We start from the raw sequence: 115,343 nt of genomic DNA on the forward strand, positions 1-115,343 counted from the left end.
CCAGTGTCGCCGTTAATTTGTTGAATCCGAATATTGTTGTGGCTGTCGCTGTTGACTTTAGTAGCGGGCCTCCGCTGATTGGACTGTATCGTTCCTTGGACGCCGGGGCGAACTGGACGGATACTTTACTGCCAATTCCACCGGGATATACAGGAGCCGAGGCAGGAATGGTAGCCTATCTGTTCCCGAATATTTTCATCATATCCGCACATGTGTTTCCGGGAAATGAGAACGGGGCTGTCGTGATCTATCGCTCTACGGACGATGGAGCCACCTTTGATCCTCCAGTGGTCATTAACCCAGGCTATGGAGATTACATTAATAATGACTGGACCAATATTACGACGGATAACGCCGGGGCAAGTCCCTATCTTGGGCATGCCTATGTCACGTATAACCGACAATACAATGTAGAGTTTAATGCCCGGTCTGCGGCCTTTTACCAGCGTTCTACGGATGGAGGATTGACCTGGGATCGACCGTTATTGCTTTCCAATATCCAATCCTCCACGGAGCGGCCTGAGCCTGCGGTCGACAAATATGGCAGTGTGTATGTTAGTTGGATTCGTACAGGGCCGCAGATACCCGCTTTCTTTATCCGGCGCTCCTTTGATGGAGGGGCAACTTTCAGCGGGGATATTCTTGTGTCCAATATAACGCTGGTGCCCAATCCTTTGCCCATTCCTGGTTATGACTTTCGGATATTGAATTTCCCTAGCTTGGCCGCGGACTGCTCGGGTGTGCCTTCCACAACAAATACGCTATATGCCGTTTGGCAGGATTTTGGTCAGGGATACAGCAATATTTTGCTGTCCAAATCAAGCGATTTTGGCGGTACCTGGAGTGCTCCGATCATTGTGACAGACAGCCCGTCTGGCTCGCAAAATTTCTTTCCTGCGATTTCGGTGTCGCCTAAGACGGGACTGGTCGTTGTCGTGTACTATACCAATCGCTTGGACGGCTTTAATCTGGATGTGTTCGCCGCCCAATCGTCAGATGGAGGCAACACCTTTACGAACAGTCGTCTCACAACGACCTCCTTTAATCCGAATGTCGGTGGAGGCGAATCAGAGCTGATCGGCGACTATATTGATGTCGCCATCGTACCGCCGAATAGTTACATTTCCGTCTGGACGGATACGCGTACAGGCAGCCTGACGATTTTTGCCGGTGTACCGGGAGGTGGGGCCTGATGCCGAACGTACAGCTTACGCCTAACGGAAGGCTGGCGCAGGAGCCGAGTGTAGCTTTCAACCTGCTCGACGGTACCGTTGTGTCTGTGGCTATCGATTTTACGACAGGGCCGTCGTTGACGGCGGTATACCGTTCAGGTAACGGCGGTGCCTCCTTCACACAGCAGATTTTACCGCTACCAGCCGGCTATGTAGGAGCGGAATCCCATAGCGTCAGCTACGGTTTTCCCAACTTGTTTGTCATAGCCTGTCACGTATTTACCGCAGACGGCTTGAGCGGTACCATCGCTACCTATGTATCCAGAGATAACGGTAATACATTTGATCCGCCCGTGATTGCCCAGCGAGGGTATGGAACATTTGTCAACAATGTTGAGGTCAGCGTGAAATTCGATACTTCTCAGGTTAGCTCCTATACCGGAAACATCTATTTATGTTATACGCATCAGTATAATCCTGACTTTTTGGGTGGATCAGTCATGTTCTTCCAGCGTTCGCAGGATGGAGGCATCACTTGGGGTACACCCGTGGTGCTCACCGCTGGCTCCAATCAGATCACGCGGGGAGAAATCACCGTGAGCATTACAGGGGTGATTTATGTGGGGTACATTGTGACTAATCCGGTTAACCAATATCAGGTCATTGTGTCCTTCAATGGGGGGACAGCATTTAGTTCTTCGCTGCCTGTATCTTCTGTTGTCCCGGTTCCGAGTCCGTTGCCCGTGCCTGGGTTTGGCTTCAATGTGCTGCCGATGGCCAACATTGCGATGGATCGCTCTACTAGCCCGAATCAGGGAACACTTTATGCGGTCTGGCAGGATAATCGGGCAGGGTATGCGGATGTGCTGCTCGCCCGTTCAGTGGATGGCGGATTAAGCTGGACTGCGCCGCAATCTGTGACAGGGGCTAGTGCAGGGGCACAGCATTTTTTCCCGGCTATTGATGTTTCGCCTGTGACCGGCGTAATTAAGATTGTATATTATACCAATCAAATAACGACCTCTTTATTAGACGTATTCGTGGCCGAATCAACGAACGGAGGGAATACATTTACGAACCTCAGAATAACAGACAACTCCTTTAATCCTAACGGGATTAGTCCGGTTCCAGTCGTTACGATCGGTAATTTTATTGATGTAACGATCGTGCCGAATAATGGATTTTTTGCAGTCTGGACAGATGCGTTATCGGGTTTCCAGCAAATTTACGGAAGTAACGGAATGTAGCTCGGCGTACGAGACAGAGGAGGTGAGGCTGTTTTGAAAATTTTGTTGGCTACGTACTGGCCGATTCCTCATTTGGGTGGCGTATGGCCCTTTATGCTGCAAATTAAACGGAGGCTGGAGCTACTGGGTCACACAGTAGACTTGATGGGAAACGGACCGGATACACCTAAGTACCATATTGTTTTTGAAGATAGGGAGCTGCTGAAGGATCAACTGCTTCCCCTGCTGCATACGAAGCTGAATGAATCGGCTGTCCCTGTATTACATTTGGATTCATGGGTGCAGACGGTGGAAAAGGATCGATACTGTATGGAGCTGGCAGCGGCGTATTTCGGGGTTGAGCAGTATGATGTTATTCACACGCAAGATGTCATTGCGACGCGTGCTCTAAGTCGGGTCAAACGTAAGGACAGTGCGTTGGTAGCGAATATTCATGGCTCGCTGGCTCGTGAAGTCATGATGGCTCTGGAGCGGGATCATGAGGAGGGTTACCGTGAGACGTTGATGTGGAAATATTATTGGGCGCTGGAGCACTATGGCGCTATATCCGCGGATATTACCATTACGTCTACAGAATGGATGAAGCAGACGCTGGTGCGTGAGTTCGAAGTGCCTGAGCAGCAGATTGCCACTTTCCAATATGGCTTAGACACCGAGCACTTCTGGGAAATCCATGCCAAGGGAACAGACATGACACGACCTGAGGGGAAAAAAGTTATAATTTGTCCTTCACGGCTGGTCTATATCAAAGGGCTGCATTATTTAATGAGCGCTCTTGGCCTGCTGAAAGCAAGTCGTACGGATTGGGTTTGCTGGATTGTCGGGGAGGGAGATAAAAGGGAAGAGCTTCAAACACAGGCGAAGGAGCTAGGGCTGGAGGAAGACGTGGTTTTTCTGGGGCATCGTGAAGATGTACCTGCTCTTTTACAACTGGCGGACCTTTTTGTCCATCCGAGCATACAGGACAATCAGCCGTTTTCGGTCATGGAGGCGCAGATTTTGGGGCTTCCGGCAGTGGTATCGGATGCGGGCGGACTGCCGGAAATGGTGAAGCATGAACACACCGGACTGGTCTCCCCGGTTGGCGATGTGGAGGCACTTGCAGCTCATTTACAGCATTTGCTGGCTCAGGATGAAGTGCGGATAGCTATGGGAAAACGTGCCAAAGCATGGGGGACCGCGCATTGGTCTCTGGATGTTATGATTGAGCGACTCGTGAATATTTATGGGCAAGCGCTGAATCAAGTACGTTGAGTACGTTGATTCAACAGTTAGGAGGCAGAGCATGACTTTTCCTGTCGTTGGAGACTTGTACAACCGTATTTTTGAAATCCAGCAGTCGCACCCGGATCTGAAGGTCGATTACGCAATATGGAACCGAATTAACACCTCGTTGCCGGAAGATTATAAGCTGCCGGATGCTGACATTTTGGAACGTCTGAAATAATCCGCACCATAAGGGCACAGACCATATAAAAAGGCAGGTCGGGCTTAAAACTCCGACCTGCCTTTAGTTCATTTTAGCTCATTGTCCATCCAGTTTTTCGTCAATCTTCATAAACTGAGCCTCGAATTATGAGCGGCCCCGTAACAACAGCACGACGGTCAGCTGATTGTACGGTCAAGCAGTATACATAAGGCTCTGCCTGTTCTCCCGTTTCCTCATAGCTTAACTCTGCAAATCCCTCCTGATAACAGGAATCCTGCAACCAATCCAGCATAGGTCCTCGCTCATCATTGCGACGCAATCGAATGTCCAACTCCCCGATATCCCAGTTGAGCAGCGGATTTTCCCATGCCAAAGAGACTTCAATGACAATACGTCCTTCAGATTCACTTGCAGGAATGATTAATGTAGAGAGCACGCTCTCCTGTTCGGCGACCTGAAAAGGCAGTGCATATGTGCCTGGCTCAGCTTTGTTTTGAACTGAATATTTCAACATACCTTCTTCCTCCTCTGCCCGTTCATTAGGGCGTCACGGTAAAATGACTGGCTGTACGCTTAGCGACAATGTTCCCGTTTTCCAAAAATTCAGCCAGGATAAACAGCGTTTCCGGATTGTAAATACTCGTTACCACTCGCAGGTAAAAAGGATTTTGGGCGGTCTCCATATCCTTGAGTTCTAGCACGGAGCCAGCTTCGGGAGAAGGGTTCAATCGAAGGAGCTGCCGTCGGAAAACGCCACTGTCATTTCCCATTTCCAGCAACACATCGACGGCTCTCTTTTCACGATTGAAAAAGGTCACATGGCAGCTTTGTATATGGGCGCTGTGGTAAGCGAGATGGTGATCGACGGTTAAAAGAAACACGGACATATGATGATGCCTCCTTGAATTCCGTTAGGTTACCAGCCTTAATATGATATGAAAAATAGCCGGGATTGGACTGGATAGTTGTACGCCTCTTTGACAAAAAGCGCATCGGTGTCCAACCCTTTTCGCCGTGCTGTGCATGTAATGTAGAGTGGAACAAACTACGGCTTGAAGTCCCTTTTCGACTACAGAAGAAGGGCTGAGCAGGATCTGAGGGAAGGGTCGTATTAAAAAAGGAGGCACGGCTATGAGACTCGCACAGCTGGCAGGGGAATATGAAGCGGTCTTCAGTCTGGGACAAAACTGTACACCTGCCATTCAATTGGAAAAGAACCGTTTGCGGCCGTTTGCCGGGGTACTGGATTGGATGATGTCTGACACGCTGTCCGATGTGAACCGCTTGCTTGAAAATCGGTTTGCCGGATTTATGGATTTGCCCAATTTAAGTGTCGTTGGTACGAGCCAACTGAATTATATGGTCAGAGATATCGCTTATAATGTGATCTCGGTACATGATTTTCCGCAGGAACGTAATACGTCCTCAGATCTGGTGACCTACCCCGAGTTCAAGGAAAAGATAGACCGTCGTATTGAACGTTTTTTTGCAAAAACACAGATGGCGAAGCGCAGCTTGTTCGTCCGTATGCTGGGAACCTATGAAGAAGTAGAGGAACTGGAACGTATTTTGTCGGGCATGGTAGCTAATGAATTTCGTTTGTTGGTGGTGAATTGTTCCGGCGTAACGGAGTTGACGGAGGTGGATTGGCAGCTTCCGCATGTATGCGCGGTGGAAATGCCTTTTGCCGATGTATGGAATTACAAGAGTGATCCGCACTGGCGTACTCTTTTTAAAGGGATGACCTTGTCTTCGGAAAGGGGAGGGCGTCGTGCTTGAGCGGTTACAGGGGGAATATGATGCTGTATTCAGTCTGGGTGGACATTGCTTGCCTTCCATTCAGCTGGATAAAAACGGACTGCGTCCATATGCGGGGCCGCTGGACTGGATGATTTCCGGTAACTTGTCACAGATCAGTCGCTTGCTGGAAGCCCGTTTTGCCGGATTTATGGATTATGACAGTCTGCGTGTCACGGGGCATGATTATGGCGAGCATAACTTCATGGTCGAGGATGCATCCTATGGGATTACAGCGGCACACCATTTTCCGGTTAGCCAGAATACATCGGAGCAGCTGACTTCCTACCCTGCATTCAAAACGACGCTTGATCGCCGCATCGCACGTCTACTGGATCAATTCACGCTTGCGTCCCGTCTGCTACTGGTTCGTCTCGGGGGCAGTCGGGAGCAAGCGATGGAACTACATGATGTGTTATTACAGAGGATTACACATGATTTTCGCTTGTTATACGTGGATTATACAGGGACTGATGGTGTGACGGAGCTGGACTGGGGGTTGGAGCGGCTGGTTTCAGCAGAGCTGCCACCTGAGGATATATGGAACGGTCAGGATGAGCTGTGGCGTTATATGCTGAAAAACGTGAGACTGCATGTCTGAGGTGCTGAGATTCTAGAGACACATTATAGATTGTCTTCTGACTGTGCTTGTGCCTGCGCCAAGCTATAGGGAGTCGCATAACATGATGCGAAGGGAAGTCATATGCTTCGGTTCAAAAGGAGGGTGAGCTAGTGAAGGCTTTGGTCACCGGGGGAGCCGGATTTATTGGTTCTCAGCTGGTACGTGCGCTTGCTGATTCGGGCATCAGAGTGCATGTGCTGGATAATCTGACGACCGGGAATATTGCAAATGTGGACCCGCGCGCGGTCATGCATATTGCGGATATTCGCAGCTCTGAAGCTAGGACGCTGCTGATTCGGGAAAGCCCGGATATTGTGTTTCACTTGGCCGCACAGGCGGATGTGCAGCAATCCATCCATCGGCCCGATGAGGACGCGGATGTGAATGTGCTGGGGACGATTCATTTGTTGCAGGCTTGTCATGAAGCCGGTGTGTCAAAATTTATATTTGCATCCACGTCCGGTGTATATGGAGAGCTGCAAAAGCAATGTATACAGGAAGACGATCCCGTGGAGCCCATTTCAGGCTACGGACTGTCCAAGCTGACCGCAGAATCGTATATTCGACTTTTTTATCGGCTGTACGGTATGAACTACACGATTTTGCGTTATGGAAATGTGTATGGTCCCGGTCAGGCCGCGAAGGGAGAGGGTGGTGTAGTCGCTCTCTTTATGGAGCGGCTGAAAAAAGGAAGCCCCTTGCTCATTCACGGTGATGGTACACAAACCCGAGACTTTGTGTACGTCAAGGATGTAGTTCGAGCGAATATGGCGGCTATTCATGCAGCGGACCAACGCACAGTACATGTAAGTACGGGACGAACGACGTCCATCAATCGACTGGCCTACGATTTACTAAAGCTGCATGGTTCGTCTGTCCGTCCTGTGTATTCACCAGCGCGAGCGGGAGACATTCACCATAGCTGTCTTAGTAACGCAGTCGCCAGACATTGGCTTCGTTGGGAACCGCTATACGGCATTTCTGCTGGTTTACAGGAAACGTATGTGAGCAGTATGGGCTCAGGCAAAGAAGGTATGTCGTGATAAAGAGCGCGCAACTCAAAAAAGAGACTGAGGAAACTCTCAGCCTCTTTTTCATATGAATAGCAATTAGATGTTCTCGCCAGCCAGCTTCAAGGCTTGATCTAGGACAGCTGCACCGTTTCCTCTACCATAAGCCAACGTGTCAATGACATCTACAGGGATACCATAGGGAGCTGCAATTTCAGTTACTGCCTTTTTACGCATCCGCACCTGAGGTCCGAGCAAAATAGCAATCACAGAATCTGTAACGGCTTCTAGCTCTTCCTTGATGGTGCTTTCGGGGATGGCTTCGATGCTCAGCTCTATGGATCTTGCTGCTGCTTCTTTTTTCATTTTAGAAACCAAAATGGATGTGGACATACCCGCAGCACATGCCAAAATAATTTTTTTCATATTTGAGCGCCTCCAGAATTCATTTTTAACTACTTATACTCTTCATCCAGATCAGCAATAAATGAGCGTTCCTTGATAGCGGCTTGATACCAGTAGCCGGATTTCTTCAAATGCCGACTTCGATCATTGTCCAGGTTAATTTCCACCAGTCCATAGCGATTTTTAAAAGCATTCATGGGAGAAACGTTGTCTGTAAAGGCCCACAGCATATAACCTGTGCAGTTGGAGCCCGCTTCTACAGCTTGTAACGTGTAGTATAGATGCTCAGTTATAAAGTCAATACGATAGTCGTCCTGAATGATGTGTTCCTCATTTTTGAAAGCAGCTTCATTCTCAATGCCCATACCATTTTCTGCGACAAACCACTCGATATTGTGATATTCGTTCTTGATACGCATTCCCATATCGTAAATGATTTTCGGATAAATCTCCCAGCCCCGTGACTTGTTCATTCTTTTACCCGGAAGATCAAAATGCTCATAGTAGTAAGAGGGGTGGAAGGGGGTGCTTTCGTTCCACGCTTTACTCTGTGCTTTGACCCGGTGGGGATAATAGAGATTGATCCCGACATAGTCAACGGTATTGTCCTTAATCACGGTCAGTTCTTCCGTTGTAGCTTCAAATGCAATATTATGCTTGCCCATGAGATCGAACAATTCTTGCGGGTATTCGCCTTTAATAAGCGGGTCCAGAAATACTCGATTGTAAAATAAATCATACACATGTGCCGCATACTGGTCATGAGGGGCGCTTGATCGGGCATAAGTGACTTCGGGATTCAGAATAACGCCTATTTTAGCCCCGTGCTGACTATAGTTTTTTGCTTTGAAAAGCTGTACGCACTTCGCGGTAGCCAGCGTTTTATTATAGTTCCATTGCATCCACTTCCGCGTATTTTGTTCATAGGGATAGCGAAGGGCATCTAGATAGACACGAGTCTGTACAACAATGGGCTCATTAAACGTAAACCAGTGCTTGACCCGATCGCCGTACCGTTCAAACACTTTTTCCGCATATTTTACAAACAGTTCCACGACATGCTTGGAAGACCAGCCCTCATATTTATCCATCAAATAAGCGGGTACCTCATAGTGCTCCAGACAAATCATCGGCTCGACTCCGCTCGCAATCAGCTCATCAATGACCCGGCCCATATAATCCGCATACGTTTCATCCACCACTACATTCTCATAATCCGTTAAGAAGCGGGACCAATTAATAGAAGTACGATAATGGGTTAAACCAATCTGTTTCATCAGCGCAATATCTTCGGCATAGCGATTATAAAAGTCGGTTGCAACCGCGGGTCCATATCCATTGTGCCAGACATAGCGGTCATTTTTGTACCATTGGTCTAGGAATGAGTCCTGACCTTCTTTTTTACCGCTCCAGCCCTCTGTCTGCCAGGCGGAAGCCGCTGCACCCATGATGAAATTCGACGGAATTTGTATCGTATGTTTAGCCATGACATGTTTCTCCTTTTCATTGTAAAAAGAATGCGTTTTCAATTAATTGATGTATTTCTATAGTAGCGCATTATTCAGTCGTTCGCTTGTTGGCAATTTTGACGAACGGGAAATAAATGATAATGGCTACCACAATACAAATGATCTGAGTTACGACGGCGCCAATGCTTCCACCTGTAGACAGGTAGGCATTAATAATAGGCGGAGTAGTCCATGGAACCATGACGACGGCTTTACCTGCAAATCCAAGCAACGTCGAGAAGTAACCAATCGTTCCTGTGATGAGCGGAGTAATAATGAAAGGGATAGCCATCAATGGATTCAACATAATCGGAAGTCCAAAAATGACAGGCTCATTAATATTAAACAGACCTGGGCCGAGCGAAAGCTTTGTTATTTCCTTCATATCTTCACGCTTGGAGGCGATCATAATACAAATTAAGAGGGCCAGTGTAATCCCTGAACCACCGATACTCATGTATACGTCCCAGAAAGGCATCGTAATAATGTTCGGAATGGGCAGTCCTTGCTCATAAGCAGTCATGTTGACGGTAATCGCGCCAAGCAGCAGGGGTTCACGAATGGGCTTTACCATTTGGTTCCCGTGAATACCGATCACCCAGAAGATTTGCGCAACCAGCATCAGCACCAGTATACCTGGCAGTCCCTGTACTACGGTCTCCAGAGGTTTTTGCACCACATTATAGACAGCATCGTACAGATAGAGTCCCGTAAATTTATGAAAAAAGAATCCAAACATTGAGAAGACAGTCACCGTAATAATGGTAGGAATGAGTGCGGAGAAAGAAACGGCCACATTGCTGGGAACACTTTCAGGCATTTTGATTTTTAGCTTATCAGACTTGCCCAGTTTGCTGTATAGCTCAACGGATAGGATGCTTATGAAAATACCTAAAAACAAGCTCTTGGTATCCGTAAATTGACGGGCTATGACGTCTGTTACTTTTTGCATTTCACCGTTAACCATCAACTCTATCGTGGTTGGTGTCACAGAGATAAAACAGATTAAAGCAAGCAAACCGGGGAAGAGATTTTTCTCTCCATTAATTTTTCCTAGCTCCAGACCAATCATGAAAACAGCCAGAATGGTAAGGATATTCAAGCTGGCATAGTTAATGCTCGAGAAAATCGGTTTGTACTCAGCCAGGAATGAGAATGGCTTAAAATGGGCCAAACCATTGACCGGGTCCATGACCATATTGGAAATCAGCACAGCAAAGGCACCGACAATAATAACGGGCATCAATGTGATAAAAGCTGATTTGATCGCTATAATATATTTAAAATTGTTGATTGCATTTGCTACCGATGTGAGGCCGTCAACCAGTTTGTCTTTGAAAGCCATGGGATAGCGCCCCTCCCTCTACGATTTCGGTACGAATTGATCAATGCGTTCATACAGGTCTACAAACTCTAAGGCCATATCGCGAATGGTGATGGCATTCATCAAATGATCTTGAGCATGCACCATCATGACGGACATCTCTGTTTTTTCACCCGCTGCTTCCTTACGGATGATTCTGGTTTGAATTTTGTGGGAGGACACCAGTTCTTTTTTTGCTGAAGCTAATTCTTCTTTGGCTTCCCGAAATTTCCCCGCCTTTGCAAGCTCAATCGCCTCCATGGCCGAGCTGCGTGCATTCCCTGCGTATAATATAATTTGGAATACAATCTCTGTATCATCCATGTCCTCCATGTTCACGTCGTGCTCTGTAGATTCATCATTATTCACGTGATCTTCTCTCCTTTCAGTGATCCCTTCGTATGGCTATTATAATTTGGAATCGCTTTCAACATAACGCACATTATTTCCTCTTCTTAACGGAAATAAATCGTTCTTCATACTTCTTATATTCAATAATTTTTATGCAACACTTCTATGAATTCTGTATACGATTTGCAGCGAATAAGCTGTTGGACGAGCTGTTCATTATTTAAAATTTCAAGCAAAATATGATACATAGTCTGTAAATCCTCTGATTTGGTGCGCTGTATGCAGAGCATACAAATAAACTGCACCGGCTTGCCATCCCAGTCGATAGCTTTTTGTAATGTACAGATGGCCCAAAACGTAGAATCTGCGAAAGGTTCCATTGGATGCGGGATCGCGACAAAGTTGCCAAATGAAGTGGGGGAAACGGCTTCACGCTCTATCACAGATTGCAGCAGGGGGCCTTTTACAAGATCTGCTTCGTGTATTTTTTCGGCTATAAATTCAAGCACTTGGAGTTTGTTCTCAAACTTCTGCTGAAGAAAGACCATTTTTTTTCGTACATACTGCACAGCAGGAAGTCTGGCCTCAGAAATGGCTTGTTCAATTTTAGTAATATCGGAACCGCCTAAAAATGTATTCACATGGATCATGGGGATTGAAAGCGGTTCTGAAATGGGGATCGTGCTAATGACAAAGTCCAGTGTATCCAACGGCATTTGTTTCAGTTTATAAAATTCAGTGGTTCCCACGATATCCAACCTGGAACCGAAGACCGATTGAAGCTTGTAATACAGCAGCTTAGCGCTGCCGAGTCCAGAGGCACATACGATCATACATCTTTTGGGCGCGTCCTCCATTTTCTTTCTTTCCATCGCGACTCCGATATGAATGGCTAAATACCCAATTTCATTTTCCTCGATGTGTATATGAAGCCGCTGCTTGATGACCTCCGCAGCAATAATACCTGCTTCAAAGGCAAGCGGGTAATTGGCTTTGATTTCATCCAGCATAGGATTACGCAAATTCATTCCGTATTGATAGCGGTTGATCACCGGTTTGAGGTGAAGGCAAAATGCAATCAGCAATTCTTGATCGTTATGGATGTTCATCTTCAACTGCTGATCAATTTGGTCTAATATTTCGATAGTCAGTTCGTAGATATCTTTATCAATGATCTTTTTAATTTCCACTTCATCCATACGGGCACTAACGACGGTCCTTATACCCAATAGGTGAACAGCAATGTACGCAACTTCAACAAGTGGAAAGGAGTACTTCATGTTTTGTTCCAAGGCGGATACGATCTCAGTCGCCACCCTAAACTCTTTTTGCGCTTCGATTTTTTTCATCTCTTGAGGATAATACGAGACATACCTTTCTTCCCGAATACGCTTACATGCAATAGCGATATGAATGACCAGATTGTTCAGGGCAATGTCCGACAGCTGAATATCATGGATCTCAATACGATCCAGAATCACTTCTCTTATGAATTCCATCTCTTCGTTAGAGATCAGAGGAGGGGGGGACATCTGCTGGTCGCCTATTTCATCTATCCTATTAAATATATAGTCGGAAATGCAATAACGCAGCCTGGCCTCATTACCTTTGACTCGAATACCATGATAGGGTCTATTCTCCAGAGAAAGTCCGTAAGTTGCCAGTAACTTGCGTAGTTCTTTGAGGTCATTCTGTAAAGTAGATCGACTAACATACAGGATCTCGGCTAAATCATCAAGTTTAACATATGCATTGGTAAGCAACAGCTTTTTCATTAAAAAACGATTTCTGGCTTCAGAGGAATTCGCTAGTGGATAGGGCACATTATTTTCATAATCCTTTAATTGCTTCAGCAGATGATGAAATGCTTGTTCGTCCCGAACCTCTAACTTGTAGCCCGTTCCTTTAAGGGATTTAACTGCTGCTCCATGCTTTGACAACAGCGCACCCAATTCCTTTAAATCTGTTCGTATCGTTCGAGAGGATACCTTCAATGCATTTGCCAAGTGTTCTCCTTTGACCATCTGTTCAGCAACTAATATACGAAGAATATCAAAAATACGCAAAACGAGCCCCCTTTCTTAGCTGTTCTGATGAACAGTATACAACGGTTCGAGCGTAACCAAAAGAAGGATTGACAACAGCGTAACTCCTAGATGACCTTGACACACCAGCAGATTCAGAGATATAGTAGACACAATAAGTCTTTGATTGAGGTGTAGTTATGAAATTTACAAAAGCTACAAATTATGCGCTGCACACCATGCTCATGCTCGTTGCTGATTCGTCGGTTAAGCCGGTAGGTGTTCAGCAATTGGCCGAATCCCAAAATGTTTCGCCAACTTATCTTTCGAAAATTTTGACGAGGCTTGTGAAGGCCGGAATGATCGAATCCGTTTCTGGTGCCAATGGAGGCTATCGCCTATCCCGTCATAAAGATGATATTACCTTTTTGGATATTATCCATGCCATTGAAGGTACGAATTCTTTGTTTGAATGTGATTTTGTCCACGGATCTGAGTGCCTGATTCAAGCTGTAATGAGGGAAGCAGAGGAAAAAATGGAACGACATCTAAAAAATACAAAATTGGTCGATTTGGCGCAAAAGCAAACGCAAGTTTAAAAGTAAGCAACTTTAGATAGAAGGAGGGTGGTTGCCAATTATGTAAAGCGTTTTTTTTGTTTTAATGACAGATATAATAAGTCTTTAATATCTTTGAAGAGGAGTTGAGTGTTATGCTGTACGATTGCGCCATTATTGGCGGAGGGGCCGCCGGATTGAATGCAGCCCTCGTGCTGGGCAGGGCAAGAAGAAGTGTGGCTTTGATTGATAATAATCGGCCGAGAAATGCGGTTACGCATGCGTCGCATGGTTTTATTACGAGAGACGGCGTAACGCCAGCCGAGTTCCGCCGTGTAGCTTATGAGGAAGTGCTGCGTTATCCGTCTGTTCATCATCTGCAAACCGAAGTTGTTTCGACTATGAAAAACGAATCCGGATTTGAGGTGCTTGATTCATCAGGTCTTCGCGTTCAAGCACGAAAATTGATATTAGCGACGGGCATAAAGGAGATATTCCCCGAGATCGAAGGTTTTTACCCGTTATACGGGAAAAGTTTGTTTAATTGCCCTTATTGCGACGGCTGGGAGTTGCGGGATCAACCGCTTGTCCTCGTCTCTGAATCGGCGGCTATATTTCATACAGCCAAACTACTCCTTAACTGGAGTAAGGATTTGATCGTCTGTACGAACGGTCATGCATCCCTGTCGGACGAACAAAAAGAACGGCTTCAATCCAAGGGAATTGTGGTAATGGATCAACCTGTTGCGTCGTTCATCGGTCACAATGGGCAGCTGGAGCATGTGTGCTTTACGGATGGCACTCAAGTCCCGAGGGTCGGCGGCTTCGTGACTCCACAGTTTGTACAAAGTGCACCGCTTGGAGAACATTTGGGCTGTGAAAGAACGGAGTCGGGCGGGATCAAGACGGATGAAGCGGGGAGAACCTCCATACCTGGTGTATATGCTGCTGGGGATTCATCGTACTTCATGCCTTCTCAGTTGATTTTTGCCGCGGCCGACGGCAGTCGAACCGCTGCGAGCGTAAATATGGATTTGACAGAGGAAGAGTTCAACGAATGACGAGAAATTGAAAATGTCCAATATGCAATTGGATGATTAAAAAAAGGCCGCCTATATGGCGGCTTTATTTTAAAATCATAGAGACAGTAAGCAATAATAAACCAATGATCATAGGTCATTTCAAGGCTAAACAAGATCTTCTTTCAATAACCTCTGTATTCACAAGAACCTGAGTATGATGCCCCTGATGATTGTTAAGCCTCTCCATAAGCAAGTTGACAGCAGTTCGGGCCAAAATATCCTTTTTCACATGAATAGTTGTGAGTTCCGGGCTAATGACCTTGGCTTCATGAATATTATCAAATCCCATGATGGAAATTTGTTCAGGCACTCGAATGTTCATCTCCTGAAACGTTTTAATGGCACTGATCGCCATATAATCATTTTCGCAAAATAGGGCCGAAGGTAGCTCATTCAATTCATGAATAGCTGTTTTAAATGCGTCCTGTGACATCACAAGCATGGGATGCATATCAAATGTAAGCCCATTTTCTATGGAAAGATTGTGCTCCTCTAAAGCCGCCATAAACCCTTCCTTTCGTTTTTTAAAGTTAAGAATTCTGGTACTGGATTGTACGTATCCTATCTTTCTATGTCCTGACTGAATTAAATATTGGCCTGCCTGATATCCACCAAGATAGTTGTTAATAGATACGAAACTGGCATCGACGTGTTCAAAGCAAGTATCCAAAATCACAATATTGGAATGAATGGATTGTATGGAATGAATAATCTCAGAAGTTAAATTGGTGCCAAGCAGAAGTATGCCTGAAGAGGGCTGATCTTTTTCCAAAGCAGATAACTCTTCTTCGAGGCTATGGCTATCAAAAGACGAAAAAATCAAGGTGTTTCCATGTTCTCTCACCTGATTGGTAATATGATGAATTAATTCATTGAAAAATGGAAGTGAATCATAATGCTCTGTTACGATGTCTGTATTTTTACAGGCCACAAAGCGTATCACATGATGATTTTTAATAACTTCCTTGCTTGTCTTCATGGTGCGTGGTTTATATCCATGCTCTTGGGCAATTTTTAGAATTTGCTCCTTGGTTTCTTCACTGACTCCAGGTTTATTATTAAAAGCAAGAGAGACAGCAGATTTAGAAACACCTGCAAGCCTTGCAATATCATCAATTTTCAATGTGGAACCCCCTATTGAACTAAACTACATAAACTATATCATTACTCAGCAAGAAAGTTTAGCTTATAAACTAAACTAAACTAAATAACTAAAAATAAAAATTTGTTGACCGTTTATGATTTGTAATGTTAATATTCAAGTGTAAAGCGCTTTAATTTAGTTTATTTTGCGAAATAATCATATAAATTTAGTTATTTATTTAGTTTTGTTTAGAGAATTTTGTGAATACAGCAAGAGAGGAACGGTGATTCATTTGAGTTTAAACATTGCTGAAAATCAAAGAAGTTTTACAAAAGAGGACAAACCTTTTTTTTATTTGGCAGATACGGTTTGGAGTGTATTTACCAACGCGACGATAGAGGAGTGGAGCGATTATCTTGACTATCGGAAGATGCAGGGTTTCAATGTGTTGCAAATCAACATGCTCCGACAATGGGATGCAAGTGAATCGGATCTGAATCTACAGCCGTTTGCATTACTGGAAAATGGGGATTTCGACTACCATACATTAAACGAAGCTTATTTTGACCGGGCAGAAACCATGTTGAAAATGGCTGTAGAGCGTGGGTTTGTTCCGGCACTGGTTCTGTTGTGGTGTAACTATGTACCGGATACATGGGCTGAAATGTTCCAAAAGGGTAATAAAATGCCGTTTGAATGCGTGGAACCCTATGTAACGTACGTCGTAAACCGTTTTTCTCGATTTGATCCTATTTTTCTGATTAGCGGGGATAGTGATTTTCCGACTGAACGCGCCAATTCCTATTATTTAAAAGCACTGGAAATTGTACAACAATTAAGCCCTGCAAGCTTAACTACGCTGCATATTCAAGGGAGATTGAGAGAAATTCCTCCAGCCTTTGAGAAACACAAGGGTCTTGGATTCTATATGTATCAATCAGGACATAACTCCCAGTTTCAACATGTAGCCCATGAGATTGCTCAACATTTCTATCATAAGCCAGATATACGGCCTGTCATTAATGGGGAGCCATGTTATGAACAAATTAGTTACAGCCGCAATGTGTATGGCAGATACACAGCACTGGATGCCAGAAAAGCAGCATGGCAAAGTCTCCTCGCAGGCGGGGGAGCGGGAATTACCTACGGGGCGCATGGCATTTGGAGCTGGCACAAGAAAGGAAAGAAATTCGGCATTGTAGAAGGGGAAGGATTCGATAGTCCCTATGATTGGAGAGCGGCATTGCGATTTGAAGGTGCGTGGGATTATTCCTTTATTAAATATTTGTTTGAAATGTATAACCTTATTGGCATAAAGCCGCTAGATATTGTTTTAAACAAGTCAGAGGAAATTAGAGCTGCGGGGAACGAGAATACCCTTATCTTGTATGTCCCATTTAACACGAAGGTGCGACTAAGTATCAACGTGCAGGATTACAAGTTTACAACGATTGATTTAGCCGGGAAGCGGTTTGCCCAAACCGACGTGTCCGTCCAAAAGGATCAATCGGCGCTAGACATGCACAGCTTTGAAAGTGATGTTGTCATCATCGGAACGAAATAAAAACAGAGAAGAATGTGGATGGAGTGAAGCAACATGTGGAAAATCGGTGTTATTGGAACAGGATATTGGTCGGAAAAACATATAAAAGCATGGCAGTTTATCTCGGATGCAGAAATCAAAGGATTTTGTGATCGAAATAAAGACTTACTTTTTGAAAAAGCAGCTCAATTCCATGTACCTACTGAATATTGTTACACCAGCCTGGAGGAGATGTTAAGCGAAGCGGATATTGATGTCGTGGACATCATAACACCCCCTGAGACACATCTCGAACTGGTTAGACTGGCGGCTGCAGCCGGAAAACATATTATGTGCCAAAAACCTTTTGCACGTTCTGTGGAGGAAGCTGAGCAGATTGTAGGTATTGCTGAAGCCGCAGGAGTCAGACTTATGGTGACGGAAAATTGGCGTTGGCTTGAACCATTTCAAATTATAAAAAAATTGCTGGCAGATAATATCGTTGGGAATGTGAATGTTATACGTTACACGCATACCGATTTTTATTCGCCGAGGTTTGCTCCGGAAAAAGAGCTGCCCCAGCCATTTTTCAGAGATATGCCCAAGCTCTTGTTTTATGAAATGGGAGTTCATTGGCTGGATACTTGGCGTTTCTTATTCGGTGAACCTCAGCGTTTGTATGCAGAAACCAAGCGGGTCAGCCCATACACACAGGGAGAAGACACAGGCATTATCATGTTAGGTTATGAACATTATTTTGGTCTTATGGACATGAGCTGGGCGACTCGTAGGGAACTGAATGGGCAGCTTCCAGAGCAGGTTCTTCCCGATCATAAAGAACAGCTGGTGATTGAAGGCGATGAGGCCACCCTCAAATTGTATAACACAGGTAAATTATCTCTCGTTAATAATCAGGGAGTCGAAAAAGTATTGGTTGAAAAGACTGAATTAAACTATGAGGAAAGCCATAAAAAGCTACAGGCTCATTTTATAGATTGTCTTAACACGGGAAAAGAATTTCAAACGAGTGGTCACGACAATATCAAGACCCTTCAGCTTGTATTCGACACCTATGACAGCGCAGAAAATCATAAAGTTCATGTGTATTAAGAGGCAACAGGATGTCCATTAACGATATTGTGATGTATGTTATCGCTCTTTTTTTAGGGCTGGGTGCATTGGATCAATGTTTGGGAAATCGCTGGGGTTTGGGACAAGCCTTCAACAATGGGCTCATGACCATGGGCTCTCTTGCTCTGGTCATGATAGGAATTGTTTCCTTGGCTCCTGTACTGGCCTCATGGTTGATCCCCATTGTTTCACCGTTATATGTGGCAATGGGTGCCGATCCGGCATCCTTTGCTAATACGATATTGGCGGTAGATATGGGAGGATACGCGCTTGCGGCAGAAATGGCGCACAGCCAGCAAGCGGGCTTGTTTTCCTGGGTTTTTCTGGGGACCATGTTTGGCCCAACGCTCGTATTTACGATTCCGGTTGCCCTCGGCATTTTGGGAAAAGAGGATCATCCATATTTTGCAAAAGGTATCTTGATCGGTATCAGTACAATTCCCGTTGGCTGTTTCATAGGGGGAATTACCGCCGGATTTGACGTGATTATGATTTTAAAAAATCTGATCATCCCCATTCTCCTTTCAATAATCATTATGCTGGGTTTACGTCTATTTACGGAGCTTACGATCCGATTGTTCAAGTGGTTTGGTAACGGCATTAGGCTTCTATCCCTTGTCGGTTTGGTAGCAATTGGGATCGAAACCTTAACTGGATTTGTGATCATTCCCAATATGGCTCCGTTGTCTGTCGGTGTGCAAACGGTTGGAACGATTGCTATTGTATTGGCTGGTGCGTTTCCGTTGGTTGCTTGGATTACAAAAACATTTAAAAATCCGCTTGAACGGGTAGGATATTTGCTAAACATAGATTCATCGGCTATTGCAGGTCTGGTAGCTAGTCTTGCACATAATATTCCTACTTTCACTTTAGTTAAAGAGATGGAGCCCAGAGGAAAAGTGATCAGTATTGCTTTTGCTGTCAGTGGATCTTTCGTTCTGGGAGGACATCTTGGCTTTGTAGCAGGAATGGACAAGAATATGGTGATTGCCATGATCGTGGGTAAACTTGCAGGCGGGATAAGTGCCGTAATTGTCGCAGTTATAGCACATCCAGCTACTACGAATAGAAAAATAGAAAGCGCATCCAAGAAGGAGTGAACATGATGGATCATAAAAAAACAGCCAAAGAAGTATTGAGTGCCGTGGGCGGAAATGAAAATGTGAACAGTGTCATTCACTGTGTCACTCGATTGAGATTTAAACTGAAGGATAATCAATTGCCAGATAAAGAAAAGATCAAGCAGATTGACGGTGTCATTACCGTTGTGGAAAGTGGTGGCCAATTTCAGGTGGTCATCGGGAATGAGGTTCCCAAAGTATACGAAGCTCTTTTGGATACAATGGGAGTAAAGCATGGAGATCAAATGGTTGAAGACGACCAAAAAAATGAAAAAGCGAGCCTATTTAGCCGATTTGTCGATGTAATTTCAGGTGTGTTTATGCCCGTTGTGGGTGTGCTCGCTGCTGTGGGGATTCTAAAAGGATTATTGGCCTTATGCACATCCCTGGGCTGGATGACTGATCAGATGGGCACGTATAAAATTTTATATGCGACAGCAGACGCTATGTTTTATTTCTTTCCGGTTATTCTAGGGTTTTCAGCAGGTAAAAAATTTGGAGGAAACCCGTACCTGTCTGCTGTTTTGGGGGCCGCCTTGGTGTATCCGACTATTACTTCCGCCTTTACGGATAAAACGGCGCTGTCCTTTTTGACCATACCTGTCGTTCTGATTAATTATACTTCTTCTGTTATACCTATCATTATTGGATCGTTCTTGGCAGCTAAGGTCGAAAAAATGATAAGTAAGTATGCACCTGTTTCCATTAAAATGTTCATGGTGCCTTTTCTGACCTTGGTCATCATATCACCGCTTGTTTTTCTGGTTGTCGGACCGATAGCAACTATAATCAGCGATGGGTTAGCTAAAGGCTCTATGTGGATTTACCAGTTAAGTCCGGCTGTAGCTGGCCTCGTTCTGGCCGGGTTCTGGCAGGGCATCATCATCTTCGGTCTGCATTGGGCATTCATTCCAATTCTCCTGAATAATGTAGTTACGAACGGATTTGATCCGATTAACGGTATGCTTTTCTGTACGACTTTTGCGCAAACAGGTGCGGCATTTGCCATCGCTTTGAAATCACGCGACCCTAAATTAAAACCCATAGCCACTTCTGCCACAATTGCGGGTTTGATGGGGGTTACTGAACCAGCTATTTACGGGGTTACGTTACCCGCCAAAAAACCATTTATTTTAGCCTCGATCGCTGGAGGTATCGGAGGAGCTGCAGCAGGCTTACTCGGCTCAACGGCATATGGATTTGCCTCAGGCGGCATTTTTGGTATACCTCTATTCATTAATCCAAAAGGCATGGATGCAGGCTTCATCGGCTTTATCGTATCTTTGGTTGTAGCTTTTGTAGTCGCATTTATTCTGACCTATCTTTTCGGTTATAAAAATGTAAAACCTGCGTCTGAGATTAAGGTTGCAGATGAAAACAAAGAGGAAGAAAAAGCGGTATTCAGTCCTCTACACGGCGAGTTGATTCCTTTAACCGCAGTAAAAGATGAAGCTTTTTCCAGTGGCGCGATGGGCCAGGGAGCTGCTATTATTCCGAAAGAAGGAGTAGCCTATGCGCCGTTTAACGGAACTGTTGTTACCGTTTTCAAAACAAAGCATGCCATCGGGCTTATTTCTGAGGATGGAGTTGAACTGCTCATTCACATTGGAATTAATACGGTCAGCTTGAAAGGAAAACATTTCACCTCCTTTGTGTCTGAAGGGGATACGATTCAAAAAGGGGACAAGCTGGTTGAATTCGATCCCAAAGCTATAGAGGATGAAGGATATGATATTACCACATCCGTCATTGTAACCAATACAGCCGTGTACACGGATATCTTAGTTGAAGATTCCAAGGATATTCATGCAGGAGACCGCTTACTTAAGATTAGATAGATTCCAATACTCAAGAATAAAAGGCAAGTTAAAGCTGACGATGGCCCGTATATAAAAAGGGTTGTCGTCAGCTGTTTTTTTAGTTACCTCACACCCAGCGTGTTCATCATCTGCCGGAAGGAGCGCACATATTTGTCTGGTGCCAACAGGTTAACGATTCGCTCCAGCCCTTTTCTGCGGATAGATTCGCGTTGAGGTACGTTGTTCATCAGGTCTAGTCCTTGCAGTATCGCCTGCAAGATGTCTCCCTGCTGATAAAATTTACCGGTTTCGTTGTGGTCAATGAATGCTCGTACTCCGTCTGAATCAGAGCTTAATACCGGGCAACGACAGGCCATCGCCTCAGCAACCGCATAGCCGAAGCCCTCCACCAGCGAGGTTGATAGCAGGTAGCCACCTGAGTCGCCAATCATGGAGTAATACAGGGGCATTTGGGCATGAGGCACCCTTTTAAAGCGCTCGATAATTGAGGACATGCCAAGCTGAGCAAGCATGTTCTCGAATTGTATTTTATCCTCCGGCTGAGACAAGGTGTCATCATAAAACATCCAGATTCGAAGATCCGAACGGTTTTGCAGCATCCAGTAAGAAATGTCGACAAAATGCCTCCAGTTCTTGTTGGGCTCCAATCGCCCAACCCAGGCAATAATCGGATTGATCGGAGGAGTGTTAGGTACATAATTAAATACGCTGGTATCCAGTACGTTTGGAAACACGTAGCGATTAAGCCATGGACACATGCTGGAGAATAAGTTCACTAAATGAGTCGTATCTGGCAGGAGCACCGCATCGGCGTACTTTTGAAGATACGGAGCCGCATCCGCGACTACCCATGCCGCTTCCTCGTGTGGGCCAAAGCCTTGCGATTCATAGATTAATACCCCCTGATAGCCCAACATTCTCAGTCTGGGGAGCATGGGGTAGTCCGAAGAGACGATAATTGCATCATAGCGATGAGCCTCCACCAGTTTTCGAATTTCTTCTTCAGAAGAGGTCATGAACACTGGAATATCGCCGTGCAGGTTTTGCATCCCGGTCCCCTGCTGATAATAGAGAAGGTGACACTCAATCCCGTCCTGAATGAGCACTTTACAGCGTTGGCGGTTCAAGGTTTCCACACCGCCGCTGGGTATATAAAAAGTAAATAGAATTTTGATCTCAATAACCTCCTTTGCCAAACGCAAGCTCCTATACCAAGTTATTCAACCTACAGGGCGGGGTGTGGGTTTCTATGGAAGCCTAGATTGAATTAGCGCATAATTATGGCTAAGGCGAAAATCGTCCGGGGAGCGCTCTGTTGCTTCTCTCGCAAATTTACATGCTTTGTGTAAAAGGCCTAACTCGTAGCAAGCGAGGGCACCAAGATCATACAGTGTGGCGTCCCAGCAAAAATCCTCTTGCATGTACGTATCCGGTCGTGTTGAAATACGCAACGCTTCTTCAACCATATGATAGACAGCGGACCAGTTCCGTGTATGATAGGCCAGCTGAGCCATTTCGGTGTAAGGTTCACGTAAATACGGTGCTTCCGCAATAGCCCGGTATAACCAACGTGTTGCCTCCTGCCATTGTTCACGTGCTTTATAGGCTCTAGAAATAAAGCGCATCGAAGCGCTGCGTTCATCTGCCCAGCTTGCCTGCGGCATGGCAAGATGTTGTTGCAGTGTAGCAATGCACTCGTCCCAACGGCCATGATACATATATTCCCGCCCCAAGTAATGCATGTTGCGGTCATCCTCGGGAAACTCGCGCACGGACTGCTCTAGCAGTGGAAGGTATTGGCTGCGGGACTTGTGCGGATCGGGATCATGATACAAGCGGAGCTGGTCTGATCGGATGCTGCGTTCTTCACCCACCCCGATATATTCAAGCACCTCGTGAACCGGGCGTACCCAGCGGTAACCGTGACGAGTGTGTATTTTTTCTTTCCAGAACCATGTATAAACGGTATCTTGCCCAGGCTGTCCATGTGTAAAGGCATATAGCATCCGGGTAGTTCCTACCCTCCAGTTGCGTTCCAGCCGCGACCGCCAACCTTCCTCCCAGACTTCGTCCAGATCCGTACAGACACAAATATCTATATCGTCAGGGACCAGCCGTAGGGACTCATTACGAGCCTTGTCAAAACGCCAAGGGTTTACCTGGATGCGATGCACCTCTGCACCCGCTTCGCGTAGCAGGGAAACAGTATCGTCTGTAGAGCCGGTGTCCGCTACAATGACAACATCGGCTTCACGCATGGTGTGCATCCAGCGTTTGGCGAATCGGGCTTCATTTTTGCTAATGGCATAGACAGCTATCTTGTACCGATTCGATTGTTGCATTCCGCTTGCTCCTCCTTTGACTTACTAAAAGATTGAGGGGGGGTATGGGGGACACCTTTATTGGGGAGGATTCAGGATTGAGCTGAAAAATTGCCGATTATGCAGGACATGCAGGTCGTTGGGAATGTACGTGGCAGCTTGCTCGTTGTGCCAATTCGCACGTGTGTAATCCTTCATCCGAAAATGGCAAATGCATAGCTGGATATGAGGAAACCACGTTTGGTACGCGTCCTGTACCGGGCCCATCGTGTCGGGAGGATTCAGAGTGGTAGCCATGTCGTACCAATAAATAGCTTTGGAGATCTCGTTTTTATGCAAAAAATAATGACCTATCCGACAGCATAGATCTGCCCTGGGCGTATCGAAGGTCAAACTATGGAGAGCCGCGGTAATACTTTGCTCCAGCTTGCCAAGTTGTTGCAGACAGTCGGCCATTTTGCTACATGCACTAATCGCATCCTCTACCCAGCATTGTCCGGTATCCAGAAAATTTCGGTAAGCCTGCACGGCCTGTTCATATCTTTCATTATCTCTTAACTCGTTAGCGTAATAGTAGAGGTCACGAGGAGAGAAGGCATGACCTTGGGCGAGCAACTTCTCATAAATTCGCAGATTTCTTCCTGGAGAGACTGTATGTGTTCTGGTGTGAGTTATGGCGATATCGGCATGTTGAATATTTCCGTCTACGGCGAGGTACTCATGCACGGCTCCGTGCCAACGGAATCCGGCAGACCTTTTGATCAAGCGGTTTCGGCGAAAATGTAGGGTGACATTGCCATGATCATCAAAGGCATAATGATAATTCATAGACACGGAATCGACGGTTGGTACGGCTGAGGAATCAAGGGTATGCTTTAGCTCAAGCAGCTTGACGGCATCTTGCTCTTTCAAAATATCATCGGCATCAAGCCAGAGAATGTACTCCTTCGTAGCTTGCTCAAACGAATAGTTACGTGCAAGGGCAAAATGATCTACCCATTCAAATGGAAAAATTCGATCTGTAAAGTTGCGACATATGTCAATGGTCCGATCCTGTGAACCTGTGTCCACGATGTTGATTTCATCCACAATATGATGGACCGATTCCAGGCAACGGCCAATGGTATTTTGATCATTTTTGACGATCATGCACAGGCTGATACTGATCAATTGAGCATCACTCCTTTGGGAACCATCTAAGGGTTCAGATCAAACATAAAGTTGGATTTTTAAAAGAGGCCTGAGTTATAGAAACCCTGCCGCAATCGCGGCAGGGCATGGATGACAAAGCCTTAACATGCTGTGCGGCTTTGTCGATAAGGTATGGTATATCGCTTAAACATGATGTGACAGAAAAGGGAGGTTAGAGTCCGGTAGGCCCCGTAGGTCCAGTCGGTCCCGTAGGTCCAGTTGGTCCAATCGGTCCTTCTGGGCCTGTGTCTCCAGTTGGTCCAATCGGTCCAGTCGGCCCTGTAGGTCCAGTAACACCTGTATCACCCGTAGCGCCCGTAGGTCCGACAGGTCCAGTAACACCAGTGTCGCCCGTGGCGCCTGTAGGTCCGACTGGCCCAGTAACACCAGTGTCGCCCGTGGCGCCTGTAGGTCCGACAGGTCCGGTAGCACCAGTGTCGCCCGTGGCGCCAGTCGGCCCGACAGGTCCGGTAAATCCAAGGCCGAATGGTCCAGTAGGTCCAGTCGGCCCGATAGGTCCGGTAGCGCCTGTGTCGCCAATAGGCCCGATAGGCCCGATAGGTCCAGCAGGTCCGGTAACACCTGTATCACCCGTAGCGCCCGTAGGTCCGACAGGTCCGGTAACGCCCGTGTCGCCCGTGGCGCCAGTAGGTCCGACAGGTCCGGTAGCACCTGTATCACCCGTGGCACCAGTAGGTCCGACAGGTCCGGTAACGCCAGTGTCACCCGTGGCACCAGTAGGTCCGACAGGTCCAGTAACACCAGTGTCACCCGTGGCGCCAGTAGGTCCGACAGGTCCGGTAGCACCTGTATCACCCGTGGCACCCGTAGGCCCGACAGGTCCGGTAGCACCTGTATCACCCGTGGCACCCGTAGGCCCGACAGGTCCGGTAGCACCTGTATCACCCGTGGCACCAGTAGGTCCGACAGGTCCGGTAACGCCCGTGTCGCCCGTGGCGCCAGTAGGTCCGACAGGTCCAGTAACACCAGTGTCGCCCGTGGCACCAGTAGGTCCGACAGGTCCGGTAACGCCCGTGTCGCCCGTGGCACCAGTAGGTCCGACAGGTCCGGTAACGCCCGTGTCGCCCGTGGCGCCAGTAGGTCCGACAGGTCCAGTAACACCAGTGTCGCCCGTAGCGCCAGTAGGCCCGACAGGTCCGCCAATGCCCGTGGCGCCTGTGGCACCCGCAGGCCCCGTAGCACCTGTAGTGCCACTTGCGCCAGTAGCACCTGTAGGCCCGGCAGGTCCGGCTGGACCCACAGCTCCAGTTGCACTTGCTTTAACAAGAGCAACGGCATCAATGGCTACATCAGCAGTATTAGCCAAGGCATTTTTACTAATAACCAAAAAGGCATAGGCTGCGTTGGCTGGAACAGGAGCTGTTACTTCATATAGGCTTTGCCATGTTCCGTTCACAGCGTCTGGCAGTGTGCCTGCGCTCAAATAGGTAGTTAGCCCCGTGCCAAGGAAGCTAAAGGCTGCGTCATAGTAAATCAGAAATATGTTAACTTGAGGACTGGACAGGCTTCCTATTTTTGCAGCTGAAAGGCTTAACGTATAGCTTTCGCCTGGTGCAGCAAAAACGACCTGGGAAAGAGATGCATCTACTGCGCCTCCTGCCAGGATCGCACTATAAAAGTTTGTCTTTTTTACAGATAAGTTAGTGACAGTCACATTGACAGAGCTCCAAAAAAGGGTTGATCCGATCTCGAAGTCGCCGTTAGAAACTAGATTGGTAAACAATACACTCATCGCTTTTATACACTCCCTTCACACGTTGTAATGATAGTAGATGCGAATCCATATCCTAGCGAACCGTACAAGTTTACGAGGGCAGATGTGTATTTTTGTGTTCACATTTCAGACACATTATTTTAAGCTTCTATTTAAGTGACGTTAAGCTAGAGTTATATGTGGGGGATTATCATTAGAATTTAAAAGTGTAGCATGAAGTGCGAGAGACCGCTCCGCGAAGGCTTTGAGCTTCCGATCGCTGTTGCTGTAGGATTCTTCTTTGATTAGATAAGACATATAAAGGTAAGAATCCTACAGCAAAGGCGAACGCTGGCGCTTCTCCAGCTTCAAATCCTCCGCTTCGCTGCTACCCGCTACTCATGCAACATTTTAGGTGGGAGGGAAGTAGGGGGAGACCGCTCCGCGAAGGCTTTGAGCTTCCGATCGCTGGCGCTTCTCCAGCTTCAAATCCTCCGCTTCGCTGCTACTCGCTACTCATGCAACATTTTAGGTGGGAGGAAAGTAGGGGGAGACCGCTCCGTGAAGGCTTTGAGCTTCCGATCGCTGCTACCTGCTACTCATGCAACATTTTGGGGTAGGGGAGCAGCAGGGAGAAGATTACGATAAAAGAAAGGGTGAAACATGTGCTCAAAGTGCAGCAGGTGAGCAAGTGGTATGAGGGCAACCGGGGTGTACATAAGCTGGATTTTGAAATGCAGCGCGGTGAAATTGTTGGTTTTCTGGGGCCGAATGGTGCGGGTAAAACGACGACGATGCGCATGATTACAGGGTATCTTCAACCCAACGAGGGAGTAATTACGATTGACGGTATCCCGATTCAGGATAAGGGTAGACAGGCCCGTTCCAAAATCGGTTATCTGCCAGAGACTCCCCCTTTGTATGAGGATATGTCCGTAAGATCCTATTTAAAGTTTGTAGCTAGTATTCGGGACGTGCCTGCGAGAGAGCAGAAGCTGCGTATTTCGGAGATGATGTCCCGACTGGGACTGAATGGGCGGGAAAAACAATTAGTCCGCAGTTTGTCCAAAGGGTATAAACAGCGCTTGGGACTGGCAGGTGCGATTATTCATAACCCGGATTTATTGGTACTGGATGAACCGACCTCAGGTTTGGACCCCAATCAGATTTTGGAGATTCGTCAGCTTATTCAGGAGATTGGCGAAAATCATACGGTACTGCTAAGTACGCATATATTGCCTGAGGTGGATGCTTTGTGTAATCGTGTTCTCATCATCCATGAAGGGAAACTGGTCATGGATGGGCGCCCTGACGCGCTCGGCGGTTCGATGGAAGATGGATTCAAGGTGAAGGTGGAGGTTAAAGGCAAGCGTGAGCAGGTGCTGGATGTCCTGCGTACTTGGGGAAAAGTAGAGGTTGAATCTATGGCGACCATGCTATCTCCAGCGAACACGGAGCTGACTGCCGCAGAGCCAGATATGACCGGATTGCTACTCACAGGAGACTCAGGTGAGGATTTTCGCGAAGAACTATTTTATGTGCTGTCTGATGCGAAGCTTCCGATTTTGGAGATGAAAAAAGAAAACCTTAGCTTGGAAAATATCTTCCAGCAGTTAACGACCCGCGAGACGGAAGAAGGTCAGGTCGGCGATCCAGCAGTACAAGACCTACATTCCTCGGAGACTGCAGCACCTACGGCCATCACGGTGGAGCATGGAGAAACTGCGTCCAGCGACGATAAGGCTGAAGAAGATAAGGATACAGGAGGTAATCGGTCATGAGGCGTTTGTTCGCGGTCTGTCAAAAAGAGCTGCAAGCCTATCTGTGGACACCAACGTCGTATTTTGCGCTTGCAGTGTACATGCTGCTGACGGGGTTGCTTTTTTATACAAATTTTGTTATGTATCAGCCTAGCATTCTGGACTATCGGCTGGTACTCGGTGACACCTTGTCCATGCTGGTGTTCGTCGTCCCATTGCTCACGATGAGGCTGGTTGCGGAGGAATTCAGGCAAGGTACGGATGAACTGCTGCTTACCTCACCTGTGAGTGTGACGGAAATGATCGTGGGTAAATTTTTGGCGTCGCTGGGCATGTTGCTCATATTGGTGCTGTGCAGTCTAGCGTATCCGGTCGTGATGTCCTTTTATGGGTCGCTGGATTGGACGCTGGTATTTACATCTGTGATCGGTCTGTTTATGCTTGGCGCAGCCATGATGGCGATCGGCTTATTCGCTTCAACGCTTTCACAGCATCAGATGATGTCGGCGGTCGTCAGTTTTATTATTTTACTTGTGTTCTGGATGCTGGATTCGTTTGGAGGCCAGACGGGTGCATCTGCGGCGGTACAGCAATGGCTGGAACCTTTTTCACTAACCGCACGGTTTGACAGTTTCACCAAAGGATTGCTGAATGGAGCCGATGTGATGTACTACGTGACGGTGGCGGTGCTCTTTTTGCTATTCAGCATCCAAGTGGTTGAACGGAAACGGTGGAGGTAATGAATATGAAAAAATGGCTGGGTCATACCAATAGTGTGATACTATCGATTGCTGCTGTAGGGATTTTTATTTTATTGACGTTATTTCTGCGGTCGTTGGGTGGCTTTCAACTGGATTTGACGGCAGGCAAGCAGTATACGCTGTCTGACCAAACGTTGACGACCATCCAGGGTGTAAAGGAAGACGTACGGCTCATTGCTTTTACCGTATCCACTTCACAAAATCAGAAGCTGAACCGGGATGTTGCGGATATGCTGAATGAATACGCCAAGCGTAACAACAAGCTCAAGGTCGAGCAATACGATCTGAATCAGGAACCGATACTGGCCAAGCAATATGGTGTTACTTCAGCGTCTATTGTGTTGGTGCAAGGGGAGAAGAAGCGGGTTATAGATATTGGGAGTCTATTTACGCAGGCTCAGGGGAGTGGTGAAGGGGCATACCAATTTACCGGGGAAGAAAAGCTGACTAGTGGACTGCTGGGATTATCATCTACCCGTCAAGGGAAAGTGGTCTTTCTGACTGGACATGAGGAAATCCCATTGTCCCAAATGACTGAATTAAGCAGCTCACTGTCACAAGATAATGTGAAAACAGAGGAAGTTCAGCTCAATCAGGCGGGGAGCGTGCCCAAAGATGCGTCTGTATTGGCTATTGTCGGACCAGAACGTGATATCAGTGCAACGGAACTGAAGAGTATTCGTACGTATCTGAATGATGGCGGAAAGCTTTTTATGGCGCTAGGCTTTCACCCGAACATGGGGTCCGATTGGAAAAACCTTGATGCATTAGCGGCTGATTATGGAGTGAAGGATACTCATGCCATCGTGGTGGATCAGGAACAGACGAATACACTTGGACCTCTATGGACGGTTCCTACCTTCGGCAGTCATGCGATCACCGATAAGTTGGCGGCTTCCAATCTGTACCCGGTTCTTTCACTGTCTATTGCTTTGCAGGCAGGGGAGCCAAAGGATTGGAAGACGACGCTTTTGATGAAATCTTCTGCAGCCAGCTATGGTGAAACGAATATCCAAGGGCTGCTGAACAACGAAACGCAGAAGGATGACAAGGACCCGCAGGGGCCGCTGAATCTCGGTTATGCAGTAGAAGGGAAAGACGGTAAGCCCAAAGCCGTTATTCTCGGAACGTCTGCCCTTTTAAGCGACACTGAGATCAGCACAGGAGGCAATCGAGACTTTGTGCTGAACAGTCTGAATTATGTGCAGGAACATTCTGATGGGCTCACCATTCGTCCTCGTCAGGAGCAGGATTATAAGGTAGCTTACTTGACTCCTGCACAAGCAAAAACGATATTGACCATATCTGTCATCGGATTGCCGTTGCTATTCGCGGTCATCGGAATCTTATTATGGTGGAGGCGAAGAAGAGCATGAGAAAATGGATACCCACAGTGCTACTGTTAGTTGTATTGGGAGCGGGTATAATCTATGCAAAAAGCCAAAACTTCTTTCGTGAACAAGCGCCGGCGGCTCGCCAGCTGGTTCAGCTAACGCAAGAGAATATTACGTCTTTCGCGATCACTGGAAAGGACGGCAAGTCGGTGGAACTTGAACAACATGATGGTCAATGGAGTATGAGTAAGCCACGGACTTACCCGCTAAACCAATATACAATAGGCAATTGGCTAGCAGCGATTCAAAATGTAAAGTTGGGTGAAGTGGTGGAATCTTCTCCTACAGACGTAGCCAAATATGGGATCAGCGCTACCCATGATCAGATTGAGATTAAGACCAAGAAGGGCGACGTTCGTACCTTTGCCTTCGGTGAAACGTTGCCTTCCGGAGATGCTGTTTATGTATTATCAGACAAAAAAGAGATAGCTTCTGTACCTATAGATACACTTTCAGGGTTGTTGCTGGGTGCTGATGATTTTATAGATACAACGCCGTTCGATTGGGACGATACCAAGCTGAGCGGAATAGAGTGGGAAGGCCAAAATGCTTCATGGATGCTCAAATCCTCCGGTAACAGCGGAACCGAAGACAGTGCTTCCACATCTTGGACGCTGAACGGAAAGTCAGTGGCCAATGACACGGCGACTTCCCTCTCGCAGCAAATCAAAAACCTGGCCAGCAGTCAGGCCTTGCGCAAAGCCTCCGAGCTGAGCAAGCCAGTTCACCGCTTTACGCTGAGTATATCGCTGGGTAAGGATGATTCCCAGCTGGTCTATCAGGGCTGGACGCTGAGCGATGATCCAGATACCGTATGGGTTGTGCCGCCACAAAGTAACTGGGCTTATGGTCTGTCAGTATCTGACGTGAACCGTACTGAACAGAATGGCCACGACCAAGCTCAGACTGGAAAATAATTATTAGAAATTAAATTAGCTGCACAAAGAGGCTCCAACGGCGGATGATCGTCGTCTGGAGCTTCTTTGTGTTCGTTATTCGTCAGGTTTGCTGCTTTTGGAAGAAGAGCTGTTCGTGTCGTTTAAATCTTGGATAACCTGAATCAGCTCATGAAGCGAGAGATCCAGCTTATCCAGCTTTTCTTCCATCGTGTGCAGGATGTGCCGCAACAAAATAAAACAAAGTCCAGCCGGAAAGCCTACGTTGGTAACCAGAGAAAGAGCATCATCCATTTGCAATGTATTCCCTCCTTTTTAGCCATATATAAAGGAAGGTAAATTAAAAGAACCATATACAACTGCATGTAAAAATAGTATAATAAATAAGAACAAATGTTCTGTTTTGGTTGTGAAATAGGTTTGCAAATTACCCTATAGTATGAGGATTTAGAAAAAGTCAAATCCAAAGAGAAAGGGTGATTTACAATGGATAAGTCTCAGCTAACATTGGTGGAACAATATCGAAAGAAGCTGTACCGCATTGCTTGGAGAATCCAGTATCGTGCTCGGGTACAAACCAATCATGAATTTGTAATGGAAAAGAACGAAGCCGTCAGCGCCCCATCTTTTACAGAATCTTCAAACTCTAATATGTACACACTACAGCTTATCAACTCTCTATCTTCTGAGATCGGAAAAATGATCATCTTTGACCTTTACATACTAGACAAAACCGAAGCACAGATTGCAAAAGAGTTAAAGCTATCCCAACAGGCGGTGAATAAATGGAAAAAGAAAATGCTCAAAGAGTTATTTCGGATGCTGAGTTCGTCCAATTGCTAAAATTAGTACGAAGTGGAGATCAGGAGGCCATGTGTAGGATACTTCAATTGTTCGAGGAAGACATTCAAAAGACCAGTCGGTATATTCGTATGTCCCGTGAAGATGCTGTCCAAAGCATTGTGACTGATTTTATAGAAGAACTGCAACAAGAGTTAAAGACAGTACAAAGTGGACAATGGATATAGCCTTGGCTATCCTTATCCGTAGGTTTACTTATTTAACGGAGGGCTTTAAGTTTATGAGTGATAACAGGGCTTCTTTTGAAAAAAGTATGAAGATGTACCCAGTCAACAGTATTCGTTCCAATGTCATCATTCTTGTTTTATTATTGTTAGATCTGTTTCTAGTTATCCCCTTAGTGGGAAATCCATACATTGCAGTTTACGTTTATGTACTGTTGCCACCGATTGTTATGATAAACATTTGGGCCCTTGTACTGGTCATCATGCCACGCAAATTGCAGTTGAATTACATTTTATTCCGTGGTGTATTTGGTTTGGTTTGTTCTATTGGCTTCATGATCATGACACAAAAGTTTGTTTATGGCATGTTGGGTCTGGATACTATATGGTGTTTTATAGGTTCTTTTGCCCTTTATGGAGTCGCCTTGTATTACTTTATAAAATATAATTTGGCGAAATTCAAAGATCCTTCAAATCATAAGAAGAAACCAAATGTTAAGGAAAAAAACAAGAGAACACCTGTAGTAACTATCACCACATTTACTGGAGCTGGTTATCTGATAGCTAATGTTTCTCTCGGATTCGCTACACAACAATTAGTTGCCACAGTATTGATAAGTGTATACTCGATGCTAGCATGTGTTCTTTTTCATTTTATTATGGATTTACACCGCTACTATTGGCTTCATAAGCTGAGGAATCAGACAACGGATTGAACACAACGAATGGATTACAAAGTATTACCTCTATCAAGATGTTTTGTAATGAAAAAAAGCCTGCAAACGCCCAACTATAATGGGGGTTCGCAGGCTTTTTAGGTTGTAGATTTATTTAGTCAACATACTTGTTGCCGTCAGCATCAATATAAATGGATTGAACAGCTGTGCGGCGGTACGGATATCCAGCCTCTGTGGTGCCGCTAATTTCATAGGTTACAGAATAGATGCCAGGCTTGTCCGCTTTGGATAGCTCAATTTGTCCGGTAGGATTAACGTTTTTTTGCTGTACCGTCAAACCTTTGGATGTAGAAGTGACTCCTTGCTGCGGATCACCATAATATTGAACTTGGTAGGTAACTTGTGTAACGCTGTTCGGGGAATCCTGTGATTTCAGATTTAGCTTCGGGCCCACTGCATTTAAATTGTATTTCAGCTCAGGAACTTGAACAGCCTGGTAACGTGCAATCAGGAGATACGCTCCATTATCAGGAGCCGTGACGTTCAGTTTATAGGTGCCCGGTTTTGGATTTTGAATGACGGCGTTATGATGCCAGGCACCAGCAAAAATATCGTCATCATGGCCTGCTTTCAGATTAATAATTTCACTAGTACCGTCAGGCTTGGTTAGTTCCAGTTTACTCACACGTTTATCGCTGATCCAGTCCAGATCAATGGATTTTACACCATTTTCAACAGTGAGGGTTTCTGAGGCTTTTCCATTATAATCGCCGCCTCGGATAAAATATGAATTATCGATCTCGCTATAGGTGGATTGTAAAGCAGAAGCAGTCAGGGAAGATGCTGAAAGTGCCTCAGTTTCCTGATTCAATGCTGGAGTGTTCGCTTGGAGGTAGGGTTGGATCAGGGAGAAGACGTAAGAACCGGTGCGAACCTTGGCATGATCCCAAGATCCGACTTTAACTACACGTCCGCCGGGAAGCTTAGCGTTGTCGACTGTGACCACTCCATCATTCTTACCAAAGGAGGAGAGGTAAAGTCCACCCAGTATGTAGGAAGCAGTGCCGCCAGACCAGTTATCACCAGCAAATGTGAAGAATGGAATTGTAGTCGCATTACTGAGTGCATCGGTCTTGGTTCGGAAATACTTCATATAAGATGTTTGTAAAGTGGAGGTACCGGGATTTTGTGACCCGACAATATCTGCCAGCCATCCGGCCCAGCTACTGTAGGCGAGATCTGCAAGTTGTGAGCCATGATGAGGACTGCTGAGGGTGATGACACGTTGTACATAAGGAGCGGCTCCGTTATATACGAGAGCGGTTTGAGTATCCACTCCACCTTTGCTGTGGGCGATGACGATAAGCTTTTTTCCAAAGTGATTGCTGATGACCTTAATTTTGTCGGCCAGAAGCTTACCATTGTCCCACATATCTTGGGATGTGCCAGTTGTATCGTACAGATTAATGGTGGCTGTCTGGTATCCGGCGTCTCGTGCACGCTGAAGCATATCGTTATTATTCTTGGTCCAGACTTCAGCGCTACTGTTCAAACCATGTACGAACAATAGTGCGGGCTTGGCTGGATCAACGTGATTAGGTGGTGGACCTTCTGCCCAGCTTCCCGCGGGATCTTTCGGAGGTTGGGGTGTAGTGGAGCCTGCAAAAGCGCCAACGGGGACAAGAGTAACTGATAACAAAAAAATGAGCATCAAAACGGTGATCTTTTTCAAACTGAAAATCCTCCTTTGTAAAATAAAGTATTTTTCAAGCTTATTATACATGCCATCTTGTGGTAAATCATCAATTGTATTTCATATTTACATTAAAATTTTATTTTTTTAGTCATTTTTTAGTCAGGATATCCCTATGATTCATAGCGCATGATAATCTCGTCACACATTTTATAATGTATGGAGGATGAGTTCATGCCAGGAACTAAGAAGGTCATCAGTTTTACGATTTCTGCTGCTTTACTCGCCAGTATGGCTGCTTTGACCGGGTGCGGAAATGCCGATCATAACGTTCGTACGAACAGTACACGCTATAACGCGCAAAGCACACATCACATGGATGGTGTGAACCGTTATGGTATGGATGGTGTGAATCGTTATGGGGTTAAGTCCAATGGTATGGACGGGATGGCATTGAATGAAAATGCCAACCGAACCGGACATCCAGTCCGTAATCTGCAAGTCGATCGCAATTTGTCGAAACGTATATCCGAGATGCCGGATGTAAAGTCTGCGACAGTGCTGGTCGGTGAACGACATGCCTATGTAGCCGTTTCCTTGAAAGACCAAGCCAACGGAACAGGTGTCGGTGCTCCAAGTGTTGACGGTACTCCAAGTGCTAATAGTATTGGACGTAACGGTAATGTACCGAGTGTGAATGGCGTTAATGGCACTAGAGGAAACCGTACTACGGATACTACAACGCCTGGAATGACAGACAATGGAGTTACCGGGAATGGAACACCTGCGCGTCGTGATGATGGTTTATTCGGTACGATGGGTACAGGCTCGTATGGTATGTTGCGTGGCTTGGCGAACAACAATGGCACAGATAACAGAAACACCACAATCGAGGGAGCAAGAACTGCATATGAACCAAGTGATGCAGTCAAGAGCCGAATCGCGAATAAAGTGAAGCAATTTGCACCTTCGATTGAACAGGTGTATGTATCGGCTAACCCGGATTTTGTCAAACAAGCCACTGACTTTACACACAGTGTGCAAAATGGTCATCCGATCAGAGGCTTGAGCAATGAAATGGTGGATGTGATTGAACGTGTATTCCCGACCCCGGCGGCTGGTACAAACCGTCCAATGGAAAATACAGCACCCACACGCCCACAAAATCATACGCCCGCGCCGATGAATCATCGCTAATTCAAACCCTATAAGTGTGTGCAATGCCAAAGAAAGAGCTATCCATCTCAGCGAATACGCTGGTGGATAGCTCTTTAGTTTTGGGGAATGATAACTATAACTGAATTATTTGCGCAATCCTTTAATCCATACGCCTTGCAGCTTTAAGTCTCCATCCAGTAACAGGATGTCTGCTTGTTTACCTGCTTCAAGCGAACCTGTACGATCAGCAATGTACAAGGATCGAGCCGGATTCAGGCTGGCCATTTGTGATGCCGCGGGAATACTTATACCCACATGTTGAACCAAATAGCGGAAGCCTTCAATCATCGTTAGTGTGCTTCCTGCCAAAGTGACCCCATCCTCCAGTCGCGCTACACCGCCCTGCACGATCACCGGCAAATCGCCGAGCGTATAATGACCGTCTTCCAGACCAGTAGCAGACATGGCATCTGTGATGAGAATGAGATTATGATCCTGCTTTAATCTAGCGAGCAGGGAAATGGCGGCGGGATGTACATGAATGCCGTCCGCGATGATTTCTGCTTCAATGCGCGGATCAGCGAGTACGGCTCCGGCGGCTCCCGGCTTGCGATGATGCAGCGGAGTCATAGCATTAAATGCATGCACCGCATGATTCAGCCCCGCCGTCGCTGCCTGTTCAACCTCTTCATACGTAGCATCTGTATGACCGAGAGCCGCGGTAATGCCATGGCTGCGCAGCCATGCAATCAGTTCCAGCGCTCCTTCCCGTTCGGGCGCAAGCGTGAGCTGGCGAACAAGGCCTGGATAGAGCTGCTCCCATTCTGCCACCCATGAGAGATTCGGTGGCACGATATGTTCTGGGTTTTGCGCTCCAGGCCAGTTCGGACTGATGAACGGCCCTTCCAGATGTACGCCCTCCAACTGAGCATAGGGCATAGGTAGTGCCATGTATGCGTGAACTTCACTCAATACCCGGTCAATCTGTTCCTTGGGCGCGGTCATGGTGGTAGCCAGCATAGCCGTCGTTCCTTGTGAACCGTGAAAGGAGGTGATCGTATCCAGCACCCTTGGACTAGAGTCCATAAAGTCCTCACCGTTACCGCCGTGAACATGAATATCAATAAAGCCTGGCAGCAGATAGCCTTCTTCCAAACGCACAATGTTTGCGGTTTTCGCTGCGGTTTCTTCCTGATTTGCCAAGACTACCGCTGTCCAATCGGCGGGTAAATGCTCTTCTGAACCAGTGTATACAATGGATTGCCCCTCAATGACGACAACCCCTTTTTCAATGATGTCATTTCCAACGACAACTTGCCCATACAGTAGCTGGGGTACGTTACCACTCATTTCATTTGACTTCAATTGAACCATCCTCCTGCTTTCTGATCCAGTAAGATAAGTACGTTAGGGTGACATTGCAGCAGAGAAGCCGGACACTCAGTCGTGACGGGTCCAGTTAAAGCCTGCTTTATAATATCAGCCTTATCCGCACCAAAAGCCACCAGTATAATTTGCTTCGCCTTAAGAATCGTGCCTACTCCCATCGTAACTGCTTGCCTGGGTACAGCATCTATATCGCCAAAAAATCGAGCATTCGCCGAGCGCGTACTTTCTTTCAAATCTACAACATGTGTGGCTCCAGTCAAGCGGTGACCAGGTTCGTTAAAGCCAATATGACCATTATGACCAATGCCAAGCAGTTGCAGATCCACGGGTCCATGGTCCAGAATGGCCTGCTCGTGCGCTGCACATTCTGCTGCCAGATCCAGTGCATTCCCGTCAGGGACACGTGTATGGGATATCGGAATATCGATATGCTGGAACAAGTGCTCATTCATAAAGCTTCGATAGCTCTGCGGATGTTCTGGGGGAAGACCAACATACTCATCAAGATTCACGGAATAGGCTCGTGCAAAACTGACCTGTCCCTTGCTGTACATATCTGCAAGATGTTGGTAAATGCCAATCGGCGTACTACCGGTGGCCAGGCCAAGCATGGCCTGTGGTTTGGATAGCAGCAAGCTGGCGATCACAGCGGCGGCAGTAGCGTTCAGGTCCTCACGGCTGTTCAAAATGCGTATGTTCATCTTAGTGACCCCCTGGTTGTTTTTTGAGCTTGCTCACTTGTTGATATGAACCTTCCAATCTCGGAATATATTTGTCAAAATCTGCGCTCACCATACCTGTAAACAGAATATCTATGATATGAAGCTGGGCGATGCGGGAGGCCATATCCCCACGTCGCATTCCTTCCTCCAATGAGGAGGAAAATAGCGCAATATCCGCAAGACCTGCCAGCGTATTGTTTCCGAAGGAGGTCAGGGATAATGTCTTAGCCCCCTGTTCCTTTGCACAACGTAGAGCCGCAATGGTCTCCTGGGTTTCTCCTGAATAAGAGACGGCAAAGGCGACATCTCCTGCTCCGAGCGAGGAGGCAGAGGTAATCTGCATATGCGAATCTGCAAAGGCAGTGCTGTTCTTGCCAATACGGATGAGCTTCTGGTAAAAATCCTGTGCCACAATCGACGATGTCGCCATCCCATAGAGATCAATGCGGCTCGTGGCTGACAGCCATGCAATGGCCTGCTCCAGCTTGTCGTAATCCAGCAATCGGGTCGTGTCCGCAATGGATGCGGTATGGTTCGCCTGAATAGCCTGCACGATTCGGGAAAGTGAATTTCCGGCGACAATATCCTGATAGGATTCTTCACCATTACGGTTGGAATGGGACAACTCGGCGGCCAGCTTCATTTTGAAATCAGGATAGCCTTTAAAATGTAGTGATTTGCAAAACCGCGTAACGGTCGCCGCGCTCACACCACAACGCTCTGACAGCTCCCGAATACCCAGATGCAGCACATCTTCCGGGGATTGCAGGATGGATTCCGCCAGCTTGCGCTCCTGTACGGGAAGCTGCTCCAGTCTATGGGCTAATGTATGAAGAATGGGGGTCATGAGCTGTGCTCCTTTGGCTGTAGAGTGTTTGAGTGAAAATAAGTATCGCATATAAGAAGAATATAAAGAAAAACATTTTCACGTGTATTGTAAAATAATTCTGCCGCTCATGCAAGAGATGTGAGGAGAATTTTTATTAGACTTTGCGAAAAAATAGCCAGCGAAAATTGTAGAAGTTATCATACATTAATTTACATATTGCGAGTTTTATTTACAAAACAACCTATTGACTTGTCTCTTCATTGGAGGAGTATAATTGAATAAAGTTCCAGTGAAGGGATTTATCTAGGAGCTTTGCAGAGTACATCGTTGGGCGGAACGAATAGAATCTCATTCACAAGGAGGAGTTTGCTATGCAAAGCCAAGTGATTGAAATGATCAGCGCGGTCAAGGAAGATCCTGAACTGGTCGCTAAGCTGGATGGACATTCGGACATTATTCATGATGCCGGACTGGATTCGTTGCAGTTGGTTCATTTCATGCTGCAAGTGGAGGATGCGTTTGATGTGGAGATTGATTTTGATTCCTTTGAGCTAGAGCATTTGAGCTCGGTAGATGCGTTTTGCAGCTACATTCAGGGGATCAGCGATGCGGAACAAGCGCCGCACCTGGAGGGAATGGAGACGGTCTGACGTACAGCTTGGTACATGTGCCTGAAAATCCATTAAACGAGGTGTTAGCATGCAGCCCAAAAGCAATGTGCTGATTGATGAGAAAGCGTTCAAGCTCATCAAGCGTAACCTGAAAAACGCTTCTGTATCTTACCGTAACGCCACACAGGACCCTACTTTCAAAACGGACATGCCCCAGACGATCGGCATTAAGCTGACCAACCGCTGCAACCTGAGATGTACACACTGCTTTGAATGGAACGAGGAAGGCTACCATCACCAAATGGATAAAGAAGAACAAAACATGGATCTTGCTCCGGACATGCTCCGGCAGATTTTGAGCGAAACCAAGGAAGCCAAGTCCAGACTGTACATGTGGGGCGGCGAACCGATGTTTCACCGGCGTTTTGATGAAATTTTGGACGTGCTGGCGGAAGATCGGCGCGAAATGACCTTTTGTACAAATGGATTACTTATTGATAAATATTTGGACCGGATTTTGGATTTGTCCGAAAATCTGGAGTTATTAATAGCGATTGAAGGTTTTGAAAGAGAACACGATCTAATTCGCGGTAAAGGCACCTTTCAAAAAACAATGCGGCAGATGGATAAGCTGATTGAACTGCGCGACCAGGGATTGTACAAGGGACGGGTGACTGTCCATGCAGTCATTAACGATAACATGATCGGACGGATGTACGAATTTCTGCAAATGCTGGAGGACAAAAAGCTGGATCTGGTGCTGCTGACGTTCCCCTGGTACATTTCCAAAGAGACCTCCCTCAAAATGGATGAATATTTTACACATAATTTCTCCTGGCTCCGACAACTTGAAGAACAAAATATTAGTAGCTGGCATGCTTTCAAATATAAAATCAACCCGGATAACATCGATCCTCTGATGCAGGAACTACAGCGGATCAATGAGCGAGTATGGAACATTCGCGTGCGCTATCAGCCCGGTTTGGATTATGAGGAAATTGATAAATTTATACATGGCGAGGAAATGGTCAGCCGTTGTTCCAATCATTGTTTGGCGCTCACCTCCAGAACAGATATTTTACCAGACGGGAAGGTCATGCCTTGCAAATTTTTCAGTGAGTTCACGATTGGAAGCATGCGTGAGCACAGTCTGAAGGAGATATGGAACTCGGATGCGTATGAGAAAACTCGTCAAAAGATTAATCATGAAGGATTGACTCCGGTGTGCTCCAAATGCAGCGTATTGTATCTGCACGGGGCAGGCTCTCTGAAATACATTTAGTTTTCTATGGATGTTGTTTGTTACTGGATGGAAGAGAGAGGGATGATGATAAGACGTGACGACTAAAACTATTAACCTTGTGGAAGCGCTTGCGCATGAACGGGACCATGGAGTCCTGATTTGGCTGTTTAATATCGGCGCAGAGCAAGTGTGGCATCCATCCCCCCGCAAGGGGGGCATGGTAGACCGGGATGAACAGCAAGTCGTAAACCGGATGGAGGAAATGAATCTCCTGCTATGTCGAAGTCAGGATGTCATTGTACTTCGGGAACGGCCGGATGAGGCATTTCTGGACATGCTTCAGCGGTTGGGCTTTAGCCTGCCGCGTATTGAGGTGCCGGAGCCTTCTGATCCGCTAACGCCGATTTCAGAACTGGTGCTGGCGGACGAGGCGCTTTTGGCACGACTGCGCACGGTTGCAGATGCAGGCCACAGCAGCGGCGGAGCCAAAGCGTGGCTCGTCCCCTATGCGGTCACACCGCAGGAGGAAACGATTGCGGAGCTTTGCGGGCTGGAGCTGATCGGCGCTCCATCCGCGGTCAGTGCTCAGGTGAATGATAAAATATTCAGCCGCCTGACCGCGCAAAAGCTTGGTTTTGCTGTCAGCGAAGGCGCTGTATGTGCAGACGAATCGGCGATCCGCAGGGAGTGTGCCAGACTGGCTGACTTATCGGATGGACCTGTGAAGCTGATTATCAAGCAGCCGCACGGTGCCTCAGGACAAGGCATGTATATGCTGGACGAGCTGTCCAAGCTGGACACGCTGCTGAGTGTGATGAAGCGTTTTGGCGGCTCATCGCCATCTTCCGGCGGCTGGCTGGTGGAGCGCTGGCACAATAAGCAGATGGATCTGAACTACCAGCTCTGCATTGACGAGGGCGGTGGTGTGACGATGTTTTCGCTAAAAAGGCAAAACGTGGATGGCACCGTATATATTGGATCTCAAGTGCCGGCTGAGATTGGCGATGCGCTGGAGGAAGAAGTGAGACGCTGCGCCTATCAGCTGGGTACGCATCTCTATTCCATTGGGTATACGGGAATGGCCTCTATTGACGGTTTTGTTGACGAAGAAGGTTTGCTCATTCCAGTCATTGAGATAAATGGTAGATTTACGTTGTCTACCTATATTTCGTTCCTGTCATCCGTCCTGGGAGAACAGCATAAAACATTATCCCGTTATTACCGCAACGTTACCGCTACACCTCTCACCTACAGCCGCTTGTGCGGGTTGCTCGCGGAGGAGGGCTTGCTCTATACGCCCGAACGTCCAGAAGGGGTGTTTGTGTATACGGCGGGTACATTGTCTGGTATTCCTGTGAAGCGGGGCTATGTGAACCGGATTTTCACACTTATTTTGGCAGACAGCTGGCAGGAAGCTGATGCTTATGCGCACAAATTGGAAGGTATCATTGCTGGATTAGGATGCTTATAAATTGGAGGGAATCAAGAATGAAAACAACAGATGTATACCATGTAGTACCCTTGCTGGAAAAGATTTTGAAGCTGGATTCGGGAGAGCTGGAACAGTTGACTCCGGATCAGGATCTGCGAACCTTGGGGCTGAATTCCTTATCCGCTGTGGAATTAATTGTAGAGTTGGAAAATGAGCTTGATATTACGATGGAGGACGACGATCTAGTGCTGGAGCATCTATCTACACTGCAAGGCATCGAGCGTCTGCTGAGCAAATATGCATAAGGGCGCTGAAAAGACAAGTTTGATGCAGGAATCCGATATGGAGACTCGTCAAGATTCTGTTGTGGACTATGGTGCAGAAGAAGTGGCAAACGCTCTTCCAGGGAAACATTGTGTATATTCTTCCCTGCGTACCTCATTGCGGAGGTACGGAGTGACCATGGCCGAATCCGAACTATTCATGCTGTGTGGGAGTATGTGCGCAGAATATGGTGGAGATTTGAAGCGCTTCGGACCTGAGAAATATCCGGAGCAGCTTCAAGAAATGGCAGCCAGTGGCGGACCTGTTATTCGGGTGGAACCGTGGGTAGCTGGTGTCAGCGATGAAACCGACCTGTTGCAGGTACTCACATCGGGCTACGGTACCATGCTGCATACGTCGAGCACCGCTTTAACCTATCACGATGTATATGTGAAAAATTACCCAAGGGGCCACGTGATTGAGTTGTGCGGGTTGGACTTGCAAGAACGGACAGCACAGGTGAATGATAGCTTCCTGCTCGATTCCTCGGGACATGCCATGACTTATGTGGGCTCAGCCCGGCTCGACGATCTGATGCAGGGCATTATTGAGTATGCATGGCTGGTGGAGCAGCCTGCCCCGCTTTCGCCAAGTGAGATGCATGCTGCGTGTGCTCATCATATTCGACAGTATGTAACTGGACACGAAGCCATCTGGAGAGGCGTACCTACGTCTAATGAGTCGGAAAGTCAAACGGGGAAAGCTGTAACAGGCAAGCAGGTCAAGCGGGGAGATGAGGGGTACCGGGCATTTGTCGGTGACTTCCATCTGTTAGCAGATATGGAGGATCAGGATTTTCGGACGTACTGTCATGAAATCTATTACAATCTGCGATTGGGCAGTGCCCTTCATTTGACGGATTATACAGCTGATTATTGCCTGCTGCATCAAGCCACGCTGGGACCACAAACACAGCATGTAATTGAATTGGCACAGGCGCTGTACGCGGATTGGCACAAGCTTAATCTGCATATTTACAAAACAGGGCTTCAATTGCGCAAGCATCGGATGCCTGAAATTACGGAACGAGCTTTGCATTTAATTGAAAGACAGCGGCATATGCTGGAGGAACTGATGGTTTTAGCAGAGAAAGCAGCCGAGTAGTCCAAACATTCGGCTGTATAAGAAACGTTCATCAGGTGTCCTGCACAGAGGAAAGAGGAGGGGAATTGATTGCCGTCCATTACATTAAACCAATTGTCGAAAACATTTACGTACTACAAAAAGGAGCCGGGCGTGCGCAAATCGTTACAAAACTTGTTCAGGCGTGAGCAGCTGACCAAAGAGGCTGTGCAAAATGTCAGCTTTAGCATTGAGGAAGGCGAAATTGTCGGATTTCTCGGTCCAAACGGGGCGGGCAAAACAACGACGCTCAAAATGCTGTCTGGCATTCTTCATCCCACGGGCGGGGAGGCATCGGTACTCGGCTTTACCCCGTGGAAACGACAAAAAGAGTTTAAACGTCAGTTTTCCATTGTAATGGGACAGAAAAACCAGCTCTGGTGGGATTTGCCTGCAAGCGAGTCATTCGAGCTGAACAAGCTTATCTATGAAATCGATGAAAACCGTTATAAAGAGGCACTAGATGAACTGGTCACTCTGCTTGGGGTGGAGGAGCAGCTTCATGTGCAGGTTCGGCGGCTGTCGCTCGGCGAGCGTATGAAAATGGAACTGATCGCCGCGCTGCTGCATCGTCCACGGGTTATTTTGCTGGATGAGCCGACCATCGGACTGGACCTTGTTTCTCAGCGGCGGATTCGAGAGTTTTTCAAAGCCTATAACCGCACGCACCGGACGACCATCCTGCTGACAAGCCACTACATGAAGGATATTGAGGATTTGTGCAGTAGATCCATCATTATCAGCGGGGGCAGATTGGTCTATGACGGAGACTTACACAAGGTGAATGAGGTCATCGGTGCCCGTAAATTACTCAAGGTTCGACTGGAGACCCCCGTATCCAGCCTAACGTTGGCGAGCCTCGGCAAACTTCGCTCCAACTCGGAGCTGGAGGCGGTATTTGAGCTGGACGCAGAAGATACCTTGGCTTGGTCCAAAAAGATTTTGGACGCACTGTCTGTCGTTGATTTTACGATTGAGGACGTCCCGCTGGAAGAGGGGATAGCCAATTTGTACGATGGGGGCAGGCTGGCCGATGCGAAATAACAAATATGTGAAGGTACTCCAGCTTGGCATGCAAAACGAAATGGAGTATCGGGCTAATTATTGGCTCCAAATGGCGGGATTTATGCTGCCGATCATGACGCAAATTTTTCTCTGGCTAGCTGTATTCGGTTCTTCGGGGCAAGCAAGAGTGCTGGGCTATTCTCTGCCAGAAATGCTGGTGTATGTGGTCATGGCGGGAGTAACTGGAAAACTGATTGCTACGGGCTTTGAATACGAAATTGCTACAGATATCAAGGAAGGTGGACTGGCAAAATTCATGGTACAGCCTGTGCATTATTTCGCTTACCGTTTTTGCCGGTTTATCGGAGGCAAAGTCATACAGTCCGCGGTCGTGCTGCTGGCGGCTGCTATTTTGCTGTTATGTCTTAGCCTGGAAGGACAAATCAGCTTCGGGCTATCGTACATCTTGCTTTACATATTGGCGTTGCCGGGAGCGCTTGTGCTTAATTTTGTGGTCTATTATGCGCTGAGCGGCATAGCCTTTTGGGTGACGGAATCGGCGGGACTATTTTATACGCTGTCGCTTGTCATTTACGTAGCTAGCGGTACCGTGTTTCCGCTGACGATTTTTGGAGATGTTTTGGCCCGTCTGTTCAGTCTGCTACCGTTCAGCTACACCGTATTTTTTCCGGTGAATGCGTTGACGGGCAAGCTGACTGTGCTGGAAGCCGCTAAAGGCATTGGCGTGCAATGGCTCTGGATTGTAGTGTTGGCAGCCATATCACGCTGGGTGTGGCAAGCCGGGGTCAAACGCTTTGTCTCGGTGGGGGGTTAACATGAAAAATGTTTTCCGAAACGTTAGGCGCTACATCAGACTGTACTGGAAGTTTGTCCAGTTTTCCGTCATGTCGCAGATGGAATACCGTATTAATTTTATAACTGCATTTCTGGTTGAAACGGCTTATTTGCTCATCAAACTGCTGTACGCATCGGTTCCATACCGCGCTGGGACGGATATTAATGGTTGGTCTCCTGACGCCATATTGTTATATATCGGCGTATTTACGATGATGAGCGGATTTTATAGTGGATTGTTCTACAGTAATTTTACAAGCCTGCCTGACAAAATTCGTACCGGCTCACTGGACGTGCTCATGACCAAACCAGTATCGCTGCAATTTATGGTAACACTGCGTCAATTTGAACTGGGCTATACCGTGCCGAATGTAATTGGCGGCGGAATTATGACGGGGATCGGCTGGTATCGACTCGGATTGCCGTTTAATTTTGAAAGCGTAGGAGGGTTCTCTGTGCTGCTCGGATGCGGAGTGCTTACGGCATACTCCGTATTTTTGCTCCCCCAACTACTGGCCTTCTGGATTATCCGCACGAACGGCGTTACGGAGCTGTCCAACAGCATTTTCGAAACAAACTATGTGCCGATGGCCGTGTACAGTAATCTGATTCAGCGTATCGGTTTGTTCGTGCTGCCGGTGTTTGTCATTTGTAATTTCCCGCCCATGTTCATTCTCGGCAAAATGGAAACCGGGTTAGTGGTATGGGCATTTCTCGCACCTCTCTGGCTGCTGGCGATCATCCGCCTGATATGGCAGTTTGCTCTACGTGATTATACGAGCGCGAGTCAGTAGCGCTACCGTGTAGTGGGCCAATAATGAAGCAGGAAAGGAAGCGAATCATATGAATGCGATACCGAATCAGCGTCATTTGTATATGGGAACATTCGAAGCGGAGGCTTACTGGCGGGATGCCCAGTTAGCTTCCCTGCCAGCCCTGCCTGACCGGGCTTCTTCAGCGATTGTAGCAGCCATGGATGAACTGCTGTTCAGCTTTTGCCAGCCGGGAGATGCGTTATTGACCCGTTATGCCATTTCGCCCGTACATCGTCAGTATATCGCGCAGTTGGGCTTCCATCCGGCTGTCAACGAACGGGATTTGACCGATGGCAAGGAGCGTGCAGGCAACGTGTCGACCGCATCCGTATTTGAACTGCTGGGCAGTCGCAAGGCCGATGCCGGAGAGGGGTTTCCTCAACTGGAAGGCTGTGTGCTTAGCCCGTTTGCGGGTTTACCGCATGTAGAGGAGGCTGCACGTGCTTGGGGAATAACCCTGCATCAGCCGCCGCTGGAAACGATTCGCAAGGTAAATGCCAAAACGTATTCCTCTGATCTGAAACGCAGCCTTGGTCTGCGCAACCCGGGCTATATTGTGACTTCGTTTGCAGATGTCGCTGAGGCGGGGCGTAAGCTGCTACGGGATGGAAGCTTTTTAATCAAGGATGATTTTGGCGTATCGGGCAAAGGAAACCTGCACATTACCTCGATACAAATGCTGGACAGGATCGTATCGTATTTGCGTGGACAGGAGCGTAAAGGCAAACAGGTGCTTTTCCTTTTGGAGCCTTTTCTGGAGAAAGAGCAGGATTTTTCATGCCAATTTACGATTGGTGATGATGGAAGTGTCGATATCATATCTGTACAATGGCTGGCTAACACTCAATTCTCCTATCGGGAATCCTTGTCCCCGGACGGGGCATTTTTGGAGCGGCTGGAGCGCGAGGGCTATTTTAGCTTGATGCAGGACGTGGGGCGGCAATTGTATCAGGATGGTTATTACGGCGATGTTTGCATTGATTCCATGACACTTCGTGGTGGGAAGCTGGAGCCTATTATCGAAATTAATGCCAGAAAGTCGATGAGTTTGATCAAGCATCAGCTCGATACCTTTCTGGCCGGGAAAAATATGCGTGGCACGCTGACGAATTATTCGCTGTCCCATGATGGCAGTCTATCCTATGAAGAACTGCTGGAAGGGCTGAAAGGTGAAGGATTGTTGTTCACAGGTGAACGTGAAGAAGGCGTCATGCCTCTGGGTGCCAATACGTTATATGTGAACACAGGTGGACGAGATGGCGAGAACAAGATTGTGGGCCATACAAGCACGCCAAGCAGAAATGCAATCGGGCGCGGAGGCAGATCATCTGCCAAGCAGGTTCGTGTGAGCGGGATTGGGGCCAGCGATGGCGGATCAGAAGGGAACGGCATGGCTAAGCCGGACTTAATTGGTGAAAAAGAAACCGCTGGAAGCGAACGGGCACGAGGCAAGGGTCGTCTTTATTTGGAACTGGTTGCTGCGAGCGATGAGGAAAAAATGCGATTGACTACAAAGCTGGAGCGTTTTTTGGCAGAGCATCATTTTACAGTGCTGAATTAAACGGGAGGCGTATGAGCATGCGTAAGAATGCGGATAAGCTTATGAAGGTAACGATTTTGTGTTCCGGTTTCGGATTGGGCTTTTATACCCCTGGCTTGTTGTTGCAAGCAGGTCTTCGCAGGCTGGGCGTGGATACGGCGATTCATGTATTTGAAAATGTGCTGCCAGAATCGGCCCGTCTCAAGGTCGACAAAAGCCGCAAAGCTTACCATGACAATTTTGCGGTGGCCTTAATGTCACAAAAGGTCCCGCAGGATATGCGTAATTCACTGGATCTCGCTGCAATGGAAGTGCTGCTGAACCAATGGATGGAGGAGGATCGGCGGTATTTTATATGCTTATCCGGTCATTGGATGTATGTACTGGAGGAGTATCGCAAGCGCAGAGAACCGGAGTTGGTGCATGTGGACATTGTGTATATGGATTCGACACCTTCTCCTTCCTGGAAAAATCTAGCCAAGCATAACCCACGTTTTGCGGATGGCTGTGGAGAAACGACCTTTTTTGAAAATGATAACAATAGAGTCAGCCACTATATTGATGTCCCGGCTGTGGAGTATGTTCCATTTGAAGAGCGGCAATCTCGCTTATTCGTACATGGCGGCGGCTGGGGCATGGGCACCTACCGTGACAAGGTTGGACGGTTGGAAGAAGCGGGCTGGGAGCTGGATCTGCTGTTGTATGATCAGGATCAACCGGATGAACAGCGGGACAGTATACGCTATTTTCAGATGGACCCGCAGTGGAGGACATGGCAGCGAAATGAAGCCGGGGAGCATACATTTCCGCCTTTCGGAGAGGTGAAAAAGGGCGAGAAGACAGTGTATCAGGTTGGACCGGATTACCATAGTATGCTGGATCAAGCATGTCGTGTCCAGGCCATTGTCAGCAAGCCCGGTGGTGGCAGCCTAACCGATTCGTTCGCTACAGCCACTCCACTCATTATGCTGGAGCCATTTGGTGTGCATGAAAAGCATAATGCGGATCTATGGGAACGGCTGGGGCTCGGTATGCGGTACGATACGTGGATACAAACCTATGACGGTAGTGCTCAGATACTGGAGGATATGCATCGTAGGATCGTAGAGCTGCGCAGTCGGACGCCGCGTTATATAGAGTGCTATGTGAATAGTATCCAAATGCCAGCAAGCTCCCCGGGAATGGAGCAGGGGTCATGAACGCTGCCGCTGTTGCGCAAGAGCCTGCAATGCGAGATATTCGCTTTGGGATCATTGGCTGTTCTGCCATTGCTCCCCGTGCGTTGCTGGAACCGATCCGACATGTTGCAGGGGCACGCGTGACGGCGCTTGCGAACCGCACGGTTGCCAAGGCGGGAGAAATGGCAGATCATTTTGGCGTCAGTGTCGTTTATCGGCATGCTGAGGATATGCTAAAGGACCCGGAGATCGATGCTGTATATATTGCGCTCAGCAACGACTTACATGCCGAGTGGATTAACAAAGCACTACGGGCTCATAAGCATGTGCTGGTGGAAAAACCGTTATGCCTGAATACGGCTGATCTGGCTCCCTTGGCAGCGACAGTCGAACAGAGTAGCGCTTACCTGCTGGAGGGAGTCATGGTGCAGCACCATCCTTGGCAACATGAGCTGCGGAAGATCGTAGAATCGGGGCGTTATGGTCGCTTATGTTCCATCGAGACGAGTCTATGCATTCCGGCAAAAGAGGGACATGCGGACAATTACAGATCCCGTCCGGAGCAGGGCGGGGGATGCTTTTGGGATCTGGGCGTGTACTGGCTACAGCTGCTTCAAGCCGTCGTTGGATTGGAGCAGGCTGAATTCCACAGTCAATCGGATTTCGATGGTCCTCATGGCTGTGACTGGACATTTCGTGCGCAAGCCCGTTATCCGAGCGGATTGAAGGCATCTGCCCTCTTTTCATTTGAGCGCCCTTATCACTGTGCTCATGTACTGACCTTTGATTCGGCAGTGGTCACCTTGAAGGACTGCTTTCGGGCAAATTTAGGCTTTTATAAAATGACACTCAAGACGGAAATAAAAAAGGATCTCGCGTCAAATATAACGGATGCGGACGCACTGCCTGTGTTATCACAGACATCTTCGCATACCAAAACGGTTTTCGAGCCTATGAACTATTATGTCAATCAGTTGAATACCTTTTGCAGCATCATCCGGGGGGAAGCGGAGCCCATTCCATTTCGCGAGGCTGCTGAACGCGTCAGACTGCTGGCAGCCATTCATGAAGCTGCACGCTCGGGTGAGACGATCTATGCAGTATGAGTATGATTGTGTTTTCGAGCGGTGGGGAACGAATGATGCAAAATACTGAGTATCAAGGCAAAGAGAGGAGGGGAATTCAGTAGATGGATAAAAAGGACGAAGCCTTACTGGAGCGTTTCGGCAAGCATCCGACGCCATTTTACTATTATGACGGGGATGCGCTGCATGCTCATGTCAGCTCGTTGCTATCCCGATTGCACCCGGCCGTGCGTGTACATTACGCGCTCAAGGCTAATGGTAACGTAGCCTTAGCTGGGTTGCTGCGCTCGTTAGGTTGTGGTGTTGAGATTGCTTCGGCTGGAGAAATGTTCGTCGCTATGGAGGCTGGGTATGCTGCGGAAGACGTGCTGTACGCCGGACCGGGAAAAACAATAGCCGAGCTGAACGAGGCAATAGCCTGTGGAATCGGCTGTATTCATGTCGAATCGGTGAGGGAGCTGCGTCTGCTGGAGGACATTGCTGCCCAAGCGGGCCAGCTTGTCAGGGCAGCGGTTCGCATCAATCCCGATAACGATCTGTCTGGAGCAACGATTAAAATGGGCGGCGTTCCGCGCCCCTTTGGAGTGGATGAAGGGCAGCTGGATCACTTTTTTAAGGTGCTGGAAGGTTGCCCACACGTCAATTTTCAAGGTATTCAGGTATATACAGGTACGCAAATGCTGAAATCGGATCAGATTTTAGCTTCATTTGCGAATACGCTGCAGTTGGCAGAACGGGTACAGGCTCAGTATGGTGTGGCAATGCATACGGTCAATTTGGGCGGCGGGTTTGGTGTACCTTATTTTGCTCATGAGCAACCGCTCGATATGGATCACGTCATTGACGGACTGAACGCACTCGCGGAGCAGACCCGAACCCGCATGCCCGGGGTTAAGCTAATCATCGAAAGCGGCAGATATCTGGTCGCTCAATCGGGCATGTATGTCTGCCGAGCATTGTATACAAAGGAATCCAAGGGGGAGAAGTTTGTCGTGGCTGATGGTGGCATGAATCACTACGCCGCAGCTACTTTTCGAGGACGCCGCATTAGGGACAACTACCCGGTGCGAATTATGCGCAGGCAAGCGAGAGAATTGAAAGAGCCCAAAGAACGAGAAGTGGAAGCAACCCTATGGATGGGGCAGAGAGACGCTTCTGCTCAAACGGCTGTTGCTGTCGAACAATCATTAGAAGAGGTTGCAAACCGAATAGGAGGGCCTCTGGAAGAGGCATCCATGGAGCTTGAGACGGTAAGCATTGTCGGTCCGCTTTGTACACCCGAGGATTGTATTGTGAAAAAAGCGCAGCTTCCTCCAATTCACGAGGGCGATTATATTGCCTTTCCGAATGCAGGTGCCTATGGATTGAGCTATAGTCCACTACAATTTCTGGGACATGCTACCCCGGCGGAGCTGCTCGATTTTCGTGGGGAGGTGCATGTCATTCGTGAACACGGTGACCGCACAGACCTGCTGCATCATCAGCGCATGATTCCGTTGCCTGAGGATGTGCAGTAAGTATGTAAAAAAACGCCAAACTCATGGGAACCGATACAAATCGGACCTGTGATTTGGCGTTTTTTACATGATGAGTAGGGTAGTATCGACTTATTGTTGCTTGGAGCTGCGCATTTCCTGACGCACAAGCTGCCATACCATAAAGATCAGTACAGCGATTTGTGGGACAAATGTTTCCCAAGTTGGATACATTCCCAGCCAGCTAATGGACGGAAGCGAGGAGGCAGTGTGCCCCGGAAGCTTACCAGCCACCTGAAGCGAATGAATACTTTCGCCCAGGAATCGGAATACGAGATAGTAAATCAGTACAGTGGCAGTCAGGAAAAAGGCGCGAATTGGCAATCGTACACTGAATTTAATGATCGCAAACGCCAGAATGACCAGAATAATCGTCGCTGAGCCAATGCCGATCAGCAATTGCGAGGTTTCGATGGCTGGAGCCATACCGACATAAAAGATAGCTGTCTCGGCTCCTTCACGCAGAATTGCGAGCGCAGAAACCGCAAATAACGACCACAGGCTTCCTCGTGCCAGCGCGTTGCCCACGCTGTTTTCCACAAAGCGGTTCCATGCGGCAGCGTTGGATTTGCTATGCAACCAGCTACCAACGGTCAGCATCAGCACGACCGCCACCAGCCCGGTGACACCCTCCAGCAGCTCACGCATGCTGCCCGATGCGGCTGCTGCTACTAGTGTGGTGAACAGCACTGCCAGAATTCCGCTCAGCACCAGCCCCGTTCCGGCTCCTGCCCATATCCAACGTCCAGCCACGGCTTCGCCGCTTTTTTTGGCATACGCCAGCAGAGCTGCGAGCACGAGGATGGCCTCTAGGCCCTCACGCAGCAAAATCAGCGCGGCATCCCACGCAGTGTAAGAACGTTCTTCCATCAACGGACGGAGCCTGTCCAGCATCTGATCAAGAGTCTGAATGGCTTTGTCCGTATTCGGTGGAGAAGACAGCAGATATCCGGAAGTTTCGGTCATTTCATTTTCAATCCCAGTGTAAGACGTCGGATCGGAAATTTGTACATGTCCTTCGACGGAAGGCCACAGAGCGATAAACTGCACTACCTTATCAGCCGCTTGCTCTGATTGATTAGCTACAGCATCTTGGCGTGCGGATTCGAGCAAGATGACTGCATCGGTCAGAGAAGCTGCCGAACCATTCGCCGTTCCGGCAGCTGTATTGCCTGCATCTGTTCCTTGGCCTGTGTTCACAGACTTGCCCTGACTATAATCAGACAGCAGAGTCGTTAATTCCTGCATTTCCTTAAGAGCCTGTTCTTGGCGAATGGGCTCAGCTTGCATGGAGATGCGAATGAGACTGATTTTAGTTTCGAGCGAACTGTATACCGGAAAATTGTCCAAACGAATCGGTGTTTCCACCTGATACCAGGCTTTGACGATTCGATCGTAATCCACCCGGGCAGCAGCCCAATCGCCTTTTTGCATGGCGGCTAGACTGCCCTTCGCCATAGGAAGCAGTTTTTCCGCTGCTTTGGCTCCAGCTGGGGCTGGTTTGTCCCCTTCGGCCGCAGTGACGTACTCATTGACCGAGCGCGCCAGCACGGATAAGGCAGCTTTCGCTGGTTCTCCGCCGCCACTGGTGAGTGTCTGCTCCGCATCGGTGAGTGCTTGATCTACAGCCGCGATGTGAGTTGAATCTCCGCCATTCGTTTTGGCGGCCTCCCACAGCGTGCGGAATTCTTGCAGATCCTTGGAGGCTTCCGTCCATTGAGCTTGTCCCGCCTCCACCAGCGCTCCCCCCACCACAGGCATTAGCTGATCATTGGTGACAGCTTTGGCATCCGTTTGTGCAAAAGCGACCGACCCGGAGCCGGACATGAACGGAGTGACGGTCAGCAGCAGAGCCGCCACCAGTACAAACACCCATCCCAAGCTTTTATTGCACAGATTCATATAAATCCCCTTCCTTGCCTGCTGCTAAAATAACGTATCCCCGATGTAGCCGCCTTGCGATACACCCGGGAAGCAGGCGAACACCGCACTGCCTTTGTGTACAATATATTCGTTCAGCTTGTCATTGCGTGCAAGCTTCTCCTGAATATGAACGAACTGCTTGAACAGATCACGCTGGTAGCTGATGAACAGCAGCCCGGCATCCAGCTGTCCTGTTTGCTTGTCCAATCCGCTTGAATACGAATAAGATCTCCGCAAAATATTAATGCTCCCGTCCCCATGAGCCAAAGCCACATGAGAGGTGGGAGGTGTAACCGGCTTGCCTTCCGGATTTTTGGCCGCCAGATCAAGCTTGTCGAACTCCTTGACCTTACCGAGTGGGGCTCCGCTGCTGCGATGACGTCCAAACGTATCCTCCTGGTCGCCCAATGTTGAGCGATCCCACACCTCTACCCGCATGCGTACACGGCGTACAGCCATATAGCTGCCGTTACCCATCCATGCTGGTCCGTCACTGGTTTGTGTCCACACCAGCCGATTCATCTCGTCTGCCTTGGAGGTATCCGGGTTCCCCGTACCGTCCTTGAAGCCCAGCAAATTGCGTGGTGTGCTTCCCGCAGGATCAGCCTGTGCTGTTCGCTGGAAGCCTTCCTGCGTCCAGCGAAGCACCGCCGTTCCTCTGGCGATACGCGCCAAATTACGCAGGGCATGGAAAGCTACCTGCAAGTCGTTGGCACATACCTGCACTCCGATATCGCCGCCGCACCATTGCTCCTCCAGGGCGTCCCCTTGAAAACGGGGCAGCTCACGGAACTCGGCAGGTTTAAGCCCTGCTAGGCCGTATCGTCCATCAAAAAAGGATGGGCCCACACCAAAGGTGATCGTCGTACGGGATGGCGACAATCCTGCCGCCTCGCCCGTATCGGAAGGAGGGAGGTTGAGGTTTTCATTATCGTTGCCAAGGAGCACGCCAGAAGTCATTGTAGCGCTTGCTTCCGTCCAGGCTTTGAAGAGGCTGCGCACCTGTTCCTTGTCGCTGGTTGTTAGATCGAAAGCGGCGAAGCAGATGAAATCCTGCGCCGGAGTCACAATACCTGCCTGATGCTTACCGTAAAAAGGGATTACATCTTTGGTATCCGCATCCGTCATCATGCTTTCGAGGCGTTGACCGGCTGACAGCACGGCTCCCACGCCACCGCCGCCAAGCAGGAGGCCTAGCCCACCTACCCCGGCCAGCTTCAATAGGTCTCGGCGTGATACGGATTTGCTTTTTCCTGACGGCTCATCTTCCACTAGCCTCGCATCCTTTTTTACCAGATCAGCCTGTTCATTATGGGATTCCGCATACTGCGGCTTTTCTAGCCCTTTTTGCCGCTTAAAGCCTTTCATATCATTACACTCCTAACAATTTCCCCATTTGGGACAACGGTTCTGCCAAGGCATCGAGGTTTTGGCTCAGCTTTTTAACTTCTTCCGGTTTCAGTTTTGTATACGATACATAGCCTTCTCCGTCCTTAAAAGGAGCCAACTCCTGCTGTAAGGCCGTAAAGCGCTCACCGATTTGTTTTTCCAACGCGGCATCTTTTTGGTTCAGATCTGTTTTCAAAATGTCATATATCTTTTGCGCGCCTTCTACATTGGCAGCAAAATCGTACAAATCCGTATGGGAATATCGCTCCTCTTCACCCGTTACCTTCGAGGTAGATACTTCATTCAACAACTCGACTGCACCCGTTACCATCAGGCTGGCGTCAATATTAACTGTTTCTACTTTGGCACGCAGAAGCTTGGCATCACTCAGCAGTCGGTCGGAAAACTCGTCCATTCCTTTGGTTGTATTTTCTTCCCATAATGTTTTTTCAATACGGTGAAAGCCGCGCCAATCCGCTGCATCCACATCACCGTCACGTGCATCAATATTCGGGTCAAGATCACCCAGCGCTTCTGCAATCGGTTCAATCCGTTCATAGTACATACGTGCAGGAGCATACAGCGCCTTGGCTTTATCCAGCTCGCCAGCTTTGACCGCGTTCGTGAATTCTTCTGTTTTCTTCACAAACGTATCGCATTGCTCGATAGCATAGGTTCGGTAAGCGGCTACCGCTTGATCAAAATTGGGAGCAGAAGCGGCAGGAGTCGTTGTCTGTGTTGTGGCTCCTGCATCTTTGGTCGTTGCGGCAGGCTGCTGAGTAGCAGTTTCGGTTTGCCCGCAACCTGCGAACAGAATAGAAGAGACCAGCACTCCGGCCGGTACGGCATAACGTAGTTTCATAATCAATGAACACCCTTTCTGGCCAAACTGGCCCTGAACCATAGTCTGTTGCGCGATATCTATATCGAATTTTTATTTTGATAATGATTATCAGTCGCGGTTTTTCTTATCATAAGGCTGGCCCATATGCCTGTCAATACATAATTTAGACACAAAGTCCAACCCATCATTAAAGCAGCAAGTAAGGTGCCTATGCCCATTTTTATCCGCATATTGAACCATACCCGAGCACATGACATAAAATGTGTTGACTGTATCCCTTAACCTTGTTACACCACACAAAACCCGAGCAAGGAGGGGTGAAATTGACGAAGGGTAACGACCACAAAAACAAGTTTTTGTTAACTCACCGTGAACGTGAAGTATTTGAACTGCTCGTGCAGGACAAAACAACACGTGACATCGCCGGACAGCTATTTATTAGCGAAAAAACGGTCCGAAACCATATTTCCAATGTGATGCAAAAATTGAACGTAAAAGGTCGTTCACAGGCGGTCGTGGAATTAATCAGGCTTGGCGAATTAAAAATCTGACCTCTCGTTCCTTGCGGGGTACAAAGTCTTCTCGATGATCCTTCGACAGTGAAGGGTGGTCGGGAAGGCTTTTGTTTTGTGGTATGTAAAAAAGTAAAACGATTAAACCGCTGAAATATGTGGGAATTTGCGTGTAAATGATGTACTATATATAGAAGGAAGAAACTACCATTAGAGATCATAGTGCAACTAACAGGAGTGATCAAAACATAAGACTGTACCACAAAGTTATACTAAGATAGAAATGCATCTGGTGATAGTCTAAGAATATAAATCCCTACAAAAGCAGTATTCAGCATGACGACAGGATGGAAGATGGTTTAGGTTTTGAGCTATACTTTTATATATAGGTGTTGAAGAAGAATCACAAGGCAGAAAAAGCTCATTGCTTCAGGTAGTAGGAAGTAGCTTTTGCCTAGAGCTACCTGTGGTATATTCTTGATCGGAGGTGAATGTTAAGACATATGACACCCAACCAACACTTGATGACTTATACGCTGAACAGCGGTATAAAGGGAACTGTCGACCTAACCAGTAAGCAGGTGCAGGAATGGATCAAAGCATATCGAATTGGCAGCAAGTTTGTAACGGTTGTGGGGAAACAGTATTTTGGTTTAAACCCTGAGTTGGTAGCAGATTTCAAGGTACATAATGAATACTCGGAGCAGAGAGAACACATATCCATAATACAGCCTGTAATGGAACGCAAAGCTGTAGAACTGGACCCACTGGTAGAGGCGTACAGCCAGTATAAAACATTAATTCAGGTAGAATGTAAATGTGGTGCTTCCTATATAGAAGAGTCACCGCATAAAAGAACCAAGTGGTCATGTAAGGAGTGTAATAACATTGTGTTCCTGGATCGTAAAAAGGGCATGGTGGATACGGATAAAGGCAAGGCATGGTACATGACCAACAAATACTATGTAGAAAGACAAAGCAACTGACGGATTGTCAGTTGCTTTTCTAACAGACTCGCACGCGTCTTTGGTGCATTTCACAATATATTAAATCCATACCTGGAAATGCTACTATATCTTTTGCCAAATAATAAAATTGATGTTTTGTACGCTTTGTAGTACATTATCAAGTGTATTATAAGGAGGCTTCTCATGTACGGACATAGACAAGATGATACTTTATACATCATGACTTACACATTAAATAGTGGTATCAAGGGCACAGTGCCTTTGTCTAATCAACAGATACAGGAATGGCTTGAGTGCTACAGAATCGGCAAGAAATTTGTAACCGAGATTGGCAAAGAGTTCTTTGGACTGCATGCAGAACTGGTGGCTGATTTTAAAGTGCATAATCAGCATTCAAGCTATCAGGAGGTTATTATCCCGATTCAGCAGCCGGACACTGGCCTAAAAGAGTTGTCCCAGGCTTACAAATCAACAGAAACCTTAATTAAAGTAGATTGCAAATGTGGTACATCGTATGTAACAGAATCTCCCTTTAAGCGGACCAAGTGGTACTGCACTAAATGCCGGGAAATTGTTTTTCTCGACAACAAAAAGGGAATGGTGGATACTTCCAGAGGCAAGGCCCATTATATGACCAATAAGTATTTTGTGGAACGGGAAACAACTGGCGTATAAGCCGGTTGTTTTTTTTCGTAAGGTTTGTACATGTCCTGACTTTTCAAAGCCGATTGCGCTATAGTGAAAAAGGGGGCTTATGGAAATGTGGAGTATTTTGCTGAATCATGTTTTGTTGATAGGATTCCTGGCTGTTTTGATTCAACGGATCTACAAGCATCGCTTTCATCAGCAAAATGGTAGCAATTTTCTGCTATGCTTGTGGGGGACTTTGCTTAATCGGTACAATAGTTTGTTTGAACTGACAACGTTATATACGGTGTATACCATTATTTTTGCAGTAGGAGCATTGTTGTTTGGAGGTTACTGGCTTGTGCAGCTATTGGAAAAGGGGAAAGATAAATCTTGATATAACGATAGTCAGGTGGTGAACGTCATCCAGGAAGATCATACCAATGGTACAAGAAACCGCATGAGCACGAACAATGTATACATAAACGAAACGCTTCATTTGGAACAAATCATAAGTGACCTGCGGGTGATGGGCTATGTGGCTTTTCATCATCATCCGCAAATCACAAGTGAGATTGAAGAGCTGGAGGTGTTAAAAAAGCAACTATTATCGTTTTTTCAACAGCATCATGTATTGTGGATTGAGCTTGACCCGCTGACGCAATATGTGGTGGTGAATAACATGGGGAAGGCAACGGTGCTCAAACTCATGGGTCGGAAAATGAACCCGCTACGGGACCTGAGAGCAAACGCTGCTTTGGCTGGACAGCCGCTGCATGAGTTGGATCGGGAGATAGAACGGCTCAATCGGCTAGCTCACCTGTTGCGCTACACCCGTTTTTCTTAAGCGACGGGACTAACTTAAAAAAAGCATTCACGAAGCATGGATGGTTCCATGCTGTGAATGCTTTTTGGTATTCTATTTTTTACCGCATAAGATGAGCAAATCTACTGTGACATACGGTAAATTTATTTCCTGCACTCGCTGCCAGTCTGCTTCAGTAGCTCCCCACGATAAGGGAGTCATATGGAGCAAAGGTTTCATGAGGTCGGCATTTAACATAAAACGATAGGTTAACCGTTCGGCGGATAGAAGTTTAAAATGATCTTTAAATCGGCTTAATATATTATCATTCGAATAAGCAGGCTTATTCTTTTTCTGTTCATACAAGCATCTCAATTCCCGAAGATAATATTGTTCGGGAATGACCTTCAGGATGTAGCCGTCCTCCGAAAGGATTCTTGTAAATTCAGCATAATTAGAAGGGGATAAAATATTAAGTACACCGTCAAATTGTTGATTTGAAAATGGACAATGTGCCAGATCCGCAACACACCAGAGGGTATGAGGATATTCTTTGGCTGCGGCCACAATACCTTCTTTAGACAGATCCATACCTACACTTGTAAGCTCGGTGATTCCCGTCCAGGTCAGCTTATCCTGAATGTGGCTCAAATGAGTGCCTTCCCCGCAACCTGCATCGAGCAAGTAAAGGTGTGATTTTTGATCAAACAGCGGCTTCATAAATTTCATTATAGTGCTGCTTATCGCTTCATTTAAGGGATCGAAAAATCCGCTATTGCACATCATTCTTCTGGAGGAAAATAGTTGTTTATCATATTTGGTCTTATAGGACCGGGCGGCTAAATGTAAATACCCGTATTTTGAAAGATCATAGCAATGCTGATTCGTACATAGGAGGCTTTTACCTTCCACCATACGCATCGGTTGAGAGCATAGAGGACACCTAAAGAGATGTTGATGTTTTCCAATCAGGTCAGCCTTCATCTCGTGTTTATTCCATTTGGACACAGAAAAGCACCCCGTTCATTCGTATTTGGTGAATGAAAAAAGGCACAGCCAAATAGACCCAACCCATTTTCGGAAAAATGATTGGGTTTTTATGAACTGTACCTCACATTACCGTAAACGAATAAACTGAATAATCATATTATGTAGCGCTCCTCAAAAAAAATAGAAAGGGCTTTCGCCCTCTCTATTGTAACTTAGTCATAAGAAGTTGTCATGTGCTTACACCGATTTCAAAAACTCTACAATCGTCAGCAGACCCTTGTCAAAATTGTCCAAGTTAAAATGCTCGTTTGGCGCATGCAGATTCTCATCTGGCAAGCCGAAGCCCATCAGCACGACTGGGGCAGTCAGCACACGGGAGAAGGTTTCCACGATTGGGATAGAACCTCCATCCTTGGTAAAGAGGGCACGCACACCGTATACCTTCTCAAAAGCATCGGCTGCCGCTTGCAGAAACGCGTGTGACGGGTCGATGTTAAAGGCGTTCGCTTTTTCACCCTGTTGAATATCCAGGGTAGCTCCTGCCTGAACATGGGCGCGCAAATGGCGCTCGATTTTGTCCAGAATGTCTTGCGGATTCTGGTTAGCTACCAAGCGGCACGTGATTTTAGCATGAGCTTCTTTTGGAATGACCGTTTTCGTGCCTTCCCCTTGGAAGCCGCCGTATACGCCGTTCAGCTCCAGTGTCGGACGCGCCCCAACACGCTCAACGAAGCTGAATCCTTCTTCGCCATAGAGGGAATCAAGTGCAAGATCTTGTTGCAGCTTGCTCTCATTGAAGCCTTGCTTCACGAATTCTTCTCTCATCTCTGCCGATAATGGAGCAACATCGTCGTAGAATCCTTCGACGCTTACGCCGCCTTTGTCGTCATGCAGGGTTGCCAGCAAGGACACCAGAGCGTGCAGGGCATTCGGCACGCCGCCACCGAAAGAGCCGGAGTGTAGATCTGTGTTCGCCGTGTGAATGGCGACTTCCAGTGAACATAGTCCACGCAAACCTGTGCAAATGGCAGGCTTCCCTTTTTCGATCAAGGAAGTGTCGGACACCAGTACAGCATCGGCAGCTAGACGTTCAGCTCCAGTTTGCAAAAACTCAAGCAAGTTCGGACTGGATACTTCTTCCTCGCCTTCAATGCAGAATTTGATGTTCAGCGGCAATGTGCCTTCCTGCTTCAAAATGGCCTCAACTGCCTTAATGTGCAAGAAAACCTGCCCTTTATCATCTGTCGCTCCGCGCGCATACAATTTTCCATCACGGATGGATGGCTCAAACGGTGGCGTTTCCCACAGGTGAAGCGGGTCTACGGGTTGTACATCATAGTGTCCATACACGAGGATCGTTGGTTTACCAGGTGCGTGCAAATGATCCGCATATACCAGCGGGTGCCCTTTGGTTGGAATGATTTCAACGTTTTCCAGACCGGCAGCAGTCAGTTTGGTAGCCAGCCAATCAGCTGCTTGGTTAATGTCTTTTTTGTGCTCCGATAATGCTGAGATACTCGGAATGGACAACCACTCCTGTAACTCGCTCAGTTGTTGCTCTCTGGCTTTTTCAAAATAATCAGAATAACTCATAAACTATGTATCCTCCTTTTTCAATGTAAATCGTGTGAATGTTGCGCCATCCTCCGAACCGAGGTCGTGGACGATATGTCTAGTTTACTACGTTTTGTGCTGAACGAAAAATAGGGAGATAAAAAAACGATTCTACCCGGGTCTGTCCAGACCTGAGCAGAATCGCCCTTAACCAAGCATATGGATGCACTTATGCGCGAATGTCCAGTTGACCGCCAAGATGAGGCTGTACGCTTTTTTCCATCATCTGCACTAAAGCCTGACCTTGTTCACTGGCCTGATCCTTAGCCATACCTAATACCTTCACACTTACGGCTTGAGCCAAGCTGGCCTGACTCATACCTGTTGATAATGCTGCGATATCCATGTTCCAACCCTCCTTCATTGTGAAGACTCTTTCTCTGTATTTATCGGTTGGAACGGTTATTTTGTTTCATCTAATTGGAATTGTGTCAGTAAATCTTGAAGTTGCTCTGCCAGACGGGTCAAATCTGCGGCAGACGAACCGATCTCTTCCATGGAGGCGAGCTGCTCCTCTGCGGCTGCGGATACGGTCTCCGTATGGGATGCCGCTTCTTCAGCGATGCGTGTAATTTCCTCCATGCTGCTGACGACTGAACTCGTTCCATCTGCGACTCCAGCGGTAGAAGCTGCGACGTTATCGAGCTGCTTCGCTGATTTGGCTACCGCTCTACGGATGCGAGAGAAGGAGCGACCGGATAGGTCAATGGAGTTAATACCATCACTTACGCGTTCCTTGGCGGATTCCATAGCGATCAGGGCTTCAGATACACCGCTCTGTATCCCTTGAATTTGTTCACGAATTTGTTGTGCGGAATAAGCTGAGTTTTCAGCCAGCTTGCGGACCTCTGTCGCCACGACAGCAAAACCTTTGCCATGCTCCCCTGCACGTGCTGCTTCAATAGAAGCGTTTAATGCGAGCAGATTAGTCTGGCTGGCGATTTCCGTAATGACAGTGACGATCGTTCCGATTCGTCCAGATCGGTCACTCAAAGCACCGATGATGGTATCCAGTTCTTCCACGGTAGTACGAATGCCGTCAATGGAGACGACGCTGTTGCCGATATGCTCACTGCCTGCATCCGACGCCTGAATGGCCTGTGTGGAGTAAGTGGTCATTTCAGCCATAGTTTCAGTCATCGCGGTGATGTCTGTTGCCATGTCGCTAACCCGTGTCTGATTAGCTTTAGCGCTGCCCACTTGGCGTTCGCTGCCTGCAGCCACATCTTGAATGGCTATGGTCACATGCTCAATGGCACGGGTCGTTTGTTCTGCACCTGCTGCAAGCTCTTGCGAGGATGCCGACAAATTGCCTGTCATCGCTTGAATTTCTTTAATCATGTTACGCAGGTTATCTACCATTTGTTGAAAATATCTTGATAATTCACCAATTTCATCTGTGCTGGTCGTAGCTACGTTAATCGAAAGATTACCTTGGCTGATGGCATCCATAGAATTACGTAATCTTTGGATGGGCTTAAGTATACTGCTGATTAGCCACATTGCGAGCACACCGATGATGATGGCTGCAATCACCAACACTACGATCGTTGTGATAAGAATCGGTTGGGCGGAGGCACTGGTTTCTGCTTTGTCCATCGTTCCAGCAATTCTCCAGCCTGTCAGCGTATTGGTTTTGAAAATCAGGTGTTTATCTACGCCATTAATATCGTAACTAAAGCTGCCTTCTTTGGAGGCAAACAATTTGGGTATCGTTTCTCCCATTTTGGTACTTCCGCTGACTTCTGTCGGGTGGGTAACGATACGTTTGGTACCATCTAATATCATAATATAGCCATTTTGTCCGATTTTTAAATTTGTGATTTCTTTTAAATTATTTAGGTTCAGGGAAAGACCGAGAACACCACTGTTGTCAGGAAGTGTACGTGAAATATATACAACGGGGACCTTAGCCGTATTGAGTCCGACAGGGCTGATTACGGTTTGTCCGGGTTTCTCCATGGCCTGTTTGTACCACGGACGTTCACGAGGGTCGTTTGTGGAGCCTACGGCTTTGCCAATAATGAGTTTTCCTTCGGGAGTTCCTACAAACATATCAACAGCTTCCGCATGCATTTTCAAATACACTTGTAACCTTTTCAGGATGTCTTCATCTGCTTCGGCACTGTTATCACTAGCCGTCATCGTCGTAGAGTAATATTCGAGATCAGCGATTTTGGCTTGAATCGTTTGAGTAACTGCACGGTCGGATGCGGTAACGCTAGTTGTCGCACTATCGAGTAATTGTCGGTCCGTCTGGTTATATGCTGCTTGATAAGAAAAAGAACTTACAATAATGCTTGGAACAAGCATGACCAGTAGAAATGCTGCTGTCAATTTCTTGCGTAGTGTTAATGTTTTGAGTCGTCTCAGTTGTTTCATCAAACCCCTGCTTTCTATCTACATATTCATTTCTAAAATTTATATCATATGTATTTACTATCGGTTATTTTGAGCTGAATTGATAGATTTATTACTAATTTGTCCAATACGCTAAAGAATTTCTTGCATAGCATGGAGTATCTTGCAATTTGGAGGGATAGGGTATGGGTTTTTTTCTGGATATGAGAAGCTCCACCAATTCATCAAAAACAGGTGAGGGTCCCGATATACAGCTGGGTCCTATACCGGAGCGCTTCGGTTTGATTACCCTGCGAACCTTTCTTGTGCCGGGTCCGATTGTAACTTTTAGTGGTTCCATTGGTCTGCTCGGTGAGCTTGGCGATACGTATGCGGTTGAAATCGTGCGTGGAGCCGACTATGATCCGAGTGAGGTAGTCTACCGCGCCGAGGGGGTACTGGGCGTGACTGGATCTAATGAAACGCAAGCTTTTAATGCACAGGATCTGTCTGCTCCCTGGGCAATACAAACAGTATATTCTTCTTATATTTCTGGTGTATCGACCACTGTTCGTAATGGTCCAGAGGTATTCACGGGCATCGCCTCGACTCCGTTTTTGTAAATATATCAGGTGATTATTTCTATAGTAAATGCTCGCTGCCTGTTCGTGGTTCTCCTAGGATAGTCCGCTGCGCCCAAGCTTAACTAGCCACGAGCATAGACAGACATCTGCTGCAGACTCGTGGCTATAATTCTCAACAACAACACCCAGAGCACAAATGACCTAGTTGTTGTAATTTCCTTTATGAGCGTGTTCTACGAGTTGATTGTGCTTCTCGGATTCTATCTCTTTAGAATCTCTCGCAAATACACTGTCAACTCATCTGCTGCTTTGGCATGGGCGGAGAGCCCGGGATGGCTGCGAGATCCTATCGTTTCTTCCGTCGTGTTAGGCAGTTGGAATACCGACACATTCCGATCCCTCGTTCTTTTCTTGTACGCGTCTACCGCTCGGTAGATTGAGGGCATCATCGGAGTACCCAGCATCCCATAGGCCCACACAATATGGGCAGCAGGATTGCAGGTCCGAAGCTTGATAAGAAAATGTTCGATAGCGCTTTCAAAAGATTGTAAATCTTCTTCATTGAATGTGCCGTCCTCGTTCAAGCGTTGCTTGTACACTTTCCCGCTTGCTGGGTCCGTCCATGCAGGAGAATAAAAGGCTCCCCCGTCATTAGTACCCAAATTCACTACGACCACGTCCGGCTGCCATGAGGTAAAATCATGATCTGAAAATGCCCCTAATGCTTCATTTCTCTCACCAGTCAGCACACCACATATCTGTTCATAATATGCCGGTATGTTCGCATGCGGATTATTATCCCAGCTTGTTAGGACACCCCATCCGCTTTGTGATAACACTCGGTAGTCCGCATTCAGTGCTTCGGCTGTTATGGCTGTATAATTGCGTAGTGCTGTGAACAGCATGGGAACCCAGTCTGTCTCCTCCTTCGCTCCAATCGTTCCTTCTCCCGAGGTAATGCTGTCACCGATAAATTCCACCTTGAGGGGCTTATCAGTGACTGGCAGCAATTCCCCGTCAACCTTCAGGGCATGAATTTGCAACAAGCAGCGCGAGTCCGAACTCATAGGCTGGACATCCTTGACCACACGGACATTTTTGACCGTGTCAGGGTTCAACCCTCTCAAAAGACAGATCCAATGCCGTCCTGCGGTCACCATCAGGCGACTCATCGGAACCCCATTGATGACAATACTGATCCAGGGCTCATACACCTGGTAATCGGCTTCAATTTCAATCCACAGCTCTGAGCCTTTGATATTCAATTCAATGCCACTGCCTGTCCAAAATAGAGTAAGAGGTGTACGTGTTTGCGTAGTTCGACCATGAACCTTTACATGCTTTGCTTTTGTAAGTGGGTATGTCTTCAATCTCTTGTTATGTGACATTTCAACATCCTCCTCATGATCTCTTAATGAATGCTAGTTTCTGTAATATTGTAAAAGAAGTGACAGGGAATCTCAAATTCTATTTCTAAACAAGCAAGGGCCCAAAGCTTTATATGGATTATTCTTTTTGATCACGGACTTTAGAACAACATATGATATCAAAAAGCACCAGCCAACTGAAATTTGCTGGTGCTTTTTGATATACGGAGCAAAGATTACTTACTAAGTGTATTTTTTCACACATATTATTTTATCTATTAATTAGCTTTGCCAAACATGACGATATTAATCGCCTTGCCGAAGTCTATACCTACTTTGCCAGTTAACTCTGCTGTTTTTTGTGCTAACACGACTGCATTGACACCACAAGAGAACAGCGCAATATCAAAGTCATCTTTGTGTGCTGCGATCCATTGGAGTGTTTCAGGCATTTGTTCATATTGATGAAATGCGAGCGTGTGTGCGATATGCAGCCCGTATGGTTCGGCCTCAAGAACAGGCTTCACTTCAACGGCCGTCCGGGTGACCAGCAGAATGCGTCGATTTTTCAGTATGTCCCAGAAAGCGGGTGTCTCAGCCAAATACCGATTCAGGCAGGCGTGGCAGGTCAGCGCGGGGGAAAGAGCATAGTGAGCAAAGACCTGATCGGTCAGCTCCCGCTTCATATAGGATGGTGCTTTAATAGATTCGTCATCATATGGCAAAATGCCAACAATGCTGGCTTTGCTCACTGCCTCAGCCACCGCGTCCCGTAGTTCCGTATTCGGTAGAAACAGTCCCTTTTGACCGAGATTGGCTTTAACCGCCCAACGTTCCTGTAATACCTTTTCCATCGGCCAGACGGTGTCCTGCGACAACACCAAATTTTCACCATCCCCGATACGAATGAGCGAAAAGGACTGGTGCTGATCGAGTGCCAGCTTCAATCGTTTCAGTACCTCGTCAATCTCCAGATACCTTGGATTCGTCATAACATGTTACCTCCCTGTCGTTCCTGCTTGTTCAACTTTTTAGATGGAGCAAAAAACTTTGTATTCTATCATATGTCGAAAGCAAAAAGGTTTTTGTATGAACGGCTATTCTTTTTGGATTCTACCTATTTTTACAAGATTCGTTGCATCTGTACGTGCCGTTTCAGAAGCGTCTTCATAACTTGAGAGAAGACGGTTGAAAGGGAGGAAGATCAATGAATCGCAAGATTGTAATTGAAATTAATTTTAATAACTATGGGATGAATCCCAACCGCCTGACACGTGAGTGGATCAGTGAGCGACTGGATATATTCAGAACCTTTACGCTACGTAGTTTACTCAGTCAGACAAATACGGATTTCTTATCTGTCGTCAAGCTGGCGGGCGGATGCAGTGACATTGTGGAAGAGGAACTAGCCCGACATGAGCCCATTCCTGACCACATCCGTTTTGGTACGAGCATCGAAAGTAAACGTCGAATTCATGCGTACATCGAAGGCGCGGACGAACTGCTCATTGCTCGAATAGATTCCGACGATTTATACCACCAGTCATTTGTACAACAGTTACATGATTACAAGTTTCAATCGGAGACGGTTGCGCTGGTGAACCAGATGGGTTACCTGTGGGATGCGGTTGAGGGGCAGATGGCACCGGTGTTTCACCGTTCGCCTTCTTTTTATGTGTTTCGCTATCAAGTAGAGGATTTTCTGAATGATTACCGTGTCGTTATTCCTGGGAAGGGCACGCACGGATATGTAACGGAGCTGCCGCATGAGGTCATTCCGCTTCGCAACTATGTGAACGTCATCCATGCCGCAAATACTTCGGTGAAAAAAGTGCCGGCGAAGGATCGGCTGTCAGAGAATGAAATGAATGCCGTGCTGGCTGAATTTCTGGGAACAGGCATTGCCAATTCGTAACGGTCAGGAGGAGATTATATTGTTCAAAGGAAAAAAACTGCTGGTGACCGGAGGAACGGGATCTTGGGGGCAACGCCTAACGGCTGAATTGCTGAAGGAGGGATCGGCGGAAATTCGTATTTTCTCACGCGGTGAATTTGCACAGATTGCCATGCAGCGGCAATTTCAATCTGATCCTCGCCTGAATTTCATGATTGGAGATATTCGAGATCTTCAGGCATTGCAGGAGGCATGTCGCGGAGTGGACTATATATTCCATTTGGCGGCATTAAAGCATGTCCCCGTGTGTGAGAGACAGCCCGAGGAGGCATTCAAGACGAACGTACACGGTACTGAAAATGTGATCCGGGCCAGCATTGAGCAAGGAGTCGCCAAGGTAATTGATGTCTCTACAGACAAGGCGGTAGACCCGGTGAATGTATATGGGATGACGAAGGCGATTGGCGAAAGATTGATGATCCGCGCCAACGCCTTAAGTGAGCGTACTCGCTTTGTGTGTATTCGCGGCGGCAATGTGCTAGGGACGAGTGGAAGTGTCGTGCCCCTGTTCAAACGCCAGATTGCGGAAGGTCAGGATTTAACGCTGACGAGCCCAGATATGACACGTTTCTTCCTCACGCTCGGAGAGGCGATTGGCTTGCTGCTGAAGGCTTCTGTTACGGCGATTGGTGGAGAGACGCTAGTAATGAAAATGAAGGGTTGCAATATTGCGGATTTGGCAGAAGTGATGAAAGAACAGGCGGGACAGCCTGCGTTGAAAGTGAAGGAAATTGGTATACGTGGTGGGGAAAAGCTGCATGAGGTGCTGATTTCGCCCTATGAGGTGCCGCACACGTATCGCTATGATGATCGTTATTTTGTTATTCTTCCCCAGCAAGCAGACAAGCGTTTGTTGAGTCAATATGGTGGATTGGAGCGGGTGAACTTCGAACAATATCGCTCGGACGACGAGTTAATGGATCGTGCTGGAATTGCTGAGCTACTGCGAGGCATGGAGTAACGATGAAAGAGGTGGGTATTTTGCAGCTTATGGAAAAAATAACAAAAGGAACTGTAAAGGTGGCTGTGATCGGCCTCGGTTATGTAGGGCTGCCCATGGCAGTGGAAATGGCACAGGCTGGTTATGATGTATATGGTGTAGATTCCGATCCTGTCAAAGTAGCCAAGCTGCTTCAAGGAAAGTCGTACATCATAGACATTGGGGATGATGCATTGGAAGGTCTGATCGGGCAGCAATTGCATCCGGTTACGGATATCAAGGTACTGGAGCATGCGGATATCGTCGTGATCTGTGTGCCTACGCCGCTGACGGACGGACACCAGCCGGATACGTCCTATATTGAAACGGCTATTGATCAGGCCATACCTCATTTGCGTAGACAAACACTGTTGATTCTGGAAAGCACCACCTATCCGGGAACGACCGAGGAACTGATTCGGCCGGTGATAGAGCAGCGCAGGGGATGGACAGTAGGTAAGGATTTTTATGTGTGCTTTTCACCGGAACGTGTGGATCCGGGCAGCGTTCATTTTAACATTCGCAACACACCCAAGGTGATCGGCGGTTGCACGCCGGATTGTCTGGCAGCGGGAGTAGGTTTTTATGGGTCCTTTTTGGACCAGATTGTTCCGGTCAGCTCGACAACCGTGGCGGAAGCCGCCAAGCTGTTCGAGAATACGTTCCGCAGTGTCAACATTGGAATGGTCAACGAGCTGACAGCCGCCTGTGAGAAAATTGGCATCAATATATGGGAGGTACTGGATGCAGCAGCAACTAAGCCATTCGGCTATATGCCTTTTTATCCGGGACCTGGCATCGGGGGGCACTGTATCCCGGTTGATCCGCTATACTTGTCATGGAAATCCGAGCAGCATGGTTTTCCACTGGAATTCGTGGACTTGGCAGATCGCATGAACCGGCGTATGCCGCTGTATATCGCGGAGCGAATTGAAGCCATGCTCGCTCAGAAAGGTAAAGCCATAAACAAAGCCAAAATCATTCTGGCAGGTGTGGCCTACAAAAAGGACATTGATGATGTTCGGGAATCCCCAGCTCTTGTCCTGTTTGAACATCTAATAAAAATGGGAGCTTCGGTGAGCTTCACCGACCCATATGTATCGAGCTTTAAGCTGAACGGTGAAGCAATCCCATCTCGAACGGCAAATGCTCAGCTATGGGAAAGTGCAGATATCGTAGTCATCACGACAGACCATTCTGTGGTGGATTACCAACAGCTGGTCGACCATGCCCCGCTAGTCTTCGATACACGTAATGCGACTGCACATTGCACAGGTGGACATGTCGTGATCTTGGGGCATCCCGGTGATGGAGGGGGCGCCGCTGTTGGCTAACCGTGATCAGGTAAATGAACGTTATTACGGGCAAATCAATTCGGAGGAGTCCCATGAAGCCACCCGCAATAGAATTCACTGGATTTGCCGCCATGTACAGGGCCATACCGTGCTGGATGTTGGGTGCAGTCAGGGGATAACGTCCATTTTGCTTGGGCGGGAAGGCTTTAAGGTAACGGCCATTGATTTGGAAGAGGGCAGCATTTCTTATGCAAAAAAAGAACTTCGCCAGGAATCCGCACCCGTCCGGGCAAGAGTCCACTTTCAGTTAAAGGACATTTCACAATTTGAGCGTCCTCCCGGGGGATTTGACACCATTATTTTAGGGGAGATTTTGGAACATTTTGCGCATCCCGACACCCTGCTGGCTCATGCTTATCGCTTGTTGAATAAAAAAGGAACGCTCGTCTTGTCTGTACCTTATGGATACCATCCGTTTCATGATCACAAGCGGACTTACTATGCTGGGAGCCTCTCCCGTGTGTTGTATCCTTATTTTGATGAAAAAGCGCTTGAGGTCCATCACAAATATTTGTGCTTTGCAGGCCGCAAGAAGTCGAAAGAACTGCGTGAGATCAAACCAGAGGCAGAGCGTCTGAATGAGTGGATGAAACTGGACGAGGAGCAGTTTCGACTGGTGGAGCAGCAGCATGTTCGAAAAATGAATCAGCGAAAGGCCGCACTCGACAAGGCGGTACAGCGAATCCGGCATATGGAGGAACAACTTTTGCCGTTGGAAAGGTATGCACGTGTCGAACAGCTAGACAAGACGCAGGCTGAAAGGAGAGGTGCATATACTGATGGTGAGTCTACCAGAAAAACGATGGCAGATTCAGCCAAAGGTAAAGGGGGATGACGTGAAGTCATGACTGATCATCCAATGACCATCAGCTTGTGCATGATCGTAAAGAACGAGGAGCAGACACTTGCACGCTGTCTGGATTCGGTCGCAGACCTGATGGATGAAATCATCATGGTGGACACGGGATCGACGGATCAAACGAAGACGATAGCATCCCGCTATACGGATCGGCTATATACGTTTGAATGGAAGGATGATTTTGCAGCCGCCCGTAATGAATCGTTTGACAAGGCGACGTGTTCCTACATCATGTGGCTGGATGCGGACGATGTGCTGCTGGAGCCGGACCGTGAGCGCCTGCGTGCCTTGAAGCAGCGTTTGTCTATGGATATCGACGCAGTGGTAATGCCACTTCATTTGGCAGAGGGGGAGCAGGGTGAACTGTTGTTCACCTCACGTCGTATCCGTCTCGTGAAGCGTGAGCGACAATACCGCTGGGAAGGGCGTCTGCATGAGGATCTGGTGATACCTCAGGGGCAAATCTTGCATTCGGATGTGGCAGTAACTCACCGCCGAATGCAAGACCACACGCTCCGTAACCAACGTATTCTCGCTCGGTGGATCAGCGAAATCGGCAAGCTGGAGGGGCGTCTGCTGTATTTGCATGCCAATGAATGTTTTGACCGTAAAGAATATGCCGAGGCGGCAGAGGCGTTCAACCATCTGTTGGAGGAGCCGAGCGGCTACCGTGAGGATCGGATTACCGCTTGTGCGCGGTCGGCGGAATGCTATCTTCACCTCGGGAAGCCGGAGCAACAGCTGGATAGTCTGTTACGTTCCTTTCGATACGGTGTACCGCAATCAGACTTGTGCTGCATGATCGGTGACTGGTTTTTCACACGAAACGAATGGAGCACTGCCGCATACTGGTATGAAAAGGCATTGGAGCAACAGCATCACCTTCCGGGTATGCGACCTGTTCCACTACCATGCTACTCCTGGTTACCTCATGTGCGGCTCAGCCATTGCTATGCCCATGCAGGTAAGCTGGGCGCTTCGTATGAGCATAACCAAATCGCTTTACGCTATTTACCTGACGACCCGTATTTACTGGATAATGCACGCAAGCTCAAGGAGGCTATCTCCAACTCCTCATCCTCAGCCTGTTCCTCAAAATAGTTCAAGCTGTTCCGGCCCGTTATCCTCTTCAGGTGGCTTGCGAGGTGGAAAAGGTTTAGGGTCCATCCCAAGCATGGACATGAGCTGCTTGGCGTTAGCAGCGGCGTCTCCACCTGAGTTGTTGTTGAAAATAACGCACACCTCACGGCTTTGCTGCTCCAGCTCCAGCAATCTGTCTCTCCATTCGGTCAACTCTTGTTCATTGTACCGATACAGATAACGAACCTCCCGCCAATTAGGCGCGGAGCTTTGATTCCAACCCGATATGTTTCGCCCGTGGAGACGTACGATTGTCAGATTACCGTCTGTAGCCAACGGCACAATGGGAACCGACCCTGGTCCTGCCTGCGGCTCGTCGCATACGCTGTGTATCCAACCTTCTTCACGCATGAATGCCAGCGTTTGTTTCCGAAAATCGGGTGTGAACCAGCTTTGATGTCTGAATTCAAGTACGGATGGGACCTCTCCCATCCTTTTTTTCGTGTCTCGTAGTACAGCGACATTCTCACGTGTACAGTCGAACCAGGGTGGGTACTGAAACAGTACGGCTTTGAGCTTACCCGCTTCGCGAAGAGGCTGTATGGATGCATGCAGTGCTTCGTACATGGCATCTATTGTTTTGAAGTAAGGCTGCTTGCCGCGGGTATGTCCAGTCATGCCTTGATAGGCTTTGACTAGAAATGAAAAAGAGTCAGGGGTTTCCGCCGCCCAGCGTGCCATACGATCTGTGGGCTGCACCGCATAGAAAGAACTATCCATCTCTACTACCGGAAAATGGCTTCCATAAACGCTTAGTTTTTGGTTAGCTTTGGTGCCGGTTGGATACAAGTCATCATGATCGCCCCAACCCGTAAGTCCAATTTGAATCATAACTTCCCCGCTCCTTTCTCTTATGAATACTTCTAAAGGCGTTCCCATGAATCATTTTAATGATAAAATGGGGTGAATCACATGAAGTTGGTATGAAGTTCCTATGAATATTTAAGCTCAAATGAATCCATTTCATAAATGATTAAACCAATGAAATGTATACTTCATATAGACAAATTAAACCATTTTGATCTATATGTACTCTTTATTAAAGCTACTGAAGGTATTATGAAATGGATTCAAATAACGGTTATTGTAACATGTGTTTGTTGGTCAGGATTTTGCAAAACTCTTATTCGTTATGCTTTTGAGTTTCCAGTTTGAAAAAGCTAATATAGTATGTAATAGAGCGAAATGAGTTCATGGAGGAGAAACGATATGGCAGAATGGTACGAGCAAAGCTTTGGGGAAGATTATTTATTGGTATACAAGCATCGCGACTTTCAGGGAGCCTATCAGGAAGTGCAAAAAATGATCTCCTGGCTCAAATTACCGCAAGGCTCCAGCGTATTGGATTTATGCTGTGGGATGGGACGTCATTCGCTTGCGCTGGCAGATGCAGGTTATAAGGTGACAGGTGTGGACCTTTCCAATGTGTTGCTGAGAGAGGCTCGTGCAGCAGATTCCGAAGGGCGGGTAAGTTGGCATCAAGGGGATATGAGAGAGGTGCCGCTGGACGAAAGCTTTGACGCGGTGATGAATTTGTTCACCTCCTTCGGTTATTTTGAAAAGGATGAGGAGCAGCTTAAAGTACTAAAGGAAATATATCGTTTGTTGAAGCCGGGAGGACGCTTTATTATAGATTATCTGAACCCTGCTTACGTAACCGCTCATTTGGTACCGCATTCGTCACGGGAGGATGAAGGGAATTGGATTGAGGAGCACCGGGTCATTGAAGATGGCTTTGTGAAAAAGCAAATTGCGATTCGGTCAGCTGCATCCGTTACGGGCGATGAGGCAGCCTCTACTCTGGGCACGACTCCTACTGAGGGAGAACCTGCGCGCGTGTATCATGAACGAGTGAAGCTATATCCGTATGAAAAGTTCCGTGGATTGCTAGAGCAAGCCGGACTATCCGTAGAGCAGGTACACGGAAGCTATAATGAAGATCAATATATCGAAGATGCTTCGCCTCGAATGATTTTTGTCGGCGTGCGGGCTTGAAACAGAAAGGCGGATGGGAAGCCATGAAAATGCCAGAGCTTACACCGTGTGAGCGAATAGACGGAGGCTTTCAGGTCAAAATATCCATGTCCTTTCCGCTACGCTGGGTCAATAGCTATGTGCTCAAGGGACAGCACGGTTTTACGATTGTAGACCCGGGGCCGCGCAATATGGATACCGAGGCAGAATGGGCGCATGTCTTCCAACAGCTGGGGATGTCCTTTGAGGATATCTCTGACATTGTGGTGACTCATCATCACCCCGATCATTATGGATTGGCGGGCTGGATGCAGCAGCTAAGTCAGGCTCGTGTACATATGTCAGCTCGAAGCCATAAGGAAGCGATGATGATGTGGGACGCTCCAGAATCGACGGTCGCAATGGAGAACAGGCTTCCTAGCTTTTTTGTCCAGCATGGCTTTCCTTTGGAGCAAGTATCGGCCTTGGAATTACATATGCGGCAGGCTTATTTGCAAGTGAATCCACAGCCTGAGATTACCGTTATTCCTACCGGAATGGACGCTCGTCTGGAATGGGGTGGACGCAGTTGGCTGCCCGTCGAGACAGGAGGACATGCGCCCGGACATGTGTCCTTATATGACCCGAATAGCGGCGTTATTCTCTGCGGTGACGCAGTTTTGCCGCAGATTTCTCCTAATATCAGTCTGCTGCCGGGCAGCGATGCCCAGCCGTTGAGGTCTTATGTAGACGGCTTGCAGCGTCTAGGCGAGCTGGAGGTAGCGTGGGCATATCCGGGGCACCGCAATCCGTTTGGTTATTTTCGGGAGCGGACGCAAGCGTTGCTGGCGCATCATGAAGAACGGCTGGATAAATTCCAGCAGCTGATCCAACCGGAGGGCAGCACAGCCTATGAGCTGTGCATTGCCATGTTCGGTGGCAAGCTGGGTATTCACCAGCTAAGGTTTGCCATGTCCGAGACGCTGGCTCATCTGGTGGAGCTGGTGCACCGTGAAAGGGCCTCTATGAGCGAGACGGACTCAATCACGCGCTTCTATCCCCTTTGCCGTTAATAGTCGCAGAAAGCTACCCAACAAGTGACATGACGAAGCAACATGACAAGCGGCATGCATGCCGGAAAAGAGGATTTTATGAATTTGCTGCTGCTGGGAGCTACCGGACGCGTAGGACGGTATATATTAGATTATGCATTAGAGGACGGTCATGCCGTTACTGTCCTTGTTCGTTCACCGGACAAGCTGGAGGATTACGCACCCGGATACGGGAATCAGCTGCAAATCGTACAAGGCGATGCCACTAATGCAGAGGACGTAGCACAAGCGCTGAAGGGTGGGGCGACGGCTGTGATCAGTGCGCTGAATACGGATGGAACGACTACCTTATCCGTTAATATAGCCCTGCTGGTCCGGCTCATGCAGGAGCAGTCCATTTCCCGGCTCATTACAGTAGGAACGGCAGGGATTTTGCAAAGCCGGACCGAACCGGACCTGTATCGGTACGAGTCCTCCGAGACCCGGCGACGCAGCACTCGTGCAGCCGAGGAACATCGGCGAGTGTACGAATTGCTGCATGAATCGGCACTAGACTGGACAATCGTATGTCCAACCTATCTGCCAGATGGAGCGCGGACAGGTATTTATCGCGTGGAAAAAGATTTTTTGCCTGAAGGTGGCTCACAAATTACCACCGCGGATACGGCTGATTTTACTTATCGGCAATGGAAGAGTTACGAATTTATCCGTACACGGGTAGGCATTGCCTACTGATCGTGGTAAGTGTACCTACTCATTGCGTTCTTTTTTATTTGACAAACACTCAGGCTTAGAATACTATGATTCTTAACGGAAACGATGTTTCCTGAAACCTTGTGTAGATATTTAATTTATTATTGTAGCATCAAGCAACAGTTTTTAATAAGCAAAAGGAAGTGTATTGAATCATGTCCGAGCCATCGCATCCCTATAAAACCTATTCGGAAGTGAAGCTACAGCAGCAGCAATTGCTACGTAAAAATGTCATTGATGCCGCATGTATCCTTCTTGCGGAAGAAGGGCCAGAGGCCGTGACCGTGCGACGAGTTGCCCAGAAATTAAGCTGTTCCACCAAAATTATTTACAGTATTTTCGGCAGCAAGGATGGTCTTGCCAATGAGATGTACCTGGATGGATGTCGGCTATTGGCTGAATCCTTCCAGCAAGTACCTGTTACCGAAAGCGTACTCGCTGATCTTGAAGCTCTATGCTGGGCGTACTGGGAATTTGCGCAGCTTCATTCAGCCTATTACAAAATGATGTTTGGCGGGGCATTATCTGATTTCAAGCCGGATGAACAGAGCTTGGAGGGTACCACAACGGCCCTGTCTCAAATCCTGCAAACCGTCATACACGCTATGGAGCTGGGAGCATTGAAAGAACATGATCCGCTGCTGGTTGTCCGGATGTTTTGGTCTGCTTTACATGGAGTCATACACCTTCAGTTTGCAGGTCATTTTTCAGATGTAGATATGGCTCAAGGAGTGTATGCATTTACACTGAAGAATGCGCTCGTAGCATTTAAAACATCCTCATCTGCATCGTAAATATGAAGTGTACTGAGGTCGTCATAGTAGATGACTTCAGTTCATTATAGAGTAGTGGTAACAATGTTTCTAAAATAAAACAACGATACTATGGAGGTTGTCATCATGTTTATGTACGCAAACAAAATAGCTCTGATCACAGGGGCTTCATCCGGTATTGGCGAGGCCTTTGCCTACTCGCTCGCAGCTAAGAAATGTAATCTCATTTTGGTAGCACGCAATGAAACCAAATTAAAGACACTGGCTAAAGAACTCTCAGCTAAATATAACGTAAAAGCAACGGTGATTGCGTTGGATCTTTCCACCCCAGGAGCACCCCAAACATTGCATCAGGAGGTTCAAAAGCAACAGCTAAAGGTAGATCTCTTGATTAACAACGCAGGTTTTGCCACCTATGGATACTTTGAGCAGGTTTCAGGAGAACGACAGCATGAGGAAGTGATGCTCAATGTGGCTGCTTTAGTCGACATCACACATGCATTTATGCCTGATTTATTGCGTAAGCGGGAGGGTGGATTAATCAATGTTTCTTCCACAGCTGCATTTCAGCCCGATCCTTATATGGCGGTGTATGGAGCAACCAAAGCATTTGTGCTTTCTTTTACTGAAGCGCTATGGGCCGAAAATCGGAAACGGGGGCTTAAAGTTCTGGCCCTTTGTCCAGGCTCAACAGAAACGCCGTTTTTTGATATTGTTGGCGCAAGTGAAGCGTCAATTGGAATTAGGGAAACTCCCCAAACCGTTGTGAAGAACGCGTTGAGAGCATTTGAAAAGGGGCGTAGTCACATCATTTCCGGTCGCCAAAACTATTGGGTAGCTCAGGTGTCCCGGTTCTTCTCTCGTCAATCCACGCTGGGAATTGTAGAACGTGCACTGCGTCCACAAAATGGATTGTAATTAATGAATGAAGGTAGTCTGATCTAGAAATGTTAGGATTGCCAATGAATAAGCTGTGAGTTTTATGCACCGGGTCTGATCGATTCTAACTCGACTTGAATCAGACCCGGCGTTTCTATTTGTACAGATCAAGCACTTAGACCCTATTCCAGCCCTCGGGAATATAGTAAAATTCCATCCCGTTTCTCCCAGCCGTTAGCTGACCAGAAGCGTTGACCCCCTGCGTTATGCTCCATCACAAACAGATGACATTTATCAATGCCTTCTCTCAGCAAAGCAGATAACGCTTTATCCACCAGTCTGGGCGCGATCCCTTGACCACGATGTGCTGTGGCTACACCCAGATGATACAGAAACCCCCTGCGACTATCGTGACCCGCCAAAATCGTGCCTATGATGCTTCCATCATGCTCACAGACAAAGCTAAGTCCTTCGTTCCGTTGTAAAAAGCGTGCAATCCGCTCCGGTGAGTCTGCCTTGCTTAATCCCAATCCGTCTAAGCCATTCCAAAGGTCAATGGCCTGATCATAATCGTCAGCCTGCATCGTACGGAATGTATATCCTTCAGTTACGTTTGCCATGTCTAGTTCTCCTCTAACCCTGTCTATATCTGTTGTATTCCAACGCGTTGTTTATAATTTAGCGTGTTGTTGTTTAACGTGTTGTATTCGGTGCACTTTCTTCCCCAAGCTCCTGCTCGCGCTCTGCCTGTTTGCGATGGGCGATACGGCTGCTGGCCGAAGCTGCGATAGCGCCCACAATGTCGTCCAGGAACGTATGGATCGGCCCGAGGCTTTTATCATTCAGGCGTTCCAGCACACCCGGTTTGAGCTTATCGACATAACCGTAATTGGTAAATCCAATGCTGCCGTACACATTTACAATGGAGAAGGCCAGAATTTCATCCACCCCGTATAATCCCTCATCATTCTCAATCATGTCCTGCAATGGGGGAAGAAGAGCGCCCTGTTCAGCAAGGATATCCAGTTGGATGCCCGTGAGCACGGCATTTTGAACCTCGCGCTTCATCAGTACCTTGTCCACATTCTCCATACATTCTTCCATCGTTAGGGTCGGGTAATATTTTTTCTGTAAAAGCATGACCAGTTCTGCGATTTCAGTCATGTGTACACCACGCTTGTGCAGCCACTCGCGGGTGGCATCGGCTACCTTTTTACTATTCAGGCTGTATGGTGCTTTTTTCTTGTCCATAAAGTTGAAATTCCCCTCCTCGTATAGCTCCTGATTTCTACTGCAATTATGACCAGTGTGTCCAGTCTGCTGAAAAAGTAGTTATTTTTTACGCGAGGCTCGTATACATATTAGTACAATCTGTACAAAATTGTTAGGGAGGAACTTCACTTATGAATATAAAACACCCATGGCGTATGACCTCTGTAGCTGGACTGCTATCCCTACCCCTGTTGTTGTCAGGCTGCAGCCTTTTCGGCAACGAATCGGCATCCATTGACCCCCCGCCGTCCACGACAGAGCAGTCCATGATTAAGGCTGTAACCGGAAAAGCACCCGCCAGTACGGGGCAACTGAGGGCTGTTTTTTTGCAAGATCATAACGGTTTGCTGGCCCCGGTATCTTTACCGATTGCTACAGGTGATGTGCAGGCAGATGCCAAGTCAGCGCTGGAAACATTAGTTGAGGGCGGGCCATATGCCGGATTATTACCAGAGGGATTTAAAGGTGTAATCCCCCAGGGTACGGAAGTGAAAAGTGTGACGGTGGACAAGAACAACAAGCTGGCTGTTGTCGAATTCAACAAATCTTTCGCCAACTATAAGCCACAGGAAGAACGAAAATTAATGGAGAGTTTGACCTGGACCCTGACCGACCGTCCCGATATTGAGAGTGTACAGATCTGGGTGGATGGCAAAAAGCTGAAAGAAATGCCTGTGGGCGGCACACCGCTGGATCATCCGTTGACGCGTGCAGTAGGTATTAATTTGGAGATTGGTCATGGCGTAACACCACTGGATTCCAGTCCAGTCACCGTGTATTTCTCTTCATCTTCTCCTGCTGGAGTTCAATATTATGTACCTGTAACACGGTTGGTCAGCCCTGAAAAAGATCGTGTCCAGTCAGCACTGCATCAATTGATTCAAGGACCGCAGACCAAAGATGGGCTACAAGAAGTGATGACAGGGGAGACGGCGCTGAAATCGGTAGAACGCTCCAAAGACAACGTCATTACGGTATCTCTTTCAGATGATATGTTTGCTAAAGGAGAAGCCGTGCCTGCTGAATTTTTGGAATCGGTTGTGCTGACAGCGGCAGACAATTCAGATGATGCGGTCAAAACAAAAATTCGGATTGAACTGAATGGTGAAAAAAGCGTGATTGGACAAAATAATCAAAATTATGGAGAGCCTGTAGCCAAGCCGCAACATATTAACGAAATCCCTCTTTAAGGGCGGGAATCGTCCTTGGGGTGCTTTTGCCTGCACACTTTGGTAAAATAAACATATAAGAACAGGTTGCATACGACGTAGGAGGAAAAAGCATGAGTAGATCTAACGGACGAAACGGTGATGAGCTGCGCCCGATGAAATTGACAGCAGGAGTAAATAAATACGCGGAGGGCTCTGTTTTTATAGAGGTTGGCGAGACGAAAGTCATTTGCACGGCTACTGTAGAAGAACGCGTACCACCCTTTATGAAGGGACAAGGAAAAGGCTGGGTGACCGCAGAGTATTCCATGCTTCCGCGTGCGACTCATAGCCGTAATCAGCGTGAAGCTGCGCGTGGCAAGCTGACAGGCCGTACCATGGAAATTCAGCGTCTGATTGGAAGAGCGTTGCGTTCGGTGGTCAATTTGCAGGCGCTTGGTGAACGGACGATTACGTTGGATTGTGACGTCATTCAGGCGGACGGCGGAACACGCACAACCTCAATTACCGGTTCTTTCGTAGCGTTGGCGATTGCGGTCAATAAAATTGCCACACAGCACAAGCTGCCTGTTTTTCCAATTACCGATTTCCTGGCTTCCGTCAGCGTAGGGGTTGTTGGTGAAAAAGCATTGCTGGATCTGAACTATGAAGAGGATTCCAAGGCCAAAGTGGACATGAATCTTGTCATGACTGGCAACGGAAAATATGTCGAGCTGCAAGGTACAGGTGAAGAAAGCCCATTTGACCGTAACGAATTGGATCAACTGCTTAGCTTGGGTGAACAAGGGATTCTGCAAATGATTGAGCGCCAAAAAGAAGTGCTTGGACCGATTGCTGATAAGATCGGTGCTGGACGTACAGGAGCTGGCGCCTAATGCGGCTGGATGGCCCGGTCGTTATTGTCGCTACGAAAAATAAAGGAAAGGTGCGGGAATTTGCGCATGCTTTTGCGCCGTTTGGCAAGGAAGTCAGAAGCATGTACGATTATCCCGACATTCCTGATGTCGTTGAAGATGGCAAAACCTTTGCCGAAAATGCACTGAAAAAAGCTAAAGCGGTTGGAGATGTGCTCGGATTGCCCGTGCTGGCCGATGATTCCGGCCTCTGCGTGGACTTGCTGGACGGTGCGCCGGGGGTATACTCTGCCCGTTATGCTGGAGAAGGTGCCAGCGATCACGAAAACAATATTAAGCTGCTCGACGTTCTGGAATCGAAGCAGCTGGGTGATGATACGGGACAGCCTTTGCTAAGCCCGGCTCAATTCGTCTGTACCTTGATTCTATATAATCCGCAGACTGGCGAGACGTTGGAATCGACAGGCTCCGTGGAGGGCTGGATTACTACTGAAACCGCCGGCAGCGGCGGGTTTGGGTATGATCCGCTGTTTTATTTGCCAGAGTTTGAAAAGACAATGGCCGAGCTGACGTTGGAACAAAAGCAGGCTATCAGTCACCGAGGGATAGCTCTGCGTGATTTGGCAACAAAGCTGGGTAATCCACAGGCATAGCTTGGTAACAGGGGCAAAATCATCCCCCCCATTCACATAACGAAAAAAAAGGCTATCCGTCAGTCATGAGCTGCGGATAGCCTTTTTGGTACTTTCTGTTCCCCATATAGTACACAGCGAAAAATTGCCGCTGCCGCTTAGACGCTCTATTGCTTCAGCATTCAGTGTAGCTTATCGAATAGCTACCTTGTAAGTGCGCAACCAGTTATCCACTTGAGCCAAGTAGGCAAACAACTGGGGACCCGACATCAGCTGACCAAACCAAGGCAGATTGGTGGATGCCTCCGGTGAGGCGGCAATATCGCGTACCTTTTGCGCATCGATCAGCTTGAGCAGTGGGGAAGAGGAATCATCCAGCAGCTGCAGCGCCTGTTTTTTCACAGCCTCAAGATAGGAAGGGTTATGCGTTTTGGGATATGGGCTTTTTTTGCGATATAGCACATCATCCGGCAATACGCCCTCCAGCGCCTTGCGCAAAATGCCTTTTTCACGTCCGCCTGTCATCTTGATACTCCACGGAATGTTCCATACATATTGTACCAGTCGATGATCGCAATATGGCACCCGCACTTCGAGTCCGGCTCCCATACTCATCCGATCCTTACGGTCCAGTAGAGTAGGCATAAAGCGGGTGATGTTCAAATAGGACATGACGCGCATTTGCGCAGCTTTTCCTGTTTCCCCTGGTAGCTTCGGCACTTCTCCTACCGCTTCTGAGTAGCGATCGTTCAAATACTCCAGCGGCTTGATCCAGTCTCGTACCTCGGGAGACAACAGACTGGCTCTCATATCGGGTGCAACTGCCCACGGAAATGTGCCCGAATTCAGCATATCCTCCCGGTGGAACCATGGATATCCGCCAAAAACTTCATCCGCAGCCTCGCCGGAAATAGCGACCGTAGCTCCTTTTTTAATCTCCCGGCAAAAGAGATATAGCGACGAATCCACGTCCGCCATTCCGGGTAAATCCCGCGTTAGTGTGGAGTTGTTCAGAGCTGCTACGACTTCTGGCGTATCGAATTCAATCCAGTGATGATTTGTCCCTAATTCATCCACCATCCGCTGAATCCAGGGGGCATCGGCTCCGGGTTGAAACGCATGGGCTTTAAAATGCTTGTCGTTATCCACATAATCGACCGAATACGTATGAACTTGTCCCTGCCCGGTACGTTTGTAATAATCGACAGCTAATGCGGAGAGAGCGCTTGAATCCAGCCCGCCAGACAATAAGGTGCACACTGGAACATCCGAAATGAGCTGCCGCTCCACCGTATCCAGCAGCAGTTCTCGTACCTTAAGTGCCGTTTCTTCGGTGTTATCCTCATGCGCAATGCTTTCCAGTGTCCAGTAAGCTTGAATGCGCACGCCGTCGCGGCTGTAGGTTAGCGTATGCCCGGGGCGTAGCTCCTTCATGGACGAATAGACGCCATGTCCGGGGGTACGTGCAGGTCCGATGATAAAAATTTCGGCCAATCCCTCGGCGTCCACTGCTGCTTCTACTGCTGGATGCTGAAGCAGTGCTTTGGGTTCTGAGCCAAATACGAATACTTCTTCGGTCTGGCTATAAAATAACGGCTTCACTCCCAGTCGATCCCGTGCCAGAAATACCTGCTCCCGCTCACTATCCCAGACCGCAAACGCAAAAATGCCGTTTAACCGATCCACACATGCGGGGCCCCATTCGATATAGGATTCGAGCAGCACCTCCGTGTCGCATTGTGTACGGAAAAAATGCCCGCGCTGTTGCAGCTCTTTTTTCAGCTCAGGCGCGTTATATATTTCCCCGTTATATACAATCGTATAAGTGATATCCTCAAGCTGCCGGATCATGGGCTGAGCGCCATTTTCCGGGTCCATTACGCTCAGTCTTCGGTGTCCGAAGGCACACGGGTTGGATATCCAGGTACCCGCAGCATCCGGTCCGCGATCGGAGAGCGTTTGTGTCATATTCAGCAGCAGCTCAGATTGATGCATTAAGTCTCCGTTCCACTGTATGAAACCTGTAATTCCGCACATGTCTGTTCATCCTCTCTTTGTCGTGTTCATCCAGTGTTGGAATGAATCAAAAACTAAATCCCCAGTTCATCAGTATATATGCCGAAAAGAAGCATAAAATGTCTGTCCGTTCCGAAAACTACAGATGGGGAAACCCGTCTACTCGCAAGGAAGGAGGGAGACCATGTACTACATCAAGGATGCCAAAATACGCCGCTTCACTGAACTTGACGGAGTGCGCTGCGCTGAGGTAGAGGTGCGGCCCGGTGCCGCAGATGACCCGGAATTGCTGGTCTATATCACGGCCAAGGATCAGACGGATGGTCAGCATGACTATGACATGGTACGGATCATCCGCAATGACGCCGATTTGGAGCTGGATTGGTACGACAATAATCTGCATTCGGCATTTGAGGAAGTGACAGACAAGGCTTTTACCGACTCTACACACATTACTGCTGGTGAGGAGCGAGAGAAGTTTAAAAAAGAATTGCTCTCCTATGGGCAACTCAGCACAGAGTTCGCCAAGGAGTTCGGGGCATGAGGATATGGTGTGCTATGCCTCGACTTTTGTTGATTTGGGCCCCGGCGCCATCGCCGGATCAGCGTGAAAGGAGGGGGAAATCATAGACGGCAAAGCGAAGTATAAGAAAAATAAAGGCAGCAGTTATATTCATAACAATGAGTTCGCGGAAGAAGTGCTGGAGAAAAACGTAAGACATGAAGTACGAAGAAGTCCTAAACGCTTTGGGAATAAATAAGCAGCCATTGAACTAAATAGCAACAGCAACTCATCAAAAATGACCCTAAAGAAGCCTCCGTATCCCGCCAAATTTGCGGAATGCAGGAGGCTTCTTTTTGAACTAAGCCGCTTCACGCAGTGTCATAATCCCTTTGTAGATGTTATAAACAAAAACCCCGAGATAGACCACTACGAATAGCAGTACAAACCCGATCACTGAACCTGTATGATTCGCCGTAATAATAAAATACACGAGCGGAATTGCCGCAATAATGGGGAAAATATGCGATAAAATAGCCTTTTTTGCATGTCCCTGAACATATTCGTCCCGTACTGCAATCCACACAATGACAGGCACTAGAAAAGGTGCGAAGAAAATGCTGAAATAACAAAGTGACGACAAAAGACCTTTCACGGATTAACCCCTCCTTTATGCATGGTTCTTTGTACATAATACCCCGTTAGCGTCCAAATGATTCCTTTTGCAGCCAGCTTCCCTATATCATAAAAAAATGCTTTTGACAGTTGCCCGAAATGTGATATAATAATCAATGCGCTGAATACATAAGGTTTTATTGATCGCCATCTTGTCCCAGTAGCTCAGCTGGATAGAGCAACGGCCTTCTAAGCCGTCGGTCGGGGGTTCGAATCCCTCCTGGGACGTATAGCAAAAAGCTTCCTACATGTAGGAAGCTTTTTTGTGTTCCAGCAGGATGATTGCTGCTAGCTTTATACCGTCGCCTTCTCCTTATGAGCAAAGAATTGAGGTAGATGCTCTTTGTGTGCTTCTAGCAATTCATCCAGTACGGTTTGAGCAATGTCCCCGCTTGGTACGAGCGGATTCAGGGTGAAGGCTTGCAGTGCTGTTGCATAGTCACCGGTGACCGCCGCTTCAATCGTCAGCTCTTCCATTGCCTTCATCACTTGCAGCAAGCCCCGCTGTGCAGGTGGGAATTTGCCAAAGTTGACAGGTTCGGCACCATGGGCGCGAATGACACTGGTCACTTCGATGGCGCTATCATAAGGAACATCATCAATCGCACCATTGTTACGTGTACTAACCACCATCAATGTGCCTTTGTTGTTATAAATGGAATTAATGATCTCACAGGCTGCATCGCTGTAATGCGCACCGCCGCGTTTGGATAATTCCTCTGGTTTGTAATCCAGATTCGGATCTTTATACAATTCAAACAGACTTTCTTCCAGACGTTTGACCACTTGGCCCCGAGTTCCTTCGTTTTTGGCTTCCTCTAATTCTTCCTTGAGCATGTTATCCGTCATATAGTAATACCGATGGTAAGGACAAGGCAGCATTTTCAATTGACGAACTTGATCATACAGGAAGCGCATGTTCTTAATATTTTCAACGACTTTCTCTGGCTTTGCGCCCGGAGCGTACAGTCCTTCAATGACTTGCTCTGTTAATTCGGCTCCTGTTTTGTCATAAACTTTGTGCCAATGAAGGTGGTTAATCCCTGCAAATTTAAAGAACAGCTCTTCTTCCGGTTTGTCCAGCACAGCCGATGCACTCTTGATCGCGCCGATTGGAACATTACATAATCCGATGACTTTATCCCACTGACCATAACGAAGCACAGCTTCGGTGACCATACCCGCAGGGTTGGTAAAATTAATCAACCATGCATTCGGACACAGTTCTTTCATATCTTCGACGATACTGAGGATAACGGGTATGGTGCGAAACGCTTTGAACATTCCTCCGGCGCCATTGGTCTCCTGACCGATCATGCCATGTTTTAACGGAATACTTTCATCCTTAATCCGGGCTTCCAGCAAGCCTACCCGAAATTGGGTCGTTACAAAATCGGCGTCCTTCAACGCTTCCCGACGATCAAGTGTCAAATGTACCTCACAATCAATGCCTGCGGCCTTCACCATCCGTTTGGCCATGGCGCCTACAATCTCCAGTTTTTCACGTCCTGCCTCAATATCTACCAGCCACAATTCCCGAATGGGAAGCTCTGCATAACGTTTGATGAAGCCTTCTACTAATTCTGGTGTATAGCTGGAACCTCCGCCAATGGTTGCAATCTTTATGCCTTTTTTCATGGTTAGTGCCTCCTAAGTATGTTTTTTAACCGCTTTCTTAAGCACAAATTCACTGTAATCCCTGTAATGCATTACAGGTCAAGCGCTTTTAAAAAACTTATTTTGGGAAGGTGACAATTATAGGGCGGGCACTACGAACATGCTAAACACGAACATGCTAAAATAGAAAGAACGAGGTGAGAAAAATGGCGAATATTCATGAAATTGCAAAGCTGGCAGGCGTATCCTCGGCTACGGTGTCCCGTGTCATTAACAATCATCCGTATGTAAGTGAACCGACAAGACAGCGTGTGCAGGAGGTCATAGACCGACTGGATTATGTCCCTAATTTAAATGCGGTATCTTTAAAAAAAGGCATGACCAAGCTTATAGGGATTATTTCACTTTCTTTTAATGACTCATTGGGTTTATTTGTGCGTGGATTTACAATGTATGCCCAGGAGCATGGCTTTAATATAGCGCTGTTTATTACGAATGGGGAGAAGGGGCGAGAACTTGAAGCGCTGGAAATGTTGCGGAGAAAGCAACTAGACGCCTTGGTCTGTATGATTCGTGTTAATGAGTGGAGTGTGATTGAGCATTATACAAAATATGGTCCGATTGTGACCTGGCAACGTGTAAACATTGAGGCAATCCCGTCTGTATTTATGGATCAGTATCAGGGCTATACGTTGGCGTTGGAACATTTGTACGCCCGAGGATATCGGAAAATTGTGAATGTGTACGGCAGCATGCGGGGGTTGAATACAAAAGAACGCATTCGAGCTTATCATGACTTTTGCGAAAAATACGATTTGGATGCTGAGGCCTTCCCGCATTTTTATGATTTAAATTCAATAGAAGCTGGTGAACAAATAGCTCATTGGTGGGCAGAACGAGAACAAACAGATAGACCGGATGCCTTTGCCTGTTCTACCGATTATTTGGCAGCAGGTCTTTTGACTGAAGCACGGAGACTCGGTGTTTCTGTACCAAGCGATTTTGCAGTAGTAGGCTTTGATAATACTGAAATATCGCATTTGCTTGATTTAACTACGATTCATTACCCGATAGACAAGCAAGCGGAGAATGCGTTCATTATGATTTGCAATGCCCTTGAAGGGCTGGATGAAACGATACATCATCTGGAATTCAAATTAGTAGAGCGAGCGACCACCTAATTCCAAAAGGGACTTCATGTTAGTGGTTATTAATTACCATATTCAAGTTTATATAGTAGGAATAATGGAAGAAAAATGTTGACACATGTTAATAATTGGTGAATAATTTGAGGTGAAAGTATAAAATTTGGATTTTTTGTATGAAGGGTGGTTATGACTTGGGACATACACCTACGATTTTGGCGAAGTTAGAGGATTATTTAGGGGAAAATAATTTGACGCTGGCACAATTTGCCGAACATTCAGGTGTTCATCAAAGAACACTTAATAATTGGATTGCCAAGCATCGTCCTGTTGCGATACATCAGCTAGATCGAATCACTTGGGCTATGGGACTACCAGAGGGTTTTTTTTACGAACTATACATAGATAACTACATCATTGAGCGCTCCCCGGATTGGAGGCGAATTGAGCCGTTGTTGTTTCGCTGTGCGGAACTGGACAAGTTGGATGCTATCCAGCTTGTAGTGGGACATATTATGGACAATCTTCTATATTCCCCAAAGTTATTTGATGCAGCAGAAAAATTATTCGCACAAGGTCAGCACAATGCTGCATTGTTGCTCTACGAAGGGATTGCGGAAGGCGAGAAGTACCAGCACTCTGAACGCTTGGCTATCTGTCAGTATCGTATGTTTACCATTCAGGTGGGGAACAATCAGATCCGAAATCTCAAGGCGGCTACACGATTTGAACCCTTTGTCGAACGTCTGAATGAAATAGATCAACTTGATGCGTTAAAAGATTTGGCGAATGTGTATCGTTCTCTGCGTGAATGGGACAAGCTTGATGCAACTGCTCGAAAAATGAGAGCCAAAGCGGAGATCCAATATTCTTTGAAACATCAACAGAAAAAGCGAGAGTGGGAGGAGTCTGAACAGAGGCTGAGTCGCCCGATGTTTGTGTACATTACCTATGCTGATTTACTGTGTGCGAGTGTCTGTGAAGCGCAAGGCGATTATCAGCAAGCACTACAATTTACAAATGCCTACGCAGATTTAGGTTGGGTGATCGAGACAGACCAGGAAACCCAACACTGGGTCAACTTGTTCAAGCATTGGGCAGAAGGTAATACTTTTGTAAATAGGCTCCTATCTGGAGATACCAATGTGCTTCCTCATTATGTTGAATATATTGCATCCACATCAATCACTACCGAGAATGAAAAGCTATCCAAGTTGCTGAACGTTATGATTGCTGCTAACCGATATGCAATAGATATCAATGATGTCCTTTCACGTTTTGAAGTGGAGATTAATTCTTTTGCTCTGCTATCACAATCTGCTGATATGTACACCCAACAAGTGATGCCAGATTATTTTGCATGGTTTGGTTACGAACTGGCTTATTACTATTTAAGACGGGGAATGTACAATGATGGCTTTAAACACTTAATATATGCATTGGTAAAAGCCCACATACTAAATAATGAGACTTATTTTATAAACTGTACGGGGCTTTTTGCACATTTCCAAGCACACGCGCTTCCCGAAACAAGGGAAGAGTATTTCAAACTATTAGAAAAGGTGTGGTTAGACAATGTTGAAAAAAATGATTCTGCTGATCATCGCTGCTAGCTTCTTGTTTATTTTAGCAATGCCTGTTCAGTCGCATAACCAAAATCAAAGAATAACGCCTCACGTACAAATTGGAGGTGCTTAAACGGCTAGAAACAAAGACAACTCTCACCGACTAGTTCAAGTTTGGGGAGTTCAGCGGCTATTAGAGATCAAACAACATAAGGTAAATCTCTAAGTCAGATTTGATTGGTATGCTCTATATTCATTGGATCTTTTTATGCAAAGGGCCTCTGTTCCACTTAATTAGTGGAAACGGAGGCTTTTTTATTTGGATTTAGGGGCATCTTTGTTTATGCAAACTTTTGGGATGTTCTTTTTTTGTTAGGCGCATTATTTGAAAATCCAAAAAACGTCTTTTTGTCATAAAATATGACATATAGGAGGGATCATGCTGATGAACCAAGGTGTGACTTTACTTTGTGTCGAACGAGCTAGGAAGAAACTGTACCAGGTCCAGAAAAAGTATGGATTTTTAACACATCCCAAAGTAATAGAACAATCTAAAAAGCTGGATGATCTGTTGAATCTTTATCAAACATGTAGATCGGATCATTGAGAAATGAGACCATATTTTTCTTTAATTCCTTGACCGCACCTCTAACCTGTTCTGACTGTGTCACGGCTGAAATCACCGCCACACCATCTGCACCTGCACGTGCGACTTCCTCAATACGGTCCACTGTAATACCTCCGATCCCAACAATCGGCACATCAATTCCCGCTTTACGCATCTCATATAAAATTGCCGGTCCCTGTACGGCATGGGCATCATCCTTCGAGATGGTGGGATAGATTGGCCCGACACCGAGATAATCCGCACCTTGCAGGATGGCTCGACGTGCTTCCTCAATAGTATGGGCGGAGACGCCGAGAATTCGATTTCCGATTCGCTCGCGGACGGATTCGGCGGATTCATCGTCTTGACCGATGTGAACACCGTCGGCGTCGATTTCAAGAGCCAGCTCCACGTCGTCATTGATGATGAAGGGGACACCAGCGTGGCGGCACAGTTTCTGTAGCTGGCGCGCAAGTTCGAACATAGGAACGCCCGTTAACGCGCCGTGGCCCTTTTCTCGAAACTGGACCATGGTTGCGCCGCCAGCCACAGCCTCTTGCACGACCCAACTTGGTTCAGCGAGGCAGTTCACGCTTCCAAGCACCAGGTACATCTGTAGCTGGCGGCGCACCACCTCTGGCAATATTCTGCTGCTCATCGGAGTACCTCCTGACGACGGCGGTAGGCCCAATGATTGGTTGGGCCATGTCCCTGTCCAAGGTGTAAAGTATCCTCAATCGCCGCCTGGATGAAGGCTCTACCATTCGAGATAGCTTCCAGTACAGACATTCCTTTCCCTAATTCAGCAGTTATCGCTGCCGAGAAGGTACATCCTGTTCCGTGTGTATGGACAGTCCGTACCCGCTTGCCGCTCAGCTCTGTAAAGGCGGTTCCGTCAAAGAGCAGGTCAACAATCTGTCCGCTGCTCTCGCTCTCGTCAGCGTGGCCGCCCTTGATCACAACGAATTTTGGTCCCATACTGCTAATATGTCTCGCAGCCTCGCGGCGATCCTCCATTGTACGGATGCTGATCCCTGTCAGGGCTTCCGCCTCCGGGATATTCGGTGTAACGACTAGGGCCAAGGGAAACAGGTCGTCCTTCAAAGCCTGCACCGCTTCCAACTGCAGCAGTTCAGCACCTCCCTTGGCAATCATCACGGGATCGACGACGACCTTTTTCCAGCCGAACTTTCGGATCTGCTTGCTCACAAGACGGATGATACCCGCATTAAACAGCATGCCAGTCTTTAGGGCATCCACTCCAAGGTCTAATCCTACAGCTTCGATCTGTTCCGCTGTTGCTTCCTGTGGCAGCGGATATACGCCGTGAACCCCTAAGGTATTCTGTACGGTAATGGCCGTAATAGCCGACATGCCGTACACGCCAAGTTCTTGAAAGGTTTTGAGATCGGCTTGAATTCCGGCCCCGCCGCCACTGTCCGAACCGGCAATCGTCAGTGCTCTGGGTACACGAACGTCTGTCATCGCGCACCACCTGCTGTGGTTGTTCCTGCTTCACGGACAGTGACCTGCCCCTCCAGCGAACCTGTATGTAGTTTGGCGAGCTCGTCGAGAAAGGCAATCTGGAAGCTGCCGGGCCCCAGCTCTGCGGTACGTGCTGCGGCTCGGGAAGCTGCTGCACCGTAAAATGCCAAGCCTGCTGTACCTGCGAGCAGCAGGTTGGGTTCAACAGCTGCAAAAGCACCTAACACAGAGGTCAGCAGGCAGCCTGCTCCGGTTACCTTCGTGAGCAGCGCGTCTCCGCCGCTAATCATTCGTGCTTCGGCCCCATCGGTGATGACGTCCTCTTTTCCAGTGATGACAACCATTGAATTGAGCGTTTGAGCAGCCCGAATTGCCAGATCGACATTGCCGCTGTCAGCACTGTCACCAGCATCTACGCCTTTAATCTCACGCGCTTCTCCAACAAGATGCGCGACTTCGGCTGCATTGCCCCGCACCAATGAGATTTTGACTTCTCTCAGGATTCGCAGTGCCGACTCAGTTCTAAGGCTCGTTGCTCCCGCACCGACCGGATCTAGCAGGACCGGAACACCGTGTGCATTCGCCGATTGTCCAGCAATGATCATGGCATCCACCAGTTCGCGGTGCAGCGTACCGATGTTTAACACGACGGCTCCCGCTATTTTTGCCATATCTGCTACTTCCTCGGGTGCATAGGCCATCACTGGGGAGGCGCCCAATGCATACAGGCCGTTGGCCGTAAAGTTAGTGACTACCACATTGGTCATATTGTGAACGAGGGGTTTGCTGTTTTGTACCTTCGTCAGGAGAGCTGAATAACTTTTTTCCCATGTACTCATAATGATTATCCTCTCTATAGTTGGTGGTTCAACATGGCATTAACCGTACTTCACGCATCGAATCGCCAGGATGACTATTCTAAGACCGCTCCCTGCATCTGGACCGGCCATTCTTCCTGGTTATAAGCCATGTCCCAGAACTTATATTCCAGCTGGCAACTCAGTACAAAATGCTCAATCATCCGCTCTCGCTCAGCAGCCGTTGTGCCTTCTGCCCAAGCATCTACACGTTCTCGGAACTTGAGTGTTGTATCATCAAGCTGGTCTCCATAGAAGCCCATCCATTCATAGAACGGATGAGACTCATCCGGCTTTACTTCATCCAGCAGCCTGCGGCCAATCTCGGCATACGTCCACATACATGGCAGCAGCACAGCCAAGATCTCGCCCAAACTGCCCTCATGCGCGATCGTCAGCATGTGACGGATATAGTGATGGGCCGACGGAGCGAGTGGATATCCCTGCAACTCTTCATAGGTCACCCCTGCGATAGCACAGAAATTTTGATGCGGATGAACCTCGCTGTGGAGAATAAAAGAGATTTGTTCATTAAATACTGCCATGTCCTCCCGATTCGTGCATTTGGAGATTGCGATGCCGTATATCCGCATGTAGGCGTTCAAATATTCAAAGTCCTGTTTTACATAGTGAATCAGCTGTCCCCTTGTCAAACTTCCTTCAGCAATACCTCTCACAAAGGGATGCTCAAAAATCGCTTGAAAAATGCCGTCCGCCTGCCGACGGAGTTCTTGTGTAAAACTCAATTTCCCCACCTCCATTAATTGAAGAGCAAGAAGTCCTGTAAGGATACAATTCCGAAACAACGCTAAAAAGCCGCCCCGGAAAAATGGAGCGGCTTCAACATAGGCCCAATACGCAAAAAACGCTTGAAACCTTATATACGAAGGCTCCACTTTCCTACGCTAGTACGAACTAGATCAGGTTCAAAGGGTCCAAGATACATTCTTGTCTCAGCCATATTGGCTCCCCTAGTGGACTTCTATTCTTTTGACTATTACTGTACATACGTTCATACGCTATGTCAAACATAGTGTGCAAAATATTAAATTTCCTCTAGTTAGGTGTTTTGGGCTTAGTGAGGGTGATGAATTACACTTTCCACGGCTTTGACCTTGGCATATTCCGGTTTCCACATTGCATCTCGTATAGCTTGTTCCACATCTGAAATGTGCGCCTGAGCTACCTGATCCTGAATCGCGGCATTTGCAACCGCAACCGCAACAGCGTACGAAACTTCGCGTAATTTTCGGATATGAGGGAGTAGCGCACCGCCAGGCGTATTCGAATCTACACCATTGGCAACAGCAACTGCTGCGGCTGTAAACATCGCAGGGGTAATCCTTTTGGCTTTAACCACAATCGCACCTAGACCCAGTCCCGGAAAAACAAAGGCATTGTTCGCCTGTCCAATCTCAAAATTTGTATCGTTATAGGTGACGGGCTCAAAAGGACTTCCGGTTGCGATCAGTGCTCTGCCATCTGTCCACCGGATCAAATCCTCGGGTACTGCTTCTGCAAGGTTTGTAGGATTGGACATGGGCATAATGATCGGGCGTTCTACATGCTTCGCCATCTCCTTGATGATTTCTTCAGAAAAGGCACCTGCTACACCGGAAGTTCCAATCAATATCGTAGGCTTCACCTGACGGATGACCTCCAGTAGCGGTATTTTGCCGTCACCCGACCGGGTCCATGAGCTGACTTCATCCTTTTTGCGCACATACGGTTTCTGATACTCCAATACGTCTTCCATATCTTCCGTTAACAGCCCGCGATAATCAAAGGCCCAAAAGGACTTGAATGAATCATCTGCGGAAAGGCCATCCTCGATCATAGCGCCCCGAATTTGGTCAGCGTTACCGATCCCTGCAGCCCCTGGGCCGAAAACAAGTATTTTTTGTTCACGCAGCGGAGTCTTGGTGACACCCACCGCCGAAAGAATCGCAGCCAGGGTCACCGCTCCTGTACCTTGTATATCATCGTTGAAGGTGAGAATGCTTTGACCGTATTTTCCTATAATATGGCGCGCATTTACGCTACCCACATCTTCCCAATGTAAAAGCACCTTCGGGAATTGCGCTAACGTTTTGCTGATAAAGGTATCAATAAACTGGTTATAGGCTTCTCCGCGAACCCGTTTATGGCGGTTTCCGATGTACAGTGGATCATTCAGCAGCTTTTCATTATTCGTGCCCACATCCAGTACAATTGGCAGCACCCGCCCGGGATGAATGCCTGCCGCAGCCGTATACACTGCAAGCTTGCCAATCGCAATGTTAATCCCCCCGACGCCCCAGTCACCAATCCCCAAAATACTTTCGGAATCTGTCACGACGATCAGATCCACATCCTCGCCGCTTAATCCAGAGTTATAGAATGCTTGTCCGATGCCATTCGGGTTATCTATTGACAAATATACGCCTCCAGGGCGGTTGTACTCGTGACTATACTCTTGAATCGCGGTTCCTACGGTCGGCGTGTAGACTACGGGCAGCATTTCACTCAAATGATCGGTTAGCAGCCGGTAGTAGAGTACGACATTTCGATTGTGAAGGTCGTTGAGAGAAGCATTTTTACGCAGCATGGTGGGTTGTGCGAGAAACTGCTGATATGCCCGTACGCTCTGTTTCTCCAATGAAAGGACGGTTGGAGGAAGGATTCCTTCCAAACCCAGATCTTTGCGTTCTTCTTCTGTAAAAGCGACACCTTTGTTCAAAAGAGGATTTGCCAACACATCCTTTCCCCGTAATGGAGTAGATAATGACCCATCGCGATTGACATAAAATGCTTCCATAGAAAGACCTTCCTTCTCTTCATTTTCATAACGAAAGGATTTCACAAAATTCGATTCCAGTCGCTCCGAAGTGCAAGATATAGACGAACTAAACCATTTCGATCTATATCTTGTTCATTGAAAGTCGCTTATCGGATTTTTGCAAAATCCTCAAGATGACATGTTGTCCATAGTATGGACGTGCAAATCTGTTTTATTCTTCTATTTATCTATGACAAAATAACCATATATATTTCCTTTTGTTGATCTAAAAGAACTAATTTTCGATATAGATGTGCTACCTAATTCTGATGGTTTTGGTTCTAATGTATCAGGTCTAAATACTCTGTTTTTATTAAATATGAAAATCAGTTTTTCTTCTCTTATATCCTTATATATCATGGAGTGTCAGCTATTTTGTTAAGGAAATATGAAGTATTTGGACATTAATTTAACTCCTATAAGCAAACATTCTTAATTCTTTTTCAACAAAATAGAACTATTCGGAGGAAAAGGAGAGGTTTGTGTGCAGGGACCTATAGCCATTTTTAGCGATAACGACAGGGCTATTGATTATCCCAATGTGATTTGTTTTTACCAATATATACAGTGCGAGGACACGGAGGCAGCTTCAGTCTACGAGAACGCATGTTGTTGCCTGATTGATTATAGGGAGCCGGGGCAGGCGGTACAGAAAGCCAATCAGATCCGTAGCCAATTTCCGCAAATGCCATTGTTACTGGTGACGGATGTAACAATTCCGTTCAGTGATCAGCATATGGTGCAAATCACCGGAGTAGGCCGTTTGCGCCTGCTATTTTGGCAAGCCAATGACACCGAAGAAATGCTTTCGGAAATACAAAGCTTGCTCTATCCCGAGTATTCGACCAAAAGCCAACATATTGCATTTATCTTGTCTGTATATAACGAAGAGCAACGTTTTGTTCATGTCAAAACCTTTGCTGAACGACTGCAGGCCTTTATCCGCAGCCATATTATTGAAGGTTCGATTTATCTCATTGATGATGGCAGCCACGATGGTACCAATGCCTTGATTAAAGCGCTGGAGGCAGCAACGGACTTGTCCGTAAACCGGATTAATCAGAATCTTAGCCCGCTGCTTCAAACAAGGGAATTGGGACGCAATACACGTAAGGCAGGGACGTATCTGGAAGGGATGCGGACCATTGGTGCGGATTACTACGTATTTGTGGACGCGGACGATTCCTTTTTTATTGAGGATATTGCCAGAATGATTAATGTTGTTCAGCAGGGCTATTATGATGTCGTGATTGGAACCAAGGATATGACCGCCGAGAATCGATCTTTATTGCGATCTGTTGTCAGCTTTGGTAAACGGGTCATTTCACGTCCTTTTTTACCAACAGGTGTGGTGGATTCGCAGACTGGGCTTAAAGTGATGAGTTCGGTTGCAGTGAAACGGATGTTTCCGCATTTAAAGGAACAGCTCGGACTGGCGCTGGATCTAGAGATGATGTTTATTGCCAAGCGACTCCAGCTTCGTGTGCTGCAATTACCCGTCAAATGTATTGACCGCGATGGATCGCACATCCATGTCTGGAAGGATTCTATTCGTTTTTTACGCTCCATCATTGATATTTGGCGACTGGATCGGCGGGTGAGATAACAACGTGAACAACCGATTGCGATCGTTGATGTTCCCTCTCTTTAATGTGCTGCTTAACGGATTTAATTTTTTCTTCCACATTGCAGCGAGTTGGTATCTTACGGGACAAGCTTATGGCCAGGCGAATGCGCTGCTGGCACTTTTTGCACTTTTATCCGTTTTGGGTTTATCCATCCAGCTATTAACCGCCAAACTGGTCTCTAAGGGAGACCAAAAGCTTGCGCTACGAAGCTTACCACTCGGTTCTCTATTACTAAAAGCACCTCTGGTGCTAACCGTGCTTGCCATGGTCATTTTACTCATCTTTCATCCGTTACTGCGTTCGCTATTAGGCGTCGAATCCGGCCCGCTGTTCATGCTGTATGGCTTGATCGGACTGCATATTCTTGTGAGTTCGTGCCGCGGAGATTTACAGGGCAGGGAACGCATGTTGGCGCTCAATGTGAACTATTACATTGAGGTATTAGGGAAGCTGAGCCTATTTTTTGTTCTAGCTGCACTGGGGTTAAAGCTGGAAGCCCTACTGTTAGCGAGCTGTGGAGGAATGTTGCTGTCGCTGCTCCACGGTTGGATCGTTTCAGCTCGTGGCTTGTCCTTATTCACATACAGTGGAGAACATATCCCTTCTGGGCTATGGAAATCATTGGGCCAGGATTTCACCGATAGCCTTATGACGAATTTATTCATTTTGTTTTGTATCTCCATCGACATGTTGTATGTACAGCATTACTTTCCCGAGCAGGCTAGCAGCTATGCCATTGCGCTGAAGTACAGCCAGTTGGTCTATTACGTTTCGTATAGCCTAATTGCTGCCTTTATTCCAAAGATCGGTGCGCAGGGGCATGACCGCCAAGCTTTGGGCAAGTTGATTGCCGTCTATGCCGGTTTAATGGCTATAGCTGCAATCTGTGTATATGTGGGCACGACCTTTGTGTTCCCTTCCTCTATTCCCATATTATTCGGAGCCTCTTACCAATCGGCCGAGGCCTATATTCCATGGGGAGGATGGGTGTACTGGCTATTTTCCATCGTGCTGTTTTTTGTGCATGTGCATGTATTGGTGGGCAGACGCAAATTTATGTTCAGTCTGATGGCAGGAGCCGCGGCTTTATTAGTAGCCTTTCATATTGCCCACACAGATCCGGTAGATTTTTTGCTATCTGAGTTCATAGTTTACGGGGCTATGGCTCTCTACTTTGTGATAGACGCCTATGTGCATTTGTTCAAAATAAAGATAAAGGGGGATTTACCCCATGAATACCATACATGAACAGGACGGTAAAACCGTAGTTCTATTGCTTTCCTGGCGTGACATTCGTTCACCTAAAAGTGGGGGAGCAGAAATTTTCACCCACGAAATGCTTAAACGCTCACAGCAAGGCCGCTTCCAGTTCATTCATTTTTCACCCCAATTTGAGGGGATGCCTGAGCATGAAGTTATTGACGGTATTACGTATATTCGAAAAGGGAACATATACAGTGTTATTTATTATGCGATGCGCTATTACCGTCGTCATCGAGGGAAGATCGATTATGTGATTAACCAGGCAAATACGCATCAATTCTTTACCCGGTTTTGGGTGGAGGCATCCAAGCGGATTTTTTTCATACATCAGCTAACAAGGGAAATATGGTTTGAGAACGCCAAATTCCCGCTAAATGTTATTGGGTTTCATATGGAGCCTTTGATGCTTAAGCTGGCTCGTAAGGATCGGACGCTTACGGTATCTCCGTCTACTCGATATGATCTACTTAAGCTGGGCTTTCACCCGGAACGTGTCCATCTTTTACCGGAAGGCATTGAGTTTGATCATTGGCCGCGTGAACAATTTTTAACGAAGGAGCCTAATCCGACCTTCATGTATGCTGGGCGCTTCGTCAAATATAAAGGCATTGATCTGGTCGTTGAGGCCTTTGGGCAGCTCAAGGAAAAGTTCCCTCAGGCTATGTTATGGATTGCCGGAAAAACCGATAAAACCTATGTGGCAGAACAATTGTTGCCGATTATGAAACGATATGGATTGACATACGGAGAACCGTATGAACAGGGGCGATCGCAAGCCGATATTACCTTTTACGGATTTGTTTCAGCAGAGTATAAGCTGGAGCTGATGAGTCGTGCCCACGCGCTGGTGTTTCCTTCCTTGCGTGAAGGCTGGGGGTTGACGATTACCGAAGCGGCAGCCGTTGGAACCCCCAGCATTGTCAGCAATTCACCGGGTCTGGTGGATGCAACGGATTTCGGGAAAAGCGGGTATCTATGCTTTCACGGCGACATCCGGGGATTATCTGAACAGATGGAAAGAGCAGCGAAGGGTGGCGAAGATTACATGGCCATCCGTGAGCGGGCGTATCAATATGCGTTAAGATTCCATTTTGATCATACGGCTGCTGCGTTTGAGCAGTTGATGAAAGATTGGGTAGAGGAGGCGGAACAGAGTGGACAAAGTGGTCATTCTCTTCTCCACGTACAACAATGAACGGACGATAGAGCCTTGTTTGCGAAGCTGTATGGGGCAAAATTACAAGGATCTGCATATTGTAATTGCTGATGATGGCTCCAATGACCGGACCGTTGAGACGATTCGTATGCTGTCGGCAGGGAGTTCAGTACCCGTAACGGTATTGGAGCTTCCCCATGGGGAACGGGGAGTCGCTAGGGTCAGGGCGGTTGAGGAAGCGAAACGCTTGGGTGCCGAATACATATTTGTATTGGATTCCGATATGATTTTAGCCGAACATCTGATTCAGCAGAGCATTGACTTTTTTGACGATCATCAGGATATTGGCGCCTTGGTCGTTCCGGAAGAGGCGTATTCGGAAGCAGACAATTTTTTTTCGAAAGTAAAGGTTTTTGAGCGAAATGTGATTAACAACGCGGGTGAGACCTTGGGAAAACGCTCCATTGAAGCCGCACGCTTCTGGCGAATGAGCGCTTACGAATCGACGGGCGGATTTAATGCGGAGCAGATTGCATTTGAAGAAATACAGCCAACCTTGCGTTATATAGAGTCTGGCGGAGTCATTCGCCGGGCGGTATTTACACGGGTATACCATGATGAAAAACAGGTGTATCTGCACGATGTATTACGTAAAAAAGCCTACTACTTTTCGGTGATGGATCGTACGATGTCATCTGAAGAGGGAGGATTACGAAAGGCACTGGAACGTTGGTATTTCTTCCGTCCGGTGCTGTATACATGGGGGAATTTGAAAAACTATATCCGTCACCCCTTGCTGACGATGGGGATGTTGTGGATGTATGTATGCCTGACTGTGATTGGGGTAGCCGCCGTGTTAAAGGGCGGCACCCGTCACTCAGGCGATCTCGCTAAGGCGGATAAGGCGTAACGATAAATGGCTGAGGGTCAGTGTATCCAGCGTGTACAAGTCGGGATCGGAAGATTCCGACTCCTCATACGGTATATATAATGAATGCGTGGTTAACTGAATACCTTCCCCGTCAGGATGACGTAGTGAGCAGCCGACAGGATACAGCTCAGCGAGTGCAATGTGTACAGCAGTTACGATATCTTGTTCATTCAGCAGCACATAGGGTCGGTACGGTGCATTCAAAATGCTGTCTATAAAAACTGACAGGTCGGAAGCTACGTTCTGGTCTGCATGTAGGTTGTTTCGGTTGAGTTTGGCCTGATCAAGCGCCTCATACAGTATTTTTTTTAGCGTATCATCATCCAGCTCCAGCGGTTTCGTCAAAAAACGGAACACACCGACTTGATTAATCGCCGATAAAATGGACTGCGTATGCAGGTGACCAGACAAAATGATTCGTACGATATGTGGATAATCCTTCTTAATCATGCGAAGGAAGGTAATACCATCCAGACCAGGCATGAGCAGATCGGAAACGACCACATCAATCGGGTGCTGTTCCAGCACTTGTAAGGCTTCTTTGGGCGTGTGAGCGGTATGTAAGGTGAATGCTTCTTGCGTCAAGGTCCGTTCAAGCAGGGACAGAACCATAGGGCTGTCGTCAACAAATAGAATGTTTTGGGGTGTCATAAGAACTGCGCAACTCCAATCAGGAAGTAAGAAATGAGGAACTACATGTATAATATCAGCGTTTTGGCATTTTTGAAAGATGTCAATACAGAACGGGCGTTGCGTCTTTTTTGTGAACGATTTGATTCGGCTGAACATGCCCTCTGGGAAAAAGGTATGCGTCTCCTTCATCAGTATCATGCTGCACGGCATACAGGAGTGACTCTGGCTGTCTCCAGCGCACTTCAGCATATGGACGATCGTCATGATATTTACGTTGTTGATCTGCGAGAATACGGCGAGGAAGAGCTGGATCGCTTATATATCGCAAAAACATGCGAGTTGATCCTACTGACGGACGGGGCAACGGAAACCGCTGCGAGGTTTGCTGCACTCCAGCGCCGTACTCCCCGGTTGCTGTGCGCACGGCTACCGCTGGTCAGCTACGAGTTGGAATGCCTGATGCAGGCTATTTTGAGCCGTCTTGAACAGAATGGAGGGGACAGGGAAGCATGAAGCAATGGGCTTTGTTGAAACCAAGTTGGCAAAAGCTGATCCTGTACCTGATCGTTCTGGGTGTGACTGTGTTTTTGGCCGCTGTGCTTCAATGGTTTGTTGTGCGACAATTCAGTGTTCACTTGGCGGAGATTCAGAACGAGCAGCTCCAGTATGAGGTACAGGAACTTTCCAGCAGCATAACCGAGCGTTATGCCGCATGGCAGGCTGAACTGAAGGAGCTGTCGTCCAGTCTGGGCAGAGATATGCTGAATCAGGGAACACGCCAGTATCCTGAGGGGTTTAAGCGTGAAAGCGGCGGGGACTTTTATGTGCTGGATGAGCAGTATCATGTGATGGTCGGACGAGACAATCGTGAGATGAAAAGTGCGGTCCAGCAGATTAAATGGCTGCAAAATGGTTGTGCAGTAAGCTCTTTTGTGACAGAGGATCATCAGCCTGCCCAGTATATAGCATGCAGGATTCAAGGAGCGCAGATGGGCGGTTTTATGGTGCGCACGGTTGACGCTGATATGCTCAGCGGGATTATTAAAAGTAAACCGGTTAATCAGCATGAGACTTTATTTTATAACGGTCAATTTAAGGTCGTAGCTTCCCGAAGTACTCCGGATATTAACCGAACGGACATCACGAGCGTAACCCGTAGGCTGCTGGAGGGCAATACAGGTGTCATTGCAGATGACGGTGAGAAACACGGAATAGGATTCAGCCGCATTGGGGAAGAGGCCCTTTACATATCGGTTAAGGATGTCAGCGAGGATACAGCACAGCGAATCAGCTCCTTCCGTAAACAATTGTGGATGGTCATGGTTCTGATATTGTTCATTCTGTGGGCCATGCTCGTACAGTTCCGCAAAAGGATTGTAAAGGATGCCATCGTGAACAATCAGGTGCGTGACCAACGGCGAGATGAAGATATGCGACAGCAGCAGGACACATATTATTTGCCGTTAATGCAGACGATTGAGCAGCAGCTACAAGAGCTGCAAGAGCAGACTAGCCGTCTCACAGGCGGTGATGATTTGAAGTTGCTGGGATTTTATCATGATCTAGCAAACCGCTTTGAAGCGGCTTCCAGCCAGGGAAAAGGAGCCTCTCATGAGGAACTGGAGTATTTTCGCGAGTTGAATGAAAATTTCATCCAGGGTCGTCTCAGACAGGAATCCTCACTGGGAGAGTTACTGACGGGAGTCCGTAGCTTGCGCGATGAGCTGGAAGAGAAGATGCATGATAATAGTGGAATTAGCTTTACAGATATGAATGAAGTATTGTCTGAGTCGCTGAAATGGGCAAACCGTTCATTGAACATGAAGAACATTCAAGTGATCTTGCGGCAAGAGCCTGTTCCATCGATTGCAGCACAAGCACCCATGCTGTACAAAACGATTCAGGGGTTGTTGGAAAATGCAGTTCAGGCCATGGGCCAAGGTGGAGAGCAGCCTGAGAATCAGGAAAAGGGCCGAACAGGTCTGCGATCCAAGCGACAATCTCAAGTGCTTAAGGTTAGTTCACGGCTGGAAGAAGGAGAAATTATTATTAACATTGAAGACACGGGCGGCGGGATTGATGATAAAATGCGTTGGAGCTATTTCCAGCCAGACTATTCCCAAAACTCGCAGGAGCATGCGTTCAGCCTGTATCATATGGATGCATACCTGAAGACCATAGGCGGTCGTTTAAAGCTGCGTAATACCGATCAGGGCTTGCAGGCAATCGTTCGTTTGAGGAGATAGGCCCAAGATAACCGACAGATATTCGAGAAGTTCAAGAGAGGGGGACAAGCATGAAAAAATGGATATTTCGCTACCGCTACGATATGGCGGCAATGATGTTGATGCTGATTGCAATCGTTGCATATCTTGCACCCATCTATGGACCAGGGCAAATTGTGTTTAGCGACATTGCTTTTGGAGCCACCTCTCATCGGTATCTGGAGGAAATAACCGGAGTATGGAACGAGCGATGGTCTACCTCGACCTTGTTCAATGCTCCACGTATCCTGTACATCTTGCCCTTCTATGGACTGTCACTCTTATTTGACGAAAGCGGCCCGGTCTTGCTCAAGTCGTTTATTACAGGCTTGTTATTTGTTTCGGCATTTTCGATGTATGCCTTTGCCAAGCGTCTGGTTAGCGTGTATTATTCACCAAGCTTTACGAAGACCCGTATTTTTGCCATCATGGTCGGCTCGTTGTTTTATGCGCTGAATCCGTGGGTTATTTTCCGCATTCAGCATATTTATTTGCTCTGTGGATATAGTTTGTTTCCGTTAATGCTGCGATTCTTTTTCAGTGCGGTGGACCCCAAGTTTCAAATTCAACAAATTAAAAACTATCATCCCCACAAGTTGTATCAGCGAAACTGGATCGACCTGTTCCTGTTGGCTGCGGTATTCACCGTTAGTGCTGCGGCAATTCATTATTTTTTCTTCGGCATGATTTATTTGGGATTGTTCACCATGTTGCTATTAATCAAGTTGACCTGGACCCACCGTAAGGCCGGTCGCACCTATTTGCAGCCGTTATACGGCAATTTTTTGCGTAAAGGGATCATTTTTGGCGTGTTTTTCGGTCTGCTCAGTTTTTATTGGTTGTCTCTATATGTCGGTAGCATGTTGATGGACGCTCAAGCGTCTCAGCATAATATCAACGTCGTGGATACGTTGTCTCTGTTCAGCCGCAACAGCAGTTTATATAATGTGGGTTATTTACTGAGTTATTGGTGGCCTATGTTTTCCTTGTCCTCACTGCCTGTCATGTTTTATGTAGGAGGGGGATTTTTGTTGCTATTGATCGGGTATGCGATGGTGACACGTTCACATAAAAATCCGATCATTCTGATCTTCTCGCTACTTACGTTGCTGTTTCTGGTTGCAGCTACCGGGACGACGTTCCCATCCATTGCCAAGTGGTTTGTCATTTTGGTTACGAAAACTCCTGTGATTGGTTCGGTTTTCCGTGATCCTAACAAATTTATTGGACTGATTGCCCTTAATTTCGGGGTGTTGTTGACCTTTGGTGTTATTCAATTTATGGAATGGTTTGGATCATCCCCGTTGCAGCGTGTATATAAAAAGCTGGCAGTAGTTATCGTTGTCTTGTGCCTCGGGGTATATTTTGCTCCCTTGCGTACTCAGTTCATTGAGGGGTACTACAAGCCGGTACAAGTGCCGGAGGCTTATAGTCAAATGGCTGAAAAGCTGACTGACCCGGATCGTTTCGATAGCAAGGCATTATACTTTCCGATTGCTGACAATATGATTCAGAGCTATAACGGAGTAGCCACGCCCAAATGGAATAAAGGGAAGACCGCAAACGAAAAGGCAACTGGAGATTTTCAGGTATACTCTTCTCCTAAAAATACGATCTTTCATCATGAGGGGAATGATCCCGGCATTACATACTATATGAATTTTCTGCAGTATGTCATGGACAATGGATTAAGCTCTCGATTAGGCTGGCTATTCTCTACCTTTGGGGTCAATCAGTTGGTCTACCATGATGAATATGAGGGGCAGGAGAAGCGGCAGGATTTCCACCTGTCTCAGCTGGAAGGTCAGACTGGGCTGAAACGTACGTACCAGAACGGGCTATTTTCCATATTCAATCTCGATCAGACACCGCCCTATATGAACATCCTTGCGAGTAAAATTGTAACACCTTACGGTTTTAGCCGACTGGAGAGCTACAGTCATCTGCCTGGTTTTGATTTTAGCCGCTTTGGAGTGCTGTTCAGTGCGTTAAAGCCTGAGCTAAAAACCATCCAGACGATTAACAAAGGGGATTACGTGGAAGCGGCGTCCTTTAATGACCTGTTGTTGTCACAGCTTCCAGCAGAGGATTACTTACGGCCTTTTGATGCCATTGAGGATGGTAATGCTTTTTTAAAATGGTCCAAAACCTTTGCCTCGACTAACGATTGGTTATGGTATTTATCCTCCCAAAATATACGGAACTTTCCGTTCGATATGGAAATGGATGCAGGGATTGCGGTCACCTTTGCCAGTAAGAAGTTGGATGTGGCCCCATATCAGATGAGCAGCATCGATGGGAAGACGGTCGTGGACTTTGATTCCATGTTGCGGACCGAAACCTTCTTCAAGCCGGATAATCCGCAGTTGTTCAGTGTGCAGGCTAATCCCCGTGAGGAATTGAATGATGTGCCAACTCTGCACGGCGAAATTATGAAGGGAGACCCGAGTAATATATGGCAGGTCGCTAGATCGGGTTTGCTGGAAGCCAAGGAAAATAATCCGTATCAGTTCCAAATTACTGTTTCCGGTCGCGGGACAAACAAAATGCATGTGAAAATGAGATTTTACGATAAGCAAATGCGTGAACTGGGGGTTAGCTATGTCGTGGCGCCTTCGGAGGGATATAATTTTGACAGTGTGAAATTTTACGGGGAATACGTTTCGCCGCCAGGCAGCTATTGGATGCGAATGGATTTGTTAACCCTACAGCGTCCACAGCAAAAAAATTACTGGTGGATTCATGACATCCAGCTACGTGATTTGGGGCAATATAGCAAGCCTAACACGTTTACGATGCACAAAAAACTGGATCAACCTCAAACCTCGCATGTATTTGCTAGAGTGTTTATGAATAAGGCGGGCGGGAAATTGCAAGTCACACTGCCCGACAAAGTGGTTAATATCAAAACTCAGGATGATGGCTTGAACCAATTCCAATGGGTCGATCTGGGAGTGCATGCTTTTCCCAAAGGAGATACCCCGGTCACGGTTAATAACCTGCAAGGCTTTAATGCGGTCAATCAATTTGCGATTGTGCCTACAGACCAGCTAGATCAGCTATCTTTTCCCGTGGAGCAGGCATTGAAACGGGGCAAGCTCTTTTTCACCTTGGAGGCAGAGAACGATTTTAACGCCCAAGGGAATGTGCAGACGGAACGTGCTTTACCAAGACTTAGTATGGGGCGGGGAATCAGCTATCAGAAGGGGACGTTAAGCAGGGATGTGGAAGTCGCCAAAACAGGAACCTATGCCACAGCTATTTTAGCTAATCTACCTGCAGGATACCATGGGTCATTAACGATGAAGTGGGTGAATGAAGAGACGGGAAAGGTGCTGACCAGAACGATTCGTACGGAGGAGTCGTATAAGCGGCTACCCGCGACCTCTTTATCCGAAAAGCAGGTTATTGAAACGGTTCCAGATCAGGATGGTTTTGCCAAGAAAATCATACAAATTCCCGGTCTGCTGAATGACTATGGCCGAGTAGAATTCAAAAATTTGTTCCTTACCAAGGGAAAGTATCACTTAACCCTTGTGCTGGACAGTCAAGTACCGTCATTGAGTAGCTTTGGAGATATTCATCGAATGGCTGCGCAAGAAGTGAAGGTAATGCCTGAAGAGAACACGAAGGAGTCATTAGGCACGGATGTCGGATGTGTAGCGGATATACGACCTGGCCAGACGAACCTATCAATCATGGACGAAGGACTCTCTATCCGTTACGCACCTAGCTATTCCTGTGACTGGAATATTTATGCGTCCAAGAAAATGAAGGCAGAGCCGCTGCAAGAGTATGCCGTGCAGTTGGATGCGCGATCAGAACAAATTGGAAGTCGGCATATGAAGGTCATTTTTTTGAATAAAGCGTCCCAGGTTCTCCAAACCTCCTATATTGATGAGGTGGAGGAGAGAGATAAGGAACAATGGAATCATTATGATCAAATTGTGAAGGCTCCGGCAGGAACCGCCATGATGCAGTTTCAAATTTTAGCGCATGCGCACAAGAAGCAGTCAGGCTTGTTTCAAATGAAGCAATATTCCATCATCCCTTATCAAGCGATGATCACTGTGGATCAATTTACGTTGTTTGAGGGAACCGATATGGATACCTTTTTTATGGCTCCACATGCTTCGGAAAGCATTCAGGCTACTCGTGAAAATTCCATGGAACGCAGTTTTACGCTATATAATCCAACGCATGAGCAGGTGCTGATCCGGGAGACCGAATCACCCAATCCACTGTGGGAGTTCAGGCTGGGTAGCGAAAATCAGCGAGCCCGTCTGTCCGTCAATGGAGTGACTACCGGATTCATTACCAATGGTAACGGGAACGGGAAAGTCGTCGTTATTCTGGCTTCCGCCTACCGTTTCGGCTGGGTACTGTTCCTCATAGGGATACTGGGTGGAGCAGCTTGTTTTCTTCCTTATCGGCGATGGAAGAAGCGAAATCTTCCATAAAAAGCAAGCTGCTCAGTGGGGAGATGGGTAGCCATGATACGGCTACATCTCATATTTGTAGCCTCTGCCCCAGACGGTACGGATATGCTGAGGATTTTTAGGGTCACGTTCTATTTTTTTGCGGAGGCTGGAAATATGTACGTCGATAGTACGATCCAGATAAGCGCCATCCCCGCCTTTGATCCGATCCATCAGCTCACTGCGGGTAAAGACTTTACCTGGATTGCAGGACATCTCTTTTATAATAGAAAATTCGATTTGAGTGACTTCTATTTCTTGGTCATCGACTAACAGGCAATGACGGTAATCATTCACCCAAACCCTTAACTTTTTAATCTTTTGAGTTACCGTTTGTGATTCAGTGGGCATGTTGCGACCGCAGCGGCGCAGCAGGGCTTTGATGCGGGCATTTAACTCTATCAGACTGAATGGTTTGCATAAGAAGTCATCTGCTCCGTCGTCCAGAGCCTTTATTCTTATATTCAGCAGGGTGTTATTAGAGATGACCAGCATAGGGACCGTGGTAAATTGACGGATTTGGCTGATCAGCGCACATTCGACTTTACCGGAAAACATTAGAGCGGTCACAATAATATCCGGCTTAAAACGCATAAGTGTAGGAATTGCAAGTTTAGAGTCATAAATAAGCTCGGTATGATAGCCTTCCTCCTGAAGATGAAGAGCAATCATATCTGCCAAACTTTTTTGATCTTCAATGACGAGTATTTTTATGGGCATGACTGACATCTCCTGTACAGACAAAGATACAATTACATTGCATAAGTATGTATTTTCTACGATAATACATACTTATGTATTCGGCAAAAACACGAAAAACAAATAGTCCTATATAGTAAGAAAAATATGAATTTAGAGGAAGAAGGTTGCGTCTTTGCGAATGATCTTATTATCCGGAGGTTCGGGTAAACGTCTTTGGCCATTATCCAATGTGAACCGCCCCAAGCAATTTCTTTCTATTCTACGTCATGATGAACGGCCGGAAAGTATGCTGCAACGAATATGGAGGCAATTGGATGAGGCGAATTTGGCAGATGAGGCCTATTTTTCAACGAGTGGAACTCAGGCTGAGCTGATCCGGGGACAAATTGGCGGAGATGCAGTAGTCATTGAGGAGCCGACTCAGCGGGATACCTTCCCGGCTATTTCCCTGGCTACGGCCTACTTGCATGACGTTGCAGGCGCATCACTCGACGAGATCGTAGGGGTCATGCCTGTGGACGGGTATGCGGGGGATGAATTTTTTGAGCATCTGCGCAGGCTTCCTTCAATATTAGAGCAATCAGGAAGCCATATCGCATTAATGGGGGCTGCTCCAACGGAGCCCTCTGATAAATACGGATATATTGTGCCTTCAGCCTCTCCTTCACTTGACCAGCCATATTATAGGGTTAGTTCATTTGTAGAAAAACCAGACCTGATCCGTTCAGAAGCGTTGATCCGTGAAGGGGCCTTATGGAATTGCGGGGTGTTTGCTTTTAGACTAGGCTTTTTGTTGGATATTCTGAAGCAAATGGGTATACCAGCCGACTATGAATCTCTTTCGACAAATTATGCAGACTTGCCTAAAACTAGCTTCGATATTGCGGTAGTAGAGCATACTCATAAGCTCTCCGTGCTCCCATATCATGGAGAATGGAGAGACTTGGGCACATGGGATTCGTTGGTACGGGAAGTAAGTTCGAAGCTGAGTGGCCCGGGATATATTTCAGAAGCTTCACATGACTCGCATATCATCAATGAACTGGAGATTCCGGTTAGCATCTGGAATGTTCCAGACATTATTGTTGTTGCTGGTCCAGATGGCGTGCTGGTTACGGATCGGCAGTCGTCAACAGGAATTAAGGATATGGTGGCAGAAATTGAAATCGGCCCGCGTTTTGAGGAGCGCTTCTGGGGAAAGCAAACCGTATTATCCCATCAACAGGCGGCAAGTGGATTGCAGACAGTGACCAAACGCGTGGTCATTTCAAACGGGAGATTTATCAGCTATCATGAGCATCAGTTTCGTAAAGAAGTTTGGACCATAGTTTCTGGAACGGGAAGTGTCTCTATCAATGGCGTGACACAGACAGTCAGCCCCGGTGAAGTCATCGTGGTAGAACCCGGTACAAAGCATTTTATAGGGGCAGTAGAGGGAGATTTAGAATTCATTGAGTCACAAATCGGACATATCGTATCCGAAACGGATATTATCCGATATGAATTTCCTGATTCGATTGACGACCATACTCTATGAAGTGTCTACAATATAGGGACTGATAGATACGAACGAGGTTTATCAGAAGGCAGTGAAGAGTAGTAGGAACTATTTTTTATTAGAGCTTAGATGACCTGTACTTTCCTAAAAAAGGTATTCATGCGCTACACGAATGAATACCTTTTTTTGCATAAACATTTCTTTGCGTTTGTAATGAAATGAATAGAAAAGAGACTTATAAAATAATTTTCTTGGAAGTCAGCCACTCTTTTACGGCGTCCGTACTGAGGTCTCTTTTAGGTGTCCATTCTATTTTATCAACCAGCTTGCCGTTTCTGAATTCTGCAATGGTGGGGGTGTATTTAACGTTGTAATCCTCTTTGAATTTATTCCATTGGGGCTTGTCCTTGTGGATTTTGTGAACGTTCAAAAAAGTAATTTTAGAGCCTAGATTATACTGTTCGATCATCTTGTTAAAGTTAGGCTCAAACCGATTGCAGTCGCCACAACTCGGTCTGCCGACATAGACAAATACACTTTGATCCTGTTGAATCAAACTCTTAAAACCATCAAATGTAACCGCATTCAAGTGGTCATATATTTCTGGGTAATTGCTTTTGCTCGCTTGGATTTCTTTGTCTTTTTGTTGAACAACCTGCTCCAGGTCTTGAAATTTAACTGCAGCTGAAATAGCGATACCAATGACAAGCAACACAATGACACTTAACCCGGCGATATATCCTTTTTTCACAGAAATCCTCCTTTTTTTACATTCTTACACTTACAATAAATGATATTTCCATTTTTCGCTGTAACACTTGTCTCATTATGTATAAAAAAAGAAGCTTTCCATAGGGAAAGCTTCTTTAATCAGCATTTTGCATAATTCGATCCCCAACGCTTGTAAGTACAGTATATAGACGAACTAAAGCGTTTCGATCTATATACTGCTGATTTGAAAACGCTCCTGGGATTTATGCAAAATGCTCTAATCTGAAAGTTAAACGTTAGACCACAACAGTCAACAAGTAATCCTCACGCTTCACTTCAGTTTCCATTGTGTTCAACACATCCAGGTATTGAGCGGAATTTGTTACGATAATCGGCGTAGACGTAGTATAGCCTGCCGCCTTAATTTGCTCGATATCAAATTCAAGCAACAGTTGTCCTTGCTTAACTATATCGCCTTCCTTGACGCGCTTGTCAAAGAATTGTCCTTTCAGCTTCACTGTATTAACACCCACGTGAATCAGAATTTCTGCTCCGTCATTGGAAGTAATACCGATTGCATGTCCGGTCGGGAATACTGTCGTAATCGTTCCATTGACAGGGGATGTCAGCACACCCTCTGTAGGATCAATCAGGATTCCTTTCCCCATAGCACCTGAAGCAAAAGCAACATCAGAAGATTGTTCCAAAGGCAATACTTTACCTTGCAGTGGGCTTACGAGAATTTCTTTCTCGATTGCCACTTCTTTCTTTATGGGTGCAGCTTCTGTTTTTGCAATTTCTTCTTTTGGATCATCAAAGCCCAAAATCATAACCAATACAACTGCAAGTACAAAGGCAACGAGCAAACCGATGACTACCCACAAGAATCCAGGTCCGAAATAAGTCGGCAACGCCAGTAGACCCGGTAATGCAAAGGATTGTGCGTGCGCTCCGCCAGAAGCGATAATCGCCCCGCCGATTGCCCCGGAAATACAAGCATAAATGAACGGCTTTTTCAATTTCAAAGTTATGCCATAAATTGTTGGTTCTGTAATCCCGAAAATAGCGGCCAGCGTAGAGGAACCTGCCAAAGCCTTCATCTGAGTGTTCCGGGATTTCAGGAATACCCCCAATGTTGCACCAGCCTGAGAAAGTACGGCTGCTGTAAGCATCGGAAGCATCGTGTCATAGCCCAATGTTGCAATATTCGACAGCATGACCGGAACGAAGCCCCAGTGTACACCGAAAATAACAAACACTTGCCAGAATGCCCCGGCAACAGCCCCGGCAATTAGTGGGCTTAAATTGTATACCCATGTAAAACCGTTTGCCAAGCCCTGACTGATCAGGTTACCTACTGGACCAAAGGCCAGAAATGTTAACGGAATAACGACCAGGAGCGAAAGCATCGGCACGATAATGTTTTTAACCGATTGATGGATAAAGGAATTGAACCAGCGCTCCACATAGGACTGAACCCAGACCGCGAGAATAATTGGAATGACACTGGAACTGTAATTAATCAGAATGATCGGAATACCTAGAAATGCCAATCTTTCTGGGTTGCTTACCGCCGCTATAACTGCTGGATAGACCAGAGCTCCGGCGATTGCCACCGATACAAAGGTGTTTGTCTTAAATTTACGGGACGATGTAATAGCCAAAAACACAGGTAGAAAATAGAAAACACTGTCGGAAGCTGCACTTAGGATCAGGTACGTACCGCTTTTATCATTAATCCATTGAAAAGATAAAATTAACGCCAGTAGCCCTTTAAGCAAACCTGCCCCGGCAAGAGCACCGAGAATGGGAGAAAAAATGCTGGAAATGATATCGACCGCTTTGCCAAGAAAATTCGTTTTTTCAGAAGATTCTTCCTTTTTGGCATTAGGATTATCTGCATCCTGCAAATTCGTTTCTGCCATCATATGCTCAAACACTTGACCTACATTATTACCGATGACCACTTGAAACTGGCCGCTGCTTTCCACTACTGTAATGACACCAGGGGTTGCTTCCAGTGCGGCTTTGTCTGCTTTTGTACGATCATTTAATTTAAATCTCAAACGTGTAGCGCAATGGAATACCGAATTGACATTCTCTTCGCCACCAACGAGGGTCACTATTTTTTTAGATAGTTCTTTATCACTCATATTCAGAACTCCTTATGGGTTATTCTTGCTACTGATAGGATTTACTGTTTACATCTGTTGCTAAGATGCGCCGGCGTGCACCTTTTTAAACTTGTAAACAAGAAAAACCTAAACTCGTGGTGAAAACTACGTACTCTCCTATAGAAGAACGTCGATTTCACCATCAGTTTAGGTTTTGCCTGCCTTACCAGTCACAATCCATGAACGATGAGGATATGAAGTTGTTAGTGTTATATGTTATTACGCTCAGTTACCCGATGAATATGGATAGTTAGATATACGTATTCATCCTTGCTTAAATATTGATCGTATGTTTTTTCCAGATACTCATTGATCTTTTGGGCACACGCAAAAGCTTCGCCATACGTCTGCTTCACCTGGTTGTACAAAAATTCTTCACCACTGTGAATGACTTCTTTGCGAATCACTCGCATCGCAAAATATTGCAAATGTGTCAAAAATCTCGAATAGCTAAAAGAAGACTCATCCAGCACAATTCCGTAATGATACGTAATAATGTTCAATATATGTTGGACAATCTCGGTCATTTTCAGTGTAGATTTCATTTCGTTACCGTCGATCCGTGCATTCACCATATGCAATGCAATAAATCCCGCTTCATCTTCGCCCAATTTTACTCCGAGCGTATTTTCAATTTTTTGGAGAGCATCCAGTCCAACTGCAAATTCTTTTTTGTAAAAGCGTTTAATTTCATACAGCATCGCGTTTTGGAGTGCCAGTCCTTTTTCTTGCCGTTGTATGGCAAAATGAATATGATCGGTCAACGTTAAATAAATATTATCGCTTAACTCCGTATCCAGCACTTCCGTTGCATGGGTTACGATTTCATTCACGACCTCCAGATGAGACACTGGAATATCGTTCAGCAGCTCAGTTAGTTTAGCTGTGAACTCGTTTTCATTTAACATGAAAATCTTATCTATTTTATCATCATCGACTTGATCGCCAGCCACCTTTTTGAAGGAAATACCTCTTCCCATCACGATGACCTCTTTGCCTTTATCGTTTTTAGTCAATAGGACGTTGTTATTGAGCACCTTCTCAATAATCATTGAAGTTCCCCCTCCCATCCTTTACCAATAAAAAATGCCTAAGCACAATTCAACACTATTGTTAGCAATAGCACTCAATTGAACTCAGGCATTGCCCGCATCACCGGTCACAATCCTTCGATATAGTGCTATTGTAGCACAAAAAAAAGCGATTTCAACATATTTTATTCTGATTCGACAAAAAATATTTCATATCAAGGCCCTTTTGCCTAATTTGCAAGTAAATCGTTACCTTACGTGGTCGTACGTTCAATGAGGCTATACTCTAGCGAATGAAGCTCCATTTGGCGTCCAATCAGCTGAGGGGAAAGCATGAAAAAAGCATTTTGGGCTTGAGCCATGATGGGATTTTGAATCGTTGTAATCCCCATCGTATGCGCCAGCTCCGTGTTATCGAATCCGACAATCGCCAGATCTTCCGGTACGTTAAGCCGTTGTCTGCGTGCTTCGCAGAGAATACCCACTGCTACATAATCGTTAGCACATAAAATAGCCTCTGGGAATGCTTCCCGACGCTGTAACAAATCCCGTACGACCTGTTCGCCATCACGGATATTATAAATAGAAGAGTGATTCCAGTGTTGCAACACTGGCAGATTGTGCTCACTCATGATTTGTTCGTAGGCTCGTTGTCTGCTATGGGTATTGATGCTGCTCGGACGACCAAAAGCATTGGATATACGAGTATAGCCTTTTTGTATCAAATGTTTGAGCGCTAACATATATCCTTCATACTGGTCCATAGCGACGGAGCGAATATCGGTATGCTCCATTCGTTGCCACGAAACGATCGGGCCATATTTGCAATAGGTACTCAAAAAATCAGTGTCATTCACGCAGGAAATGATGACCAGCGCATCGACTCTTTTTCTTTTTAAATCCTCAAAGGCTTGAAGCTCTTTCTTTTTGTCTTCTCCCGAAGTATAAATAATGGTTTGGAATCCATACTGGCCGGCTACTTCCACAAAGCTGTCCAGAAAAGCGAGAACAATTTCATTAATAGTTGAAGTAATGATACCGATCTGAAGCGTCTGACCCTTGGATAGAGAAATGGCATTCCGATTAGGAACATAATCTAATTCCTGCATGATTTTCAAAATCTTAGTTCGTGTTTCGTGACTGACATGGGGGGACTGATTTAATACTCTGGATACCGTAGCTTTGGAAAAGCCCGCCAGTTTTGCAATTTGATCAAGATTCGACATGGTGCTTCTCCTCACATAAGAAAAAAATACTTGACATGAAACGCGTTACAACGATTAGGATGCTTATGAAGGCATTACGTCTATTTTAAAGCATCTGTCAATGCTTTTCAAAGGAGAACGGTTACCGTTAGGTATTGATTCACATTTGCAGCACTTGATGGGATTACTGGACCAAAGTAAAAATCTTAAATACGGAAAGAGGTTTTTATACCATGACGAAGACGCTAAAAGGATTTCCAAAAAACTTCTTGTGGGGTGGTGCAACCGCAGCTAACCAACTGGAAGGCGCTTTTGACGTAGATGGAAAAGGATTGTCCAGTGCAGACATGGTTGCCTATGTACCCAAAGCAGAGCGCAAGAACGATCATGCTATGGAGATTTCGTCCGAGCGACTCGAAGACATTTTGGCAGGCAAAGTCAATGCCCGTTTTCCAAAGCGTGAAGGTGTGGACTTCTTCCACCACTACAAAGAAGATATTGCATTGTTCGCGGAAATGGGCTTTAAGGTATTTCGTATGTCCATCCACTGGTCGCGGATTTTCCCGAATGGCTATGATGCCGAGCCGAATGAAGCAGGATTACAATTCTACGACAATGTATTTGATGAGCTGCGCAAATATGGTATTGAACCGCTGGTAACATTGTCACATTATGAGACACCGCTGGGTTTGACTCAGAAGTATAATGGCTGGCTGGGTCGTGAAGTTATACAGCACTACGTAAATTATGCCGAAACTGTGTTCACGCGTTATAAGGATAAAGTAAAATACTGGCTGACCTTTAATGAAATCAACGTAATGACCATGAGTCCGTTTACCGGTGGCGGGGTGGTCATTGACCGTGTAGAAAACAAACAACAAGCGATATATCAAGCACTGCATCATCAATTTGTAGCTAGTGCACTGGCGACCAAACGGGGACATGAGATCATCCCGGGCGCTCAGATCGGCTGTATGTTGGCTCGTTTGGAAAGCTATCCACATACGTGTAACCCAGAGGATATACTGAAAGCCCAGAATGAAAATCAGATGAACCTATTCTTTACGGATGTGCATGCCCGTGGGGAATATTCCAACTACATGAATCGTTATTTTGAAGAAAATAATGTTGTTATACACACAGAACCAGGCGATGCCGAAATTTTAAAAAATAACACGGTCGATTATATCTCATTCAGCTACTACATGACCTTGACCGTTTCTGCAGGTCCAGAAGGTGAGAAAGCAGCAGGAAACCTGATTGGTGGCGTGAAAA

108 protein-coding genes, 1 tRNA gene, 1 pseudogene and 1 riboswitch (2 of these 111 running past the window's edge) are annotated in these 115,343 nt (G+C 47.0%); of the genes and pseudogenes, 66 read left to right on the forward strand and 44 right to left on the reverse strand.

The window, feature by feature from the left end; translation table 11 throughout:
- The 4 genes in view from ACQW03_RS16790 to ACQW03_RS16805 are tightly spaced (at most 33 nt apart) and all read left to right on the forward strand, a layout consistent with a single transcriptional unit that may run on beyond the window.
- Positions 1-1,193, forward strand: the 3' portion of a protein-coding gene (locus ACQW03_RS16790) for a sialidase family protein (RefSeq protein WP_441950709.1). It extends 49 nt beyond the left edge of the window; 1,193 of the gene's 1,242 nt are visible here — the last part of the coding sequence; its start codon lies off the left edge, out of view; the stop codon is at positions 1,191-1,193.
- The gene (locus tag ACQW03_RS16795; protein ID WP_441950711.1) at positions 1,193-2,419 is read left to right on the forward strand and encodes a sialidase family protein; all 1,227 of its coding nucleotides are present in this window, start codon (positions 1,193-1,195) and stop codon (positions 2,417-2,419) included. The genes ACQW03_RS16790 and ACQW03_RS16795 overlap by 1 nt, the downstream gene beginning before the upstream one ends.
- A 33-nt stretch (positions 2,420-2,452) precedes the next feature.
- Positions 2,453-3,673, forward strand: a complete 1,221-nt coding sequence (locus ACQW03_RS16800; protein ID WP_441950713.1) for a glycosyltransferase family 4 protein — start codon at positions 2,453-2,455, stop codon at positions 3,671-3,673.
- Positions 3,674-3,704: 31 nt separating this feature from the next.
- Positions 3,705-3,866 carry a hypothetical protein gene (locus ACQW03_RS16805; protein WP_441950715.1) on the forward strand — a complete coding sequence of 54 codons (162 nt, stop codon included), beginning with the start codon at positions 3,705-3,707 and terminating at the stop codon, positions 3,864-3,866.
- Positions 3,867-3,966: 100 nt separating this feature from the next.
- Here the strand turns inward: ACQW03_RS16805 and ACQW03_RS16810 are convergent, their stop codons facing one another.
- Both ACQW03_RS16810 and ACQW03_RS16815 read right to left on the reverse strand, forming a co-directional pair.
- Entirely contained in the window at positions 3,967-4,362 is a 396-nt protein-coding gene (locus tag ACQW03_RS16810) for a hypothetical protein (protein ID WP_441950717.1), read from the reverse strand.
- 25 nt (positions 4,363-4,387) lie between these two features.
- Complete coding sequence (locus ACQW03_RS16815) at positions 4,388-4,735, reverse strand: hypothetical protein (RefSeq protein ID WP_025722221.1); 348 nt, start codon at positions 4,733-4,735, stop codon at positions 4,388-4,390.
- 244 nt (positions 4,736-4,979) lie between these two features.
- On the opposite strand from ACQW03_RS16815, the gene ACQW03_RS16820 reads away from it, so the two are divergent.
- From ACQW03_RS16820 to ACQW03_RS16830, 3 genes are all read left to right on the forward strand, one after another.
- Positions 4,980-5,627, forward strand: coding sequence for a DUF1796 family putative cysteine peptidase (locus ACQW03_RS16820; RefSeq protein ID WP_025722220.1), 648 nt, complete (start codon positions 4,980-4,982; stop codon positions 5,625-5,627).
- On the forward strand, positions 5,620-6,246 hold the full coding sequence (locus ACQW03_RS16825; RefSeq protein ID WP_071642713.1) for a DUF1796 family putative cysteine peptidase: 627 nt from the start codon (positions 5,620-5,622) through the stop codon (positions 6,244-6,246). The genes ACQW03_RS16820 and ACQW03_RS16825 overlap by 8 nt, the downstream gene beginning before the upstream one ends.
- A 131-nt stretch (positions 6,247-6,377) precedes the next feature.
- Positions 6,378-7,310 (forward strand): NAD-dependent epimerase/dehydratase family protein, encoded by a 933-nt coding sequence (locus ACQW03_RS16830; RefSeq protein WP_025722218.1) that lies wholly within the window; start codon positions 6,378-6,380, stop codon positions 7,308-7,310.
- A 66-nt stretch (positions 7,311-7,376) separates the two neighbouring features.
- On the opposite strand, the gene ACQW03_RS16835 is transcribed toward ACQW03_RS16830, so the two are convergent.
- From ACQW03_RS16835 to ACQW03_RS16855, 5 genes are all read right to left on the reverse strand, one after another.
- The gene (locus ACQW03_RS16835) at positions 7,377-7,703 is read right to left on the reverse strand and encodes a PTS sugar transporter subunit IIB (RefSeq protein WP_025722217.1); all 327 of its coding nucleotides are present in this window, start codon (positions 7,701-7,703) and stop codon (positions 7,377-7,379) included.
- A gap of 29 nt (positions 7,704-7,732) precedes the next feature.
- Entirely contained in the window at positions 7,733-9,169 is a 1,437-nt protein-coding gene (locus tag ACQW03_RS16840; protein WP_441950721.1) for a glycoside hydrolase family 1 protein, read from the reverse strand.
- Between the two features lie 70 nt (positions 9,170-9,239).
- Entirely contained in the window at positions 9,240-10,535 is a 1,296-nt protein-coding gene (locus ACQW03_RS16845; RefSeq protein ID WP_025722215.1) for a PTS sugar transporter subunit IIC, read from the reverse strand.
- Between the two features lie 18 nt (positions 10,536-10,553).
- Positions 10,554-10,886 carry a PTS lactose/cellobiose transporter subunit IIA gene (locus ACQW03_RS16850; RefSeq protein WP_220028181.1) on the reverse strand — a complete coding sequence of 111 codons (333 nt, stop codon included), beginning with the start codon at positions 10,884-10,886 and terminating at the stop codon, positions 10,554-10,556.
- Positions 10,887-11,044: 158 nt separating this feature from the next.
- Entirely contained in the window at positions 11,045-12,970 is a 1,926-nt protein-coding gene (locus ACQW03_RS16855) for a BglG family transcription antiterminator (RefSeq protein WP_441950723.1), read from the reverse strand.
- A gap of 158 nt (positions 12,971-13,128) precedes the next feature.
- Here ACQW03_RS16855 and ACQW03_RS16860 point away from each other — a divergent pair, with 158 nt between their 5' ends.
- Positions 13,129-13,527: an Rrf2 family transcriptional regulator gene (locus tag ACQW03_RS16860; RefSeq protein ID WP_013311738.1), complete on the forward strand. Its 399-nt coding sequence runs from the start codon at positions 13,129-13,131 to the stop codon at positions 13,525-13,527.
- Between the two features lie 113 nt (positions 13,528-13,640).
- Positions 13,641-14,546: an NAD(P)/FAD-dependent oxidoreductase gene (locus ACQW03_RS16865; protein ID WP_441950726.1), complete on the forward strand. Its 906-nt coding sequence runs from the start codon at positions 13,641-13,643 to the stop codon at positions 14,544-14,546.
- 115 nt (positions 14,547-14,661) lie between these two features.
- Here ACQW03_RS16865 and ACQW03_RS16870 read toward each other — a convergent pair whose 3' ends face one another.
- Positions 14,662-15,690 carry a LacI family DNA-binding transcriptional regulator gene (locus ACQW03_RS16870; RefSeq protein WP_220030120.1) on the reverse strand — a complete coding sequence of 343 codons (1,029 nt, stop codon included), beginning with the start codon at positions 15,688-15,690 and terminating at the stop codon, positions 14,662-14,664.
- Between the two features lie 244 nt (positions 15,691-15,934).
- Between ACQW03_RS16870 and ACQW03_RS16875 the strand changes: the two genes are divergently transcribed.
- Genes ACQW03_RS16875 through ACQW03_RS16890 form a run of 4 tightly spaced genes read left to right on the forward strand, consistent with a single transcriptional unit; the run spans position 15,935 to position 21,263 of the window.
- The gene (locus tag ACQW03_RS16875) at positions 15,935-17,215 is read left to right on the forward strand and encodes an apiosidase-like domain-containing protein (protein ID WP_441950728.1); all 1,281 of its coding nucleotides are present in this window, start codon (positions 15,935-15,937) and stop codon (positions 17,213-17,215) included.
- Between the two features lie 33 nt (positions 17,216-17,248).
- Positions 17,249-18,283 carry a Gfo/Idh/MocA family protein gene (locus ACQW03_RS16880; RefSeq protein WP_441950730.1) on the forward strand — a complete coding sequence of 345 codons (1,035 nt, stop codon included), beginning with the start codon at positions 17,249-17,251 and terminating at the stop codon, positions 18,281-18,283.
- 11 nt (positions 18,284-18,294) lie between these two features.
- Entirely contained in the window at positions 18,295-19,404 is a 1,110-nt protein-coding gene (gene eutH / locus ACQW03_RS16885) for an ethanolamine utilization protein EutH (RefSeq protein WP_441950732.1), read from the forward strand.
- A gap of 5 nt (positions 19,405-19,409) precedes the next feature.
- Complete coding sequence (locus tag ACQW03_RS16890; RefSeq protein ID WP_441952415.1) at positions 19,410-21,263, forward strand: beta-glucoside-specific PTS transporter subunit IIABC; 1,854 nt, start codon at positions 19,410-19,412, stop codon at positions 21,261-21,263.
- Positions 21,264-21,346: 83 nt separating this feature from the next.
- Here the strand turns inward: ACQW03_RS16890 and ACQW03_RS16895 are convergent, their stop codons facing one another.
- The 4 genes from ACQW03_RS16895 to ACQW03_RS16910 all read right to left on the reverse strand — a co-directional run bounded on the left by ACQW03_RS16895 (position 21,347) and on the right by ACQW03_RS16910 (position 26,510).
- Positions 21,347-22,441, reverse strand: coding sequence for a glycosyltransferase family 4 protein (locus ACQW03_RS16895; RefSeq protein WP_071642697.1), 1,095 nt, complete (start codon positions 22,439-22,441; stop codon positions 21,347-21,349).
- Between the two features lie 51 nt (positions 22,442-22,492).
- Entirely contained in the window at positions 22,493-23,587 is a 1,095-nt protein-coding gene (locus ACQW03_RS16900) for a tetratricopeptide repeat-containing glycosyltransferase (protein ID WP_441950734.1), read from the reverse strand.
- Between the two features lie 57 nt (positions 23,588-23,644).
- Positions 23,645-24,736 carry a glycosyltransferase gene (locus ACQW03_RS16905; protein WP_441950736.1) on the reverse strand — a complete coding sequence of 364 codons (1,092 nt, stop codon included), beginning with the start codon at positions 24,734-24,736 and terminating at the stop codon, positions 23,645-23,647.
- A gap of 193 nt (positions 24,737-24,929) precedes the next feature.
- The gene (locus ACQW03_RS16910; protein ID WP_441950738.1) at positions 24,930-26,510 is read right to left on the reverse strand and encodes an NTTRR-F1 domain; all 1,581 of its coding nucleotides are present in this window, start codon (positions 26,508-26,510) and stop codon (positions 24,930-24,932) included.
- 626 nt (positions 26,511-27,136) lie between these two features.
- On the opposite strand from ACQW03_RS16910, the gene ACQW03_RS16915 reads away from it, so the two are divergent.
- From ACQW03_RS16915 to ACQW03_RS16930, 4 genes are read left to right on the forward strand one after another with little or no spacing between them, the layout of a single operon-like run.
- Complete coding sequence (locus ACQW03_RS16915; protein ID WP_441950740.1) at positions 27,137-28,252, forward strand: ABC transporter ATP-binding protein; 1,116 nt, start codon at positions 27,137-27,139, stop codon at positions 28,250-28,252.
- Positions 28,249-28,971 carry an ABC transporter permease gene (locus ACQW03_RS16920; protein WP_441950742.1) on the forward strand — a complete coding sequence of 241 codons (723 nt, stop codon included), beginning with the start codon at positions 28,249-28,251 and terminating at the stop codon, positions 28,969-28,971. The genes ACQW03_RS16915 and ACQW03_RS16920 overlap by 4 nt, the downstream gene beginning before the upstream one ends.
- Before the next feature lie 5 nt (positions 28,972-28,976).
- Positions 28,977-30,368: a GldG family protein gene (locus ACQW03_RS16925; protein WP_220025925.1), complete on the forward strand. Its 1,392-nt coding sequence runs from the start codon at positions 28,977-28,979 to the stop codon at positions 30,366-30,368.
- Positions 30,365-31,303, forward strand: coding sequence for a DUF4340 domain-containing protein (locus ACQW03_RS16930; protein ID WP_441950744.1), 939 nt, complete (start codon positions 30,365-30,367; stop codon positions 31,301-31,303). The genes ACQW03_RS16925 and ACQW03_RS16930 overlap by 4 nt, the downstream gene beginning before the upstream one ends.
- 75 nt (positions 31,304-31,378) lie before the next feature.
- Here ACQW03_RS16930 and ACQW03_RS16935 read toward each other — a convergent pair whose 3' ends face one another.
- Positions 31,379-31,582, reverse strand: a complete 204-nt coding sequence (locus ACQW03_RS16935) for a hypothetical protein (protein ID WP_025719488.1) — start codon at positions 31,580-31,582, stop codon at positions 31,379-31,381.
- Positions 31,583-31,768: 186 nt separating this feature from the next.
- Here ACQW03_RS16935 and ACQW03_RS16940 point away from each other — a divergent pair, with 186 nt between their 5' ends.
- The 3 genes from ACQW03_RS16940 to ACQW03_RS16950 are packed head-to-tail and all read left to right on the forward strand — an operon-like array spanning position 31,769 to position 33,023.
- Positions 31,769-32,125, forward strand: a complete 357-nt coding sequence (locus ACQW03_RS16940; protein ID WP_025719486.1) for a hypothetical protein — start codon at positions 31,769-31,771, stop codon at positions 32,123-32,125.
- Positions 32,068-32,310: a helix-turn-helix domain-containing protein gene (locus ACQW03_RS16945; RefSeq protein WP_220025923.1), complete on the forward strand. Its 243-nt coding sequence runs from the start codon at positions 32,068-32,070 to the stop codon at positions 32,308-32,310. The genes ACQW03_RS16940 and ACQW03_RS16945 overlap by 58 nt, the downstream gene beginning before the upstream one ends.
- Positions 32,311-32,363: 53 nt before the next feature.
- Positions 32,364-33,023, forward strand: a complete 660-nt coding sequence (locus tag ACQW03_RS16950) for a hypothetical protein (protein WP_441950747.1) — start codon at positions 32,364-32,366, stop codon at positions 33,021-33,023.
- 115 nt (positions 33,024-33,138) lie between these two features.
- On the opposite strand, the gene ACQW03_RS16955 is transcribed toward ACQW03_RS16950, so the two are convergent.
- A complete protein-coding gene (locus tag ACQW03_RS16955; RefSeq protein WP_441950749.1) occupies positions 33,139-34,716 on the reverse strand; it encodes an esterase/lipase family protein in 1,578 nt (525 codons plus the stop codon).
- A gap of 195 nt (positions 34,717-34,911) precedes the next feature.
- Between ACQW03_RS16955 and ACQW03_RS16960 the strand changes: the two genes are divergently transcribed.
- On the forward strand, positions 34,912-35,874 hold the full coding sequence (locus tag ACQW03_RS16960; protein WP_258297141.1) for a YhcN/YlaJ family sporulation lipoprotein: 963 nt from the start codon (positions 34,912-34,914) through the stop codon (positions 35,872-35,874).
- Between the two features lie 105 nt (positions 35,875-35,979).
- Here the strand turns inward: ACQW03_RS16960 and nagA are convergent, their stop codons facing one another.
- The 3 genes from nagA to ACQW03_RS16975 are packed head-to-tail and all read right to left on the reverse strand — an operon-like array spanning position 35,980 to position 38,793.
- A complete protein-coding gene (nagA, locus tag ACQW03_RS16965) occupies positions 35,980-37,200 on the reverse strand; it encodes an N-acetylglucosamine-6-phosphate deacetylase (RefSeq protein ID WP_258297142.1) in 1,221 nt (406 codons plus the stop codon).
- Positions 37,197-37,925 (reverse strand): glucosamine-6-phosphate deaminase, encoded by a 729-nt coding sequence (gene nagB / locus ACQW03_RS16970; protein WP_071642674.1) that lies wholly within the window; start codon positions 37,923-37,925, stop codon positions 37,197-37,199. The genes nagA and nagB overlap by 4 nt, the downstream gene beginning before the upstream one ends.
- A gap of 1 nt (position 37,926) precedes the next feature.
- On the reverse strand, positions 37,927-38,793 hold the full coding sequence (locus ACQW03_RS16975; RefSeq protein WP_071642672.1) for a MurR/RpiR family transcriptional regulator: 867 nt from the start codon (positions 38,791-38,793) through the stop codon (positions 37,927-37,929).
- A 353-nt stretch (positions 38,794-39,146) separates the two neighbouring features.
- Here ACQW03_RS16975 and ACQW03_RS16980 point away from each other — a divergent pair, with 353 nt between their 5' ends.
- From ACQW03_RS16980 to ACQW03_RS17035, 12 genes are all read left to right on the forward strand, one after another.
- A complete protein-coding gene (locus ACQW03_RS16980) occupies positions 39,147-39,425 on the forward strand; it encodes an acyl carrier protein (protein WP_013311713.1) in 279 nt (92 codons plus the stop codon).
- A gap of 49 nt (positions 39,426-39,474) precedes the next feature.
- Positions 39,475-40,668 (forward strand): radical SAM/SPASM domain-containing protein, encoded by a 1,194-nt coding sequence (locus ACQW03_RS16985; RefSeq protein ID WP_025719471.1) that lies wholly within the window; start codon positions 39,475-39,477, stop codon positions 40,666-40,668.
- Positions 40,669-40,723: 55 nt separating this feature from the next.
- Complete coding sequence (locus ACQW03_RS16990) at positions 40,724-42,100, forward strand: peptide ligase PGM1-related protein (protein ID WP_441950753.1); 1,377 nt, start codon at positions 40,724-40,726, stop codon at positions 42,098-42,100.
- Between the two features lie 17 nt (positions 42,101-42,117).
- Complete coding sequence (locus tag ACQW03_RS16995; protein ID WP_076294457.1) at positions 42,118-42,366, forward strand: acyl carrier protein; 249 nt, start codon at positions 42,118-42,120, stop codon at positions 42,364-42,366.
- Positions 42,367-42,403: 37 nt separating this feature from the next.
- Positions 42,404-43,489 (forward strand): hypothetical protein, encoded by a 1,086-nt coding sequence (locus ACQW03_RS17000; protein WP_441950756.1) that lies wholly within the window; start codon positions 42,404-42,406, stop codon positions 43,487-43,489.
- A gap of 69 nt (positions 43,490-43,558) precedes the next feature.
- On the forward strand, positions 43,559-44,551 hold the full coding sequence (locus ACQW03_RS17005; protein ID WP_071642663.1) for an ABC transporter ATP-binding protein: 993 nt from the start codon (positions 43,559-43,561) through the stop codon (positions 44,549-44,551).
- Positions 44,541-45,347: an ABC transporter permease gene (locus ACQW03_RS17010; protein ID WP_441950758.1), complete on the forward strand. Its 807-nt coding sequence runs from the start codon at positions 44,541-44,543 to the stop codon at positions 45,345-45,347. Before ACQW03_RS17005 ends, ACQW03_RS17010 begins: the two co-directional genes overlap by 11 nt.
- Before the next feature lies 1 nt (position 45,348).
- Positions 45,349-46,161 carry an ABC transporter permease gene (locus ACQW03_RS17015; RefSeq protein ID WP_441950760.1) on the forward strand — a complete coding sequence of 271 codons (813 nt, stop codon included), beginning with the start codon at positions 45,349-45,351 and terminating at the stop codon, positions 46,159-46,161.
- A gap of 49 nt (positions 46,162-46,210) precedes the next feature.
- Complete coding sequence (locus tag ACQW03_RS17020; RefSeq protein ID WP_441950762.1) at positions 46,211-47,743, forward strand: hypothetical protein; 1,533 nt, start codon at positions 46,211-46,213, stop codon at positions 47,741-47,743.
- Positions 47,744-47,760: 17 nt separating this feature from the next.
- Positions 47,761-48,921 (forward strand): UDP-glucuronosyltransferase, encoded by a 1,161-nt coding sequence (locus ACQW03_RS17025; RefSeq protein WP_071642659.1) that lies wholly within the window; start codon positions 47,761-47,763, stop codon positions 48,919-48,921.
- The gene (locus ACQW03_RS17030; protein ID WP_220030103.1) at positions 48,918-50,006 is read left to right on the forward strand and encodes a Gfo/Idh/MocA family protein; all 1,089 of its coding nucleotides are present in this window, start codon (positions 48,918-48,920) and stop codon (positions 50,004-50,006) included. The genes ACQW03_RS17025 and ACQW03_RS17030 overlap by 4 nt, the downstream gene beginning before the upstream one ends.
- 83 nt (positions 50,007-50,089) lie before the next feature.
- On the forward strand, positions 50,090-51,502 hold the full coding sequence (locus ACQW03_RS17035) for a type III PLP-dependent enzyme (protein WP_441950765.1): 1,413 nt from the start codon (positions 50,090-50,092) through the stop codon (positions 51,500-51,502).
- Positions 51,503-51,592: 90 nt separating this feature from the next.
- On the opposite strand, the gene ACQW03_RS17040 is transcribed toward ACQW03_RS17035, so the two are convergent.
- From ACQW03_RS17040 to efeO, 3 genes are read right to left on the reverse strand one after another with little or no spacing between them, the layout of a single operon-like run.
- Positions 51,593-53,422: an FTR1 family iron permease gene (locus ACQW03_RS17040; RefSeq protein WP_441950767.1), complete on the reverse strand. Its 1,830-nt coding sequence runs from the start codon at positions 53,420-53,422 to the stop codon at positions 51,593-51,595.
- Between the two features lie 24 nt (positions 53,423-53,446).
- Complete coding sequence (efeB, locus tag ACQW03_RS17045) at positions 53,447-54,811, reverse strand: iron uptake transporter deferrochelatase/peroxidase subunit (RefSeq protein ID WP_441950769.1); 1,365 nt, start codon at positions 54,809-54,811, stop codon at positions 53,447-53,449.
- A 4-nt stretch (positions 54,812-54,815) separates the two neighbouring features.
- On the reverse strand, positions 54,816-55,694 hold the full coding sequence (gene efeO / locus ACQW03_RS17050; RefSeq protein ID WP_071642654.1) for an iron uptake system protein EfeO: 879 nt from the start codon (positions 55,692-55,694) through the stop codon (positions 54,816-54,818).
- A 305-nt stretch (positions 55,695-55,999) separates the two neighbouring features.
- On the opposite strand from efeO, the gene ACQW03_RS17055 reads away from it, so the two are divergent.
- The 5 genes from ACQW03_RS17055 to ACQW03_RS17075 all read left to right on the forward strand — a co-directional run bounded on the left by ACQW03_RS17055 (position 56,000) and on the right by ACQW03_RS17075 (position 58,630).
- Positions 56,000-56,227, forward strand: a complete 228-nt coding sequence (locus ACQW03_RS17055; RefSeq protein ID WP_007431813.1) for a helix-turn-helix domain-containing protein — start codon at positions 56,000-56,002, stop codon at positions 56,225-56,227.
- Between the two features lie 464 nt (positions 56,228-56,691).
- Positions 56,692-57,174 carry a hypothetical protein gene (locus tag ACQW03_RS17060; RefSeq protein ID WP_023990049.1) on the forward strand — a complete coding sequence of 161 codons (483 nt, stop codon included), beginning with the start codon at positions 56,692-56,694 and terminating at the stop codon, positions 57,172-57,174.
- Between the two features lie 165 nt (positions 57,175-57,339).
- A complete protein-coding gene (locus ACQW03_RS17065) occupies positions 57,340-57,831 on the forward strand; it encodes a hypothetical protein (protein WP_071642649.1) in 492 nt (163 codons plus the stop codon).
- 85 nt (positions 57,832-57,916) lie between these two features.
- A complete protein-coding gene (locus ACQW03_RS17070; RefSeq protein WP_071642648.1) occupies positions 57,917-58,180 on the forward strand; it encodes a hypothetical protein in 264 nt (87 codons plus the stop codon).
- A 63-nt stretch (positions 58,181-58,243) separates the two neighbouring features.
- Positions 58,244-58,630 carry a hypothetical protein gene (locus tag ACQW03_RS17075; RefSeq protein WP_220030099.1) on the forward strand — a complete coding sequence of 129 codons (387 nt, stop codon included), beginning with the start codon at positions 58,244-58,246 and terminating at the stop codon, positions 58,628-58,630.
- A 72-nt stretch (positions 58,631-58,702) separates the two neighbouring features.
- On the opposite strand, the gene ACQW03_RS17080 is transcribed toward ACQW03_RS17075, so the two are convergent.
- The 5 genes and pseudogenes from ACQW03_RS17080 to ACQW03_RS17100 all read right to left on the reverse strand — a co-directional run bounded on the left by ACQW03_RS17080 (position 58,703) and on the right by ACQW03_RS17100 (position 63,574).
- A complete protein-coding gene (locus ACQW03_RS17080; RefSeq protein ID WP_233901767.1) occupies positions 58,703-59,317 on the reverse strand; it encodes a methyltransferase domain-containing protein in 615 nt (204 codons plus the stop codon).
- Positions 59,318-59,440: 123 nt separating this feature from the next.
- Positions 59,441-59,572, reverse strand: a pseudogene (locus tag ACQW03_RS17085) (putative RNA methyltransferase); the annotation flags it as partial.
- A gap of 243 nt (positions 59,573-59,815) precedes the next feature.
- Positions 59,816-61,171: a dipeptidase gene (locus tag ACQW03_RS17090; RefSeq protein WP_220025910.1), complete on the reverse strand. Its 1,356-nt coding sequence runs from the start codon at positions 61,169-61,171 to the stop codon at positions 59,816-59,818.
- Between the two features lie 190 nt (positions 61,172-61,361).
- On the reverse strand, positions 61,362-61,538 hold the full coding sequence (locus tag ACQW03_RS17095) for a YjfB family protein (RefSeq protein WP_013372767.1): 177 nt from the start codon (positions 61,536-61,538) through the stop codon (positions 61,362-61,364).
- Between the two features lie 56 nt (positions 61,539-61,594).
- Entirely contained in the window at positions 61,595-63,574 is a 1,980-nt protein-coding gene (locus ACQW03_RS17100; protein WP_441950773.1) for a methyl-accepting chemotaxis protein, read from the reverse strand.
- A gap of 164 nt (positions 63,575-63,738) precedes the next feature.
- On the opposite strand from ACQW03_RS17100, the gene ACQW03_RS17105 reads away from it, so the two are divergent.
- Positions 63,739-64,155 carry a hypothetical protein gene (locus tag ACQW03_RS17105; protein ID WP_028541519.1) on the forward strand — a complete coding sequence of 139 codons (417 nt, stop codon included), beginning with the start codon at positions 63,739-63,741 and terminating at the stop codon, positions 64,153-64,155.
- 221 nt (positions 64,156-64,376) lie between these two features.
- Here the strand turns inward: ACQW03_RS17105 and ACQW03_RS17110 are convergent, their stop codons facing one another.
- Both ACQW03_RS17110 and ACQW03_RS17115 read right to left on the reverse strand, forming a co-directional pair.
- Positions 64,377-65,504 carry a GDSL-type esterase/lipase family protein gene (locus tag ACQW03_RS17110; RefSeq protein ID WP_441950775.1) on the reverse strand — a complete coding sequence of 376 codons (1,128 nt, stop codon included), beginning with the start codon at positions 65,502-65,504 and terminating at the stop codon, positions 64,377-64,379.
- Between the two features lie 257 nt (positions 65,505-65,761).
- A complete protein-coding gene (locus ACQW03_RS17115) occupies positions 65,762-66,475 on the reverse strand; it encodes a GT-D fold domain-containing glycosyltransferase (protein WP_220025906.1) in 714 nt (237 codons plus the stop codon).
- 215 nt (positions 66,476-66,690) lie between these two features.
- Between ACQW03_RS17115 and ACQW03_RS17120 the strand changes: the two genes are divergently transcribed.
- The 5 genes from ACQW03_RS17120 to ACQW03_RS17140 are packed head-to-tail and all read left to right on the forward strand — an operon-like array spanning position 66,691 to position 71,731.
- On the forward strand, positions 66,691-67,398 hold the full coding sequence (locus tag ACQW03_RS17120) for a glycosyltransferase family A protein (protein ID WP_258297149.1): 708 nt from the start codon (positions 66,691-66,693) through the stop codon (positions 67,396-67,398).
- Between the two features lie 19 nt (positions 67,399-67,417).
- The gene (locus ACQW03_RS17125; RefSeq protein ID WP_441950778.1) at positions 67,418-68,398 is read left to right on the forward strand and encodes a polysaccharide biosynthesis protein; all 981 of its coding nucleotides are present in this window, start codon (positions 67,418-67,420) and stop codon (positions 68,396-68,398) included.
- Between the two features lie 2 nt (positions 68,399-68,400).
- Positions 68,401-69,750 (forward strand): nucleotide sugar dehydrogenase, encoded by a 1,350-nt coding sequence (locus ACQW03_RS17130; protein ID WP_076294439.1) that lies wholly within the window; start codon positions 68,401-68,403, stop codon positions 69,748-69,750.
- Positions 69,743-70,606 (forward strand): class I SAM-dependent methyltransferase, encoded by an 864-nt coding sequence (locus tag ACQW03_RS17135; protein ID WP_441950780.1) that lies wholly within the window; start codon positions 69,743-69,745, stop codon positions 70,604-70,606. Before ACQW03_RS17130 ends, ACQW03_RS17135 begins: the two co-directional genes overlap by 8 nt.
- A gap of 9 nt (positions 70,607-70,615) precedes the next feature.
- Positions 70,616-71,731, forward strand: a complete 1,116-nt coding sequence (locus ACQW03_RS17140; protein WP_220025903.1) for a glycosyltransferase family 2 protein — start codon at positions 70,616-70,618, stop codon at positions 71,729-71,731.
- On the opposite strand, the gene ACQW03_RS17145 is transcribed toward ACQW03_RS17140, so the two are convergent.
- Positions 71,723-72,601: a DUF72 domain-containing protein gene (locus tag ACQW03_RS17145; protein ID WP_441950783.1), complete on the reverse strand. Its 879-nt coding sequence runs from the start codon at positions 72,599-72,601 to the stop codon at positions 71,723-71,725. The two genes, ACQW03_RS17140 and ACQW03_RS17145, sit on opposite strands and share 9 nt — an antisense overlap.
- Before the next feature lie 378 nt (positions 72,602-72,979).
- On the opposite strand from ACQW03_RS17145, the gene ACQW03_RS17150 reads away from it, so the two are divergent.
- From ACQW03_RS17150 to ACQW03_RS17170, 5 genes are all read left to right on the forward strand, one after another.
- Positions 72,980-73,765, forward strand: coding sequence for a class I SAM-dependent methyltransferase (locus tag ACQW03_RS17150; RefSeq protein ID WP_071642637.1), 786 nt, complete (start codon positions 72,980-72,982; stop codon positions 73,763-73,765).
- Between the two features lie 23 nt (positions 73,766-73,788).
- On the forward strand, positions 73,789-74,796 hold the full coding sequence (locus ACQW03_RS17155) for an MBL fold metallo-hydrolase (protein ID WP_441950785.1): 1,008 nt from the start codon (positions 73,789-73,791) through the stop codon (positions 74,794-74,796).
- Between the two features lie 78 nt (positions 74,797-74,874).
- A complete protein-coding gene (locus tag ACQW03_RS17160) occupies positions 74,875-75,510 on the forward strand; it encodes an NAD(P)-dependent oxidoreductase (protein WP_441950787.1) in 636 nt (211 codons plus the stop codon).
- A 173-nt stretch (positions 75,511-75,683) separates the two neighbouring features.
- Positions 75,684-76,322 (forward strand): TetR/AcrR family transcriptional regulator, encoded by a 639-nt coding sequence (locus tag ACQW03_RS17165; RefSeq protein ID WP_441950789.1) that lies wholly within the window; start codon positions 75,684-75,686, stop codon positions 76,320-76,322.
- A 105-nt stretch (positions 76,323-76,427) separates the two neighbouring features.
- Positions 76,428-77,219, forward strand: a complete 792-nt coding sequence (locus ACQW03_RS17170; RefSeq protein WP_441950791.1) for an SDR family NAD(P)-dependent oxidoreductase — start codon at positions 76,428-76,430, stop codon at positions 77,217-77,219.
- A gap of 143 nt (positions 77,220-77,362) precedes the next feature.
- Here ACQW03_RS17170 and ACQW03_RS17175 read toward each other — a convergent pair whose 3' ends face one another.
- Together ACQW03_RS17175 and ACQW03_RS17180 are read right to left on the reverse strand one after the other, a co-directional pair.
- Complete coding sequence (locus ACQW03_RS17175) at positions 77,363-77,800, reverse strand: GNAT family N-acetyltransferase (protein ID WP_441950793.1); 438 nt, start codon at positions 77,798-77,800, stop codon at positions 77,363-77,365.
- Between the two features lie 73 nt (positions 77,801-77,873).
- Positions 77,874-78,431, reverse strand: a complete 558-nt coding sequence (locus ACQW03_RS17180) for a phosphatidylglycerophosphatase A family protein (protein ID WP_069080429.1) — start codon at positions 78,429-78,431, stop codon at positions 77,874-77,876.
- A 152-nt stretch (positions 78,432-78,583) separates the two neighbouring features.
- Here ACQW03_RS17180 and ACQW03_RS17185 point away from each other — a divergent pair, with 152 nt between their 5' ends.
- The 3 genes from ACQW03_RS17185 to ACQW03_RS17195 all read left to right on the forward strand — a co-directional run bounded on the left by ACQW03_RS17185 (position 78,584) and on the right by ACQW03_RS17195 (position 81,128).
- The gene (locus tag ACQW03_RS17185; protein ID WP_220025897.1) at positions 78,584-79,642 is read left to right on the forward strand and encodes a GerMN domain-containing protein; all 1,059 of its coding nucleotides are present in this window, start codon (positions 78,584-78,586) and stop codon (positions 79,640-79,642) included.
- Positions 79,643-79,734: 92 nt separating this feature from the next.
- Positions 79,735-80,496, forward strand: a complete 762-nt coding sequence (rph, locus tag ACQW03_RS17190) for a ribonuclease PH (protein ID WP_071642632.1) — start codon at positions 79,735-79,737, stop codon at positions 80,494-80,496.
- On the forward strand, positions 80,496-81,128 hold the full coding sequence (locus tag ACQW03_RS17195) for an XTP/dITP diphosphatase (protein WP_013311674.1): 633 nt from the start codon (positions 80,496-80,498) through the stop codon (positions 81,126-81,128). Before rph ends, ACQW03_RS17195 begins: the two co-directional genes overlap by 1 nt.
- Before the next feature lie 171 nt (positions 81,129-81,299).
- Here ACQW03_RS17195 and asnB read toward each other — a convergent pair whose 3' ends face one another.
- Positions 81,300-83,144, reverse strand: coding sequence for an asparagine synthase (glutamine-hydrolyzing) (gene asnB, locus ACQW03_RS17200; RefSeq protein WP_441950797.1), 1,845 nt, complete (start codon positions 83,142-83,144; stop codon positions 81,300-81,302).
- 163 nt (positions 83,145-83,307) lie between these two features.
- Between asnB and ACQW03_RS17205 the strand changes: the two genes are divergently transcribed.
- Entirely contained in the window at positions 83,308-83,667 is a 360-nt protein-coding gene (locus ACQW03_RS17205; RefSeq protein ID WP_013311672.1) for a hypothetical protein, read from the forward strand.
- Positions 83,668-83,986: 319 nt separating this feature from the next.
- Here ACQW03_RS17205 and ACQW03_RS17210 read toward each other — a convergent pair whose 3' ends face one another.
- On the reverse strand, positions 83,987-84,280 hold the full coding sequence (locus ACQW03_RS17210) for a DUF4870 domain-containing protein (RefSeq protein WP_071642629.1): 294 nt from the start codon (positions 84,278-84,280) through the stop codon (positions 83,987-83,989).
- 174 nt (positions 84,281-84,454) lie between these two features.
- Between ACQW03_RS17210 and ACQW03_RS17215 the strand changes: the two genes are divergently transcribed.
- A tRNA-Arg gene (locus ACQW03_RS17215) sits at positions 84,455-84,528 on the forward strand.
- A 66-nt stretch (positions 84,529-84,594) separates the two neighbouring features.
- Here the strand turns inward: ACQW03_RS17215 and ACQW03_RS17220 are convergent.
- On the reverse strand, positions 84,595-85,938 hold the full coding sequence (locus tag ACQW03_RS17220) for a 6-phospho-beta-glucosidase (RefSeq protein ID WP_013311670.1): 1,344 nt from the start codon (positions 85,936-85,938) through the stop codon (positions 84,595-84,597).
- Between the two features lie 185 nt (positions 85,939-86,123).
- On the opposite strand from ACQW03_RS17220, the gene ACQW03_RS17225 reads away from it, so the two are divergent.
- The 3 genes from ACQW03_RS17225 to ACQW03_RS17235 all read left to right on the forward strand — a co-directional run bounded on the left by ACQW03_RS17225 (position 86,124) and on the right by ACQW03_RS17235 (position 89,234).
- Positions 86,124-87,098, forward strand: a complete 975-nt coding sequence (locus ACQW03_RS17225) for a LacI family DNA-binding transcriptional regulator (RefSeq protein ID WP_053325993.1) — start codon at positions 86,124-86,126, stop codon at positions 87,096-87,098.
- Positions 87,099-87,256: 158 nt separating this feature from the next.
- The gene (locus ACQW03_RS17230) at positions 87,257-88,675 is read left to right on the forward strand and encodes a helix-turn-helix domain-containing protein (RefSeq protein ID WP_441950801.1); all 1,419 of its coding nucleotides are present in this window, start codon (positions 87,257-87,259) and stop codon (positions 88,673-88,675) included.
- Positions 88,676-89,066: 391 nt separating this feature from the next.
- A complete protein-coding gene (locus tag ACQW03_RS17235) occupies positions 89,067-89,234 on the forward strand; it encodes an aspartyl-phosphate phosphatase Spo0E family protein (protein ID WP_071642625.1) in 168 nt (55 codons plus the stop codon).
- On the opposite strand, the gene thiE is transcribed toward ACQW03_RS17235, so the two are convergent.
- The 5 genes from thiE to ACQW03_RS17260 form a co-directional block, all read right to left on the reverse strand.
- Entirely contained in the window at positions 89,179-89,892 is a 714-nt protein-coding gene (gene thiE, locus ACQW03_RS17240; RefSeq protein ID WP_441950803.1) for a thiamine phosphate synthase, read from the reverse strand. The genes ACQW03_RS17235 and thiE overlap by 56 nt on opposite strands.
- Positions 89,889-90,719 (reverse strand): bifunctional hydroxymethylpyrimidine kinase/phosphomethylpyrimidine kinase, encoded by an 831-nt coding sequence (gene thiD / locus ACQW03_RS17245; protein ID WP_071642623.1) that lies wholly within the window; start codon positions 90,717-90,719, stop codon positions 89,889-89,891. Before thiD ends, thiE begins: the two co-directional genes overlap by 4 nt.
- Positions 90,716-91,558: a hydroxyethylthiazole kinase gene (thiM, locus tag ACQW03_RS17250; RefSeq protein WP_441950806.1), complete on the reverse strand. Its 843-nt coding sequence runs from the start codon at positions 91,556-91,558 to the stop codon at positions 90,716-90,718. Before thiM ends, thiD begins: the two co-directional genes overlap by 4 nt.
- A gap of 74 nt (positions 91,559-91,632) precedes the next feature.
- Complete coding sequence (gene tenA, locus ACQW03_RS17255) at positions 91,633-92,322, reverse strand: thiaminase II (protein WP_071642621.1); 690 nt, start codon at positions 92,320-92,322, stop codon at positions 91,633-91,635.
- A gap of 134 nt (positions 92,323-92,456) precedes the next feature.
- A riboswitch (TPP riboswitch) is annotated at positions 92,457-92,559 on the reverse strand.
- Between the two features lie 92 nt (positions 92,560-92,651).
- Complete coding sequence (locus ACQW03_RS17260; protein WP_441950808.1) at positions 92,652-94,373, reverse strand: NAD-dependent malic enzyme; 1,722 nt, start codon at positions 94,371-94,373, stop codon at positions 92,652-92,654.
- Positions 94,374-94,878: 505 nt separating this feature from the next.
- Between ACQW03_RS17260 and ACQW03_RS17265 the strand changes: the two genes are divergently transcribed.
- From ACQW03_RS17265 to ACQW03_RS17280, 4 genes are read left to right on the forward strand one after another with little or no spacing between them, the layout of a single operon-like run.
- The gene (locus ACQW03_RS17265) at positions 94,879-96,000 is read left to right on the forward strand and encodes a glycosyltransferase (RefSeq protein WP_025720385.1); all 1,122 of its coding nucleotides are present in this window, start codon (positions 94,879-94,881) and stop codon (positions 95,998-96,000) included.
- Positions 96,001-96,004: 4 nt separating this feature from the next.
- Positions 96,005-97,270, forward strand: coding sequence for a transporter (locus ACQW03_RS17270; protein ID WP_076294425.1), 1,266 nt, complete (start codon positions 96,005-96,007; stop codon positions 97,268-97,270).
- Entirely contained in the window at positions 97,254-98,480 is a 1,227-nt protein-coding gene (locus ACQW03_RS17275; RefSeq protein WP_441950811.1) for a glycosyltransferase family 4 protein, read from the forward strand. The genes ACQW03_RS17270 and ACQW03_RS17275 overlap by 17 nt, the downstream gene beginning before the upstream one ends.
- On the forward strand, positions 98,440-99,351 hold the full coding sequence (locus ACQW03_RS17280) for a glycosyltransferase family 2 protein (protein WP_071642617.1): 912 nt from the start codon (positions 98,440-98,442) through the stop codon (positions 99,349-99,351). Before ACQW03_RS17275 ends, ACQW03_RS17280 begins: the two co-directional genes overlap by 41 nt.
- Here ACQW03_RS17280 and ACQW03_RS17285 read toward each other — a convergent pair.
- Positions 99,319-100,023: a response regulator gene (locus ACQW03_RS17285; protein ID WP_071642616.1), complete on the reverse strand. Its 705-nt coding sequence runs from the start codon at positions 100,021-100,023 to the stop codon at positions 99,319-99,321. The genes ACQW03_RS17280 and ACQW03_RS17285 overlap by 33 nt on opposite strands.
- Positions 100,024-100,068: 45 nt before the next feature.
- Between ACQW03_RS17285 and ACQW03_RS17290 the strand changes: the two genes are divergently transcribed.
- From ACQW03_RS17290 to ACQW03_RS17300, 3 genes are read left to right on the forward strand one after another with little or no spacing between them, the layout of a single operon-like run.
- Positions 100,069-100,518, forward strand: coding sequence for a hypothetical protein (locus tag ACQW03_RS17290; RefSeq protein ID WP_023990008.1), 450 nt, complete (start codon positions 100,069-100,071; stop codon positions 100,516-100,518).
- The gene (locus ACQW03_RS17295; RefSeq protein ID WP_076294423.1) at positions 100,515-102,251 is read left to right on the forward strand and encodes an ATP-binding protein; all 1,737 of its coding nucleotides are present in this window, start codon (positions 100,515-100,517) and stop codon (positions 102,249-102,251) included. The genes ACQW03_RS17290 and ACQW03_RS17295 overlap by 4 nt, the downstream gene beginning before the upstream one ends.
- A 50-nt stretch (positions 102,252-102,301) precedes the next feature.
- Entirely contained in the window at positions 102,302-106,729 is a 4,428-nt protein-coding gene (locus ACQW03_RS17300; RefSeq protein WP_441950815.1) for a hypothetical protein, read from the forward strand.
- A gap of 42 nt (positions 106,730-106,771) precedes the next feature.
- On the opposite strand, the gene ACQW03_RS17305 is transcribed toward ACQW03_RS17300, so the two are convergent.
- Positions 106,772-107,467, reverse strand: a complete 696-nt coding sequence (locus ACQW03_RS17305; RefSeq protein ID WP_071642613.1) for a response regulator transcription factor — start codon at positions 107,465-107,467, stop codon at positions 106,772-106,774.
- Between the two features lie 160 nt (positions 107,468-107,627).
- On the opposite strand from ACQW03_RS17305, the gene ACQW03_RS17310 reads away from it, so the two are divergent.
- A complete protein-coding gene (locus ACQW03_RS17310) occupies positions 107,628-108,986 on the forward strand; it encodes a sugar phosphate nucleotidyltransferase (RefSeq protein ID WP_071642612.1) in 1,359 nt (452 codons plus the stop codon).
- Positions 108,987-109,182: 196 nt separating this feature from the next.
- On the opposite strand, the gene ACQW03_RS17315 is transcribed toward ACQW03_RS17310, so the two are convergent.
- The 4 genes from ACQW03_RS17315 to ACQW03_RS17330 all read right to left on the reverse strand — a co-directional run bounded on the left by ACQW03_RS17315 (position 109,183) and on the right by ACQW03_RS17330 (position 114,089).
- Entirely contained in the window at positions 109,183-109,698 is a 516-nt protein-coding gene (locus tag ACQW03_RS17315; protein ID WP_441950817.1) for a thioredoxin family protein, read from the reverse strand.
- A gap of 256 nt (positions 109,699-109,954) precedes the next feature.
- Positions 109,955-111,811: a beta-glucoside-specific PTS transporter subunit IIABC gene (locus ACQW03_RS17320; RefSeq protein WP_220030084.1), complete on the reverse strand. Its 1,857-nt coding sequence runs from the start codon at positions 111,809-111,811 to the stop codon at positions 109,955-109,957.
- A gap of 230 nt (positions 111,812-112,041) precedes the next feature.
- The gene (licT, locus tag ACQW03_RS17325) at positions 112,042-112,884 is read right to left on the reverse strand and encodes a BglG family transcription antiterminator LicT (RefSeq protein ID WP_071642609.1); all 843 of its coding nucleotides are present in this window, start codon (positions 112,882-112,884) and stop codon (positions 112,042-112,044) included.
- A 233-nt stretch (positions 112,885-113,117) separates the two neighbouring features.
- Entirely contained in the window at positions 113,118-114,089 is a 972-nt protein-coding gene (locus ACQW03_RS17330; RefSeq protein WP_441950820.1) for a LacI family DNA-binding transcriptional regulator, read from the reverse strand.
- Between the two features lie 212 nt (positions 114,090-114,301).
- Between ACQW03_RS17330 and ACQW03_RS17335 the strand changes: the two genes are divergently transcribed.
- Positions 114,302-115,343, forward strand: partial view of a glycoside hydrolase family 1 protein gene (locus ACQW03_RS17335; protein WP_441950822.1) — the 5' portion only. Its footprint extends 416 nt past the window's final position; the window shows 1,042 of its 1,458 coding nt (coding positions 1-1,042); the start codon lies at positions 114,302-114,304; the stop codon falls past the right edge of the window.

The organism is Paenibacillus sp. DRB1-1, from assembly GCF_052119485.1.
GTDB lineage: Bacteria > Bacillota > Bacilli > Paenibacillales > Paenibacillaceae > Paenibacillus > Paenibacillus polymyxa_B.

What these genes read in the sequence shown, in the direction of transcription:
- ACQW03_RS16795 (WP_441950711.1), top strand. Translation starts at nt 1,193, where the DNA reads ATGCCGAACGTACAGCTTACGCCTAACGGAAGGCTGGCGCAGGAGCCG.
- ACQW03_RS16805 (WP_441950715.1), top strand. Translation starts at nt 3,705, where the DNA reads ATGACTTTTCCTGTCGTTGGAGACTTGTACAACCGTATTTTTGAAATC.
- ACQW03_RS16810 (WP_441950717.1), bottom strand. Translation starts at nt 4,362, where the DNA reads ATGTTGAAATATTCAGTTCAAAACAAAGCTGAGCCAGGCACATATGCA.
- ACQW03_RS16815 (WP_025722221.1), bottom strand. Translation starts at nt 4,735, where the DNA reads ATGTCCGTGTTTCTTTTAACCGTCGATCACCATCTCGCTTACCACAGC.
- ACQW03_RS16820 (WP_025722220.1), top strand. Translation starts at nt 4,980, where the DNA reads ATGAGACTCGCACAGCTGGCAGGGGAATATGAAGCGGTCTTCAGTCTG.
- ACQW03_RS16835 (WP_025722217.1), bottom strand. Translation starts at nt 7,703, where the DNA reads ATGAAAAAAATTATTTTGGCATGTGCTGCGGGTATGTCCACATCCATT.
- ACQW03_RS16840 (WP_441950721.1), bottom strand. Translation starts at nt 9,169, where the DNA reads ATGGCTAAACATACGATACAAATTCCGTCGAATTTCATCATGGGTGCA.
- ACQW03_RS16845 (WP_025722215.1), bottom strand. Translation starts at nt 10,535, where the DNA reads ATGGCTTTCAAAGACAAACTGGTTGACGGCCTCACATCGGTAGCAAAT.
- ACQW03_RS16850 (WP_220028181.1), bottom strand. Translation starts at nt 10,886, where the DNA reads ATGGAGGACATGGATGATACAGAGATTGTATTCCAAATTATATTATAC.
- ACQW03_RS16860 (WP_013311738.1), top strand. Translation starts at nt 13,129, where the DNA reads ATGAAATTTACAAAAGCTACAAATTATGCGCTGCACACCATGCTCATG.
- ACQW03_RS16865 (WP_441950726.1), top strand. Translation starts at nt 13,641, where the DNA reads ATGCTGTACGATTGCGCCATTATTGGCGGAGGGGCCGCCGGATTGAAT.
- ACQW03_RS16880 (WP_441950730.1), top strand. Translation starts at nt 17,249, where the DNA reads ATGTGGAAAATCGGTGTTATTGGAACAGGATATTGGTCGGAAAAACAT.
- eutH (WP_441950732.1), top strand. Translation starts at nt 18,295, where the DNA reads ATGTCCATTAACGATATTGTGATGTATGTTATCGCTCTTTTTTTAGGG.
- ACQW03_RS16890 (WP_441952415.1), top strand. Translation starts at nt 19,410, where the DNA reads ATGGATCATAAAAAAACAGCCAAAGAAGTATTGAGTGCCGTGGGCGGA.
- ACQW03_RS16900 (WP_441950734.1), bottom strand. Translation starts at nt 23,587, where the DNA reads ATGCAACAATCGAATCGGTACAAGATAGCTGTCTATGCCATTAGCAAA.
- ACQW03_RS16910 (WP_441950738.1), bottom strand. Translation starts at nt 26,510, where the DNA reads ATGAGTGTATTGTTTACCAATCTAGTTTCTAACGGCGACTTCGAGATC.
- ACQW03_RS16920 (WP_441950742.1), top strand. Translation starts at nt 28,249, where the DNA reads ATGAGGCGTTTGTTCGCGGTCTGTCAAAAAGAGCTGCAAGCCTATCTG.
- ACQW03_RS16925 (WP_220025925.1), top strand. Translation starts at nt 28,977, where the DNA reads ATGAAAAAATGGCTGGGTCATACCAATAGTGTGATACTATCGATTGCT.
- ACQW03_RS16930 (WP_441950744.1), top strand. Translation starts at nt 30,365, where the DNA reads ATGAGAAAATGGATACCCACAGTGCTACTGTTAGTTGTATTGGGAGCG.
- ACQW03_RS16940 (WP_025719486.1), top strand. Translation starts at nt 31,769, where the DNA reads ATGGATAAGTCTCAGCTAACATTGGTGGAACAATATCGAAAGAAGCTG.
- ACQW03_RS16945 (WP_220025923.1), top strand. Translation starts at nt 32,068, where the DNA reads ATGGAAAAAGAAAATGCTCAAAGAGTTATTTCGGATGCTGAGTTCGTC.
- ACQW03_RS16950 (WP_441950747.1), top strand. Translation starts at nt 32,364, where the DNA reads ATGAGTGATAACAGGGCTTCTTTTGAAAAAAGTATGAAGATGTACCCA.
- ACQW03_RS16960 (WP_258297141.1), top strand. Translation starts at nt 34,912, where the DNA reads ATGCCAGGAACTAAGAAGGTCATCAGTTTTACGATTTCTGCTGCTTTA.
- nagB (WP_071642674.1), bottom strand. Translation starts at nt 37,925, where the DNA reads ATGAACATACGCATTTTGAACAGCCGTGAGGACCTGAACGCTACTGCC.
- ACQW03_RS16975 (WP_071642672.1), bottom strand. Translation starts at nt 38,793, where the DNA reads ATGACCCCCATTCTTCATACATTAGCCCATAGACTGGAGCAGCTTCCC.
- ACQW03_RS16980 (WP_013311713.1), top strand. Translation starts at nt 39,147, where the DNA reads ATGCAAAGCCAAGTGATTGAAATGATCAGCGCGGTCAAGGAAGATCCT.
- ACQW03_RS16985 (WP_025719471.1), top strand. Translation starts at nt 39,475, where the DNA reads ATGCAGCCCAAAAGCAATGTGCTGATTGATGAGAAAGCGTTCAAGCTC.
- ACQW03_RS16995 (WP_076294457.1), top strand. Translation starts at nt 42,118, where the DNA reads ATGAAAACAACAGATGTATACCATGTAGTACCCTTGCTGGAAAAGATT.
- ACQW03_RS17000 (WP_441950756.1), top strand. Translation starts at nt 42,404, where the DNA reads ATGGAGACTCGTCAAGATTCTGTTGTGGACTATGGTGCAGAAGAAGTG.
- ACQW03_RS17010 (WP_441950758.1), top strand. Translation starts at nt 44,541, where the DNA reads ATGCGAAATAACAAATATGTGAAGGTACTCCAGCTTGGCATGCAAAAC.
- ACQW03_RS17015 (WP_441950760.1), top strand. Translation starts at nt 45,349, where the DNA reads ATGAAAAATGTTTTCCGAAACGTTAGGCGCTACATCAGACTGTACTGG.
- ACQW03_RS17020 (WP_441950762.1), top strand. Translation starts at nt 46,211, where the DNA reads ATGAATGCGATACCGAATCAGCGTCATTTGTATATGGGAACATTCGAA.
- ACQW03_RS17025 (WP_071642659.1), top strand. Translation starts at nt 47,761, where the DNA reads ATGCGTAAGAATGCGGATAAGCTTATGAAGGTAACGATTTTGTGTTCC.
- ACQW03_RS17030 (WP_220030103.1), top strand. Translation starts at nt 48,918, where the DNA reads ATGAACGCTGCCGCTGTTGCGCAAGAGCCTGCAATGCGAGATATTCGC.
- ACQW03_RS17035 (WP_441950765.1), top strand. Translation starts at nt 50,090, where the DNA reads ATGGATAAAAAGGACGAAGCCTTACTGGAGCGTTTCGGCAAGCATCCG.
- ACQW03_RS17040 (WP_441950767.1), bottom strand. Translation starts at nt 53,422, where the DNA reads ATGAATCTGTGCAATAAAAGCTTGGGATGGGTGTTTGTACTGGTGGCG.
- efeB (WP_441950769.1), bottom strand. Translation starts at nt 54,811, where the DNA reads ATGAAAGGCTTTAAGCGGCAAAAAGGGCTAGAAAAGCCGCAGTATGCG.
- efeO (WP_071642654.1), bottom strand. Translation starts at nt 55,694, where the DNA reads ATGAAACTACGTTATGCCGTACCGGCCGGAGTGCTGGTCTCTTCTATT.
- ACQW03_RS17060 (WP_023990049.1), top strand. Translation starts at nt 56,692, where the DNA reads ATGACACCCAACCAACACTTGATGACTTATACGCTGAACAGCGGTATA.
- ACQW03_RS17065 (WP_071642649.1), top strand. Translation starts at nt 57,340, where the DNA reads ATGTACGGACATAGACAAGATGATACTTTATACATCATGACTTACACA.
- ACQW03_RS17070 (WP_071642648.1), top strand. Translation starts at nt 57,917, where the DNA reads ATGTGGAGTATTTTGCTGAATCATGTTTTGTTGATAGGATTCCTGGCT.
- ACQW03_RS17075 (WP_220030099.1), top strand. Translation starts at nt 58,244, where the DNA reads ATGAGCACGAACAATGTATACATAAACGAAACGCTTCATTTGGAACAA.
- ACQW03_RS17080 (WP_233901767.1), bottom strand. Translation starts at nt 59,317, where the DNA reads ATGAAATTTATGAAGCCGCTGTTTGATCAAAAATCACACCTTTACTTG.
- ACQW03_RS17090 (WP_220025910.1), bottom strand. Translation starts at nt 61,171, where the DNA reads ATGAGTTATTCTGATTATTTTGAAAAAGCCAGAGAGCAACAACTGAGC.
- ACQW03_RS17095 (WP_013372767.1), bottom strand. Translation starts at nt 61,538, where the DNA reads ATGGATATCGCAGCATTATCAACAGGTATGAGTCAGGCCAGCTTGGCT.
- ACQW03_RS17100 (WP_441950773.1), bottom strand. Translation starts at nt 63,574, where the DNA reads ATGAAACAACTGAGACGACTCAAAACATTAACACTACGCAAGAAATTG.
- ACQW03_RS17105 (WP_028541519.1), top strand. Translation starts at nt 63,739, where the DNA reads ATGGGTTTTTTTCTGGATATGAGAAGCTCCACCAATTCATCAAAAACA.
- ACQW03_RS17110 (WP_441950775.1), bottom strand. Translation starts at nt 65,504, where the DNA reads ATGTCACATAACAAGAGATTGAAGACATACCCACTTACAAAAGCAAAG.
- ACQW03_RS17115 (WP_220025906.1), bottom strand. Translation starts at nt 66,475, where the DNA reads ATGACGAATCCAAGGTATCTGGAGATTGACGAGGTACTGAAACGATTG.
- ACQW03_RS17120 (WP_258297149.1), top strand. Translation starts at nt 66,691, where the DNA reads ATGAATCGCAAGATTGTAATTGAAATTAATTTTAATAACTATGGGATG.
- ACQW03_RS17130 (WP_076294439.1), top strand. Translation starts at nt 68,401, where the DNA reads ATGAAAGAGGTGGGTATTTTGCAGCTTATGGAAAAAATAACAAAAGGA.
- ACQW03_RS17140 (WP_220025903.1), top strand. Translation starts at nt 70,616, where the DNA reads ATGACTGATCATCCAATGACCATCAGCTTGTGCATGATCGTAAAGAAC.
- ACQW03_RS17145 (WP_441950783.1), bottom strand. Translation starts at nt 72,601, where the DNA reads ATGATTCAAATTGGACTTACGGGTTGGGGCGATCATGATGACTTGTAT.
- ACQW03_RS17150 (WP_071642637.1), top strand. Translation starts at nt 72,980, where the DNA reads ATGGCAGAATGGTACGAGCAAAGCTTTGGGGAAGATTATTTATTGGTA.
- ACQW03_RS17155 (WP_441950785.1), top strand. Translation starts at nt 73,789, where the DNA reads ATGAAAATGCCAGAGCTTACACCGTGTGAGCGAATAGACGGAGGCTTT.
- ACQW03_RS17160 (WP_441950787.1), top strand. Translation starts at nt 74,875, where the DNA reads ATGAATTTGCTGCTGCTGGGAGCTACCGGACGCGTAGGACGGTATATA.
- ACQW03_RS17165 (WP_441950789.1), top strand. Translation starts at nt 75,684, where the DNA reads ATGTCCGAGCCATCGCATCCCTATAAAACCTATTCGGAAGTGAAGCTA.
- ACQW03_RS17170 (WP_441950791.1), top strand. Translation starts at nt 76,428, where the DNA reads ATGTTTATGTACGCAAACAAAATAGCTCTGATCACAGGGGCTTCATCC.
- ACQW03_RS17175 (WP_441950793.1), bottom strand. Translation starts at nt 77,800, where the DNA reads ATGGCAAACGTAACTGAAGGATATACATTCCGTACGATGCAGGCTGAC.
- ACQW03_RS17180 (WP_069080429.1), bottom strand. Translation starts at nt 78,431, where the DNA reads ATGGACAAGAAAAAAGCACCATACAGCCTGAATAGTAAAAAGGTAGCC.
- ACQW03_RS17185 (WP_220025897.1), top strand. Translation starts at nt 78,584, where the DNA reads ATGAATATAAAACACCCATGGCGTATGACCTCTGTAGCTGGACTGCTA.
- rph (WP_071642632.1), top strand. Translation starts at nt 79,735, where the DNA reads ATGAGTAGATCTAACGGACGAAACGGTGATGAGCTGCGCCCGATGAAA.
- ACQW03_RS17195 (WP_013311674.1), top strand. Translation starts at nt 80,496, where the DNA reads ATGCGGCTGGATGGCCCGGTCGTTATTGTCGCTACGAAAAATAAAGGA.
- asnB (WP_441950797.1), bottom strand. Translation starts at nt 83,144, where the DNA reads ATGTGCGGAATTACAGGTTTCATACAGTGGAACGGAGACTTAATGCAT.
- ACQW03_RS17205 (WP_013311672.1), top strand. Translation starts at nt 83,308, where the DNA reads ATGTACTACATCAAGGATGCCAAAATACGCCGCTTCACTGAACTTGAC.
- ACQW03_RS17220 (WP_013311670.1), bottom strand. Translation starts at nt 85,938, where the DNA reads ATGAAAAAAGGCATAAAGATTGCAACCATTGGCGGAGGTTCCAGCTAT.
- ACQW03_RS17225 (WP_053325993.1), top strand. Translation starts at nt 86,124, where the DNA reads ATGGCGAATATTCATGAAATTGCAAAGCTGGCAGGCGTATCCTCGGCT.
- ACQW03_RS17235 (WP_071642625.1), top strand. Translation starts at nt 89,067, where the DNA reads ATGCTGATGAACCAAGGTGTGACTTTACTTTGTGTCGAACGAGCTAGG.
- thiE (WP_441950803.1), bottom strand. Translation starts at nt 89,892, where the DNA reads ATGAGCAGCAGAATATTGCCAGAGGTGGTGCGCCGCCAGCTACAGATG.
- thiD (WP_071642623.1), bottom strand. Translation starts at nt 90,719, where the DNA reads ATGACAGACGTTCGTGTACCCAGAGCACTGACGATTGCCGGTTCGGAC.
- thiM (WP_441950806.1), bottom strand. Translation starts at nt 91,558, where the DNA reads ATGAGTACATGGGAAAAAAGTTATTCAGCTCTCCTGACGAAGGTACAA.
- ACQW03_RS17260 (WP_441950808.1), bottom strand. Translation starts at nt 94,373, where the DNA reads ATGGAAGCATTTTATGTCAATCGCGATGGGTCATTATCTACTCCATTA.
- ACQW03_RS17275 (WP_441950811.1), top strand. Translation starts at nt 97,254, where the DNA reads ATGAATACCATACATGAACAGGACGGTAAAACCGTAGTTCTATTGCTT.
- ACQW03_RS17285 (WP_071642616.1), bottom strand. Translation starts at nt 100,023, where the DNA reads ATGACACCCCAAAACATTCTATTTGTTGACGACAGCCCTATGGTTCTG.
- ACQW03_RS17290 (WP_023990008.1), top strand. Translation starts at nt 100,069, where the DNA reads ATGTATAATATCAGCGTTTTGGCATTTTTGAAAGATGTCAATACAGAA.
- ACQW03_RS17295 (WP_076294423.1), top strand. Translation starts at nt 100,515, where the DNA reads ATGAAGCAATGGGCTTTGTTGAAACCAAGTTGGCAAAAGCTGATCCTG.
- ACQW03_RS17300 (WP_441950815.1), top strand. Translation starts at nt 102,302, where the DNA reads ATGAAAAAATGGATATTTCGCTACCGCTACGATATGGCGGCAATGATG.
- ACQW03_RS17305 (WP_071642613.1), bottom strand. Translation starts at nt 107,467, where the DNA reads ATGCCCATAAAAATACTCGTCATTGAAGATCAAAAAAGTTTGGCAGAT.
- ACQW03_RS17310 (WP_071642612.1), top strand. Translation starts at nt 107,628, where the DNA reads ATGATCTTATTATCCGGAGGTTCGGGTAAACGTCTTTGGCCATTATCC.
- ACQW03_RS17320 (WP_220030084.1), bottom strand. Translation starts at nt 111,811, where the DNA reads ATGAGTGATAAAGAACTATCTAAAAAAATAGTGACCCTCGTTGGTGGC.
- licT (WP_071642609.1), bottom strand. Translation starts at nt 112,884, where the DNA reads ATGATTATTGAGAAGGTGCTCAATAACAACGTCCTATTGACTAAAAAC.
- ACQW03_RS17330 (WP_441950820.1), bottom strand. Translation starts at nt 114,089, where the DNA reads ATGTCGAATCTTGATCAAATTGCAAAACTGGCGGGCTTTTCCAAAGCT.